The sequence below is a fragment of the Geodermatophilus sp. SYSU D01106 genome, from assembly GCF_054049995.1.
In genome coordinates, this window is record NZ_JBJGYM010000017.1 from 1 (window position 1) to 106,689 (window position 106,689).

The window sequence follows — 106,689 nt, forward strand, 5'->3', positions numbered from 1 at the left end:
TTCGAGCACCATCGGGTGAGCGACGAGCGTGACGCGGGGGTCGGCGAGGCGGGCGGGGGGCCGCGCGCGCGCCACCTCCGAGCCGGTGGCGTCGCCGCCGGCGTGCACGATCCGGTCGGCCGAGTGCCCGCCCTCGCGGGTGAGCAGCAGCCGGCCGCCGGGGTCGCGGTCGAAGGCGGCGCCCCAGTCGATGAGCTGGTGCAGCCGCCCGGGCCCCTCGGTCACCAGCGCCTGCACGGCGGCGGGCTCGCACAGCCCGACGCCGGCCACCTCGGTGTCGCGCGCGTGCGCGTCGGGGGTGTCGGCCGGGTCGAGGACGGCGGCGATGCCGCCCTGCGCCCAGCGGGTCGACCCGTCGTCGACGCGCACCTTGGTGACGACGGCGACCGACAGGCCCGCCGCCCGCGCGTGCAGGGCAACGCACAGCCCGGCGACGCCGGACCCGACGACGCAGACGTCGGCCGACAGCTCCCAGCCCGGCGCCGGGGCGGCCAGGCGGGTGGGCAGGCCGGTGACCGACGGCGTCGTCAGGGAGCTCACCGGACCGGCACACCCAGGTCGCTGCGCCGCTGGTCGGTCGCGCCGGGCACCGGCGCCGACGGGTCGCCGCCGAGCTCGACGACGCGGTTGTCGCCGTCGACGTGCACGACCTTCGGGATGTAGCTCTTCGCCTCGGTCTCGTCCATCAGGCCGTAGCTGATGAGGATGACCATGTCGCCGGGGTGCACGAGGTGCGCGGCGGCGCCGTTGATGCCGATGACGCCGCTGCCGCGCTCGCCGGGGATGACGTAGGTCTCCAGCCGCGCGCCGTTGGTGATGTCGACGATCGCGACCTGCTCCCCGGGGATGAGGTCGGCGGCGTCGAGGAGGTCCTCGTCGACCGTGACCGAGCCGACGTAGTGCAGGTCGGCCTGCGTCACCGTCGCCCGGTGGATCTTGGACTTGAGCATCGTGCGCATCATCGGGGCTCTCCCAGCTGGACGGCGGTGTTGTCGAGGAGTCGGGTGCTGCCGGCGCGGGCGGCCAGCAGGAGGCGGGCGGGGCCGGCCGCGGGCGCGGGGCCGAGGTCGGGGTCGGTGAGCGCGAGGTAGTCGGCGACGAGCTCCGGCGCGCCGGCGAGCACCGCGCGCGCGGCGGCGAGGACGGCGTCGGCGCCGTCGGGGCCGGCGTCCGCACCGGACCGCAACGCCCTGTTCAACGTCGCGGCCCGGGCCCGCTCTTCCGGGGTCAGGTAGCGGTTGCGGCTGGACAGGGCCATGCCGTCGTCCTCGCGGACGGTGGGGACGCCGACGACCTCCACCGGCAGCGCCAGCTCGCGGACCATGGCCCGCACCAGCGTGAGCTGCTGGTAGTCCTTCTCGCCGAAGAACGCGAGGTCGGGCCGCGCCAGGCCGAACAGCTTGGCGACGACGGTGAGCACGCCCGCGAAGTGGCCGGGCCGCACGGCACCCTCGAGGACCGCGCCGAGCGGGCCGGGGTCGACGGTCACGCCGAGCGACCCGGGCGGGTAGACCTCCTCGACCGGCGGGTGGAAGACCGCGTCGGCGTGCTCCTCGGTGAGGGCGGCGAGGTCGGCGTCCCAGGTGCGGGGGTAGCGGTCGAGGTCCTCGCCGGGCCCGAATTGGGTCGGGTTGACGAACACCGAGACGACGACGCTGCCGGCGCGCTCGCGGGCGGCGCGGACCAGCGTGCGGTGGCCCTCGTGCAGCGCCCCCATCGTGGGGACCAGGGCGACCGGGCCGGGCAGGCCGGCGACGACCTCCCGCAGCTCGGCGGAGGTCTCGGCGACGGCGGGGGTGGTGCTGGTGCCGGTGGTCACCGGGAGCCCGCCGGGTCGGCGGCCTCGTACAGGAGGTCGAGCAGCGGGGCGCCCTCGTGCCGCTTGAGCCGGCCCGCGGCCAGCGCCCGCTCGGTGGTGCGCTGCGCCATGGCGACGTAGGCGGCGACGGAGGCCGGCGCCCGCTCGGTGAGCGTGTGCAGGTGGTCGGCGACCGTGCCGACGTCGCCCCGGCTGACCGGCCCGGTGAGCCCGCGGTCGCCGCGGCGCAGACCGTTGTCCAGCGCGGCGGTGAGCAGCGGGGCGAGCACGCGGGCGGGCGCGTCGACGCCGGCGGCGCGCAGCAGGTCGGCGGCCTCGGCGACGAGGGTGACCAGGTGGTTGGCGCCGGTGACCAGCGCGGCGTGGTAGAGCCGCCGGTCCTCCTCGGCGATGAAGAACGGCTCGCCGCCCATCTCGAGCACCAGCGTCTCGGCGACGGGCCGGTGCTCCGGGCGGCTGGTGACGCCGAACGGGGCGCCGGCGAGGCGGTCGGCGTCCTCGGGGGCGCCCGTGAAGGTCATCGCCGGGTGCAGCGCCAGCGGCAGGACGCCGGCCTCCTCCGCGGGCGCGAGGGCGGCCAGGCCGTGCGCGCCGGAGGTGTGGAAGGCCAGCTGGCCGGGCCGCCAGGAGCCGGTGCCGGCGAGTCCGGCGACCAGGCCGGCGAGGATGTCGTCGGGCACGGCGAGCACGACGAGGTCCGCGGCTGCGACCACCTCGTCGGCGGGCAGCAGGGGGACGCCGGGCAGCAGCCGGGCGGCACGCTCGGCGGAGGCGGCGGAGACGCCGGAGGCGGCGACCACGTCGTGGCCGGCAGCGGCGAGGGCGGCGCCCAGGACGGCGCCGACGCGGCCGGCACCGACGACGCCGACGCGGAGCCGGGCGGGTGCGTGCGCGGCGGGCGGGAGCCCGGCGGCGCGGGAGGTCCTGCGGGCAGCAGGCATCGCGGTCACCTCTCGTTCCAGTCCCTCGCGGGTACCGGACTCGGTGGCCGGTGCGACGTCGTCGTCGCGCCGGGTGTGCGGGGTCGTACTGAGTGGTGCCGGCGGGGCGTCCGCTGCGACCGGGTGTGTCACGCGGGCGACGCGCCGATGGCGAGTGTGTGACGCCCCGGGGCCCCCTGCAACGCACGGGGCCTGTGGAGTGGGTCACTCCCCCGTCCGGGCGGCCCGGGGTGGCGGGGAACGGCCCCTCGCGCCGCCCCTACGGTGAGCGGCGGCACCGGCGCCGACGCGGTCGCCGGCGGACACGAGGGAGCTGGCGTGCAGACGTTCGAGGGGCGCACCGCACTGGTCACCGGCGGCAGCCGGGGCATCGGGCTGGCGATCGCGCGCAGCCTGGTCGACCGGGGGGCGCGGGTGGTGCTCACCGCCCGCAAGCCCGAGGCGCTGGAGGAGGCCGTGGCGTCGCTCGGCGGGCCGGACGTCGCCGTCGGCGTCCCGGGCAACGCCGGGGACGCGGCGCACCGCGCGGAGGCCGTGCGCACCGCCGTCGAGCGGTTCGGCAGCCTCGACCACCTGGTCGGCAACGTGGGAATCAACCCGGTCTACGGGCCGATGGTCGACCTCGAGCTCGACGCGTTCCGCAAGATCCTCGACACCAACGTCGTCGGCACGCTCGGGCTGGTGCAGGAGGCCTGGCGCGCGTGGATGGGCGAGCACGGCGGCTCGGTGCTCGTCGTCGCCTCGGTGGCGGGTCTCAAGGCCTCGCCGATGATCGGCGGCTACGGCGTCAGCAAGGCCGCGCTGATCAACCTGGTCACCCAGCTCGCCGTCGAGCTCGGGCCCACGGTGACGGTCAACGCGGTCGCCCCGGCGGTCGTGAAGACCCGGTTCGCCGGCGCCCTCTACGAGGGCCGCGAGGCCGAGGCCGCCCGCGCCTACCCCGCCGGGCGGCTCGGCGAGCCGGAGGACGTCGGGGAGGCGGCGGCCTACCTGCTCGGTGCCGGCTGGGTCACCGGCCAGACGCTGGTGCTCGACGGCGGCGCGCTGTCCCGCGGCCCCGCCTGACCCGTCGGTCCGGCTAGCGGCCGAGGACGCGGGCGAGGACGTCCTCGCCCGCGTCGTCCTCGCGGTAGCGCCGGCGGCGGCCGCCGGGCCGCACGCCGCTCTCGGCGAGGATCTGCGCCAGCCGCGCCGCGCCGGGGTCGTCGTCCGCGGTCGCGACCGGAGCCAGGACCGGGGACGGGACCGGGACGACGACGGGCGGCACTCCCGGCGCGGCGGTCGCGCCGTGGCCGGCCGCGGTGGCGTGCACGGCGGGCCGCTGCACGGTGACCTGCTCGTAGGGAGCCGGCGCCCGGTGCGCGGACGGCGGCGGGTCGGTGCGCCGGCGGTGCGGCGCGCGCTCGGCGGCCGCCGGGACGGGGACCGGGGGGACGACGGCCGGCGCGGCGGGAGCCGCCGGGACGGGGACCGGCGGGACGGGGACCGGCGGCACGGCGGGGCGGTCGTCGAGCATGCCGCGGGCGGCGAGCCACTCGCGGGGCGACCCGGCAGCCGGGCGGGCCGGCGGCGGCACGGGCACGGCGGGCCGGGGCCGGGCCGCGACGGAGGCGGCCACCGGGACCGCGACGGGCTCGGGGCGCACCGCGGGCAGCGGCTCCGGACGGACCTCGGCGACCGGTTCGGGCCGGGACGCGGGGGCCGCGACGGTGGCCGGCGCCGGGGCGGCCGGCCAGGCGCCGGTCAGCTCGCGCGCGACGTCGGCCGGCCAGGCGGAGGTGGCGGGCTCCAGCGTCTCGCGGCCGGGACCCGTGCGGACCGACTGGGCGTGCATGACGACCCGCTCGACGCGCATCTCCCCGGAGAGCTGGCCCGAGAGCTGCCCGGTGAGCTCGGCGCGCAGCCGCCCGACGTCGGCCCGCAGTCCGGTGAGCTCGGCCAGCTCGCCGCGCAGCTCCCCGGACAGGGCGCCGACGGCGGCGACCTCCTGCCGCAGCGCGCCCAGGCCGGACAGGCCCTCGCGCAGGCCGGCGAGCTCCCCGCGCAGCGCGTCGAGCTCGCGGCGCATGGCGTCCTCGGAGTCGCGGCGGACCCGGTCGGTGCGCTCCCGCTCGGCGTCGCGGACCTCGGCGACCTCGCGGCGGTGGGCGGCGCGCAGGTCGGCCTCGGTGCGGGCGGCGGCACCGTCGTCGTCGGCGGCGGGGCGGGCGGTCGCGAAGGCGGCCAGCAGGCACGCCCAGGCCACGGAGACGACGGCGATCCGCAGGATCGTCGGGTCGTCGCTCAGGAAGACGACGGCGGTGGCGGCGACGGCCGCCAGGCAGCCGAGCGCCAGGCCCGCCGCCCGCCACGGAGAGGACCCGCCGGCACCGCGACGGGCCGGGCCGTCCTCCCCCGTGGCACGCATGGTCCTCAGGGTAACGCTGAGCGAGCCCCCGACTCCGGCACGGATACGTCCCGTGTGGCGGAGCCGAGGGCTCGCTCTGGTGGTGCCGAGCGGGTCAGCCCTGGGCGAGCGCGCCGTCGGAGCTGAACACGAGGCCGATGGAGACCTCGCCCTGCTGGATGGCGGCCTTGGTGAGCGGGCCGCCGGCGTCGAACTCGCGGAACTCGGCGAAGGTCAGGCCGTAGGTGTCCTCGAGGCCGGGCTGGCAGAACGGGCGGGTCGGGCACTCGGCCGGGCCGCCGAGGACCAGCGAGCCGTCGCCGCAGGCGTCGGCCAGCTCCGAGAGCGTCGTGACGCCCAGCCCCTCGGCGAACTCCTGCGTGACCGCGAACGCGTTCTGGTCGGCGGCCTGCGACGGCGTGCCGAAGGTGAGCCCGACCTGGTCGGCCAGCGGCTGCAGCGCGTCGCGGGTGGCCTGGGCGTCGCCGCTGGCGATCGGCGCGGCCTCGGGGCCGTTGACCTGCTTGTTGACCGCCTCGGTGACCGTGGCCAGGTACTCGGGGAAGACCTGCAGGTCGGTGCCGGAGATGAGCGCCGGCAGGTAGAGGTCGCGGTTGCCGACCTCGCGCACCGAGGCGTCGAAGCCAGCGGCGTCGAGCACCCCGGCGTAGACGTTGGCCAGGATCGTCGACTCGGTGAAGTTGCCGGCGCCGACCACGATCGGGCCGCTGCCCTGCTCGAGGCCGTCGGTCACGCCGCTCTCGGCGACCCAGCCGGCGGCGACGTCCTCGGCGCTCTGCCGCTCGACGTCGACGGCGGCGTTGAGCTCGATGAGCTGGTCGGTGGTCATCGCCTCGGAGACCGCGTCCAGCGCCGGCAGCAGGGCCGGGTTGGCGGCGGCGGTGGCCGAGGTGACCGCCGGGACGATGTTGTCGGCGTTCTGCAGCTCCTGGTCGTCCTCGAGGACGACGAGCTGGTCGCCGGCCACCGGGGCGCAGGCGTCGCCGCCGGCGGCCGAGCCGCTGGCGCCGGTGGAGCCGCCGGTGCCCGAGGAGCCCGACTCGCCGCACGCGGCGGTGAGCAGGAGTCCGGCGAGGAGGAGGGGGGCGAGGGCGCGCTGCTTGCGCATGGTTCCGCCTTCTGTGTCCCGTGCGGCGGGCGGCCGCGACGCGTGTCTGGCGGGGGTCCCCGCGGCGCACATGCAACCCCCGGCCGGCGACCGACGGCAATCGAGCCGCGGATGTGTTGCGGGGTCGTTACACGGACGCCGTCAGCGCGAGACCTGGCTCACAGCGGGACGCCGGATGCGGTCGGTTCCGGAACGGCGCCGGCGTCCTCCGCCCGCCTGACCTGCAGGAACGGCAGCCGGCGCGGTCCGGGCGTCACCAGCCACGACACCAGGGCCAGCACCGCCTCGGTGAGCAGCGCCAGCCCGGCCACCGCGATGGCCCCGGCGATCATCACGCCGTAGTCCTGCTGGCCGAAGCCGAGGTTGATCAGCCGGCCCAGTCCCCCGCCGCCGACCAGCGCGGCCAGCCCCGCCGTCGCCACGACCTGGACGGCCGCCGTCCGGATGCCGGTCATCAGCAGCGGGAGGGCGAGCGGCAGCTCCACCCGGGTGAGCACCTGGCCCCGGCTCATGCCCATGCCGCGGGCGGCCTCGCGGACCTCGGGGTCGACGCCGCGGAAGCCGACGAAGGTGTTCGTGAGGATCGGCGGGACGGCGAAGACGGCGAGCGCGATGGTGGTCGCCCGGTTGCCGAAGCCGATCGGGCTGACCGCGAAGAGGGTGAGCAGCGCCAGCGTGGGCACCGCGCGGCTCACGTTGGACAGCCCGACCACCAGGCCGCCGCCGCGGCGGGAGGTGCCCAGGGCCGTGCCAATCGGCAGGGCCACCACCATCGCGGCGAGGACGGCGACCAGGGAGATGGTCAGGTGCTCGACGGCGAGGTCGGCGATGCCGTTGGGCCGGCTCCAGTTGAAGGGGTCGTTGAGGTAGACGATCGCCCGCTCGAAGTCGTTCATGCCCGTGCCGCCCGCGACCAGGGGGTGAGCAGCCGTTCGGCGCCCGCGAGCAGCGCGTCGGCGAGCAGCGCCAGCAGCACGCAGCCGACGGCGCCGGTGACGATCTCGGCCCGGTAGAAGTTCGACGCGAAGCCGCCGGTGATCAGCTGCCCCAGCCCGCCGTGCCCGACGAGGACGCCCACGGTGGTGAGCGCGACGGTCGACACCGTCGCGATCCGCAGGCCGGCCATGATCGCCGGCAGGGCCAGCGGCAGGTCCACCCGCCACAGCGTCTGGGCGCCGGACAGGCCCATGCCGCGGGCGGCCTCCCGCACGTCGGCCGGCACGCCCTGCAGGCCGGCGAGGAAGTTGCGCACCAGGATGACCAGCGAGTACGCCACCAGGCCGATGAGCACGGTGTTCGACGACAGGCCGGTGAAGGGCACCAGCAGCGCGAACAGCGCCAGCGACGGGATCGTGTAGACGACCGTGGACAGGCCCAGGACCGGCGCCGACAGGTAGCGGCTGCGGCGGGCGACCAGCGCCAGCGGCAGCGCGAGGGCCGCCCCGATCAGGACGGCGAGCACGGTCAGGCGGACGTGCTCGCCGGTGTAGGCGAGGATGCTGTCCCAGTTGTCGGTCACGTAGGACGGGTCGAACCAGGGGTTCGGGGCCTCGTCCACCGCGAGCAGCCCCACCGCGGGGTCGCTCACCGCGTCCAGCAGAGGGCGCGTACCCAGGGAGGTCACCCCGTGGACGCTACTGCCGCGAGCCGCTCGGAGGGCCCGGGCCCGGACGGCACCGCCCAGGAGATCCGCCTCGAGGGCGTGGGGAAGGTCTACGCCGACGGCACCGTCGGCGTGCAGGAGCTCGACCTGACCTTCGCCGCCGGCGAGCTGTCGGTGCTCGTCGGGCCCTCGGGCTGCGGCAAGACGACGACCATGAAGATGATCAACCGGGTCATCGAGCCGACCAGCGGGCGGATCCTGCTCGGCGGCGAGGACGTCACCCGCGTCGACCCCGACCGGCTGCGCCGCCGCATCGGCTACGTCATCCAGAACGTGGGGCTCTTCCCCCACCAGACGGTGCGCGCGAACGTCGCGACGGTGCCGCGGCTGCTCGGGTGGGACAAGCGGCGCACCCGCGACCGCGTGGACGAGCTGCTGGCCACGGTGGGCCTCGACCCCGCCGTCCACGGCGACCGCTACCCCGCCCAGCTCTCCGGCGGGCAGCGCCAGCGGGCCGGGGTGGCGCGGGCGCTGGCCGCCGACCCCGCCGTCCTGCTCATGGACGAGCCGTTCTCCGCCGTCGACCCGGTGGTGCGCGAGCGGCTGCAGACGGAGTTCCTCCGGCTGCAGGAGACGGTGCGCAAGACCATCGTCTTCGTCACCCACGACATCGAGGAGGCCGTCCGCATCGGCGACCGGATCGCGGTGATGAGCACCGGCGGGCGGGTGGAGCAGTTCGCTCCCCCGGCCGACCTGCTCGGCCGCCCGGCCAACGCCTTCGTCGCGGACTTCGTCGGCTCCGACCGGGGCCTCAAGCGGCTGGCGGTCACCGGCATCTCCGTCGACGACCTCGAGCGGCCGCCGGTGGTGCACGTGGCCGACGGCCTGGCCGACGCCCGCGCCTCCATGACCGCGGCGGGCGCGCGCTGGGCCGTCGTCCTCGACGACGACGGGCGGCTGCACGGGTGGCTGTCGGCCGAGCGGGCCACCGGTGCCGGCACGGTGGGCTCGGCGGCGCGCCGGATGGAGGCGTGGGTGCCGGTCGACGCGACGCTCAAGACGGCGTTCGCCACGATGCTGCAGCACGAGGCCGGCTGGGTGGCCGTGCTCGACGGCGACGTCTTCCTCGGGGTGCTGACGCCGGAGTCGCTGCACGCCGCGCTGCGCCGGTCGGTGGAGGGCACCGTGCCCGAGGTGGCCGGCGCCGCGCGCGCCTAGGCGCGGACGCCGCCGGGCGGGTCGTCCTCGTCCGGCGGGACCCGGCACACCGACTCCAGCCACAGTGCGGCGGCCGTGAGCGCGGCGGCGCAGGCGACGCCCACGACGGCCGTGACCGTGTCACCGCCCGCCGCCTCCAGCCGGGACACCGCGGGCGCCACGTGCAGCAGGACGCCCGCCCACACGCCGGCGAAGACCGCACCGACGTAGGCGCTGGCCTGGGCGAGCACCGCCAGGCGGGCGACGAGCATCGGCTCGACCGGGCGCACCAGCGGCGCGCCCGGCCCCGGGTCACTGCCGCGGCGGGCGGCGCGCTGGGCGGCCAGCCGGGTGCGCAGCGTGCGGGCACCGAGCGCCTCGGCGACGGCGAGCACGGCCAGCGGCACGGGCAGCCACCAGCGCAGCGGCGGCAGGCTGCCGTAGGTGGCGCGCACGACCAGCCACGAGGCCAGCGCCAGCCCGACCGCGACGACGACCAGGTCGCGGCGGCTCACCGGCCTCAATGGAGGTGCTCCCAGCGCGCGACCGCCGCCACGTCGTCAGGCGGCAGCGCGGCGACGAGGTCGGCGACCCTCCCGTGCCCGGGCAGCACCGCCGTGGGGTCCAGCGACAGCCACGGCACCAGCACGAACGCCCGCTCGTGCGCGCGGGGGTGCGGCAGCGTGAGGACGGGGTCGCCGGAGAGCACGGGGCTGCCGTCGTCGGCGGTCACCGTGACGACGTCGACGTCGAGGGTCCGCGCGCCCCAGCGGACCTCGCGGGTGCGACCGGCGGCCTGCTCCAGCTCGTGCGCCCGGGCCAGCCAGCCGGCGGCGTCGCGGTCGCCGCGCACGAACACGACGGCGTTGAGGTACGGCGGCTGCTCCACCGGCCCCCAGGGCGGCGTCTCGAACAGCGTCGAGCGGGCCACCAGCCCGTCGGCCTTGAGCGCGTCGATCGCGGAGCGCAGGGTCCCCGCGCGGTCGCCGAGGTTGGCGCCCAGGGAGAGGACGGCGCGGGTCATGCCCGCTCACGCCGGATGGTGACGGTGACGTCGTCGAAGGGGACGCCGAGGTCGGCCTGCGGCTTGTGCACGGTGATCTCGACCGCCTGCACCAGCGGGTCGGCGAGGCAGACGTCGGCCAGCTGCGCGCACAGCGTCTCGAGCAGGTCCACCGGCTCGCCGGTGAGCACCGCGTGCAGCCGCTGGGCCAGCTCGGCGTAGTTGACCGTGAGCGCGAGGTCGTCGGTGGCCGCGGCGGGCGCGGTGTCGACCTCGAGGACGGCGTCGACGGAGAACGTCTGCCCGTTCTCGCGCTCGAAGCCGTAGACGCCGTGGTGGGCGTGCGCGGTGAGGCCGCGGACGGCGATCCGGTCCGGGGTGCGGTCGGGGGTGCGCCGCTCAGTCACGCCGGGCCTCCTCGCGGGCGCGCTGCACGGCCGCCACGGTGCGGACGGCGTCGGCCGAGCCCGCGGCGTCGTGCACCCGCACGCCCCAGGCGCCGGCCTCGGCGGCCAGGACGGTGGTGGCCAGCGTGGCGCCGTCGCGCCCGGCCGCGGGGCGCACCGCACCGTCGGGCCCGGCGAGCAGCCGGCCCAGGAAGGTCTTTCGGGAGGCGCCCACCAGCACCGGCAGGCCGAGGGCGACCACCCGCGGCAGCCCGGCGAGCAGCGCCCAGTTGTGCGCCGCCTGCTTGGCGAAGCCGAGGCCGGGGTCGAGGACGAGCTGCGCGGCGTCGACGCCGGCCGACAGCGCGGCGTCGACCCGGGCGGTCAGCTCCGTGCACACCTCGGCGACGACGTCGCCGTACTCGGCGTGGGCGTACATCTCGCGGCTGTGGCCGCGCCAGTGCATGAGCACCCACGGGACGCCGGCGTCGGCGACCAGCGCGGCCATGCCCTCGTCGGCCAGCCCGCCGCTGATGTCGTTGACGAGCACCGCCCCGGCCTCCAGCGCGGCGGCGGCCACCTCCGTGCGGGTGGTGTCGACGCTGACCCGCACCCCGGCCGCGGCGAGCTCGGCGACCACCGGGACGACGCGGCGGCGCTCCTCCGCGGCGTCGACCCGGTCGGCGCCCGGGCGGGTGGACTCGCCGCCCACGTCGACGTAGTCGGCGCCGGCCGCGGCCATCGCCAGCCCGTGCGCGACGGCGGAGTCCCGGTCGGCGAAGCAGCCGCCGTCGGAGAAGGAGTCGGGGGTGACGTTGAGGACGCCCATCACCACGCACCGCCCCGGGTGCAGCAGCCGCGGCGCGGTCCCGGTCACCGGCCGGCGGTCATCGTCCGAGGACGAGGCTCATCGCCTCGGCGCGGGTGGCGGCGTTGTCGCGGAACATGCCGCGCACGGCGGAGGTGACCGTCGTCGAGCCGGGCTTGCGGATGCCGCGCATGCCCATGCACAGGTGCTCGGCCTCGATGACGACGATCACGCCGCGCGGCTTGAGGACGTCGGCCAGCGCGTCGGCGATCTGCCGGGTCATCCGCTCCTGGACCTGCGGCCGGCGGGCGTAGACGTCGACCAGCCGGGCGATCTTCGACAGCCCGGTGACCTTGCCGTCCTCGCCGGGGATGTACCCGACGTGCGCGGCGCCGTGGAAGGGCACCAGGTGGTGCTCGCAGGTCGAGTACATCGGGATGTCCTTGACCAGCACCAGCTCGTCGTGGTCCTCGTCGAACGTGGTCGCGAGGACCTCCGCCGGGTCCTGCCAAAGCCCGGCGAAGGTCTCCGCGTAGGCGCGGGCCACCCGGGCCGGGGTGTCGCGCAGGCCCGGGCGGTCGGGGTCCTCCCCCACCGCGATCAGCAGCTCGCGGACGGCCGCCTCAGCGCGGGCGGCGTCGATCCGGGACGGGTCCGCGCGGACCTCGTCCCCCGGTTCCTCGGGGAGCTCGCTCACCGCTGAGCGGGGGCGCCGACGTCACCGACCGGGTTGCTGCCGCCCTTCACGAGGCCCACGCCGTTGCCGTTGGCGGCGGTGGCGCCGTGCCCGTTGCCGTTGGCCAGGGCGGCCTGCTCGGCGGGGGTGAGCACCGGCGGCTGGTCGGAGGGGGTGCGCTTGCCGAAGCCGTTGTAGGGGGCCATCGACGGGCGCTTGACGACCGGCGCGCAGATGCGGGCCATGTCCTCCTTGGAGAGGGTCTCCTTCTCGATCAGCTCGAGGACGAGCTGGTCGAGGACGCCCCGGTACTCCACGAGGATCTCCCACGCCTCGTCGTGGGCGGCCTCGATGAGCGCGCGGATCTCGCCGTCGATGTCGGCGGCGACGGCCTCGGAGTAGTCCGGCCGCGAGCCCATGTCCCGGCCGAGGAACGGCTCGCCCTCGGTGCTGCCGTACTTCACCGCGCCGAGCTTGGCGCTCATGCCGTACTGGGTGACCATCGCGCGGGCCATGGAGGTGGCCTTCTCGATGTCGTTGCCGGCGCCCGTCGTCGGCTCGTGGAAGACCAGTTCCTCGGCCGCGCGCCCGCCGAGGGCGTAGGCCAGGGTGTCGATCATCTCCGACCGGGTCTGGGTGTACTTGTCCTCGGTCGGCAGCACGAGCGTGTGCCCGAGCGAGCGGCCGCGCGGCAGGATCGTCACCTTGTGCACCGGGTCCAGGTTGGGCAGTGCGTGCGCCACCAGGGCGTGGCCGCCCTCGTGGTAGGCGGTGACCTTCTTCTCCTTCTCGCTCATCGCCCGCGTCTTGCGCTCGGGGCCGGCGATGACGCGGTCGATCGCCTCCTCGAGCGTGGCGTCGGTGATCTGCGTGCCGTTGCCGCGGGCGGTGAGCAGCGCGCCCTCGTTGAGGACGTTGGCGAGGTCGGCTCCGGTGAAGCCGGGGGTGCGGCGGGCGACGGTCCCGAGGTCGACGTCGGGGGCGAGCGGCTTGCCCTTGGCGTGCACCTCGAGGATCTGCTTGCGGCCCTCGAGGTCGGGGCGGTCGACGGCGATCTGCCGGTCGAAGCGGCCCGGGCGCAGCAGCGCCGGGTCGAGGATGTCCGGCCGGTTCGTGGCGGCGATCATGATGACGCCGCCCTTGACGTCGAAGCCGTCCATCTCGACGAGCATCTGGTTGAGCGTCTGCTCCCGCTCGTCGTGTCCGCCGCCCATGCCGGCGCCGCGGTGGCGGCCGACGGCGTCGATCTCGTCGACGAAGATGATCGCCGGCGCGTTGGTCTTGGCCTGCTCGAACAGGTCGCGCACGCGGCTGGCGCCGACACCGACGAACATCTCGACGAAGTCCGAGCCGGAGATCGAGAAGAACGGCACCCCGGCCTCGCCGGCCACCGCGCGGGCGAGCAGCGTCTTGCCGGTGCCGGGCGGGCCGAACAGCAGCACGCCCTTGGGGATCTTCGCGCCAACGGCCTGGAACTTGACCGGGTTGGCCAGGAAGTCCTTGATCTCCTGGAGCTCCTCGATCGCCTCGTCGGCCCCGGCGACGTCGGCGAACGTCGTCTTCGGGGTGTCCTTGGTGATCTGCTTGGCCTTGGACTTGCCGAAGGCCATCACGCCCCGGCCGCCGCCCTGCATGGAGTTGAACAGCCAGAACAGCAGGAGCAGGAGGATCAGGAACGGCAGGAAGCTGATCAGGATGCTCGCGAGGATGCTGTCCTGGGTGACGTTCGTCGTGAAGTCGACGCCGTCGCCGGTGCTCTCACCGTCGGCGCCGAGGCCGGAGACGAGCGCGAAGACGTCGTCGGAGGCGCCGATCGGGTAGGACGCGCTGATCTGGTCGTTGCCGTCGACCGGGTCGGTCAGGTCGAGGTCGAGCGTCTGTTCCTTGTCGTTGATCGTGACCTGCTCGACGTTGCCCGACTCGATCTGCTCGAGCGCGACCGACGTCCGGACCGGCTCGTAGGCCGAGCCCCCGCTGAACACGGCGGACAGGCCGAGGGCGACCAGGACGACGAGGACGACCCAGAACCACACGGAGCGGAAGATCTTCTTGCGTTCCATACACCGATGCCGGGCGACCGGAGGGCTCCGGCCTGGCCCGTCGACCCTCCTGATCGTCCGGGTGACGCGCCGCGCGACCCGGGCGGGCACCCTGGCGCTCGGTGCAGCGTCGTTGCGACGACGGTACACCGGCGCGGCTGTGTGCCCCCTGTGCGTGAGCTGGGCGGAGGACCCCCGTCCCCCCTCCGGAGGACCCCGTCCGGAGGGGCCCGCCCGGAGGGCCCTACGTCTCGTAGACCTCGGGCTTCAGCGTGCCGATGTAGGGCAGGTCGCGGTAGCGCTCGGCGTAGTCGAGGCCGTAGCCGACGACGAACTCGTTGGGGATGTCGAAGCCGACGTAGCGCACCGGCACCTCGACCTTGATCGCGTCGGGCTTGCGCAGCAGCGCGCAGACCTCGAGCGAGGCGGGCCGGCGGCCGCCGAGGTTCTTGAGCAGCCAGGACAGGGTCAGCCCCGAGTCGATGATGTCCTCGAGGACCAGCACGTGCCGGTCGCTGATGTCGCGGTCGAGGTCCTTGAGGATCCGGACGACGCCCGAGGAGCTGGTCGAGCTGCCGTAGGAGGAGACGGCCATGAACTCCATCTGCGTGGGCAGCCGCAGCGCCCGGGCGAAGTCGCTCATGAACAGCACCGCGCCCTTGAGGACGCCGACCAGCAGGACCTCCCGGCCCTCGTAGTCCCGCGCGACCTGCTCGGCCAGCTCGGTGATCTTGGCCTGGATCTGCTCCTCGGAGAGGAGGACGTGGTCGATGTCGGGGCCGTAGCCGTGGTCGGGCCCCAGCACGGCGGCAGGGGTCGACGCGGTCTCGCTCACGGGGCGTGCTCCTCCGGGTCGGGGGTGGTCCCGGCCCTCCCGCCCGGGGAGCCGGCGGGCCGCAGCACCAGCCTGCCAGACGCCCGGAGCGCCTCCGCACCGCCCGGCAGGGCCACCGCCCCCTGCCCGTGCCATGCCGAGACCAGCGCGTCGACGGCGCCCAGGTGGACCGCCTGCAGGTCGGGGACGCCGGCCTCCCGCAGCCAGCCGCGCAGCACCCGGCGGCGCAGCGCGGCGGGCAGGTCGGCGAGGTCGGCGGCCGGCAGCCCGCCGTCGCCGGACACGCGCGCGAGGGAGGCGGCGGCGAGGTCGTCGAGGGCGTCGAGGTCCTCGCGCAGCAGGTCCGCGGTGCGGGCCAGCGCGGGGGCGACGCCGCCGCCGAGCACGTCCTCCAGCAGCGGCAGCACCTCGGCCCGCAGCCGGGCGCGGCGGTAGGCCGGGTCGGTGTTCCACGGGTCGTCCCACACCGGCAGGCCCTGCGCCGCGCAGGCCGCCCGCGTCGTCGCCCGGCGGACGCCGAGCAGGGGGCGCCAGAACGGCGGGCGCTCGGCGACCATCCCGGCCACCGAGCGGGGGCCCGAGCCCCGGCCGAGGCCGAGCAGCACCGTCTCGGCCTGGTCGTCGAGGGTGTGGCCGAGCGCGACCCGCGCGCCGGACGCCGCGGCCTCCCGGGTGAGCGCCGCGTACCGCGCCGAGCGCGCCGCGCCCTCCGGGCCGCCGCCGGTGCCGACGTCGACGGCGACGACGCGCACCGGGTCCAGGCCCAGCCCGCGCAGCAGGTCCGCCGTCGCGGCGGCGCGGTCGGCCGACCCCGGCTGCAGCCGGTGGTCGACGGTGACCGCGCCGGCGGGCACCCCGGCCCGCGGGGCCTCGAAGGCGACCGCCGCGGCCAGCGCGAGGGAGTCCGCTCCCCCGCTGACGGCCACCAGCACCGGCTGCGCGGAGGCGCGCAGGCCCGGCCGGACGGCGCTGCGGACGTGCGCGACCGCCGGTGGCGGGCCGCTCACCCGCGCCGGCTCAGGCGACGGCCGGGCGGCCGTGCACCCGCTCGACCCAGCGGGCGGGGTCGGTGAGCTCCTCGACCAGCGGCAGGGTCTCCGGGCCGCTCCACACCCGGTTGAACCCGTCCATGCCGACGAGGTCGACGACGCCGCCGACGAAGTGCCGCCCGTCGGCGTACTGCTTCATCTTCTGCTCGAGGCCGAGCAGGCGGCGCAGCACGCGGTCGAACGGGCCGCGGCCCTTGCGGCGCTGGGCGAAGCGCTTGCGCAGCGTGCGCACCGACGGCACGACGTCGGGGCCGACGCCGTCCATGACGAACTCCGCGTGCCCCTCGACCAGGCTCATCACCGCGGTGACCCGGTCGAGGACGGCACGCTGCTCCGGGTCGCGGACCAGCGCCATCAGGCCCTGGCCGGCCTCGTCGTCGTCCCCGCCGCGGACGGCGTCGGCCAGGCCGCGCACCAGGTCCGACAGCCGGTCGCGCAGCGCGTCGGGGCTGAGGTCGGTGGCGTCGACGAACTCGGCGATCTGGGCCTCGAGGTGGTCGGCGAGCCACGGGAAGGCGGTGAACTGCAGCTGGTGGGTGACCTCGTGCAGGCACACCCACAGGCGGAAGTCGCTCGGGTCGACGCCCAGCCGGCGCTCGGCGTCGACGATGTTGGGCGCCACCAGCAGCAGCCGGCCGCCGGTGCCGAAGATCTCGTACTGGCCGAGCACCCGCGAGGACAGGAAGGCGAGCAGGCCGCCGGCCTGCACGCCGGTGGCGCGCGAGCCGATCGCGGTGGCCAGCGGGCCGGGGCGGCTGTCCTGCCGCTCGGCGAGCGCGGTGACCAGCGGGTCCATGAGCGCGGCCATGCCGGCGGTGTTGGCGTCGATCCAGCCGGGCCGGTCGACGACGGCGACCTCGGGCACCGGCCCGCCCGCGACCGGGTGCAGGCCGGTGAGGCCCTCGACGTGCGCGACGGCGGCCGCGGCGGCCTCGTGCAGCTCCCGGACGACGGCGGCGGCCTCCTCGCGGGTGGTCTCGGGCCCCTGCCCGGACAGCCGGCGGGCCGTGCGACCGGCGAGCTCCCAGTCGACCAGTGCGCTGCTCGTCATCGCCTCACCGTACCCGCGGGACCTGCGGGTACCCGGGGCTCAGCGGCAGCCGCAGGCGGCGAGGGCGGCGGCCATCCCGTCGAGGGCGGCCTCCTCCGGTCCGCCGCCGCCGACGGTGCCGTTGGCCACCAGCGCGTAGGCCAGCAGCCGGCCGTCGGCGGTGACCACGGTGCCGGCCAGCCCGTGCACGCCGAGCAGCGTGCCGGTCTTGCCGCGCACCGCGCCGGGGGCGGTCGCCGGGTCGTCGTCGCCCCGGTCGGCGAGCGTGCCGTCGTAGCCGGCGACGGCCAGGCCGGACACGATCGCCGAGGCGCCCTCGAGGGAGCCGTCGGCGGCACCGGCGACGACGTCGGTGAGCAGGTCGGGGGTGACCAGGTCCAGCCGGGACAGGCCGCTGCCGTCGCGCAGGTCGAGGTCGGCGACGTCGAACCCGGCGTCGGAGAGGGCGGCGGTGACCGCCTCGGCCGACCCCTCGAAGCTGGCCGGCAGGTCGCGGGCCAGGGCCACCTGGCGGGCGAGGGACTCCGCCAGCAGGTTGTCCGACAGCGACAGCGCCTGCTCGACCAGCCGGGCGACCGGCGCGGAGCGGACCGAGCCCAGCTCCCGCGCGCCCTCGGGGGCCTCGCCCAGCTCCACGGTGGCGCCGGGGACGCCGAGCGCCTCGGCCAGCGCGCGGCCGGCGTCGGTTCCGGGAGCGCCGCTGCGCGCGTTCTCCCCCGGGGTCACGCGGGCGCCGTCGACGGCGGTGGCGGTGACCGGGGACGCGTAGCTCGACGGCGCGTCCTCCGGGCCCCAGCCCTCGGCGGTGAGCGGCCCCTCGAACAGCGAGTTGTCCACGACCACCCGGCCGACCGCGGTGCCGGGCGGCAGGGCGGCGCGCACCTGCGCGGCGAGGTCGGCGACGGTGGCCGCTCCCGGGTAGGTCAGCGAGGGCGTGGTGGTCGACAGCGTGGGGTCGCCGCCGCCGACGAGCACCACCTCGTCGGGCGCCGCGCCGGCGACGACGGTGGTCTCGAGGGTGGCCTCGGGGTCGAGCGTGGTGAGCGCGGCGACGGCGGTGAGCAGCTTGGCGGTCGAGGCCGGCGTCACGGGGTCGCCCGCGCCGTCGTCGAGGAGCACGTCGCCGCTGGCGACGTCGACCACCTCGGCCGACACGCCGTCGGCGAGCGCGGGGGTGGCCAGCAGCGGCGCGAGCGCGTCGGCGAGCGCGGCCGGGTCGGGCACCGGCGCGTCGGAGGCCAGCGACGCGAGCACGGGCGCGGGCTCGCCGAGCTCGGGCAGCTCGGCGGCCGGCAGCGACGGGTCGGCGGCGGCCGGGCCGCCGTCGCGGCCCAGCCAGAGCACGGCTCCGACGGCGAGCGCGGCCACCACGACCAGCGCGACCAGGACCGTCAGCAGGCGTCTGCGCAGCCGCCGGTAGCTCGGCGTGACGGTCGTCGACGAGCTCGGCTCGATGGTGCCCACCCCCCGGGAAGGCCCTCCCGGGCGGACCTGCGCCGGTGGGCCTGACAGCAGTGGTCCACACTATCTGCCGTGCAGTTCGACGTGACGGTAGAGATCCCCAAGGGCCAGCGGAACAAGTACGAGCTGGACCACGCCACCGGGCGCATCCGGCTCGACCGGATGCTGTTCACCTCCACCCGGTACCCGGCCGACTACGGGTACATCGAGAACACCCTGGGGCAGGACGGCGATCCGCTCGACGCCCTGGTGCTCCTGGAGGAGCCCACCTTCCCCGGGTGCCTGATCACCTGCCGGGCGATCGGGATGTTCCGGATGACCGACGAGGCCGGTGGCGACGACAAGGTCCTCACCGTCCCGGCCACCGACCCGCGGATGGCCCACCTCCAGGACATCACCGACGTGTCGGAGTTCGACCGCCTGGAGATCCAGCACTTCTTCGAGACCTACAAGGACCTCGAGCCGGGCAAGTCGGTCGAGGGGGCCGAGTGGGTCGGCCGCGCCGAGGCCGAGGCCGAGATCGAGGCCTCGATCAAGCGGGCCCAGGAGGCCGGCGGCCACTGAGCCGCACTCCCCTCCCCCCGGCCTGGCCGGACCTGCGAGCGCACGACGGACGACGGACGGCGGCGCACCCCGACGGGGGTGCGCCGCCGTCGTCGTCCCGGGCGGTGTCGTCCCGGGCGGTGTCCGCTCAGGCGACGTCGTCTCAGGAGACGTCGTGCAGCACCGCGGTGAGGAAGCCCAGCTCGCGGCGGTAGCCCTCCAGCCACTGCCGCCGGTGGGTGCGCGCGGCGTCGAGCGCCTCCTCGCGCTCGCCGGCGACGGCCTCGGTGAGCGCCCACTCGGTGAGCGCCCCGGTCCAGGACCACTCGTACTCGTCCCACTCGGCGGTCGTGCTCAGGTGCGCGTAGCCGGGCTCGAACCCGCAGCGGCCGACCTCCGCCAGCAGGCCCGGCAGGTCGGGCAGCTCGCCGGGCTCGGCGCCGAGGCCGGCCAGCGCCCGCTCGCTCGGACCGGACTCCCAGAAGCCGTCGCCGAACAGCACCCGCCCGCCGGGCCGCAGGTGCCGGCGGGCCGCCTCGAGGGCGCCGGCCGTCCCGCCGAAGGCGTGCGCGGCGCCGATGCACAGCACGACGTCGGCCGGCTCGCCCCGCCAGCCGGCGGCGTCGGCCTGCACGAAGACGGCGCGGCCCACCATCCCGGCGAGCGCCGCGCGGTCGCGGGCGGCGTCGAGGGCGGGGCCGGAGGTGTCCACGCCGACGCCGGACAGGCCGGGCCGGGCGGCCAGCATCGCCAGCAGCCAGGCGCCGGAGCCGCAGCCGAGGTCGAGGGCGGTGCCGCGGCCGGTCGGCGCCGCCCGCTCCACCAGCCAGGCGAGGGCGTCGTCGGAGACGGGGGCGGCGACGGGGTGCCAGCGGTGGGCGATCGCGCTGAGCCGGGCTCGGTCCACGGACGCAGTCTGGCGCACCCGCAGGCGGCCGCTAGATCAGGCCGCGCGAGCGGAGGTCCCGCATCTGGGCGAACACCCGGCGGCGGACGTCGTCCTCGTCCCTCTCCTTGAGGCCGATGAAGCGCAGCGAGAGCTCGGGGCGCTTGTCCTCGCGCGGGTGCCGCCGGATGACCTCGGCCTTGGTCGCCAGCGCGCGACCGTCGAGGTCGAGCGACACGTGCACCACCGAGCCGACCTCGAGCGCGCCGCTGCGGTCGGGCTCGCCGTCGAGCAGGCAGTGGATGCCGCCCTCGCTGAGGTCGACGGTGGTGCCGGTGCGGTGCTCCCCGCCGGCGTGGACCGTCACGTCCAGGGTGATCGGCACCCGCACCGCGGAGCGGCGCTGGCCGCGCGAGGCCGGGCCGGCGATGCGGACCCGCCAGGTCGGCGCGTCGCCGCCCCGCACGTCGAGCAGCACGGCCGGCACCGACCGCAGCTCCTCGGGTCCGCGCCAGACAAGCTCGAGTACCTCGCCGGGCTCGAGCCGGACGCGGCGCCGGGAGGCGTCCTCGCCGACGCTGATCACCAGCTCCCCGCCGGTGGCCTCCTCGACGAAACTGGTCAGCACGTCGTCGCGGCTGACCGCCTTGACGTCGAGCACCGACCGGTCCTCGGGGTAGTCGACTCCGGGCGTGGCCATGTCGTCCCTCCTGCTGCGACGGGGTCCTCCGGGGACTGGATCGGCAGGTCGGGCGGGAACTGGAGTCGACGGCGCTCATCCGTGCAGCGCGGGGCGGTAGACGAGCTCCTGGACGCGGCCGTCGAAGGTGGTGCTGGAGACCAGGTCGAGGTCGAAGTCGGCGGCGCCGGCGAACACCGGGTCGGTGGCGGTGCGGCCGGTGATCACGGGGAAGACGGTCACCTGGACGAGGTCGACCAGCCCGGCGGCCATGAGCGCGCGGTTCATCGCCAGGCTGCCGTGGGAGCGCAGCGGCACCGGAGACTCCGCCTTGAGCCGCGCGACGACGTCGACGGCGTCCCCGTGCTCGAGGGTGGCGTCGGGCCAGTCGAGCGGGGCCTGCAGCGTCGTCGACACGACCGTCGTCGGCATGTCCCGCATGCGGGCGTTCAGCGGGTCGAGCGTGCCGGCGGCGCCGTCGGCCGCGAGGAACCGGTGGAACTCCCGCCAGGTGGTGGCGCCCAGGACCAGCCGCTGGTCGGCGCGGTACTGGGCGAGGCGGTGGTCGAGGAACTCCGGCCCCTCCTTGCCCCAGTAGCCGCCCCAGTCGCCGTCCTCGCCGTAGGAGCCGAAGCCGTCGAGGCTGGTGAAGACGTCGAAGGTGTAGGTGGCGGTCACGGTGCCCTCCCGGGTCCGGCGGTCGTGTCGAGGGGCAGACCGGCGGCGGGGGCGGGACTCATCGCGGGAACGGCCGCGGCCCCGTCCTCGGGGAGGACGGGGCCGCGGGGTGGAGCCGCCTGTCGGAATCGAACCGACGACCTTCTCATTACGAGTGAGATGCTCTACCGACTGAGCTAAGGCGGCGGGCGTGCGGGGGACAGCCTACGTCACGGCCTCCCCCGGCCGGTGCGGGCCCGGGGTCAGGCCGCGGGGAGTCGCAGCGCCACGGTGAGCGCCTCGACGGCGACCTGCGGCTTGACGTTCTGCTCGAGCGCGGTGCGGCAGGCGAGGACGGCGTCGATGCGGCGCAGCGCCCCCTCCGCGCCGATCCGGCGGGCCAGCTCCTCGGCGTCGGCCCGGCGGTCGGGGTGGTTGAGCGGCAGCACCTCGCCGGCCGCGGCGTCGAGGACGAGCGCGTCGCGGTAGAGGCCGGCGAGGTCGACCAGCGCGCGGTCGAGGGAGTCGCGGCCGATGCGGGTGGCCCGGCTCTTCTGCCGCTTCTCCAGGTCCTTGAGCACGCCGGCGCCGCGGCTGGCGGCGGCGACGCCCGGCCCGCGCGCGCCGACGCCGATGCTGGCCTTGACCGCCTCGGTCTCGGCGCCGTCGAGGGCGGCGGTGGTGCGGTCGGACTCCTCCTTCGCGGCGCCGACCAGGTCGTCGGCGGCGTTGAGGCAGGCGGCCAGCGAGACCAGCGACAGCGGGATGTCGAGCACGGCCTTGCGGGCCAGCCGCGCGGTCTCGTCGCGCGCGAGGTGCCGGGCCCGGCCGACGTGGCCGCCGGAGGCGCCCGCCGACCAGGCGGCCAGCGCCGGGTCGACCCCGTCGCGGCGGACCAGCACGTCGGCGACGGCGTCGACCGGCGGCGTCCGCAGCCCGACCACCCGGCACCGCGAGCGGATGGTGACCGGCACGTCCTCGGGGTGCAGGCTCGGCGCGCAGAGCAGGAAGACCGTGCGCGGCGGCGGCTCCTCGATCATCTTGAGGACGGCGTTGGCGGCCTGCTCGGTCATCCGGTCGGCGTCCTCGACGACGACGACCTGCCAGCGCCCCTGCGACGGCGCGCGGCCGGCGACGCGCACGAGCTCGCGGGCCTCGGTGACGCCGATCGACAGGCCCTCGGGCACGACGGTCTGCACGTCGGCGTGGGTGCCGGCCAGCACGGTGCGGCAGGCGTGGCAGGTGCCGTCGCCGCCGTCGGGGCACTGCAGCGCCGCGGCGAACGCGCGGGCGGCGACCGACCGGCCCGACCCCGGCGGGCCGGTGAACAGCCAGGCGTGGGTCATGGCGGTGGGCTGGGCGACGGCGGCCTGCAGCTCGGCGACGACGGCCGGCTGGCCGATGACCTCCGACCAGACGCTCACGCGACCCGCCCCGGGAGCAGCGCGGCGACCCGCTCGCGGACCGCGGCGGCGATCTCCTCGGCGGGGCCGCCCGCGTCGAGGACGAGGTAGCGGTGTGGCTCGGCGCCCGCGAGCGCGCGGAAGGTGGCGCGCACCCGCTCGTGGAAGTCGATCGACTCGCTCTCGAGGCGGTCGGCGGCGGCGCGGCCGAGCGCGCGGGCGAGGCCGGCCTCGGGCGGCAGGTCGAGCAGCACGGTGAGGTCGGGCACCAGGCCGCCGGTGGCCCAGGACGACAGCCGGCGGACCTCCTCGAGCTCCAGCGCGCGGCCGGCCCCCTGGTAGGCCAGCGAGCTGTCGACGTAGCGGTCGGTGAGCACGACCTCGCCCGCGTCGAGTGCGGGCAGCACCACGGTGGCCACGTGGTGGGCGCGGTCGGCGGCGTAGAGCAGCGCCTCGGCGCGCGGGGCGAGCGCGCCGGTGGCCGGGTCGAGCAGCAGCGCGCGGATGCGGGCGCCGGGCGGGGTGCCGCCGGGCTCGGAGGTGAGCCGGGCGGGGACCTCGTGCAGGCCGAGCCAGTCGAACAGCAGCCGGGCCTGGGTGGACTTGCCGGTGCCCTCCCCGCCCTCGAAGGCGACGAACAGCCCGCGGCCGGGCACGCGCGGCGAGGCGTCGATCGGGAGCTCCCGGGAGGTGCGAGGGGCGGGTGGGCGGCCGGTCCACGGTACCGGCCGGGGCCGACGTCCCCGGGCCGGCGGCGGCCCTACGGTGCGGGTCGTGGACGCGCGCTGGGACCCCGCCACCTACCTGCGGCACGCCGGGGAGCGGGCCCGGCCGTTCGCCGACCTGCTGGCCCGGGTGGACGCCACCGACCCGCGGGCCGTGGTCGACCTCGGCTGCGGCGAGGGCACCCTGACCGCGTCGCTGGCCGCGCGCTGGCCGGGGGCGCGGGTGACCGGCGTGGACGCCTCGCCGGAGATGCTGGCCGCGGCCGCCGCGCACGCCGTCGACGGGCGGGTGGCGTTCGAGCGGGGCGACGTGCGGGACTGGCGCCCGGGCGGGCCGGTCGACGTCGTGGTGTCCAACGCGGTGCTGCAGTGGGTGCCCGGGCACGCGGCGCTGCTGGGGCGCTGGGCCGGCTGGCTGGCGCCGGGCGGCCGGCTGGCCGTGCAGGTGCCGGGCAACCACCGGGCGCCGACCCACCGGCTGCTCGCCGACCTGTGCACCTCGCCGTCGTGGTCCTCCCGGCTCGCGGCGGCCGCTCCCCCGGCGGACCCGGTGCTCGACCCGGCCGGCTACCTCGACGTGCTCACCGGCGCGGGCCTGGCGGCCGACGTCTGGGAGACGACGTACCTGCACGTGCTGCGCGGGCCCGACCCGGTGCTGTCGTGGGTGCGCGGCACGGTGCTGCTGCCGGTGCTCGCCCGGCTCGACGACGAGGCGGCCGCCGACCTGACGGCGGAGTACGCGGCGGCGCTGCGCGCGGCCTACCCGGCCCGCGCGGACGGCACGACCGTGCTGCCCTTCCGCCGCGTCTTCCTGGTCGGCGCCGCAACTACTTGACCGGGTGGAAAGTAGTTGCCACTCTGTCGCGCACCCCGACCGAGGAGGCACCCGTGACCGTCCCCACCCCCGAGTCCGCCGCCGCGCTGCTGGCCGAGGCCGACGCCGCCGGGGCCCGCGTCCGGCGGGAGTCCAGCCCCGCCGCGTCGACGTTCCTGGTGACCCTCGGCTGCGCCAGCGCGGGCTTCTTCCTCGCCCAGCCGGTGGCCGACGGCGAGCGTGCGGTGGGCGCGACGGCGGTGGTCTACGCGCTGGCGGTGCTGGGCGCGGCCGCGGCGCTGGTGGCCGGTCGCGGCTCGGTGCGCGCCGGGTTCTCACAGCGCTTCGGGACGGCCATGGGCGCCTGGGGCGCGGTGCTCGCCGTCGGGCTCGCGGTCGGCACGACGGTGCCGGGGCTCGCGCACGACTGGGCGTGGTGGGCGCCGCTGGCCCTCGCCGTCGCCGCGCCGTGCCTGGCCGGCGCGTGGCGGGAGCGGCCGCGGTGACCGAGGCGCACCCCCGGCACGCGCTCGACGAGGTCATCCACGCGCCCGTCCGGTTCTCGGTCATGGCGACGCTGGCCGCGGCGGAGGAGGCGGAGTTCGGCTTCGTCCGCGACGGGGTGCAGGTCAGCGACTCGGTGCTGTCGAAGACGGTGGCCACGCTGGAGCGGGCCGGCTACGTCGAGGTCCGCAAGGGCTACGTGGGCAAGCGGCCGCGCACCTGGCTGCGCCTGTCCGCCGCCGGGCGGGACGCCTTCCGGGCGCACGTGGCGGCGCTGCGGGCGATCGCCGACGGTCCGGTCAGCGCGGGGTGAGCCGGTAGGCGTCGGTGCGGTACGGCAGGTCGAGGACGTCGCGGCCGGCCGTGTCGGGATGGGCGGCCAGCAGCCGCCGGATGCCGCCGAGGAACTCCTCGCGCGCCGCGGCGGTCATGGTGGCCGCGTAGCTGCGGGTGCCGATGCCCGCGACCACCTGCTCGGGCGTCACCCGCTGCACGAGGGACGACCGGGCGGTCGCGACGTCGGCGGGCAGGGCGGCGGCGAAGGCGTCCACCACGCCCTGGTCGGCCTCGTGGCCGCGCGCCTCCGCGGCCAGCGCGGCGCCGAGCGCGGCGACCCACGGGACGGACTCGTCGCGGGTGTTCCACACGAACCCGACGACGCCGCCGGGCCGCAGCACGCGGCGCAGCTCCGCGGCGGCCGGCCGCGGGTCGAACCAGTGCGCGGCCTGGCCCGCGACGACGGCGTCGACGTCCGCGGCGGGCAGCGGCACGGCCTCCGCGCCGCCGACGTGCGCGGGGACGCCGGGGTGCCGGGCGCGCAGCTCGCCCAGCATCTCCGGCGACGGGTCGACGGCGACCACCTCGTGCCCGGCGGCGACGAGGGCGTCGGTGAGCAGGCCGGTGCCGGCGCCGAGGTCGAGCACCCGCCGCGGCCGGTCGCCGAGCAGGAAGGCGACGGCGTCGGCCGGGTAGCCCGGGCGCAGCGCCGCGTACTGCGCCGCGACCGACCCGAACGACGTCCGCCGGTGCTGCCAGGCGGCGGGGTCGATCGAGCCGGTCACGGCCGGGTCAGCTGGCGGGCACCGCGTCGGACGCGGCGGCCTTCTTCGCGGTCGACTTCGTGGCGGTCGTCTTCGTGGCGGTCGTCTTCTTGGCGGTGGTCTTCTTCGCCGCCGTCGTCTTCTTGGCCGCCGTCGCCCCCGTGGCCTTCTTGGCCGCCTTCTTCTTGGTGGCGGCCGGGCGGCTGCGGCGGTCGGCGAGCAGCTCGGCGGCGCGGTCGAGGGAGATGGTCTCGACGTCGTCGCCCTTGCGGAGGCTGGCGTTCGTCTCGCCGTCGGTGACGTAGGGGCCGAAGCGGCCCTCGCGGACGGTGATCTGGCCCTGCGTCACCGGGTCGGCCCCGAGCTCCTTGAGCGGGGCGGCCGCGGCCCGGCGCCCGCGCTGCTTGGGCTGGGCGAAGATCGCCAGCGCCTCGTCGAGGGTGACGGTGAACAGCCGCTGCTCGTTCTCCAGCGAGCGCGAGTCGGTGCCCTTCTTGATGTAGGGCCCGTAGCGGCCGTTGAGCGCCTGGATCTCCTCGCCGTCGGGGGCGGTGCCCACGGTGCGCGGGAGGGTCAGCAGCTGCAGCGCCTGCTCGAGGGTGACCGTCTCCGGCGACATCGAGGAGAACAGGCTCGCCGTCCGCGGGGCGTCCTTGCTGCCCTCGGGGACGACGGTGGTGACGTAGGGGCCGTAGCGGCCGGCCTTCACCACCACCGGCTGCCCGGAGTCCGGGTCGGTGCCGAGCTCGCGGTCGCCCGAGGGGGCGGCGAGGAGCTCCGCGACCTTCTCGCTGGTCAGCTCGTCGGGCGCGAGGTCCTCGGGGAGGCTGACCCGGCCGCCCTCCTCGCCGCCGGCCTGCAGGTAGGGACCGTAGCGGCCGACCCGGACGACGACCGGCTCGCCGTTGGGCCCGGTGGCGCGCAGCGGGATCGAGTTGACCCCGCGGGCGTCGATCTCCTCCAGCTGCTGGCCGATGACGGTCTTGAGCCCACCGGAGGCCGCGATGCCGCCGGCGTGCCGGCCCTCGCCGCCGAAGTAGAACTCGGTCAGCCAGTCGACCCGGCCCAGCGACCCGCTGGCGATCTCGTCGAGCTCGTTCTCCAGCGACGCGGTGAAGTCGTAGTCGACGAGCGCCGCGAAGTGCTGCTCGAGCAGGTTGACGACGGCGAACGCGACGAACGAGGGCACCAGCGCGGAGCCCTTCTTCCACACGTACCCGCGGTCCTGGATCGTCTGCATGATCGACGCGTAGGTCGACGGGCGGCCGATGCCGAGCTCCTCGAGCCGGGCGACGAGGCTCGGCTCGGTGTAGCGCGACGGCGGGCTGGTGGTGTGGCCCTTGGGCTCGAGCTCGCGGGTGTCGAGCCGCTGGCCGCGCTCCACCCGGGGCAGCCGGCGCTCGGCGTCGTCGCTGCCGTGGTCGTCGTCGCCGGTGGCGCTGCCCTCGTCCCGGGACTCGACGTAGGCGCGCAGGAAGCCGGGGAAGGTGATGGTGCGCCCCGACGCGGTGAACTCGACGCGCTCGTCGGTGGTGCTGGCGCCGGCGAGCCGGATGCTCACGGTCTGGCCCACGGCGTCGGCCATCTGCGAGGCGACCGTGCGCTGCCAGATCAGCTCGTAGAGGCGGAACTCGTCGCGGGCGAGCTGCGCGGCGAGCTGTCCGGGGGTGCGGAAGGAGTCGCCGGCGGGGCGGATCGCCTCGTGGGCCTCCTGCGCGCCCTTGGCCTTCTTGCTGTAGCGCCGGGCCTCGGCCGGCACGTAGGCGTCGCCGTAGAGCTCGCGGGCCTGGGTACGGGCGGCGTTGATCGCCTCGTTCGACAGGTTCGTCGAGTCGGTCCGCATGTAGGTGATGTGGCCGTTCTCGTACAGCCGCTGCGCCACCCGCATGACCTGCGCCGACGACCAGCCGAGCTTGCGGCCGGCCTCCATCTGCAGCGTCGAGGTGGTGAACGGCGCGTAGGGACGGCGCCGGTAGGGCTTCTCGTCGACGCGGCTGACGGTGACCTGGCGGCCCTCGAGCCGGGCGGCCAGGCCGCGGGCGCCCGCCTCGTCGAGGTGCACGACGTCGCCGGTGACCCGCCCGGTGGCGGGGTCGAAGTCGCGGCCGGTGGCGACGCGGCTGTCGTCGACGCTGACCAGGCGGGCGCGGAGGGTGGTGGGCTCCCCCGCGTCGGCGCCGGCCTTGCCGGGGACGGCGAAGACGCCGTCGAGGGACCAGTAGTCGGCGGCGGTGAACGCCATCCGCTCCCGCTCCCGCTCGACGACGATGCGGGTGGCCACCGACTGCACGCGGCCGGCCGACAGCTTCGGCAGGACCTTCTTCCACAGCACGGGGCTGACCTCGTAGCCGTAGAGCCGGTCGAGGATGCGGCGGGTCTCCTGCGCGTCGACCAGGGCGGTGTCAAGCTCGCGCGGGTTGGCGACGGCGCGGGCGATCGCCTCGGGGGTGATCTCGTGGAAGACCATGCGGCGCACGGGCACTCGCGGCTTGAGCGTGTCGACCAGGTGCCAGGCGATGGCCTCGCCCTCGCGGTCCTCGTCCGTCGCGAGGAAGACCTCGCTGGCGTCCTTGACCAGCTGCTTGAGCCGGGTGACCTGCTGCTTGCGGTCGGGGCTCACGACGTAAAGCGGCTCGAAGGAGTTGTCGACGTCGACGCCGAGCCGGGCCCACGGGGCGCCCTTGTGCTCGGCCGGGACGTCGGCGGCGTTGCGCGGCAGGTCGCGGATGTGGCCGACGCTGGCCTCGACGACGTAGCCGTTGCCGAGGTAGCCGGCGATCTTCCCGGCCTTGGTCGGCGACTCCACGATGACCAGCGGACGCCCGCCCCCGGTGGCGGCGGTCCGGCGGCGGGCGGGGGTGCTGGTGCCACCGGCGGTGCGGCCGGCGCTCTCGCCGTTCTTCGCGGTCTTCGTGGGCACGGTGCTCCTGTCGGTGGTGCTCGGTCGTGGCGGCGCGGCGCGGGGTGGTCGGCACCCGCCACGCCCCCTCGGCGGGCCACGGTAGGCCACGCCGACGGAACGCGACCGGCTGGCGACCCCGGGTGGGCGCGCCGCCACCCGGTCCAACGGCGGCGCCGCGCGACTGTTCCCGGGCTCCCCCGGGCCGGTCAGCCCGTCTCCCGCACCCCCGCCACCACCTCGCCCATGGCGGCGAGCGTCGGCCGGTCGGCGTCGTGGTACTCCCAGTGCAGGGTGTCCGGGTCGGTGGGCAGCGGGGTGGCCCCGAACTGCTCGAACCAGGCATTGCGCCCGAACCACCCGGACCAGGAGATCGGGTCCCACAGCGACCACGCCGTGTACACCTCGTCGGCCTCCAGCGCGGAGGCGTGCTCCTCCTCGATGCCGGGGCCGCCCAGCAGCACGACGGCGTCGGCGTCCAGCCGGCCGGGCAGGTCCCCCGCCTCGTCGAGGACCACCGTGCCGTAGCTGTGCGCCAGGACGGTGACCCGCGGGTCGGCCGCCCGCCCGACGCCGGTCGCCGCCCGCGACGCCGCGAGCCCGGCGAGGTCCCCGGCGAGCGCGGCACCGCCCTCGGTCGCCGCCGCGCGCGTGAGGGCGCGCCCGAGACCGGCTCCGACCGGCGGGTTGTAACCGAGCCACGCGACGGTCGCGACCGTGGCGGCGGGCGCGGCGGCGGCGGCGGCCGCGGCGACCGCCTGCGCGTCGTCCCCGAGCTCGCGCAGGTCGCCGTGGACGGTGGTGTTCACCCCGGGGACCAGCACCCCGACGTCCTCCGCGGCGTCGAGGTCCCCGTAGGCGAGGGCGGCGCGGTCGAGCGCCGGGTCGTAGACCCACAGCTGCACGGCCTGCCCGTCGGCCTCCTCGGCGGCGATCTCCGCGGCGATGGCCCGCGCGCTCGCCTGCTGCTGCCACGACCCCTCGGCCAGGACGCGGTCCAGCACGACCCGGTTGGCGCGGTCACGTGCCCACGCCGGGAGGCCGTCGAGGGCACCCAGGGCAGCCGGGTCGGAGTCCAGCAGCGCGTCCTGCTGCGGACCGGAGAGGCCGGCCCACCAGGAGGCGACCTCGTCCGCCGCCGCGCCGCGCCGCGGGAGCACCGGCGGGGACGCGGAGGCGCCGGTGGCACCCACCGTCGCCGCGAGTCCGGCGAAGTCCGCGGGGCCGGGACCGGTCCCGCCGATCGGGACCAGCGGATCGGCCGAGGCCGCGGCGGCAGCGGCGGCGCGGGCGGCCGCGGCCATGGCCTCGGCGGCGAGGCCCGCCAGCCACTCGGCGGTGGCCGCGCGCTCCGCGAGCCCGGCGTAGTGGTCCTCCAGCTGCTCGGGCGTCGCGCCGGCGGGCGGCGGGGCGGACGCCGGCACGACCACCGCCCCGGACGCGTCGAGGGCCATCCCCGAGGCGGCGGCCGCAGCGAGTGCCCGCTCGGCGAGCTCCTGGGCGGTGCGGGCCTCCCGGGCGGTGTCCCGCAGCCGGCCGAGCGAGGCGTCCAGCGCCCCGGTCACGGCGGTAACCACCGTCGACACCTCGCCCAGCGCCAGCCCGGCGACGGAGGCGGCCGCGCCGGACCAGCACTCGGCGCCGGTCAGCGACCGCGCGACCCGGTCGGTGCGGGCGCGCCAGGAGGGGAGCCGCTCGGCGACCGCCTCGAGCGTGTAGACGGCACCGGCGAGGAGCGCGGTGTCCCACGCGGCGACGGCCGCGAGACCCGGCGCGCTCACGCCCCTCCGTCCCGCCCGGCCCGGGCGGCGAGCACCCGGTCGGAGAGAGCGGCGTCGGCCAGCCGGTAGGAGCGCACCGCGGCGAGCAACGTCCCCGCGACCGCGCCGGTCCCGGTGGCGAGCCGGTCGACGAGACCCGCCCACGCCCTGCCCGTGGCACCGGCGCTCTCGGACACCTCCCCGGGTGCGGCGACGTCCAGCGAAGCGGCGGTCGACGTGCACAGGCCGACCTCCGAGGAGAGCTCGGAGGCGAGCAGCGCCAGCTCCTCGGCGAGTTCCTGGACGGCGTCCAGCTGTATGGCGATGGGTGCGGACACGGCCCCTCCCGGCGTCGGCGCCGGCCTCGGTCGGGACCGGCGTGGCGGACGCTAGGGCGGGGTGCCGGCGCGCCCCGGATCCGGATCCACAGGGCCGCCGCCGTCCACAGCGACGCCGCGGGCCCCCGCCCGGCCCGGACCGGGCGGAGGCTCGCGGCGTGCGCTCAGGGGACGGTGGTGGTGAGGTTCGTCCCGGTGGGCTGCTCGCTGGCGCCGCCGACCACGACCGAGCGCCGCTTGGACACCACGACCGCGGCGACGACGACGAGCGTCGCGGCTCCCGCGATGAGCAGCCGCACGGTGGTGTTGGCGTCCTCGCCCACCTGCAGGCCGACCACGGCGGGCGCAATGAGCAGCGCCACCAGGTTCATCACCTTGATCAGCGGGTTGATGGCCGGGCCGGCGGTGTCCTTGAACGGGTCGCCCACGGTGTCGCCGATGACCGTGGCCGCGTGCGCCTCGCTGCCCTTCCCGCCGAACGCGCCGTCCTCGACCATCTTCTTGGCGTTGTCCCACGCGCCGCCGGAGTTGGCGAGGAAGACGGCCATGAGGGTGCCCGTCGCGATCGCGCCCACGAGGTAGGCCGCCAGCGGGCCGAAGCCCAGCCCGAACCCGACGGCGACCGGCGAGAGGACGGCGAGCAGGCCGGGGGTGGCGAGCTCGCGCAGCGAGTCCTTGGTGCAGATGTCGACGACGGCGGAGTAGTCGGGCCGCTCGGAGAAGTCCATGATCCCGGGCCGGGTGCGGAACTGCTCGCGCACCTCGAAGACCACGCGCCCGGCCGCCCGGGAGACGGCGTTGATCGCCAGCCCGGAGAAGAGGAAGACGACGGCGGCGCCGATCACCGCGCCGACGACGTTGTCCGGCTCGACGAGGCTGAACGCCTCCCCGAGGTCGACGTCCTCCAGGGCCACGAGGACCTGCTGGTTGTAGGAGCCGAACAGGGCTGTCGCGGCGAGCACCGCGGTGGCGATGGCGATGCCCTTGGTGATGGCCTTGGTGGTGTTGCCGACGGCGTCGAGGTCGGTCAGCACGCGGGCACCGTCGTCGTCGATGTCCTGCGACATCTCGGCGATGCCCTGGGCGTTGTCGCTGACCGGGCCGAAGGTGTCCATGGAGACGATGACCCCGGCGGTGGTGAGCAGGCCGCAGCCGGCGAGCGCGACGGCGTAGAGGGCCGCGCCGCCGCCGACGAGGAAGGCGCCGTAGACCGCGCCGCCGATGAGCAGGGCGGCGTAGACGGCCGACTCCAGGCCGAGCGAGATGCCCGAGAGCACCACGGTCGCCGGGCCGGTGAGCGAGCTGCGGCCGACGTCGCGGACCGGCTTGCGGCTGGTCTCGGTGAAGTAGCCGGTGAGCAGCTGGATCGCCGCGGCCAGCACGATGCCGACGAGGACGGCGACGAAGCCGAGGACCTGCGGGTTGACCACCGAGTCGGGGATGTCGGCGACGCTGGGCAGCACGGTGAAGGCGGCGACGGCGACGAGCACGAGCGAGACCACCGCGGAGGTGAAGAAGCCGCGGTTGATGGGGGCCAGACCGCTGCTGTCGGACCTGCCGGGGTTGCTGGCGAGGATGCCGACGACGGACGCGAGCACGCCGATCGCGGCGACGACCAGGGGGAACACCATGCCCACCGCGCCGAAGAAGACCTGGCCGAGGATCAGCGCGGCCACCAAGGTGACGGCGTAGGACTCGAAGAGGTCGGCGGCCATGCCGGCGCAGTCGCCGACGTTGTCGCCCACGTTGTCGGCGATCGTGGCGGCGTTGCGCGGGTCGTCCTCGGGGATGCCGGCCTCGACCTTGCCGACGAGGTCGGCGCCGACGTCGGCGGCCTTGGTGAAGATGCCGCCGCCGACGCGCATGAACATCGCCAGCAGCGCGCCGCCGAAGCCGAAGCCCTCGAGGACCACCGGCGCGGTGTCGTCGAAGAGCAGCAGCGCCAGGGAGGCGCCGAACAGGCCCAGACCCACGGTGATCATCCCGCAGACGCCGCCGGTGCGGTACGCGATGCGGAAGGCGGGCCGGTATCCGCCGGTGCGCGCGGCCGCGGCGACGCGGACGTTCCCGCGGGTGGCCAGCGTCATGCCGATGAAGCCGACCGCCGCGGAGAACAGCGCGCCGACGAGGAAGAACACCGCCCGGCCGATCCGGGTGCCCCAGCCGCCCTCGGCGACCGGCAGCACGAGCAGCAGCAGGAAGACGATGACGGCGAAGACGCCGAGGGTCCTGAACTGGCGCCGCAGGTAGGCGCCGGCTCCTTCCTGCACCGCCCGCGCGATGTCGCGCATGCGCGCCGTGCCCTGGTCGGCGGCCATGACGGCGCGGACCAGGGACGCGGCGAAGAGCAGTGCGGCGAGCGAGACGACGAGGGCTGCCGTCACGAGGACGACGTCCCCGCCGGAGAGATGACTGTCCGGCATCGGTACCTCCCAGCGGTGGGCTGCCGCCGGGCGGCCCCGCGTCCCCGGTCGGCGGAGAGCGCGCTCGCGGGCCGAGGCCCGTGGACGCCGCGCCAATGTAACGGAGATCACACTTCGCGGGACCTCCTTCTCCGCGCTCGTCCGGTTGCGCTGGGTGGCCGGAGGAGGGCGGGAGGTTGCCCTGGGGTGTGAGAGTGGAGGGGTGACCACGCTCCACCCGGTCCGGCCGGCTGCTCCCCCATCCGGCCGTGAGGGGCTGTCAGGGGGCGAGCTGCCGGAGGGCGGGGAGCATCCCGCCGCGTCGGAGCTGCACGGGTCCGCGGCCGGGCACGGGCCGGCACAGCGGGCCGGCACCGTGCCGCCCGGCGCCGAGCTCCTCGAGGACCTGCTCGCCGGCACGCCCGAGGAGGAGCACCCGGTCACCCACATCCACCACCTGCCGGTGCGCGAGCCGCGCACGCTGTCCTGGCCGGAGTGGGTGGACCCGGCGCTGCGCGCCCGCCTGGAGGAGCGAGGCGTCGCGGAGCCCTGGCGGCACCAGGTCGAGGCCGCCCAGCTCGCGCACGACGGCACCTCGGTGGTGGTGGCCACCGGCACCGCGTCGGGCAAGTCCCTGGCCTACCAGCTCCCCGCGCTGACCCGGCTGGCCGAGGACCAGCGGGCCTGCGTCCTCTACCTGGCCCCGACGAAGGCGCTGGCGCGCGACCAGCTCGCCTCGGTGGCCGCGCTCGCCGACCCCTCGGTCCGGCCGGCCGCGTACGACGGCGACACCCCGGCCGAGGAGCGGGACTGGGTGCGCCGGCACTCGCGGTGGATCGTGACCAACCCGGACATGCTGCACCGCGGCGTCCTGCCCGCCCACCAGCGCTGGAGCTCGACGCTGCGCCGGCTGGCCTACGTCGTCATCGACGAGTGCCACGCCTACCGGGGCGTCTTCGGCTCGCACGTCGGCCACGTGCTGCGCCGGCTGCGCCGCATCTGCCGCCGCTACGGCGCGGACCCGGTGTTCGTGCTCGCCTCGGCGACGGTGGCCGAGCCCGCCGTCGCCGCCGCCCGGCTGGTCGGCGGGCCCGTCGTGGCGGTGACCGACGACGGCTCGCCGCGACCCGGCGCGACGTTCGCGCTGTGGGAGCCGCCGCTGACGGAGCGCACCGGCGAGCACGGCGCCCCGCTGCGCCGCTCGGCGGCCGCCGACGCCGCCGGCCTGCTCGCCGACCTCGTCGAGCGCGGCGCCCGGACGCTGGCGTTCGTCCGCTCGCGGCGCAGCGCGGAGTCGGTGGCCGAGCAGGCCCGGCGGCTGCTGCTGGACCGCGGTCGCGGCGACCTGGTGCGCCGGGTCGACTCCTACCGCGGCGGCTACCTGCCCGAGGAGCGCCGGGAGCTGGAGCGGTCGCTGTCCTCCGGCGAGCTGCTGGGGGTGGCCACCACCAACGCCCTGGAACTCGGCATCGACATCGCCGGGCTCGACGCGGTCGTGCTCGCCGGCTACCCCGGCACGCTGGCCTCGCTGTGGCAGCAGGCGGGCCGGGCCGGGCGCGCGCAGCGGGAGTCGCTGGTCGTGTTCGTCGCCCGCGACGACCCGCTGGACCACTACCTGGCCCACCACCCGCGCGCGGTCTTCGGCCGCCCGGTGGAGGCGACCGTGACCGACCCGGCCAACCCCTACGTGCTGGGGCCGCAGCTGTGCAGCGCCGCGGCCGAGCTGCCGCTCACCCCCGACGACCTGCCCGACTTCGGCGGCCCGGTGGCCGAGGCCCAGTTGGAGGAGCTGGTGGCGGCGGGCTCGCTGCGCCGCCGCCCGGCCGGCTGGTACTGGGCCGGGCGCGGGCGGCCCGACGTCGACATCCGGGGCAGCGGCGGCGAGCCGGTGGCGATCATCGAGTCCGGCACCGGCCGGCTGCTCGGCACCGTCGACGGCGGCGCCGCCCACTCGACGGTGCACGCCGGCGCGCTGTACGTACACCGCGGGGAGACCTACGTCGTCGACGAGCTCGACCTCGACGACGCCTGCGCGGTCGTCCACGCCGACAGCCCCGAGTGGACCACCGTGGCCCGCGACGTCACCGACCTCGGCATCGTCCGCACCGACCGCACCCGCCGCCTCGGCACGGTCACCGCGCACACCGGCGTCGTCGACGTCACCAACCAGGTCGTGGCCTACCAGCGGCGGCGGGCGGGCACCGGCGAGGTGCTGGCGGAGTTCCCGCTCGACCTGCCGGCCCGCCAGCTGCGCACCCGCGCGGTCTGGCTGACCCTCGACGCCGACGCCGTGGCCCGCGCCGACGTCGACGACCTGGCGCTGCCCGGGTCGCTGCACGCGGCCGAGCACGCCGCGATCGGCATCCTGCCGCTGCTGGCGACCTGCGACCGCTGGGACCTGGGCGGGCTGTCGACGGCGCTGCACCCCGACACCGGGACCGCCACGGTGTTCGTCTACGACGGGCACCCCGGCGGCGCGGGCTTCGCCGAGCGGGGCTTCGCGGCGCTGCGGCGCTGGCTGCGGGCCACCCGGGCGACCGTGGCGAGCTGCGAGTGCGAGAGCGGCTGCCCGTCGTGCGTGCAGTCGCCCAAGTGCGGCAACGGCAACGACCCGCTGGACAAGGCCGGCGCGGTGCGGGTGCTCGACGTGGTGCTCGACGAGCTGGCCGCGGCCGAGGACTCCGGTGCCGAGCCGGAGGACGAGCCCGCCGACGAGGCGGCGGACGGGCCGACCGAGCCGACCCCGGCCGGCCCGGTGCGCGGCCTGCTGCGGCGGCCGTCCACCGGCCGGGCGGCGGCCCGACCGGTGGACGGCGACGGGGAGGCGCCCGCCGCGGACGGCGACGCGGCCCCGGACAGCGGCGGTCACGTCGAGGACGACCTGGTCTTCTAGGTCGTAGGCGCCTGCGGCGGGACGCCGTCCTCTCGATCGAGGTCCTCGACGATCGCGCCGTTCAGGTCGGCGGTCCCACCGAAGCCGCCATCCGTGCCTTGGATGCGTGCCGCGGCGTCGCGGACGGACTCGAAGTAGCTCCGGACGATCACCAGATCCCCGGTGCCGAGGCGATCGCGAAAGGCCGCGAGGGCCTCGGGCTTCGGCACGTAGGTGAAGACGCGGGGTGGTCGCGCGGCGTCTCGCTGCGGCCAGGAGACGGCTGGGCTGACGTCGCTGCGGTCGTAGTCCTGCTCGCGGGCATCGAAGTCGGCGAGCTGTCGAGGTCCCACCCGGACGACCACGCCTCGGACGACCGCTCCGTCCATCCGTTCGAGCCCCAGGCTGACGATCCGGCCGGTGAAGACGGGCCGCCCGGCGGTCCGGTGGCGGTATCGCCGGTTCTTCCGCGCCGGGTCGCTGGCGACGTTCCAGCGCCGCTGCCAGCCCTCGAGCGTGGCCATCCTCGCGTCTCGGGGATCGAGCCCGGCGGCGGTCAGGTCCGCATCGCGCATCAGGGAGCCGTAGACGAACACATAGACGTCCTGCGTGCCCTCGAAGTTCGCCCACCCGGCATCCTCGCCGACCTCCGGGCCGATGTCCTGGAAGATCCCCTCCTCGTCGATCGCCCCTGGACGGAGCGAGTACTCCTGACGGCTCCGGAACTCATCGTTGGTCGAGGTCATCACTCCCTCGACGATCACCAGCAACCGCGCAGTCCCCCGCCGCGCCGACTGGCCTTGGACGTCGATCGTCGCCGGAGTCACCGGGAGCCCCGGCTCAGCCGTGGTCCGGAGCACGACCCGGAACGTCGTGGGCTCGGCCGGGGAGGCGATCGGCCAGACGTGCTCGTCCCCGTGCTGTCCGCGGACGAGGAGCTCGAGTTGCTTGTTCCGGTGCACGGTCGGGCTGTCCGGCGGGGTCCACTTCAGCCACGCCCGTACGCGGACGTCAGCGAGGTCGACGGTCAGCCGGTTGTAGAAGCGCGCAGCGAGCACGAAATAGCCCGTCGGATGGACCTCGAGCGTCAGCTTGCGCCTCCATCGCAATGGGTCGTGCGAGAACAGCTTGAAGACGAAGGCGCCGAGCACGAACACCGGTAGCAGCACGCTGACCAACGCGTTCACGAGGGCCAGCAGGTAGTAGAGGAGCGAACGTCCTCGCTCGGCGAACAGGGAGTCCGGCCCCCACATCGCCTGGAACGCCCGTCGGACGAGGTCGACGAAGCCTCCCTGGCCGCCGTCATCGATCAGCAGGACCAGCGAGACGACCAGGGTCCAGCCGAGGACGAGGACCACGTAGATGCCGACGACCTGTGGCAGATCGAGCTTGCTCAGCCAGATGGCCAACGGCACGGATCGTTCCGGCTGACCTGATCGGCGTCGAAACCGCCTCCGGAGACCATTCCGTGCCACGAGCACCCCCCGTCGGACCTCTCCGGCCCGCGGCGGAGCCTAGGTCGCGCGTCGTCACCCTGCTCCCGAGAGGTCGGACATGCGCTCGTGGGCCTCCGGCGGCGCGGGGCCCGCGCGGGCGGCTCCCGCGGCCCGCCGGGCGCCCAGCGGGCCGAGGTCGACGGCCACGGTGGCGGTCACCTCGACCACCGCGCCGCCGCCCACCGCGCAGGCGGTGAGCACCGCGCCGTTGTCACGGGCGACCCCGGCGGCGACCTCGCAAGCGGCCGGGTCGCCGGACACCGCCGCCGCGGCTCCCGCGAGGGCCGCGAGGTCGGCCGCGGCGCCGGCGCGGTGCCGGGCCACCGCCGCGGCACCGAGCAGCACCGCGGCCAGCCCGACGAGGGCGAGCACCGCGGCGAGCCCGACCGTCCACACGGTCGCCGACCCGCGCTCCCCCTCCCTCACCCGCCGGCCACCCCGGGCTCGAGCCGGGCGACCGCCGTCGCCTCCACGTCGACGCCGAGGTCGACCGGCCCGAGCGGGGACACCTCGGCCCGGACGGTGACCCGGACCCCGCCGTCGCCGACGGCGACCTCGGTCCGCGCGCCGTCGGGCGCGACCCGGGCGACGAGCGCGCGCACCGCGTCCGGGGCGTCGCCGCGGGCGGCGGCGCGAGCCCCCTCGCGGGCGGCGTCCACGCAGCGCAGCTGGGCGCCGACCACCACGACCGCCGCGACCACGGCGGCGAGCACCAGCAGGAGGACCGGCAGCACCACCGCGGTCTCCGCGGTGACCATCCCCGCCTCCCGGTCGCGGCGCCGGCTCAGGACAGCACCTGCAGCGCGGAGGAGACGAGGTCGCCCAGCGCGGTGACCACCGAGCCGCCGGTGACCACGCGGTAGAGGACCGCGGCGAACGCGCAGGCGGCGACGGTGCCCACCGCGTACTCGGCCGTGCTCATGCCGGCCTCCGCCTCCGCCTGCAGCCGCGCCCACCGGGCGGCCAGGCGCCCGAGCGGCGGCGCGGGCGGGCCGGCGTCGTCCGTCTCAGGTGCGGTCTCGGGCGCGGCGTCCGGTGCGGCATCGGGCATGGGTTCCTCCTCGGGTGGGCGGCCCCGTGCGCGGGGCGCGCCCGACCCTCACCGCGCCCGACCCGCCGCGGCGGGCCCGCGCCCGACCTGGGGACGGAGCACCGGCCTGTGGACGGCGCGCGCGGCGGTGTCGGCATGGCCGCTTCCACTTCAGGACGACAGCGCGGTTGCCGATCCAGCCATGAGGTGGCGCAGCCGCACCACCGCACCCGGGCCGGGAGGAGGGACCGTGGCGGCACACGGCGCCGACCGCCCCGAGGGCCGCCCGCTGGTCCTCGTCGCCTACCTGCTGGGCCTCGCGGGCGCGATCGCGGCCTTCGGCATCGGCCCCACGCTCGGCGTCGTCGCCGGTGCGCTCAACGTCGTCTTCGGCGTCTACTTCTGCCGGCACCTGGCCTTCGCCGTCGCCGCCGCCCGCTGGGCCGAGCGCGACCTGCTGGCCGCCGACGTCGGCCTGGACAGCTACACGCCGCCGGTCGCCGTCCTCGTCGGGTGCAAGAACGAGGAGCTGGTCGTCGACGGGATGGTCGCGGCGCTGCTGGCCCTCGACTACCCCACCGACCGGCTCACCCTCGTCGTGGTCGACGACGGCTCCGACGACGCGACCGGCGCCAAGCTCGACGCCTGGGCGCTGCGCGACCCGCGGCTGCGCGTGCTGCACCGCGCGCCCGGCTCCGGCGGCGGCAAGTCCGGCGCGCTGAACGAGGCGCTGGCGCTGGTCGACGCCGAGATCGTGCTGGTCTTCGACGCCGACCACGAGCCCGAGCCCACCGCGCTGCGCCGGCTGGTGCGGCACTTCCGCGACCCCTCCGTCGGCGCGGTGATGGGCCGCTGCGTCATCCGCAACGGCCAGGACTCGACGATGGCCAACACCGTCTTCGTCGACTACCTGTCGGGCTACCTCGTCAACGAGTACGGCCGCCAGGCGCTGTTCGAGCTGCCCGCCTACGGCGGCGCCAACTGCGCCGTGCGCGCCTCGACGCTGCGCGCCCTCGGCGGGTGGAACCCCGAGACGGTCACCGAGGACACCGACCTGACCCTGCGGATCCTGCTCATGGGCCAGCGGGTGCGCTACGACGTCTCGGCCATCGACTTCGAGGAGGCGGTGGTCAGCGCCCAGCGCTTCTGGAAGCAGCGCTACCGCTGGGCCCGGGGCCACCAGAAGTGCCTGCGCGACTACTGGCGGCCGCTCATGCGCTCGCCGCACCTGTCGCCGCTGGAGAAGGTCGAGACGACGCTGTTCCTCGGTGTCTACCACGTGCCGGTGCTCAGCGGCCTGGGCCTGCTGCTCACCGTGCTGCGCGCCTTCGGCGTCGGCGACCTGCCGGTCATCGGGCTGCTGCCGCTGTCGATGCTGCTGTTCATCGGCCCGCTCGCCGAGCTGTGCGTCGGCCTGCTGGTCGGCCGGGTGGAGCGGCGATCGGCGTGGCGGCTGCTGGGCTTCCTGCCCGCCTTCGCGCTGTCGATCTGGATCACCTCGCGCGCCTACGTCGACGGCATGCTCGGCCGCCCCTACAGCTGGGTGAAGACCTCCCGCTCGGGCGCCACCTCGACGGTGCTCGCGACGCCGCCGCCGGTCGCCGCCGTCCCGGCGCAGGCGCCGGCCCGGCCCCGTTCGTTCGCGTCCCCCGGGGAGGACCGGTGACCACCGCACCCGCACAGGCCCTCGCGCGGCGCAGGACCCCGCGCGGCACGACGCGGCGGCTGCTGCCCGTCGTCGCCGACCTGGTCCTCGCCGGGCTGATCTGCGTCGTCGGCTTCGCCACGCTGTCGCACCCGCTGCAGGTGCTCGAGGCCGGCGCGGTCGCGACCGTCCTGGAGCTGCTGGACCCCGAGTGGTCCTCGGGCGTGCTGCCCGGCCACGTCCTGCTGTTCCGAGACGACGGCGGGATCATCGACGCGGTCGTCACGGCGTCGTGCTCGTCCGTCCTGTCGGTGCTCGGGCTCGTCGCGCTGACCGCGGTCATCCTGCGCGGCCGCAAGGCGCACGCCCTCGGCGGCCTGCTCGTCGCCGTCGTCGCCGTCGTCGCGCTCAACCACGGTCGGCTGCTGCTGTCGGCGCTCGCCGGGCTGTACTGGGGCGAGGGCGCGCTGGTGCTCTTCCACGACTGGGTGGGCACCGTCTGGAACCTCGTCGCCACCCTCGGCGGCTTCCTCGTCATGGTGTGGGTGACGCTGCCCGCCGCCGAGCGCGCCGAGCAGGACGTCGACGGCCGGCACACCGCCCGCCGCCCCGACTCCTGGGCCCGGCCGGGGCTCGGCTACCGGACGCCGGCCGTCGAGGAGGACGACGCGCGCCGCCGCCGTACGACGCTCACCGGGCTCATGCACCGCTACGTGCTGCCGCGCGGGGTGTCGGCCCGGCTGGCCGCCCGCCGGGAGGCCGCGCGGGTCGACTACCGCCTCGGGCACCTGCCGCCCTACCAGCGCATCGAGCGCATCCGCGAGCTCGCCGCCGACGGCCTCGGCGCGCACAGCGCCTCGCTGGTCGCGGTCGCCACCTACGAGCGCGAGCACCTCGTCCTCGACGCCCTCGCGGAGGCGGTCGCCGCCCGCCAGTGGGAGCCGGTCACCGACCACCGGGTGACCGCCCTGCGGCTGTGGGCCCGCGGCTGGCTGCTGGCCCGTCCCGCCCCCGACGGCGCGGCCGCCGACGCCGCCCCGGGTGGCCCGGTGCACGGGGCGGCCCCGGTCGCCGTCGCCCGCATCCCGGTGCCCCCGCCGGCACCCGCCACGGCTCCCGCGGGCGGCCCGGGCCGCCGGTCGCACGCCGCCGGAACCCAGGCCCCCCGCACCTTCGCCCGCCCGTCCGACCACCCGCATCCCCCGGAGACGCCCCGGTGACCTCGACCCTCCCGACCTCGGCCGCTCCCCCGTCGGCCGGCCGCCGCTCCCCCGGCTCCTCCTCCCCCGCCGTCCTGGTCACCGGGGCGGGCGGGCCGGCCGGGGTGGCGGTCGTCCGGCGGCTGGTGGCCCTCGGGCACCGCGTCGTCGGCGTGGACGCCGACGCGACCGCCGCGGGCGCCGCCCTGGCCACCGTCGGCGCCGTCGTCCCGCGGGCCGACCACGTGCGGTTCGTCGACGCCCTGGTCGCGCTGGCCGTCGCCCACGGCGCCGACGCGCTCATCGGCACCGTGGCCGAGGAACTGCCCGCCCTCGCCGCGGGCGCCGACCGCCTCGCCGCCGCCGGGGTGGCCACCTGGCTGCCCGACCCGGAGGCCGTCGGGATCTGCTGCGACAAGGCCGCCTTCGCCCGGGCGATGCGCGCCGCCGGGGTGCCGCACCCGGCCACCACCGACACCCCCGCCGGGCTCGCCGCCGTCGCCGGCCCGTGGGTCGTCAAGCCGCGCGCCGGGCGGGGCAGCCGGGGTGTGCGGCTGCTCGACACCCGCGCCGAGGTGGTCGAGGCGATGCACGGCGACGCCTCGCTCATCGCCCAGACGCGGCTGACCGGACGCGAGTTCACCGCCGACGCCCTCGTCGACCGCGACGGCGAGCTGGTCACGGTGGTGCCCCGCTGGCGCGACGACACCCGCGCCGGCATCTCGGTCAAGGGCACGACCTTCGACTCCGCCGAGGTCACCGCGGTGGTGGCCGCGGCGCTGGAGGCGGTGCAGCTGACCGGCCCGGCCAACGTGCAGGGCTTCGTCGCCGACGACGGCCGGGCGAGCGTAGTGGAGATCAACCCGCGCTTCTCCGGCGGCCTGCCGCTGACCCTCGCCGCGGGCGCCGACGTCGTCAGCGCCCACCTGGCCGGCATCCGCGACCCGCACGCGCGCCTGCCGCACCTGTGGTTCACCCCGGGCGTCCGGATGAGCCGCTACTTCGCCGAGACCTACACCGCCGACGACGGCAGCCCCGTCGCCGACCCCTGCGAGGCGACGGCGGCGGTCACGGCGGTGCGCGCGTGAGCCGCAGCCGGCACGTCCTCGTCCCGTTCGGCACCCGGCCGGAGGTCGTCAAGCTCGCGCCGGTGGTGACCGCGCTCGTGGCCGCCGGCCACCGGGTCGACGTCGTCGACACCGGCCAGCACACCGACCCCGACCTCTCCACCCGGCTGCAGGAGACCCTCGGGCTGGCTCCCACCTGCCGGTTCACCCTGCCGACCGACGACCCCGCGGCCCGGTACGGCGCCCTGCACGCCGACGCGGCGCGCGCGGTGGCCCGGTTCCGGCCCGACCTCGTGCTGGCCCTCGGCGACACCAACACCGTCCCCGCCTACGCGCTGGCCGCGCGGGGCGCGGGGATCCCGTTCGCGCACCTCGAGGCGGGCCTGCGCAGCCTCAACGCGCGCAGCGTGGAGGAGGTCAACCGCCGGGTGGCGGCGGCCGTCGCCGCGCTGCACCTCGCCCCGACCCGGCGGGCCGCGGCGTTCCTCGCCGCCGAGGGCGTCCCCGCCGAGCGGGTGTTCGTGGTCGGCAACCCGGTGGTCGACACGCTGGTGGCCCGCGGCGTGCGCCCGGTGCCGGTGGCGGAGCGGTCCGGGGTGCTGGTGACGGCGCACCGGCCGACCAACGTCGACGACCCGGTGCGCCTGAAGCGCCTGGTGGGCGTGGTGCGCTCGCTGGCCGACGACGTCGGCCCGGTGACCTTCCCGGTGCACCCGCGCACGGCGGCCCGCCTGGCGGCGACCGGCCTCGACGCGGAGCTGGAGCACCCGGCGATCTCACTGAGCGGGCCGGTCGGCTACGACGCGCTGCTCGCGGCGCTGGCCTCGGCGCGCCTGGCGGTCACCGACTCCGGCGGCATCCAGGAGGAGGCGGCCTACCTCGGCGTGCCGGTCGTGGTCCTGCGCGGGTCCACGCCGCGGTGGGAGGGCGTGGAGGCCGGCACCACCACCCTGGCGGGCCTGGCCGACGACGGCGCCGCCGACGCGGTCCTCGCGGCCGCCGCGCGGCACACCTCGCCGGAGGGCCAGGCGCGCGCCGCGGCGCTCCCCTGCCCCTACGGCGACGGCACCACCGGTCCGCAGGTCGCGGCGCTGCTCGCCGACGAGGCCACCGACGCGCTCCTGGCGATCACCGAGCCCGACTTCACCGACGGGCGCCTGCCGTGGTGACCGGCGCGCCCGCCTGGGACGGCCCGCCGCCGCTGGCGGTGGTGGTCGACCTCGACGACACGCTCTACCCGCAGGCCGCCTACCTGGCGGGCGCCGCCGAGGCGGTCGGGCGGGCGTCCGCCGCCGTCGGCCTGGACGGCGCCCGGGTGCACGCGGCCCTCGTCCGGGAACTCGCGGCCGGCTCCGACCGCGGCGGCACCATCGACCGAGCGCTGCTCGCCGCCGGCGTCCCGGACGCGGACCTGCCGGGCCTCGTCCCACCCCTGGTCGCCGCCTTCACCGCGCACGAGCCGGTGGCGCTGGCCCCCTACCCCGGCGCGGCGGCGGCGCTGGCCGCGCTGGCCCGCGAGGTGCCCGTGGGCTGCCTGACCGACGGCAACCCGGCCATCCAGGCGGCCAAGCTGACGGCGACCGGCCTGCTGCCGCTGCTGGCGGAGGTCCTGGTCACCGACACGCTCGGCGGGCGGGCGGCCCGCAAGCCCGCGCCCGAGGGCCTCCGCGTCCTCGCCGGGCGGCTCGGCGTGCCCGCCGACCGGGTGCTGGTCATCGGCGACCGGCCCGGCAAGGACGTCGCCGTCGCGGCCGCGGTGGGTGCGCGGGCGGTCCGCGTGCGCCAGGGCGAGTACGAGGACGCACCGGACGTGCCGCCGGCGTGGGCGGTCACCGCCGACTTCCCGGCCGCCGCGGCGCTCGCGCTCGGCGTCCTGAGCGGCTCCCCGGCGGCCGCCGCGAACTGAGCGCGACCGTCCTCCCTCCTCCGGGGGACCCCCGTCCCGGTGGCGTGGAGACCGGGCGCGCCGCTCCCGATCTCCCCCGGGAGGGGCCGAGTGCGCCCCGGTCCGGAAGGGGGCCACATGAGAGGCAACACGGGGCGGCGCGCGTCGCTGGGGACCCGGCTGGCGGTCGTCGCCGGCGTGGGCGCGGCGGCGGTGCTCGCGACGCCGGGCGTGGCGAGCGCCCACTACGGGGAGACGTCGGTCACCTGCGTCATCCCGGCGCAGAACGGCACGTGGACCGCGGTGTTCGGCTACCGCAACGACACCGGGTACACCGGCTCGCTGCCGGTCGGCCGCTACAACGACATGAGCCCGGACCAGTTCGACGGCCGGCAGGTCACGACCTTCGCGCCGGGCAACCACCCGGGCGCGTTCCAGGTCCAGGTGCCCGCGTCGGTGTCCTCGGTGAGCTGGACCGTCCTCGGGACGACGGCCACCGCCAAGAAGGACGGCAGCACCCGCTGCCCCTCCGGCACGCCGCTGCCGGCCGACGGCAACGGCCTGGGCATGGTCATCGCGCTCGCCGCCTCCGGCGCGGTCGCAGGTGGCTCCATGTGGGCGGCGCAGCGCCGCCGCGCGCGGGTCGCCGAGGCACCCGCGGACTGATACATCGCGCACGACCGGTCCTCCCCCCATCGAGGGGGGAGCCGGTCGTCCCGGTGGACCCGGCGGCCGCGGCCGCCGATGGAAGAGCATCGGGCGGGACCACCGCCCCGGCACGGACAGGACGGCGGCGATGGACGGCGCAGGAACGCGGAGCACGGGACGCAGCGTCCTGGCCATCGGGGCGCACCCCGACGACATCGAGCTGGGCTGCGGGGGCGCGCTGCTCGCGCACGTGGCCGCCGGCGACCGGGTGACCATGCTGGTGGTGACCGGCGGCGAGAACGGCCCCGGCGACGACACCCAGGTGACCGGCCGACGCGCCGAGCAGGAGCGGGCCGCCGCCGCCATCGGCGCCCGGCTGGTGTGGGGCGGGCTGGTCGACTGCCAGGTCGTGGCCGACTCCGCCGCCATCCGCCGCATCGAGGAGGTCCTGGAGGCCACCGCCGCCGACCTCGTCTACGTGCACGCCCCCGACGACAGCCACCAGGACCACCGCGCCGTCGCCGCCGCCACGCTCGGAGCGGCCCGCCGGCTGCCCCGGGTGCTGCACTACCAGAGCCCCTCGACGCTGACCTTCACCCCGACCGTCTACGTCGACGTCACCGCCCACCTGACCGGCAAGCTGGCCGCGCTCGCCGCCCACGCCTCGCAGGTGGAGCGCTCGGCCATGGTGGAGCCCGACGCGATCGTCGCCTCCGCCCGCCACTGGGGCGCGCAGGCCCGCATCGGGTACGCGGAGGCCTTCCAGCCGACCCGCATGGTGCTCGACCTGTCCGCGGCGGGCTCCCCGGTGCCCTCGGCGGTCCCGGCGGCGTGGTCGCTCGCGCCGTCCTTCACCCCGCACACGACGTCGTCGTTCGCGGGCTCGGCCGTCGCCCGGACCCGCTGACCGCTCACCCGAAGACCTGCCCCGCGATGCCGATGACCATCGGCGCGATGCCGAGGCAGACGAACGCCGGCAGGAAGCAGGCGCCCAGCGGCGCGAGCACCCACACGCCGGCCCGCCGGACCGCGGCCTCGGCGTCGCTGCGCGCGGCCTGACGCGTCTCGGCGGCCAGCACCCGCAGCGCCCCGGCCGCCTGGGTCCCCGACTCCCCGGCCCGCACCAGCACCCGGCCGAGCCCCGCGAGCTCCGCCGGGGTGCCGGCCCAGGCCGCGAGCGGGCCCGCGCCCAGCCGCAGTCGCCCGGCGACGACGGCGAGCACCTCTCCCGTCGGGCCGGGCAGCGCCGTGGCCACCGCGGCCAGCGCCGCGCCGACCGGCGCCCCGGCCGCGAGGCACACCGCGAGCAGGTCACAGGCCACCGGCACGTCCGCGCCGGTCCCTGCGCCCGTCGCGCCCGGGTCCGTCCTCCGGCGCAGCAGCCGGGCGGCCAGCACCCCGGCGCCGGCCCCGAGCAGCACCCCCGTCGCGCCGCCCACCAGCAGCGCCACCGCTCCCCCCGCGGCCACGGGCAGCGCGAGACGCCGCACCACACCGGGCGCCGCGTCCGGCACCGGCCCCGGCTCGGTCCGGGCGGGCGGGGCGGGCCGCCGCGGGACCCCCGCGACCGCCCGCACCCGCGCACCCCGGCGGGCCTCAGCCGACGGCCAGGCCAGCAGCGCGGCCGCCAGCAGCACAAGTCCCGCGCTCACGCCGCGGCCGCCGGTCCCGCGACCGCCCGCCGGACCAGCCGCGCCGACCAGGCCAGCCCCGCCGCCTCCAGCGCGACCCCGAGGACCAGCAGGACCTGACCGGCGCCGGTGGTCGTGAGCACGGACCACGGGTCGGCGCCGATGCCGCTGCCCATGGCCAGCGCCAGCAGCGGCAGGCCGGCGAGCAGGGCGGCGCTGGCCCGCGGACCGGCGGTCACCGACCGCAGCTCCTGGCGCTGCCGGCGGCGGGCCCGCAGGTCGTCCTCCACCGCGGCGACGACGGCCGCCAGGGAGCAGCCGGTCCGCGCGCTGAGCAGCACCGCCGCGGCCACCCGCGCCAGCGCCCGGTCGAGGTCCGTCGCGCCCGGCCCGACCGCCGCCGGGGCCCGCAGCGCCCGGGCGAGCCCGTCGGCCACCCCGGCGTCGGTGCACCCGGCCACGGCCGCCCCGGCCGCGTCCTCGGGCGGCCGCCCGCCGCGCAGCTCCGCGGACAGCGCCGCGAGGGCGTCGGTCAGCTCGTCCAGCCGCTCCTCCGCGGCGCGCCGGTCCCGGGCGCGGGCCAGCGCCCGGACCGCGCCGGCCGCGCCCGCCGCGGCGAGGGCCCCGACCAGCGGCGTCGCGGCGAGGGAGCCGGCCGCCCCGGCGAGCAGCGCGGCGGGCAGCGGCCAGGCGGCGCGCGGCAGCGCGGCCGGGCGGGCAGCCGGGGTCCCCCGGGGGCGCACCAGGCGCCGCAGCCGGGAGCGCCGCCGGGCGACCGCGCCGGGCCACAGGAGCAGCGCCCCGGCGGTCAGCAGCAGCGCCGCGCTCACCCGGCCGCTCCACCGTCGAGCAGCGCGGCCAGCCGCTCCGCGCCCGGGCACGGACCGCCGTCGGCCCGCCAGCCGGCGTCGACCGCGATCCAGTCCCCGTCGCGGCGGACGACGCCGATCTCCTCCACCCGCCTGCCGGCCGCGGTGCGCCGCAGGTGCACGACGACGGCGAGCGCGGCCGCGGCCTGGCTGTGCACCGCCCGCCGGTCGAGCCCCGCGGCCACCCCGAGCGCCTCCAGCCGGGCGGGCACCTCCCCGGGCCGGTTGGCGTGCAGGGTGCCGCAGCCGCCGTCGTGGCCGGTGTTGAGGGCGGCGAGCAGGTCGGTGACCTCCGCGCCGCGCACCTCGCCGACGACGAGCCGGTCGGGGCGCATCCGCAGGGCCTGGCGGACCAGGGCGCGCAGCGTCACCTGCCCGGCGCCCTCCACGTTGGCCGGCCGGGTGAGCAGCCGGACGACGTGCGGGTGGACCGGCGCGAGCTCCGGCGCGTCCTCGCACAGCACCAGCCGCTCCCCCGCCGGCAGCTCGCCGAGCAGCGCCGCGAGCAGCGTCGTCTTGCCGGAGCCGGTGCCGCCGGTGACGAGGAAGGCCAGCCGCGCCCGCAGCACCGCGCGCAGCAGGCGGGCCGACTCCCCGGGCAGCGTCCCGCGGGCGACGAGGTCGCCGAGGCCGAGGCTGGCGCGGCGCAGCACCCGCAGCGACAGGCAGGTGCCCCCGCCCGAGACCGGCGGCAGCACCGCGTGCAGGCGGGTGCCGTCGGGCAGCCCGGCGTCGACCCAGGGCGCGGCGTCGTCGAGCCGGCGGCCGGCACTGGCGGCCAGCCGCACCGCGAGCCGGCGGACGGCGTCCTCGTCGGGGAAGCGGACGGCGGCGCGCTCGAGGCCGCCGCCCCGGTCCACCCAGACGTGCGCCGGGCCGTTGACCAGCACGTCGGTGACGCCCGGCTCGCGCAGCAGCGCCTCCAGCGGCCCCGCCCCGGCCAGCTCGGCCACCGCGTCCCGCACGGCGTCGAGCACCTCGGCGTCGCCGAGCAGCCCCGCCTCGTCGCGGACGAGCGCGGCGACGGCGGCGCGGCTGGGCGGTCCCGGCTCCAGCGCCAGCCGTGCCCGGACCCGCTCGACCAGCGGCAGCGCGCTCACGCCGCCCGCTCCGGCACCGGGAGCCCGCCGAGCAGCCGGCGGGCGACCGCCCCGAACGGGCTGCGCGGGGACACCGCCGGGGGCACGCCGCGCTCGCCGCGGTGGACGGCGCCGCGGTCGTGGCCGAGCACGGCGAGCACCGGGGCGCCGGTGGCGGCCGCGACCTCCGCCGCCGACAGGCCGCCCGGGACCTCGCGCACCACGACCCCGGCCCTCCGCCACGGGGACGGCTCCGCGGGCGACCCGGCGAGCAGCAGGCGGGCGGCGGTGACCGCGCGCAGCCGGGCCGGCACGACGAGGACAGCGAGGTCGGCCCCGGCCAGGACGGCGGCGGCCGCCGCGTCGTCGGGGCCGGCCGGGCGGGGCAGGTCGACCACCACCGGCCGGCCGCACCCGCGCGCGGCGTCGACGACCGCGGTCAGCGCCTCGACCGGCACCGGGCCCGCGTCCTCCCGGGCGGCGGGTAGCACGGTGACGCCGCCGGCCTCCGGCAGGGCGGCCAGCAGCGCGTCCCCGGCGACCCGGCCGCGCACCCCGGCCAGCGCGGGCCAGCGCAGCCCGTCGACGTCCTCGGCGCCGAGCAGCAGGTCCAGCCCGCCGCCCCACGGGTCGGCGTCGACCAGCAGCGCCCCGCCGGCGTCCTCCGCGGCGGTGAGCGCCAGGGCGGCGGCCAGCGTGCTGACGCCCGCGCCGCCGCAGCTGCCGCCCACCACCAGCAGCGGGCCGCGCTCCACCGGCGAGCGCACCGCCTCCGCGGCGCGGGCGGCGAGCCAGGCCTCGTCGTCGGGCAGGACGGCCACGCGCTCGGCGCCGAGCTCCACCGCGGCCGCCCAGGCCGGCGCGGTCAGCGGGCCCCCGGCGACCACCACCACGCCGGGCCGGCGCGGCAGCGCCCGGACCGCGGGTGCGCCGAGGACGTCGGTGCCGAGCAGCACCAGCCCGGCCTCGCGGGAGGCGCGGCGCAGCGCCGGGCCGCCCGTGGCGACCTCGGGCTCGGTACCCGCGGCGGCGAGCACCCGCAGGACGTCGTCGAGGAGGTCCTCGTCGGCGCTGACGACGAGCGGGCGGGGCGGGGGCGGCACGGGACGCGGGGGCACGCGCCCGAGCCCAGCGCGGCCGCGCGGCCCGGGACGACCGGAGCCGCGACCTGTGGATGACCCGGACGGGTGTGGACGGCGCGCGGGAGGCCGTCGGCCCCCTGCCGTCCGCTTACAGTCGTGAGCTGTGACCCGCGCCGCGGCGTTCTTCGACCTGGACAAGACGGTCATCGCCAAGTCCAGCACCCTGGCCTTCGGCCGCCCCTTCTTCGCGGGCGGGCTGATCAACCGGCGCGCCGTGCTCAAGGGCGCCTACGCGCAGTTCGTCTTCTCCCTCGCCGGCGCCGACGCCCAGCAGATGGAGCGGATGCGCGCCCAGATCACCCGGATGGCCACCGGGTGGGACGTCGCGACGGTGCACGAGATCGTCAGCGAGACCCTGCACGAGATCGTCGACCCGCTGGTCTACGCCGAGGCCGCCGACCTCATCGAGTTCCACCGGGCGGCCGGCCGGGAGATCGTCATCGTCTCCAGCAGCGGCGCGGAGATGGTCGGGCCGATCGGCGAGATGCTCGGCGCCGACCGGGTGGTGGCCACCCGCATGGTGCGGGCCGGGGGCCGCTACACCGGGGAGATCGAGTTCTACGCCTACGGCGAGAACAAGGCCGAGGCGATGCGGCAGGTGGCCGCCGAGAGCGGCTACGACCTCGCCGACTGCTACGCCTACAGCGACTCGGTCACCGACCTGCCGATGCTCGCCGCCGTCGGGCACCCCACGGCCGTCAACCCCGACCGCGCGCTGCGGAAGGTGGCGGCCGAGCGCGGCTGGCCGGTCCTGGAGTTCACCCGGCCGGTGTCGATGCGCAGCCGCTTCGCCGTGCCGCCGGTCCCGGTGGTCACCGGCGCGGCCATGGGCGTCGGCGCCGCGGTGGCGGGGATCGCCTGGTACGCCCGCCGGCGGGCGCTGCGCGTCGTCGAGACCACGGCGGCCGTCGCCGCCCCGGTCCCGCCCGGACGCCGCCGTCGCCGCGGCGCCTGAGGTCAGACGCCCAGCCGCTCCCGCACGCCGTCGACGAGGGTCCGCGCGCCCGACACCGGGGTGAACGCCCGCGCCGCGGACGTCAGGGCCTCGCGCTCGTCCGCGCGCAGCTCGATCTCGCCGGCCGCCGCGTTCGCCTCCACCTGCTCCACGCTCGACGCCCCGGGGATCACCACGACCTGCGGCAGCGACACCAGCCAGGCCAGCGCGATCGTCCCGGGCCGCACGCCGTGTGCGCCGGCGACCTCGCGCAGCACGTCGAGCAGCGGCTGCACGCGGCGCAGGTTCTCCGTGCCGAACAGCGGGTTGGCCGCCCGCACCCCGCCGGGCCGGTTCCCGGGTCCGTATCGGCCGCCGAGCAGCCCCTGCGCCAGCGGGCTGTAGGCGATGACCACGCGCCCCTCGCGCTCGGCGAAGGGCACGAGGTCGTCGAGCGCGCCGGGCTTCGCCAGCGAGAAGTGCACCTGGTTGCTGATGACCGGCCGGCCCAGCGCGGCGTCGGCGGCCCGCCAGCGGTCGAGGGAGTAGTTGGAGACGCCGACGGCGCCGATCCGGCCCTCGTCGAGCAGCGACCGCAGGCCCGTCATGGTGACGGTGTCGGGGACCAGCGGGTTGGGCTGGTGCACCTGGTACAGCGGCAGCCTCTCCAGCCCGAGCCGCCGGGCGCTGCCGGCCAGCCGGTTGCGCACGACGGGCGCGAAGGGCGCGACGGGGAAGAGCTTGGAGGCGACGACGACGTCGCCGCGCCGGTCGCCCAGCGCCTCGCCGAGGATCCGCTCGCTGCGGCCGAAGCCGTACACCTCGGCGGTGTCGAAGAGCGTGACGCCGAGCTCGAGGGCCCGCCGCACGATCTGTCCCGCCGCACCCGAGGCGTAGCCCTCGCCGTAGCCCCACTCGCGGGAGCCGAACTGCCAGGTGCCCAGACCGATGCGGCCGACCGGGCCCAGGCCGTCGACGTCGAGGGTGCGCATGCCGCCACTGTCCCCCGGCACCGCGGCGGCCGCAGGCGGAGCTCAGCCGCGCAGGATCGCCTCGGCGATCGCCAGGCCCTCCCGGGCGCCGAGCTCGGTGGCCCGGCAGCAGTGCACCAGCCACGCGGCGACGCCGTCGGGCCCGCCGGAGGCGTAGCCGGCCACCGCGTCGCGGTGGGCGTCGACGCCGAGCTCGAGGAAGCCGACCTCGGGCACCGACACCGCCTTGGGGTCCAGACCCCGGCCGATGGTGGTGAGCCGGCCGGCCGCGCGGGCGACCACGCCGTCGGCCGTGCCGAAGGGAGCCAGTGCCGCGAGCTCCCCGTGCACCAGCCCGGCGATCAGCACCGCCGGCACCGTCGACGTGCCGGTGACCAGCTGGAACAGCCCGTTCAGCCGCGGTCCCGCGTGCGGGGCGGGCCGGCCGAGCGCGGCACGGTCGGCGAGGTCGGCGGCGGCCAGCACGTGCAGGCGGGCGAGCACCTGCCCGGGCGCCCGGGCCCACGTGTCGACCATCGCGCCGAGCCCGACCGACACCCGCAGGGACCCCTGCACCACCGGGTCCTCGACCGAGCCCGCGCGCAGTTCGGCCAGCGGCACGTCGACCCCGTCCAGCGCGGCCGAGGCGCGGGCGCCGCGCAGCGCGGACTCGGTGCTCACCTCGGCCGACCGGTTGCGCATCAGGCGGTGCGCCAGCAGCCGGTCGATGCCCGCGCGCGCCGCCTCGGCGGCCTCCCGGACGCCGGGCAGGTCGAGCAGCGGGGCCAGCGGGTCGGGACCGGCGGCGGCCCGGGGAGCGGGGCGGCCGGCGCCGGGACGGACGGGGATGGTCACCACCCGACGGTACGAGCACCGGCGCGGGCGCCCGCCGCCACCTGCCCTAGGCTCGGCGACCACCATGGCGCGCCCGCTCACCCTCCTCCTCGTCCGCCACGGCCAGAGCGAGTGGAACGCCGCCGGGCTCATGCAGGGCCAGACGGCGCACGTGCCGCTCACCGAGCTCGGGCACCGGCAGGCGGCCGGTGCCGCCCGCGAGCTGGCCGCGCTCCGGCCCGGGGCGATGCTGTCGAGCGACCTGCGCCGCGCCGTGCAGACCGCCGAGCACTGCGCCGACGCCACGGGCCTGTCCTTCACCACCACCCCCGCGCTGCGCGAGCAGGGCTACGGCGTGCTCGAGGGCCGCCCGTCGCGCGAGCTGTGGGACGTCGTCGACTGGACCGACCCGCACTGGTCCGCCGAGGGCGGGGAGAGCCTGGCGCAGCTGCACGCGCGGGTCGGCGGCCTGCTGGCCGGGCTGACGGCCCGCCCGCCGGCCGACGTCGTCGCGCTGGTGACCCACGGCGACACCATCCGGGCCGCGCAGGCGGTGGTGGCGGGGCTCGGCCCCGCGGAGATGCCCGCGGTGACGCCGCACAACGGCACGGTGACGCGCCTGGAGCTGCCGGCGGTGCCGGCCGCGTGAGCAGGGTGCTCGTGCTCGGCGGCTCGCGGTCGGGCAAGTCCGCGCACGCCGAGTCGCTGGTCGCCGGCCGGGCCGACGTCGTCTACCTGGCCACCTCCGCCCCCGCGCCGGGCGACGAGGAGTGGGCGCGGCGGGTCGCCGAGCACCGGGCCCGCCGCCCGGCCGGCTGGGCGACGCTGGAGACGACCGCGCCGAGCGACCTGCTGCGCGGCGGCACGGTGCTCGTCGACAGCGTGACCACCTGGGTGGCCGCGCTCATGGACGAGACCGGCGTGTGGACCGACGAGCCCGGCGCCCTCGACCGGCTGGCCGGGCGGGTCGACGCGCTGGTCAACGCCTGGGCGATGACGCCGGCGCACGTGGTGGCGGTCAGCGACGAGGTGGGCCTCGGGGTGGTGCCCGAGTCGCGCGCCGGCCGGCTGTTCCGCGACACCCTCGGCGAGGTCAACCAGCGGCTGGCCGGCACCGCCGACGAGGTGTGGTTCGTCGTCGCCGGGCTGCCGCAGCGGCTGCGGTGACGACGCCGCCGGAGCAGCCGACGGAGCAGCCGCCGGGCAGCCGGCCGCGGTGGGCCGGCCCGCTGGAGTCCGCCGCGCTGCTGACCGTGCTGCGGGTCCCCGCGGCGGGGACGACGTCGACGCGAGGCGTACTGCCGTGGGCGCCGCTGGTCGGGCTGGTGCTCGGCGGGGCCGCGGCCGGTGCGGGGGTGCTCGGCGCACACCTGGTGTCACCGCTCGCCGGTGCCGTGGCGGCGCTCGCCGTGCTCGCCTGGCTCACCCGGGCGCTGCACCTCGACGGCCTGGCCGACACCGCCGACGGGCTCGGCCCGCTGCGCGGCCGGGAGCGGGCGCTGCAGGTGATGCACCAGGGCGACGTCGGCCCGTTCGGCGTGGTGACGCTCGTCCTCGTGCTGCTGCTGCAGGCCGCGGCCGGCGCGGCGCTGCTCGGGGTGGACGGCGGCTGGGTCGCGCTCTGGGCCGCGGTCGTGGTGGCCCGGCTGGCGATGGCGCGCACGGGCCTGCCCGGCGTCGCGACGGCGGAGGGTTCGGCGCTGGGCCGGGCGGTCGCCGGCACGGTCTCGGTGCCGTGGTTCGCCGGCTGGGTCGGACTGGTGCTCGCCGGCGCGGCCGGTGCGGGCTGGGCGGCCGGCGGGCCGGGGACCGCGGCGGCGCTGGCCGGCGCGACGGGAGCGGGCCTGCTCGCGGCCGAGGCCGTGCGCGCCCGCGCGACGGCCCGCCTCGGCGGGGTCACCGGCGACGTGATGGGGGCGATGGGCGAGGCGGCGGCGACCGTCGTGCTGCTGGTCGCCGCCGCCGGGTGGTGACGTGCTGGAACGGCCCCGCTGCAGGGTCCCGCCGCGAGCGTGCGAGCGGTGGGGGGAAGCGGGGTCCTGCGTCAGCGCCGGCCGGTCAGCGAGCCGAGCAGGCGGCCCAGCCCGCCCGACGCCGCGGTGGTCGGCGCGCCGCGGCCCATCCGGCGGCTCGGGGTGCCCGTCGCCATGCGGGTGCGGCCCATGCCGCGGCCGGAGGCCATGCCCCGGCCGGTGGTCGCGCGGCCCGCGGCGGCGCGGCCTCCGGCGGCTCCGCGACGAGCCGTGGTCTCAGCAGTGCCCAGGAGTCGGTTGAGGATGCCCATGAGCGTCCGGTACCCGGCCGGGACTGCGGACCGCATCGTTCATGAACCCGTACCGCGCGCCGTCACCCTCCGCGATCGGACCGCCTCAGGCCGGCGCACCCGACTGGGCCGGGGTCTCGCCGCCCTCGAGGTCGCCCTCCGTGTCGAGGTAGGCCTGCCGCAGCCCGGCCAGCAGCTCCGGGTCCGGCTCGGCCCACATGCCGCGGTCGACCGCCTCCAGCAGCCGCTCGGCGATCCCGTGCAGCGCCCACGGGTTGGACCGCTCCATGAACTCGCGGTTCTCCGGGTCGAGCACGTAGGTCTCGGTGAGCTTCTCGTACATCCAGTCGGCCACCACGCCGGTCGTGGCGTCGTAGCCGAACAGGTAGTCGACGGTCGCGGCCAGCTCGAAGGCGCCCTTGTAGCCGTGCCGGCGCATCGCCGACAGCCACTTCGGGTTGACCACCCGGGCCCGGAACACCCGCGAGGTCTCCTCGGTCAGCGACCGGGTGCGCACCTGCTCGGGCCGGGTCGAGTCGCCGATGTAGGCCGCGGGCGCACGCCCGGTCAGCGCGCGGACCGTGGCCACCATCCCGCCGTGGTACTGGAAGTAGTCGTCGGAGTCGGCGATGTCGTGCTCGCGGGTGTCGACGTTCTTCGCCGCCACCGCGATCCGCCGGTACGCCGCCTCCATGTCCGGCCGCGCCTGCACGCCGTCGAGGTCGCGGCCGTAGGCGTAGCCGCCCCACACCGCGTAGACCTCGGCGAGGTCGGCGTCGCCGCGCCAGTCGCGGGAGTCGATGAGCGAGAGCAGCCCCGCCCCGTAGGCGCCGGGCTTGGAGCCGAACACCCGGGCGGTGGCCCGCCGCCGGTCGCCGTGCCCGGCGACGTCGGCGTCCACGTGGGCCTTCACGTAGTTGTCGTCGTCGGACTCCGAGGAGAGCCCCGCCACGAGCGTCACGGCGTCGTCGAGCATGGTCACCACGTGCGGGAAGGCGTCCCGGAAGAAGCCCGAGATGCGCACGGTGACGTCGATCCGCGGCCGGCCGAGCTCGGACAGCGGCACCGCCTCCAGCGACGTCACCCGCCGCGACGCGTCGTCCCACACCGGGCGGACGCCGAGCAGCGCGAGCACCTCCGCGACGTCGTCGCCGGAGGTCCGCATCGCCGAGGTCCCCCACACCGACAGCCCGACCGAGCGCGGCCACTCCCCCGTGTCGGCGCGGTAGCGCTCGAGCAGCGAGTCGGCCATCGCCTGGCCGGTCTCCCACGCCAGCCGCGAGGGCACCGCGCGCGGGTCGACCGAGTAGAAGTTCCGCCCGGTCGGGAGCACGTTGACCAGCCCGCGCAGCGGCGAGCCCGACGGCCCGGCCGGCACGTAGCCGCCGTCGAGGGCGTGCAGCGTGGCGTCGAGCTCGTCGGTGGTCCGCTCCAGCCGCGGCACCACCTCGTCGACGGCGAACCGCAGCACCGCCGCGACGCCCTCGTCCTCCCGCCCGAGCACCTCGCGCACCACCGGGCCGACGGCGCCGATCGTCCAGCCGGCGTCCTCCATGCCCGCGACGAGCGCCTCGGCCCGCGCCTCCACGGCGTCGGTGGCCGCGCGCCCGGCGGTGCCGTCCTCGGTCAGCCCCAGCGCCTCGCGCAGCCCGGGCAGCGCCACCGCGCCGCCCCAGATCTGCCGCGCCCGCAGCATCGCCAGCACCAGGTCCACCCGGTCGGAGCCCGACGGCGGGACGCCGAGGACGTGCAGGCCGTCGCGGATCTGCGAGTCCTTGATCTCGCAGAGCCAGCCGTCGACGTGCAGGATCATCTCGTCGAAGTGGTCGTCCTCCGGCCGCTCGGCCAGCCCCAGGTCGTGGTCGAGCTTGGCGGCCTGCAGCAGCGTCCAGATCTGCGCCCGGACGGCGGGCAGCTTCGCCGGGTCCATCGCCGCCACGTTGGCGTGCTCGTCGAGCAGCTGCTCCAGCCGGGCGATGTCGCCGTAGGAGTCGGCGCGGGCCATCGGCGGCACCATGTGGTCGACGAGCGTGGCGTGCGCGCGGCGCTTGGCCTGCGAACCCTCGCCCGGGTCGTTGACCAGGAACGGGTAGACCAGCGGCAGGTCGCCGATCGCGGCGTCGGGCCCGCAGGAGGCCGACAGCCCGACCGTCTTGCCCGGCAGCCACTCCATGTTGCCGTGCTTGCCGACGTGCACCAGCGCGTGCGCGCCGAACACCGACCGGAGCCACCAGTAGGCGGCCAGGTAGTGGTGCGAGGGCGGCAGGTCGGGGTCGTGGTAGATCGCGATCGGGTTCTCGCCGAAGCCGCGCGGCGGCTGCACCATCACGACGACGTTGCCGGCGCGCAGGGCCGCGAACACGATGGCGGGGCCGTCGGCTCCGGAGTCGTCCACGAACAGCGAGCCGGGCGCCTCCCCCCAGTGCTCGACCATCGCGTCGCGGAGGTCCTGCGGCAGCGTGTCGAAGAAGCGCTGGTACTCCGCGGCCGGGATGCGCACCGGGTTGCCCGACAACTGCTCCTCGGTCAGCCAGTCGGCGTCCTGCCCGCCGGCGGCGATGAGCGCGTGGAAGAGCGCGTCGCCGTCGAGGTCGGCCACGCCGGGCAGCGCGCCGGGCCCGTCGAACGGGCCGATGTCGTAGCCCTGCCCCTGCATCGCGGCCAGCAGCCGCACCACCGACGCCGGGGTGTCCAGGCCGACGGCGTTGCCGATCCGCGCGTGCTTGGTCGGGTAGGCCGACAGCATCAGCACGACCCGGCGCTGCTCCGGCGGCGTGTGCCGCAGCCGGGCGTGCGCCACCGCGGTGCCGGCCACCCGCGCCGCCCGCTCGGGGTCGGCGACGTAGTGCGTCAGCCCGTCGGCGTCGGTCTCCTTGAAGGAGAACGGCACGCTGATCAGCCGGCCGTCGAACTCGGGGATGGCGACCTGGTTGCCGACGTCGAGCGGCGAGAGGCCGTCGTCGTCGGCCAGCCACTCCGCGCGCGGGCGGGTGAGGCACAGCCCCTGGACGACGGGCACGTCGAGCGCGGCGAGCTGGCCGACGTCCCAGGCGCCGTCGTCGCCGCCGGCCTGCGCGGTGGCCGGGCGGGAGCCGCCCGCGGCGAGCACCGTGACGACGAGCGCGTCGGCGGTGCGCAGCACGTCGAGCAGGTCGGCCGGGACGCTGCGCAGCGAGCTGACGAACACCAGCAGCGCCTGCCCGCCGGCGTCCTCGACCGCGGAGCACAGCGCCTCGACGAACGCGGTGTTCCCGGCCAGGTGGTGGGCCCGGTAGTAGAGGACGGCGATCCGCGGGCCGTCCCCGCCGCGCGCCGACCGCTCGAGCACGCCCCAGTCCGGCGCCACCGACGGCGGCTCGAAGCCCTCGCCGGTGAGCAGCACGGTGTCGGAGAGGAACCGGTGCAGCTGCACGAGGTTGTCCGGCCCGCCCTGCGCCAGGTAGCCGTGCGCCTCGGTGGCCACGCCCATCGAGACGGTGGACAGCTCCATCAGCTCGGCGTCGGGCACCTGCTCCCCGCCGAGGACGACGACCGGCGCGGGGCCGGCCAGCAGGGGCGCGAGCATCTCCTCGTACTGCCGCCGCACGCCGAGGATCCGGACGACGACGAGTTCCGCCCCCTCGGTCAGCGCCGCGATCCCGTCGGCGCCGAGCCGGACGGGGTTGCCCAGCCGCCAGTCGGCGCCACTGGCGCGGGCGGAGAGCAGGTCGGTGTCGCTGGTGGAGAGCAGGACGAACACGCCGCTTCCTCACTCGGGGTCCGCGCCCCGGGTCGTCGGGCACGGCAGCCGGAGTGTCTGGCTCCCCCGGTCGCCCGGGGTCACAGTGGCGGGACCGCGCCGGGTTTCCACCGGCTTCCTGCACGCACTGCCGTGATGGGGCGACGGTACCGCCCGGCCGCCGGGCGCCCGGCACCTCCAGCCGGGCACGTCTAGCCGAGCCGGGTCAGCACCGCCGCCCGCAGCCGCAGGTACTGGTCGGCCGCGTAGCCGGGCAGCCCGGGCGGCCGGGCGACGACGCGCGGCGCCTGCACCGTCTCGGTGGGTGTGAACTGCCCCAGGGTGAGGTCGACCTCCCGGCCGTCGGGCAGCCGGTTCCACCAGTGCACGCCCTGCCGGGAGCCGTCGGGGTACAGCACCTCGGCCAGCAGCAGGTCCCCGCCGAACAGGTCGTGCAGCAGCAGGGCGGTGGGGCCGCACTGCCCGCGCGCGGGGTTGCCCGGCGTCCAGTCGGCCACGTCGGCCGGGTCGCAGGTCTCCCGGCACCAGGCGGCGCGGACGGCGGCGGTCACCTCGTCGAGCGTGGGCACGGGCGGCACCCTGCCAGCCGGGGACGACGCGGGGACGACGCGCTCAGCGCAGCAGCAGGCGCTCGACCGCACCGGGCAGCCAGTCGGCGTAGCGCTGCGGCGGCCAGCCACAGCCGCGGATCAGCCGGGACTGCGTCGCCGGGGAGAAGACCGACCAGAAGACGTCGACGGCGGACTCCAGGTCGAGGTCGTCGCGCAGGTCGTCGGCGAACGCCCGCACGAGCACGGTCATGTCGGCGCGGCGGCGGCGCTCGTACTCCGCGTAGGGCCCCGCCACCTCCGGGTCGGCCGCGGCCGCCGCGGCGAAGGCGTCCTGCATCGCGAGCGTGCCGGCCGCACTCTGCGACGCCAGCCGGTGCAGGGCGGCGAGCCGGCCTGCCCGGTCGGGCGCGGCGAGCAGGTCGGCGAACGGCCCGAGCTCCCGGACGGCGCGCTCGTCGTCGGAGCCGACGAGCGCCCGGTCGACGCAGGCCAGCAGCAGCGCGGCCTTCCCGCCCTGGGCGAAGACCGTGGGCACCGAGACGCCGGCCGCCTCGGCGACCTCCCGCATGGTCGTCGCCGCGTAACCCCGTTCCAGGAAGCAGCGGGTGGCCGCCTCCAGCACCTGGACGCGCGTGCGCCGGGCCTGCTCCTGGCGCAGATCGGAGCGGTAGACCCTCTTGCCCTCCGTCACCGGTCCACCATACCGTGCCGCTGTTCATCTGACCGGCACTCAACCGAAAGGACTCCCGGTGACCACCACGCACCCCGTGCAGATCCGCCTCGAGGGCCAGGCCGCCGCCCCCGACGGCCCCATCGACCTCGTGGGCATGTTCGTCATGCACCGCGGCTTCCGGCGCGACCTCGAGGCGTTCGCCGCCGTCGTCCCGGCCGTCCCGGTCGCCGACCGGGCCCGCTGGCGCCGGCTGTCCCGCCGCTTCGCCCGGTTCGCGCGCTACCTGCACGCCCACCACTCCGGCGAGGACGCCGGGCTGTGGCCGCTGCTCGCCGAACGCGGCGCCGACCCGGCCGTCCTCGACGCGCTGGAGGCCGAGCACGCGGGCATCGACCCGGCGCTGGCCGCCGTCGCCGCGGGCCTGCGGGAGATGGCCGCCGGCCGCGGGGACGCCACCACCCGCGCGGAGCTCGCCGAGCAGGCCGTGGCGCTGCGGGACGGGCTGGCCGCCCACCTCGCCCACGAGGAGAGCGACGGCATGGAGCAGGTGCAGCGGCACCTCACGCCGGAGGACTGGGACCGGCTCGAGCGCGAGGTGTTCTCCAAGGAGTACCGCCCGCACGAGATGCTCGGCGCCCTCGGCTGGACGGTGTCGGCCATCCCCGACGACGTCGTCGGCCGCCTGCCCGTGCCGCACCCGGCGATGCTCGCCGTCGCCCGGTTCCTCGGCCGCCGCGCCGCCCGCGCCGACGCCCGCACGTTCGGGACCGCCCGGTGACCGCTCCCCTCTCCCGCGCCGACCGGGCGGCCACCGCGCTGTCCCGCCACGTCGCCGCGCTGCACACCGCGCTGCTGCGCCGCACCGGCGGGCGGCTGGGCAACCGGTTCCGCGGCGGCGACGTCGTCCTGGTGACCTGCCGCGGCCGGGTGTCGGGGCAGCCGCGCACGACGCCGCTGCTGCACGTGCGCGACGGGGCGGACGTCGTCGTCGCCGCCTCCAACGGCGGCATCGACGCCGAGCCCCAGTGGTGGCGCAACCTGCAGGCCGACCCGCGCGGGGAGGTCGAGGTCCGCGGCCGGCGGTGGGCGGTCACCGCGAGCGAGGTCGACGACGCCGACCGGCCCCGGCTGTGGGCGGCCCTCTCGGCCCGCTTCGACGGGTACGACGGCTACCAGGCGAGGGTGTCGCGCCGGATCGCCGTGGTGCGGCTGTCCCCCGCGGACTGAGCGGTCAGGCGGGCACCGGCTGCCCGAACTGGGTGCGGTACAGCTCGGCGTAGCGGCCGCCGAGGGCGAGCAGCTCCTCGTGGCGGCCGCGCTCGACGACCCGGCCGTGCTCGAGCACGAGGATCTGGTCGGCGGCGCGCACGGTGGACAGGCGGTGGGCGATGACGATCGCCGTCCGCCCGTCCAGCGCCTCGTCCAGCGCCTCCTGGACGGCGGCCTCGCTGGTGGCGTCGAGGTGCGCGGTGGCCTCGTCGAGCAGCACCACCCGCGGGCGGGCGAGCAGCAGCCGGGCGATGGTCAGCCGCTGGCGCTCGCCGCCGGAGAAGCGGTAGCCGCGCTCGCCGACGACGGTGTCCAGGCCCTCGGGCAGCGCCCGCACCAGGTCCCCGAGCCGCGCCCGGTCGAGCGCGTCGAGGAGCTCCGCGTCCGTCGCGCCGGGGGCGGCGAGCCGCAGGTTGTCCCGCAGCGACTCGTGGAACAGGTGGCCGTCCTGGGTGACCAGGCCGATGGTGGCGCGGATCGAGTCGGCGGTCAGGTCGCGCACGTCGACGCCGCCGAGCCGCACGGCCCCGGCGTCGACGTCGTAGAGGCGCGGCAGCAGCGCGGCGATCGTGGACTTGCCGGCGCCGGAGGAGCCGACGATCGCCAGCACCTCGCCCGGCCGCACGGTGAACGAGACGTCGTGCAGCACGTCGATCCCGCCGCGGCCGTCGAGCCGGGCGACGTCCTCCAGGGAGGCCAGCGAGACGCGGTCGGCGGCCGGGTAGGCGAAGGTGACGCCGTCGAGCTCCACCGCGACCGGTCCGTCGGGGACGGCGACGGCGCCGGGCCGCTCGCGCACCAGCGGGACCAGGTCGAGGACCTCGAAGACGCGCTCGAAGCTGACCAGCGCCGAGGCGACGTCGACCCGCGCGCTCGCCAGGGCGGTCAGCGGCGCGTAGAGCCGGGTGAGCAGCAGGGCCAGCGCGACGACGGCGCCGGGGTCGAGGTCGCCGCGCAGCGCGGAGGCGCCCCCGACGCCGTAGACCAGGGCGAGCGCCAGCGCCGACACCAGCGTCAGCGCGCTGATGAACGCCCACTGCACCATCGCCGTCCGGACGCCGACGTCGCGCACCGCCCGCGCCCGCGCGGCGAACCGCGCCGACTCCGCCGAGGGACGGCCGTAGAGCTTGACCAGCGTGGCGCCGGGCGCGGAGAAGCGCTCCGTCGTCTGGCCGGTCATCGCCGCGTTGGCCTCGGCGGCCACCCGGCGCAGGTCGGCCAGCTGCGCGCCGATCCGGCGCGCGGGCAGCAGGAACACCGGCAGCAGGAGCAGCGCGAGGACCGTCACCTGCCACGACAGCGTGAGCATGGCGACGAGCGCGAGCAGCAGCGTCACGGTGTTGCTGACGATCCCGGACAGGGTGTCGCTGAAGGCGCGCTGGGCCCCGAGGACGTCGTTGTCGAGCCGGGACACCAGCGCGCCGGTGCGCGTGCGGGTGAAGAAGGCCACCGGCATCCGCTGCACGTGGTCGAACACGGCGGTGCGCAGGTCGAGGATCAGTCCCTCGCCGAGCGTCGCCGACAGCCACCGGCCGAGCAGGCCCAGCGCCGTCCCCGCCAGGGCGAGGACGGCGATGAGCAGGGCCAGCCGGACGACGGTGCCGGTCTCGCCACCGTCGACGATCGCGTCGACCACGCGCCCGGCCAGCAGCGGCGTGGCGACGGCGAGCACCGCCTCGACGACGCCGACGGCCACGTAGGCGGTGATCCGCGCGCGGTGCGGGCGGGCGTGGGTCAGCACCCGCCGCAGCGTCGCCCGGCTGATCGCCCGCCGGTCGGACCGCGCGTGGGAGGCCCGCGAGAGCGCCGACCACGCCGTCATCTCCATGCTCACGCGGCGACGCTAGGACCTCAGGTCGACTTCAGGTCAACCTCTTTCCCGGGTTCAGCAAGGACGGTCGGCCGCCGGTCCGGCGAGAACGGTCAGGCGGCGCCCAGGGCGTCGGCCATGCGGTGGTGCGGCACGGCCTCCTCGCCGCGGCTCTGGCGCTCGAGCGTGCGGGCCAGCGCGCGGCGGGCCCACCCGTTGGCGGGCGCCAGCGCGACGAGCCGGCGCAGCGCGTCCTCGGAGCGCTGCAGCTGCGCCGAGCCGAAGTAGCTGCGCGCCAGGAGCTCCAGCGCCGCCTCGTTGCCCGGCTCGGCCGCCACGAGCGGCTCGAGGATCCGCGCGGCCTCGACCGGCTGCCCCATGGAGAAGAACAGGTCGGCGCGCAGGTAGTCGGAGTGCAGGTCGGTCTCGAACGGCTGGGTCACGCCGGCGGAACGGCGCGGGGCCCTCCGGTCTTCCCGGCGGCGACACGCCCGGCGGACAAACGGACGAGGAAGGACGGAACCAACTGCATCCGGACACCACCGAGTTGGGAACAACCGGTGTCAGCAGACCTCCGTCCCGAGGGAGCACGACCATGGCCCTGTCGCTGCACCGCCACCGGACCGCCGACCGCGCACCGGCGGCCACCCGCCCGCAGACCCCACCGCGCGAGCCGGGGGGAACGGGGAACCGCGTCCTCGTGGTCCACCGCACCGGCGCGTTCGTCGTCGCCGGGGTCATCGCCCTGTTCGGCGTCCTCGGGCTCGCCAACGGCCTGGACTTCTTCTCCACCGACGGCGAGCGCGTCCTGGGGCTGTCCTCCAACGGCCTGCTGTCGACCATCTCGCTGGTCACCGCCGCGGTGCTGGTCTTCTCCGCCTTCCGCAGCCCGCGCACCGCCTCCACGGTGATGATCGTCATCGGTGCGCTGTTCCTGGTGTCGGCGCTGGCGAACCTGGCCGTGCTCAACACCGAGCTGAACTTCCTGGCGTTCGGCCTGAGCAACGTCGGCTTCTCCGTCGTCGCGGGCCTCGTGCTGCTGTTCGTGGGCACCTACGGCCGGGTCAGCGGCCACCTGCCCCCCGACAGCCCCTACGCCCGCGAGCGCGACGACGAGGTGCCGCCGGTCCCGGCCGACGAGTACCCCTCGACGCCGGCCGAGTTCGCCGCCGAGCGGGCCATGCGCGAGGCCGAGGTCGCCGTCGTCCAGCACGTGGCCTCCTTCGAGCAGCGCCGCCGCGTCGACGCGATGGCGAAGGTGCAGACCCGCAAGGAGCGCCGCGAGGTCTGGATGTCCTTCGACCGCGCCCGCCGCGACGCCTGAACCCGCGGGGACCGGCACGATCCCCGCGTGACGGTCCCCCTCTCCGCCTGGCCCACCCCGCTGCACCCGGCGCCGCGGCTGTCCGCGGCGCTGGGTCTCGCGCCCGGCGACCTCGTCGTCAAGCGCGACGACCTGACCGACCTCGGCGGCGGCAACAAGGTGCGCAAGCTCGAGCACCTCGCCGCCGAGGCGGTCGACGCCGGCGCGACCGTCCTGGTCACCTCGGGCGGCGTCCAGAGCAACCACGCCCGCATGACCGCCGCGGCCGCGGCGAGGCTCGGCCTGCGCGCCGTGCTGGTGCTGGGCGGCGAGCCGTCGGCGCAGCGCCCGGGCAACCTCGCCCTCGACGCCGCGCTCGGCGCCCGCGTCGTCGTGGTGCCGGACCCGGCCGCCGTCGAGGAGCGGGTCGCGGCGGTGGCCGCGGAGCTGCGGGCCGGCGGCGAGGTGCCCGCCGTCCTGCCGCTCGGGGGCTCGTCGGCCACCGGCGCCCGCGGCTACCTCGCCTGCGCCGCCGAGCTCGAGGAGCAGGCGCCCGGCGCCCGGCACGTGGTGGTGGCCGTCGGGTCGGGCGGCACGATGGCCGGCCTGGTCGCCGGGCTCGGCGCCGACCGGGTGCTCGGCGTGGACACCGGCGCGGTGCCCGACCCCGCCGAGCGGGTGGCCGGGCTGGTGACGGCGATCGGCGGGTCCGCGCAGGGGCTGCGGCTGCGCCGGGACCAGGTGGGCGACGGCTACGGCGCCCGCACCGACGCCGCCGTCACGGCGCTGCGCACCGCCGCCCGCACCGAGGGCCTGCTGCTCGACCCCGTCTACACCGCCAAGGCGCTGGCCGGGCTCGCCGCCGCGGTGGCCGACGGCTCGATCCGCCGCGGGGAGCGCACGGTGTTCGTGCACACCGGCGGGCTGCCGGGGCTGTTCGGGCACCCGGTCGCCGCGGAGCTGGCCGGTGAGGTGGTCCCGGCGTCGTAGCCTCGCTGGCGCGATGTCCACCCCCACGACGACCCCCCGCGCCCGCGCCGACGCCTGCCCCGGTGCCCTCCAGACGCACACGGCCGCCGACGGCGAACTCGCCCGCGTGCGGGTCCCCGGCGGCCTGCTGACCGCGACGCAGCTGCGCGCCCTCGCCGCCGCCGCCCGCGACCTGGGCACCGGCGCGCTGGAGATGACCAGCCGCGGCAACCTGCAGCTGCGCGGCCTGGCGCCGGCCGGCGTCCCCCGGCTGGGCGAGGCCCTCGCCGCCGCGGGCCTGCTGCCGAGCGAGACGCACGAGCGGGTGCGCAACGTCCTGGCCAGCGTGCTCACCGGGCGCGCCGGCGGGCTGCTCGACGCCCGGCCGTGGGTGGCCGCCCTCGACGAGGGGCTGCGCGCCGACCCCGCCCTGGCCGCGCTGCCCGGCCGGTACCTCGCCACCCTCGACGACGGCCGCGGCGACGTCAGCGGCCTCGGCGGCGACGTCGGCCTGCTGGCGCTTCCCGGCGGCGACGTCGCCCTGCTGCTCGACGGCGCCGACAGCGGCCTGCGCGCCGGCCCGGACGACGCCGTCGCCCTGCTGCTCGACGCCACCCGCGCGTTCCTCGCCGAGCGCGCGGCGCAGGGCGGCACCGCGTGGCGGCTGGCCGAGCTCGACGACGGCCCGGCGCGGGTGGCCGCGCGGCTGCCCGGGTCGCGGGTCGCGCCGGTCGCCGTCCCCGCCGCGCCGGAGAGCGGCCCGGTCGGCGCGGAGACCCAGCCCGACGGGCGCACCGCGCTGGTCGGCGCGGTGCCGCTGGGCCTGCTGTCGGCGGCACAGGCGGAGCTGCTCGCGTCGCTGACCGGCGCGGTGCAGCTGACGCCGTGGCGCAGCGTCGTCGTCCCCGACCTCGCGGAGGACCGGGTGGACGACGCCGCCGTCGACCTGTTCCGCACCGGGATGGTCTTCGACGCCGAGAGCCCGTGGGCGCGGGTGACCGCCTGCGCCGGCCGGCCCGGCTGCGCGCGGTCGCTCGCCGACGTGCGCGCCGACGCCGCGGCCGCGGTCGCCGCCGGGACGGTGCCCGGCGACGTCCGCGTGCACTGGGCGGGCTGCGAGCGGCGCTGCGGCCGGCCGCGCGGCGAGGTGCTCGACGTCGTCGCGACGCCGGAGGGCTACCGCGTCGGCTGAGGGCCGACCGCGCTACGAAGGCCCTCAGTCCTCGTCCGGGTCGGGGTAGCGGGCGCCCGCCGGGACCTCCGCGCCCTCGGGCACCTCGACGCGGCGCCCGACGAGCGTGATGTCGCCGTCGCCGCCGACCGTGGCGCCGCGGCCCACCACGACGCCGTCGTCGACCACCGACCGGGTCACCGTGGCGCCCGACCGCACGCGCGCACCGGGCAGCAGCACCGAGTCGACGACGGTCGCGCCCGCCTCCACCACCACGCCCGGCGAGAGCACCGAGCCGCGCACGTTGCCCGAGACCCGGGTGCCGCCGGACAGCAGGCTGTTCTCGATCTGGCCGTCGTCGAGGACCCGGGCGGCGCTGTGCCGGCCGCCGCGGGTGTGGATCGGCCAGCGCGGCGCGTCGAGGTCGATCGGCGGCTCGTCGGTGAGGAACTCCTGGTGCGCCGACCAGTACGAGTCCACCGTCCCGACGTCGCGCCAGTAGCCGCCCAGCGGGTACGCCCGCGCCCCGCCGTCGCGGGTCTGCGCCGGCAGCAGGTGGGTGCCGAGGTCCTCCAGCCCCTCCTCGCCGACCTCCGACTGCAGCTCCTCGAGCCGGTCGAGGGTCGGGCCCGGGTCGAAGACGAAGACCTCGTTGGTGGCGGTGGTGGTGGCCGGCTCGTCGGGCTTGTAGGCGTAGCCGGTCACCCGCTCGCCGTCGACCTCGACGATCCCGTAGCGCGAGGCGTCGTCGGCGGCGACCTCGGTGGTCACCATCGTCACCTCCGCGCCCGACTGCAGGTGCGCCTCGGCGACCTCGCGGTAGTCGAGCTCGTAGACGGCGTCGGCGCTGACGACGACGAGCGCGTCGGCGCCGAACGCCCGGATCAGCTCGGCCTGCCGCCACAGCGAGTTCGCCGTCCCGGTGTTCCAGCCCCCGCGCTCGGTGCCCTGGAACGGCGGGAGGGTCATGAGCCCGCCGGTGGTGCGGTCGAGGTCCCAGGGCCGGCCGTTGGCGAGGTGGTCGGCCAGCGAGGCCGGGTGCTGCTGGATCGACACCCACACGTCGGGGATGCCCGAGTGCTGGCAGTTGCTCAGCGGGAAGTCGATGAGCCGGTAGACCCCGGCGAACGGGACAGCGGGCTTGGCGCGGTGCTCGGTGAGCAGCTGCAGCCGGCCGCCGGCGCCACCGGCGAGGACGAGGACGAGCAGGCGGGGGAGGGCCATGCGCCCGCGCTACCCGTTCCGGCCGGGACGTAGCCTCCTGCCCGATGTACGAGTACGAGAAGGACGGCGCCGAGATCTACCGGCAGTCGTTCGCGACCATCCGCGCCGAGGCCGACCTCGCCGGCCTGCCCGAGGACCTCGCCCGAGTGGTCGTGCGCATGATCCACGCCTGCGGCCAGGTCGACCTCGTGGCCGACGTGCTCGCCAGCGACGGCGTGGTGGCCGGCGCCCGCGCGGCGCTCGACGCCGGCGCGCCGGTGCTGTGCGACGCGCAGATGGTGGCCTCCGGCGTCACCCGGCGCCGCCTGCCCAAGGACAACGACGTCGTCTGCACGCTGAACGACCCGCGCGTCCCGGCGCTGGCGGCCGACCTCGGCACCACCCGCACCGCGGCGGCGCTGGAGCTGTGGCGCGACCGCCTCGACGGCGCCGTCGTGGCCATCGGCAACGCCCCCACCGCGCTGTTCCACCTGCTGGAGATGGTCGCCGCGGGCGCGCCCCGCCCGGCCGCCGTGCTCGGCGTCCCGGTCGGCTTCATCGGCGCCGCGGAGTCCAAGGAGGCGCTGGCCGCCTCCGACCTGCCGTTCCTCGTGGTCCGCGGCCGGCGCGGTGGCAGCGCCATGACCGCCGCGGCGGTCAACGCGATCGCGAGCGACGTCGAGTGAGCGGGCGCCTGTACGGCGTCGGGCTCGGCCCCGGCGACCCCGAGCTGGTCACCGTCAAGGCGGCCCGGCTCATCGGCGCGGCCGACGTCGTCGCCTTCCACGCCGCCCGGCACGGCCGCTCGGTGGCCCGCTCGCTCGCCGAGCCCTACCTGCGCGCGGGCCAGGTCGAGGAGCTGCTGGTCTACCCGGTGACCACCGAGGGCACCGACCACCCCGGCGGCTACCAGGGCGCGATCGACGAGTTCTACGAGGCCGCCGCCGCCCGGCTGGCCGCGCACCTCGACGCCGGCCGCGACGTCGTCGTGCTCGCCGAGGGCGACCCCTTCTTCTACGGGTCCTACATGCACATGCACAAGCGGCTCGCGCACCGCTACCCGACCGAGGTGGTGCCCGGCGTGACCAGCGTCAGCGGCGCCGCCGCCGTCGTCGGGCGGCCGCTGGTCGAGCGCGACGAGGTGCTCACCGTGCTGCCCGGCACGCTGCCCGCCGACGAGCTCGCCGAGTGGCTGGCCACCACCGACTCGGCCGCGGTGATGAAGCTCGGCCGCACGTTCGGCCAGGTCCGCGAGGCGTTCGAGGCCGCGGGCGTGCTCGACCGGGCGCTCTACGTGGAGCGGGCCACCACCGACCGGCAGCGCACGATGCCGCTGGCCGACGTCGACCCGGAGACGGTCCCCTACTTCTCCCTCGCCCTGCTGCCCTCGCCGCTCACCGGTCCGGGCAACGCCCCCGCCCCGGCGGACGACGAGGCCGTCCGCGCCGGCGAGGTCGTCGTCGTGGGCCTGGGCCCGGGCGCGCGCGGCTGGACGACGCCGGAGGCCGCCGACGCGGTCGCCGCCGCCGACGACCTGGTCGGTTACGGCCCCTACCTGGACCGGGTGCCGGCCAACCCGCGGCAGGTGCGGCACGCCAGCGACAACCGGGTGGAGGCGCAGCGGGCCGCGCACGCGCTCGAGCTGGCCCGCGCCGGCCGCCGGGTGGCGGTGGTCTCCAGCGGCGACCCCGGCGTCTTCGCGATGGCCGCCGCGGTGCTGGAGGTGGCCGCGCAGCCCGAGCACGCCGGCGTGCGCGTGCGCGTGCTGCCCGGCCTGACCGCCGCGCAGGCGGTGGCCTCCCGCGTCGGGGCGCCGCTGGGCCACGACTTCGCCGTGATCAGCCTCTCCGACGTCCTCAAGCCCCTCGACGTCGTCCTCGACCGGCTGCGCGCGGCCGCCGCGGCCGACCTGGTGATCGCCGTCTACAACCCGCGGTCGAAGGCGCGCCCCGACCAGCTCGGCAAGGCCCGCGAGACGCTGCTCGAGGTGCGCGACCCGGAGACCGTGGTGGTCGTCGGCCGCGACGTCGGCGGGCCGGAGGAGCGGGTCACCGTGACGACGCTCGGCGAGCTCGACCCGGAGACGGTCGACATGCGCTGCCTGGTGATCGTCGGGTCGTCGCAGACGCGGGTGACGCCGTCCGGGCAGGTCTTCACCTCGCGCCGCTACCCCGGCTGACGGGAATGCCGGGCGGGTCGATGGCCTTGGCAACCGTCGTGCCCCGCCTCTCCCGCTCCGCCGCCTTCTGGTCGGTGGCTGGGCTGCTCGTGGTGGTGCTGGCCGCCTCGGGCGTCCCGTCACCGCTGTACCGGGTCTACCAGGAGGAGTTCGGCTTCGGCGCCGGGCTGCTGACGCTGGTGTTCGGCATCTACGCGTTCGCGCTGCTGGGCGCGCTGCTCGTCGTCGGCAGCCTGTCCGACCACGTGGGACGGCGGCCGGTGCTCGCCGCCGGGCTGCTGCTGCAGGCCGTCGCGATGGCGGTGTTCCTCGCCGCCGACGGCGTGGGCTGGCTGCTCGTGGCGCGCACGCTGCAGGGGCTGTCCACCGGGGCGCTGACCGGCGCGCTCGGCGCGACCCTGCTGGACCTGCAGCGGCCCTCGGCGCGGCCGCTGGGTGCCCTGCTCAACAGCGTCTCCCCCGGCCTCGGGCTGGCGCTCGGCGCGATGGGCGCGGGGCTCGCCATCGAGGGCCTGGCCGAGCCGACGCCGTGGGTGTTCGGGGTGCTGACCGTCGTCTTCGTGCTCGGCGCGGGCCTGGCCCGGCTGCTCCCGGAGACCTCGCCGCGGGTGCCCGGCGCGCTGGCCTCGCTGCGGCCGCGCGTGGAGGTGCCTCGCCCGCAGCGCCGGGCCTTCGCCGTCGCGGTGCCCTGCCTGGTGGCGCTGTGGGCGATGGGCGGGCTGGTGCTCTCCCTCGGCCCGTCGCTGACGGCCGGCGTCTTCGGCGCGAGCGGCCACCTCGCCGGCAGCCTGCTCATCCTCTGCATGCAGGGCGCGGCCGCGGTCGGCGGCGTGCTGGCCCGCGACCTCGCGCCGCGCCGGGCGATGGGCGGGGGCTGCCTGGTGTTCGCCGTCGCGGTCGGCGGCCTGCTCGTCGCGCTGGCGACCGGCGCCCTCTGGCTGTTCTTCGTCGCCTCGGGCCTGGCTGGGCTCGGCTTCGGCGCCGCGTTCCTCGGCGCGGTGGCCACGGTGACCGCCGGCGTCGCGCCCGGTTCCCGCGCGGGCCTGCTGTCGAGCGTGTTCGTCGTCGGCTACCTGGCCTTCAGCATCCCGGCGATCGTCGCGGGGATCGTGTCCGGCCCGGTGGGCCTGCGGGCGACCGCGGAGGTCTACGGCGCCGTCGTCATCGTGCTGGCGCTCGGCGCCGCCCTCGGGTTGCGGCTCTCGCACCGCCGCGCGCCCGCCGCGGCCCCCGCCGACGAGCCGTCGGAGCCGCTGGCCGCCTGACGCGAGGCGGTCACCGGGCCACGTGGCCGGGTGGTGTGGCGTCCTCGTCGGGGGTGACGCGCCGCGCCTCGAGTGCCGACTCCGCGAGGACGCGGTCCACGAGCTCGGCCGGTCCGCCCAGGCAGCGCCAGTCGTCGTCCCACAGCCACGACAGGAGCCACGAGCGGTCGGCCGGGAAGACCAGGTCGGGGCCGGGCGCGCGCCAGGACCACAGGTCGCGGCGCCACGCGGCCGCCTGGGCCGGGCCGGCGTGCACGAGGACGTAGGGCCAGGAGGAGTAGAGGCCCACCCGGGGCGCGTCGGGGAAGACGACGTCATCCGCGCCGGTGTCGAGGTAGCCCAGCCACCACGGACCCGGCGACCGTGCGGCGAGCAGGCGCAGCAGGAGGGCGACGTCCTCCTCCCGGCCCTGCCCCTTGTCCGGGACGACGACGGTCGCGTACGCCTCGAAGACCGGCGGGACGGCCGACGTGATGGTCCGGCCGATCGGCGTCGCCTCACGGATCCAGGCGACGTCCGAGTCCGTGCCGATCCGCCACTCCCGACCGTCCCTGCGGCGGGTGACCGGGGCGCTGCCGGGATCTCTCACGGGAGCAGGATGCACCGTCCGGCGGCCGACTGACCTGGCGTTTCTGTCGTACCCCCGCCGTAGGTTCGCCTCATGTCGGCGAGCGCGGAGCACGTGTCGCCGATCGAGCGCGCGCTGGCCGGGTGGCTGATCGAGCAGCCGGTGGCGATCGAGCGGCTGCCGGTCGGGGTGCTGTCCGACGCGCAGGCCGCCGCGGAGCTGGCGCGGGTGCAGGCGCGCAAGGCGATGGACGCCGCCTACGAGGCCGAGCTGGTGCTGCGGCTGGCCGAGACCCGCCCCGCCGACCTCGACCCCCCGCCCGGCACCCCGGGTGCGCGGTCGGGGTCGTGGGCGCCGGACCCGGAGCTGCCCGGGGTGTCGGAGTTCTTCACCGCCGAGCTGGCGGTGGTGCTCAACGTCGGCCGGCCCACCGCCACGACCCTCGCCAAGCGGGCGTGGACCTACCGGGAGTCGCTACCCGCGACGTGGGCGGCGCTGGCTGCGGGTGAGCTGGACGAGCGCCGGGCGATGGTGCTGGTCGACGTGCTGCAGTGGACCGTCCCCGCGCTGGCGCGGCGGATCGAGGCCCGGCTACTCCCCCACGCCACCGGCTGGACCGTGCGGACGCTGCGCAAGCGCGCGGTCGAGGCGCTGCTGGAACTGGACCCCGACGCGGCCGAGCGGAAGAGGGACGACGCGCAGCGGACCGCCGACGTCCGGATTGTCCCCTCCCCGCAGGACGGCATGGCGCTGATGATCGCCGAACTCCCGGCCGAGGTCGCCGCCGCCTGCATGGCCGTGCTCAACTCCTTGGCGCGGCTGGCCAAGGACGCCGGCGACCCCCGCCCGATCAGCCGGCTGCGCACCGAGCTCTACGCCGCGGTGTTCCTGCGCGCCGGCGAGCCGGGCCGGCCGGCGGTCACCGCGCACCTGCAGATCATCGCCACCCTGTCCGCCCTGCTCGGGCGGTCCGCCGAGCCCGGGGAGGTCGACGGGCAGCCGATCACCGCCGCCCACCTCCGCGAGCTGCTCGCCCAGCTCGACGCCCTCGGCATCCGCGTCCCCGCCGGTGGGTCGGTCACCGTGGCGGTCACCGACGACGACGGCACCCTGCGCGCCACCACTCCCCTCGACCAGGCCCGCACGCTGGCCCGCCGCGGCTGCCCCGACCACCCCGACGGTGAGGACGACGGCGGGTGCCGGTGCCCGGTGCTCGACCGGCCCGAGCCCACCGACCGCTACACGCCCACCCGGCCGCAGCAGCGGTTCGTGCGCACCCGCGACCGCACCTGCCGCTTCCCCACCTGCGGCCAACGAGTCGGCTGGGCCGACGCCGACCACGTCATCCCCCACGCACACGGCGGGAAGACCGACTGCGCCAACCTGTGCTGCCTGTGCCGCAGCCACCACCGCCTCAAGACCTTCGCCCGCGGCTGGAGCTTCCAGATGTCACCGAACGGGGTGCTCACGGTGACCACGCCGTCGGGCATCACCCGCACCACCCGCCCACCGGGCATGCACCCACCCCCACCACCCGCGCCCGACCCGCCACCGCCGACGGCACCCGAGCCGCCACCGTTCTGACCCTGCGGGTCGGGGCGCCGGCACACCCGGCTCGGCGGGCCGGCGCCGACCCGGTCAGCGCCCGGGGTAGGGCTGCGCCGTGAGCGCCCGCGCGAGGTGGGCGGCGTTCTCCGCGAGCGTCCTCGTCGTCGACGCGACCGCCTCGGGGGTCTCCTCGAGGTCGTTGTAGTCGCGGCTGCCCATGGCCTCGTCGTTCCAGTAGACGGCGCCCTGGGCGGGGATCGTGAAGCCGATGTCGTTGAGGCCCTGGAACAGGTCCGCGGTGATCTTGTGGGCGCCGTCCTCGTTGCCCACCACGCACGCCACCGCGACCTTGCCGGTGACCAGCGGCCGGCCCGAGTCGTCGGTCTCCGACAGCTCGCCGTCGAGGCGCTCGAGCACCCGCTGGGCGACGCTGCTCATGTGGCCGACCCAGGTCGGCGTCGAGACCACCAGGACGTCGGCGGCCATCATCCGCTCGCGGATGGCGGGCCAGGCGTCGCCCTCCCCCATGTCCACCTCCACGCCGGGCTTCACGTCGTGGTCGACGACGCGGACGACGTCGGAGGTGAAGCCGTGCTCCCCGAGCGCGTCGAGGACCTGGCGGGCCATGAGCTCGCTGGACGACGGCGCGGGGGACGGCTTGAGGCTGCAGATCAGGGCCAGGGCACGGGGGGACGCGGACTCGGTCATGCTCCCCACCTGCCCAGACGCGGGCAGGTGTCACACATCAGGATCGTGCGCGACCGACCGCGGCGCAGAACCGCTCGTGCTCGGCGCGGGTCTCGGCCAGCGGGGCCAGCACCTCCTCGTCGGCCACCTCGGCCACCCGGGCGGTGAGCCGGCGCCGCGCCGTGCGTGCCCGTCTGCGCGCGCCCGCGGCCACGAGCGGCCGGCACACCAGCGCCAGCAGCAGCCCGGCGAGCAGGCCGAGCCCGAGCAGCAGCGTGGGCAGCGGGATGCCCTGCACCCGGGGCAGTGGGACGACGTCGTCGAGCTGCAGCAGCCCCAGGACGACGAGGCCGACGAGCCACAGCGCGCCGGCCAGCGCGACGAGCGCGAGCAGCCACTGCAGGCCGCCCACCCCGCGCTGCCACAGCGGCACCCGGTCGGAGCCGAGGCCGGTGCCGGCGACGGCGCGGTCGAGCCGGTCGGGCAGCCGCCCGCCGGTGTCGTCGGAGGTGCGGCGCAGCTCGTCGCGCCAGGCCGGGGGCAGCCCGCGGCCGGCGTCGTCGCGGGCCTGCCGGAGGGCGGCGTCCATGCCGGCCCGCTGCACCGCGCCGGCCTGCGGCAGCGACGTCCGGGCCCGCTCGTCGCCGAGGTGCAGCCGGTCGAGCGGGTCGGCACGCAGCTTGCGCGTCCACCGCAGCAGCGGCCAGCCGGTGTGCGCGGTCCCGCTGCGCCGGGCCGACCGCTCGACGGCGGCCACCACGGCCGGCACGCCCGCGGCGTCGGCCAACGCGCCGGTCAGCTCCTCGCGGGCCGCCCGCCCCGGCCCGCGGTCACGCCCGGCGTCGGGGGTGCAGTGCGCGGCCAGCGCGCCCGCGGCCGCCCGCGCGTCGGCGGTGAGGCGGTCGGTGGCCGCCTTCCGCGCCGACACCCGGCGGGCGAGCTCCGCGCGCAACTGCGGCAGCCCCAGGCCGCTCGGCGCGGCCGTGGGGAGCACCGGCACCCCGGCGAGGCCCTCCTCGTCGAGCAGCCGGCGCAGGTCGGCCAGGCAGGCGGCCGCGGCCGCCTCGTCGAGCCGGTCGACCTGGTTGAGCACCACCAGCAGCACGCCGGAGTGCCCGGCCAGCGGCGCGAGGTAGCGGGTGTGCACGGCGTCGTCGGCGTACTTCTGCGGGTCGAGCACCCACACGAGGACGTCGACGAGCTGCACCAGCCGGTCGACCTCCAGCCGGTTCTCCAGCCGCACGCTGTCGTGGTCGGGCAGGTCGAGCAGCACCATGCCGTCCAGCGCCGGGTCGGGGTCGGCCACGCGGTGCCGCCGCGGCACCTCCAGCCAGTCGAGCAGCCGGTCCGCGCCGTGCGCGTCGGAGGAGGGCTCCCCCCACACGCTGGCGTGCGCGACGCCGGTGGTCGGCCGCCGCACGCCCGGGGTGCTCACCTGCGCCCCGGACAGCGCGTTGAACAGCGTGGACTTGCCGCTGCCGGTGGCCCCGGCCAGGGCGACGACGGTGGCGTCGCCCAGCGCCTCGCGGGCCCCGGCCTTCGCCAGCAGCGCCCGCGCGGTGCCCACCTCCGGCACCTCCAGGCGCCCCTCGGCGACCTCGACCGCCTCGCGCAGTGCCGCCAGCCGGTCGGGCAGCGCCAGCTCCCGCGCCCTCACGCCGTCCTCCGCGCGGCGGCCAGCGCGGCGACGGCGGCGCGCAGCCGCCCCGCCGCGTCGGGGGCGTCGGACACCGGCGCCAGCAGCTCGTCGAAGCGGTCCTGCTCGCCGCGCAGCAGCCGGTCGGCGCGGGCGTCGAGGTCCTCGCGGGCGCGGGCGGCCAGCTCCCGCACCGCGGCGTCGCCGAACACCGCCTCGAGCACCCGCTGCCCGACCGCCGTCGTCCCGCCGGCGATGGCCAACTCGGCGCCCGACAGCCCCGCCGTCGAGGCGAAGACGGCGACCATCACCACCGCGCCGGCGCCGTTGATCCCCCACGACAGCAGCCGCGCCTGCGAGCGCTTGCCCGCGCCCTGCTCCCGCACCAGCTCCAGCACGTACCCCTGCCAGTCGCGGACCTCCTCGGCCGCGGCCGGCGCGAGGTCCGGCGAGGCCGACCCCAGCGCCTCCTCGTGGCCGGCCACCAGCGCCCCGCCGCCGGGCAGCGAGCGCCACGCGGTCACGGTGCGCTCGGCGGCCCGGTCGGCCTCCGCCCGCAGCAGCGTCTCGACGCCGGACTCCAGCGCGCCCGACAGCGAGTCCGCCGTCGACGGCCGGCCGGTGAGCGCGGCGCCCAGCCGGTCGCGCAGCCGGCCCACCCGGTTCTGCAGCGAGCGCATCCACTCGCCGGTGCCCACGAAGTCCTGCCAGCGGGCCAGCACCTCCCCGCGCAGCAGGCTGCCGTTGCCCACGCCCTCCCCCACCGCGTCGCGGGCGCCGTCGTAGGCGGCGTCTGCGGCGTCGGCCAGCGCCGCGGCGGCCCCGGCCTGCTCGTCGACGCCGGCGGCGACCGCGGCCACCCGCCCGTCGAGGCTCTCCAGGGCGCCGGCCAGCGTCTGCCGGACGACGGCGGCGCGCTGCTCCTGGTCGGCGGCCAGCCCGCGCAGCCAGTCGCGCAGCGGCGCCACCTGGTCCTCGGGCAGGAACCCGTCGCGCAGCGGCCGCTCCTCCACCACGAACAGCCGCGCCGTCCCGAGCCCGCCGCGCTGCAGCATCCCGGCGAGGTCGGCGGCCACCTCGGTCACCGCCTCCGGCGGCGTGCGGTCCAGGACGACGGCCAGCGCGGTGCCCCGCTCCTGCGCCGTGCGCAGCAGGTCCCACGGGACGGCGTCGGCGTAGCGGGCCGCCGTCGTCACGAACACCCACAGGTCGGCCGCCGACAGCAGCTGGCCGGCGAGGTCGCGGTTGGCCTCCACCACCGAGTCGACGTCGGGCGCGTCGATGAGCGCCAGCCCGGCGGGCAGCGCGTCGCTCGGCACCAGCCGGATCCCGCCGCTGACGTCGCCCTCGCCGGTGGTGCGCGGCAGCCCGGGCAGCACGCGGTCGCCGGAGAACGCCGCGACGTCGGCCGGTGAGCAGACCAGCACGGGGGCGCGCGTGGTCGGGCGCAGCACGCCGGGGACGGTCACCCGGGCGCCGAGCACGCTGTTGACCAGCGTGGACTTGCCCGCGCCGGTGGACCCGCCGACGACGGCGAGCAGCGGCGCGTCGAGGTCGCGCAGCCGGGGCAGCAGGTAGTCGTCGACCTGGTCGACCACCGCCCGCGCCGTGCGCGCCGTCGTCTCCCGGCCCGGCGTGGCCAGCTCCAGGGGCGCGGCGGCGACCGCGTCGCGCACCTCCTGGAGCGCGTCGGTCAGCAGCACGGGTCCGGTCACGTCCGATACGTAGCCCGGCGGGGGGCCGGCTACCCGTCGAGGGCGGCCAGCGCGGCCGGGACGTCCCCCGGGAGGGCGGCGACGGCGGCCGCGCCCGCGGCGGTCAGCTCCGCAGGGCCGCCCGGTCCCCACCCGGCGCCCACGCACGGCAGCCCGTGCGCGGCCGCGCCGAGGACGTCGTGCTCGCGGTCGCCGACCAGCGCCACGGGACGGGCGGCGGGATGGGCGGCCAGCGCCGCGGCGACCACCTGGTCCTTGTGCCGGACCGCGCCGTCGAGGGTGGCGCCGTGCACGCTCGCGAACGCGCGCAGCAGTCCGACGTGCGACAGCACCCGGACGGCGAAGGGCTGCGGCTTGCTGGTGGCGACGGCGAGCACCGCGCCGCCCGCGCGCAGGTCGCGCAGCAGGCCCGGGACGCCGTCGTACACCGCGACGTCGAGCAGCGCGCCGGCCGAGTAGTGCGCCCGGTACGCCGTCACGGCGCGGTCGACGTCGGCGCCGCGCAGGCCGAACACCGTGGCGAAGCCGTCCTGCAGCGGCGGGCCGACCATCGCGCGCAGCTGCGCGGGCGTCGGCTCCGGGAGGCCCAGCCCCGCGGCCGCGACCCGGACCGAGTCCCAGATGCCGGGCGTGGAGTCGACGAGGGTGCCGTCGAGGTCGAACAGGACGAGCGGGGTCGCGGCGGGCTGCACCCCGGGATGGTCCCCGACGGCCGGGTCAGGCCGGGGAGGCGCTCCCGGTGCGCTCGCCGGCCCGGCCGCGGACCAGGAAGACGGCGACGAGCGCGAAGGCCATGAACGCGAAGGTGCCGACCGAGGCCAGCGTCGACCAGCCGGAGGCGGTCTGCGCGCCGACCGCCTCGTCGACGCCGCCGGTGGCGAGGATCGTCGTCGGGTCGGTGAGGCCGTGCAGGACGATCGCGGTCCAGATCGTGCCGGTGACCCGCATCGCCAGGTACATGCACATGCCGAAGCAGAAGGTGTAGCCCACCGTCGCGAGGACGGTCCGCAGCTCCATGCCCTGGATAAGGTTGACCAGGTGCATGAGCGCGAACAGCAGCGAGGACACGACCGCGACGAAGCGCTCGCCGTGCCCGGCGTCGCGCAGCATCTCCACCGCCAGCCCGCGGGTGGCCAGCTCCTCCGCGACGCCGATGCAGACGCCCAGCAGCGCCAGCACCGCGATCTCCCCGCCGGTCCAGCCGTCCCGGTCGACGGCACCGGCGTGCCCCACGACCACGGCGAGGACCAGCACCGGGGCGATCCACATCCACCGCCGGCCGGCGACGGGCTGGCGCCCGAACACGGCCGGGAGCCACCCCACCCGCCAGGTGAACGCGAGGAGGGCCAGGGCGCCGATCCCGATGGGCAGCACCAGCGCGAAGAAGGTGCTCCCGGGGTCGGCCACCACGTTCTCGTCGTCGATCCGGTCGCCGGCCAGCAGGCCGACCACCTGCGAGACGGCCACGTAGAACACGAGGTACCCGGCGACCAGGGCGAACGCCTTCCAGGTCGCCGGCCGGTCCCAGAAGCCCGTCCGCGAGGACCTGGTCTGGCTCTCGGTCACGCTCGGAGCCTGGCAGCTCGCTGAGCGCGACGACAGGTCACCGCCCGCGCCGATGCGCCCGCAGGCGCACTTCCTCGTTCCGCATGTCCGGGCCGCCGGCGGCGCGGGCCGCGCGGGAGGCCAGGGCGGCGAAGGCGTCACGCAGCTCCGGCGGGCCGACCACCTCGACGTCGGCGTCGAACCGCGCGAGCGACGCCGCGAGACCCGTCCACGACCACGAGCCCAGGCGCACCCGGCAGCGGTCCTTCCCGGCCGGCTCGACCGTGCCGTCGCCCACGAACGGGACGACGTCGGCGGCCGGGAGGTCCAGCAGCACCTCGCCTCGGCACGGCCAGGCGTCGGGCCCGGCGGAGCCCCTGAGGCGGGCCGACAGCCACGCGCCGGCGTCGCCGCCGGGGACCTCCCGCGGCACGAACCGCGGCCCGTTCGGCGTGCGCAGGCGGATGCGGTCGGCGCGGAACGCCCGCCAGTCGCCGCGGCCGGGGTCCCAGGCGACGAGGTACCAGCGGCCGGCGCGCGCGACGAGGGCGTGCGGCTGCACCTGCCGGGGCGGGCGCAGCTCCCCGTCGGCGGGGGTGCCGCCGGGGGTGGCATGGTCGAAGCGGAGCTCCTCCCGGGCGCGGACGGCGGCGCTGATCGCCAGGAGCACCTGCGGGTCGGCGGGCGCGTCGGCGCGGGCGACGACCGTCGCCTCGAAGCCCTCCACCCGGCCGCGCAGCCGCGCGGGCAGCACCTGCGCGAGCGTGGCCAGCGCCCGCACCGCCGCCTCCCCGACCGCGGCCCCGCTGACGACGGCGGCCCGCAGCGCCACGGCCAGCGCGACCGCCTGCTCGTCGTCGAACAGCAGGGGCGGCAGCCGCGACCCGGCGTCGAGCCGGTAGCCGCCGTCGGGCCCGCGGACCGCCCGCACGGGGTAGCCGAGCTCCCGCAGCCGGTCGACGTCGCGGCGCAGGGTGCGCTCGCTGACCCCCAACCGCTCGCGCAGCACCGGTCCGGGCCAGTCGCGGCGCGCCTGCAGGAGCGACAGCAGGGCCAGCAGACGCCCGGAGGCAGCAGGGGCGGAGGTCGTCGGCACGCCGTCCATCCTGCCGGGAGAACCGGCCGTTCCCTGACCTGTACCGCCGACAGAGTGGTCCTCGTCGCCGGAGACGCCGGCGGCACCGAGACCAGGAGCACCCGTGACCGTGCAGACCGTCGCCCACCTCAACTTCTCCGGCCAGGCCCGCGCGGCGCTGGACTTCTACGCGTCCGTGTTCGGCGGTCAGGTCGTCGCCGTCACCTACGGCGACGCCGGCATGCCGCGGGACCTGCCCGGCGCGGACCTCGTCGTCTTCGGCCAGGTCGTGGGCGCGGACGGCTTCTCCGTCATGGCCTACGACGTCCCGGGCCGGCAGCCGGCCGCGCCGGGGACGGCGACCCCCCGCGCGCGGCGGGAGAACGGCACGACGCTCACCGACGAGCCCTTCTTCCTCTCCGTCCGCGGCGGGACGGTCGAGGAGGTGCAGGAGCTGTGGGACCGGCTGGTCGTCGGCGCCGCCGTGATCGAGGCCTACGGTCCGTCGGCGTGGGCGCCGGCGTCGGGGATGCTCACCGACCGGTTCGGCGTCACCTGGATCCTCGACGTGGCCGCCCCGTACGCCGGCTGACCGTCCCCGGGCGGCCGGTCCCGGGGCCGGCCGCCCGCCGGGAACGGCTCAGGCGGTGGCCCACACGCCCAGCACGTTGCCCGCCGGGTCGGCGAAGGTGAACCGCCGCCCGCCGGGGAAGGCGTAGGGGCCCTCCACGACCCGGCCGCCGGCGCGGGGAACCGCCTCGGCGGAGGCGTCGAGGTCGGCGGAGAACAGCAGCACCAGCGGGCCGCCGGGGGCCGTCCGGTCGGCCAGCCACAGGCCGCCGACCTCCGTGTCGCCGTCGCCGCGGATGCCCGAGTACGCCGGGCCGTAGGAGGTGAACCGCCAGCCGAACGCCTCGCCGTAGAAGCGCTCGGCGGCGACCAGGTCGGTCACGGGGAGCTCGACGTAGTCGATGGCGTGGTGCCGCTGCGTGCCGGTCATGGCGGCAGCCTGCCCGGCGGTGCCGACAGGACCGGTCAGCGGCTCGAGACGGCGACGCGCAGCCCCAGCGCCACCAGCACCGTGCCGCTCACGCCCTCGAGCCAGGTGCGCACCCGCGGCCGCCGGAACCACGCCCCGGCCCGCGCGACCCCGGCCGCCAGCGACAGGTACAGGACGGTCTCCAGCGCCACCTGCACCAGCGCGAGCAACGCCGTGGTGGCGAACAGCGGCCGGTCGGCAGGCACGAACTGCGGGTAGAAGGCGACCATGAAGACGGCGGCCTTCGGGTTGGCCAGCTGGACCAGCACGCCCTCGCCGAACGCGGCCCACCCGCCGCGGCGCGGCCCCGGGCCGGCACCGGCCGCCGCCCGGCCGGCCCGGTGCTCCCGCCAGGCCGCCCGCAGCGCCTGCACCCCGAGCCAGACCAGGACGACGGCGCCGACGCCCCTGAGCACCCAGAACGCGGCCTCGGAGGCGGCCACGAGGCCCGCGACCCCGGCCGCGGCCAGCAACGCCCAGGCGTACAGCCCCGCCTCGAGGCCGAGGACCGTCGGGACGGCGGCGCGGAACCCGCCGACCGCGGCGCGGCGCAGGATCAGCGCCACCGCCGGCCCCGGGGACACGGCGATCAGCAGGACGGCCAGCAGGAACGCCGGCTCCGCGATCGACTCCACGCCGCGGATGGTGGCACCGGCCGGGGCCGGCGCTCGACCCGATTACCGGAGCACGGCGGCGAGGAACTCCTCCACCCGATGGCGCAGCTCGGCGGCGAGCTCCTCGCCCACCTCGACCGGGTCGCGCTCGCGCAGCCACGGCGGGATGTCGGTGCGGACGCGGGCGGCGCAGCCCAGGTCGGCGCAGACGTAGGTGCCCACGGTGTTGCCGTTGCGGCCGGCCTCCCCGGCGCGGCGGGCGGTGAACAGCGAGACGGCGTCGCCGGGCTGCGTCGAGCGGCAGAGCAGGCACATGACCGTCCGGCGGGCCGACATCCGCGACTCCGCGGCGCGCAGCGCGATGCCCACCGGCCGGCCCTCCCGCTGGACGACGAGGTAGCCGCGCAGCGGCGCCTTCGGGTCGCGCCAGCCGAGCACGTCGAGGGTGTCCCACGGCAGGTCGCCGAGGTCGCGCGGCAGCGTGGCGGAGTTCGCCTCGCCCTTCGAGCAGTTCACGAAGGAGCGCCGCACCTGCTGCTCGGTCATCGGTTCCACGAGGGACCATCCTGCGTTCCGGCACCGGCCGGTCTCAACGCATTTACCCACCCCGCCGCCTCCTCGACGGTGGTCACCACCGCCACGCCCCGGGGCAGCGGCGGGCGGCGGACCAGCACCACGGGCAGCCCGAGCCGGCGCGCCGCGGCCAGCTTGGCCTCGGTCATCGACCCGCCAGAGTCCTTGGTGACGACGACGTCGACGCCGTGCTCGCGCATCAGCGCCGTCTCCTCGTCCTCGGTGAACGGGCCGCGCGCCAGCAGCAGCACCGCGCCGGCCGGCAGCGGCTCGTCGGGCGGGTCGACGGCGCGCACGAGCACCCGGCCGGGCAACGCCGCGAAGGCGCCGACGCCCTGCCGCCCGGTGGTGAGGAACACGGCGCCGGCGCCGGAGACCGCCGCGGCGGCGTCGGCCAGCGAGTCGACGTACGTCCAGCGGTCCCCCGGTCCCGGCGTCCAGCCCGGGCGCTGCAGCCGGAGCAGCGGGGTGCCGGAGCGGGCCGCGGCGGCCGCCGCGGAGGCGGTGATGCGGGCGGCGAACGGGTGGGTGGCGTCGACGACGGCGCGCGGCCGGTGCGTCGCCAGCCACTCGGCCAGCCCGTCGGCGCCGCCGAACCCGCCCACCCGCACGTCGCCCTCGGGCAGCACCGGGTCTGCCACCCGCCCGGCGAGGCTGGACAGGACGTCGACGCCGCCGGCCACCAGCGCCGCGGCCAGCCGCCGGGCCTCTCCCGTGCCGCCGAGCACCAGCACCTGCCCGCTCACGATGCCTTCCCGCTCCCGCGGGGCGCTCCGCTCCTCGCTCGTTCCTCGCCGCGATGCTCACGCCCCTGTCCGCTCATGCTGCCCGCCCGGGGATCATGGGGCGGTGAGCAGGGACGGCGCCTCCGGGCTGCGGCACGGCTGGACCACCGGCGCGTGCGCGACGGCGGCCACCACCGCGGCCTACACCGCGCTGCTCACCGGCGAGTTCCCCGACCCGGTGACCATCGACCTGCCGAACGACCGGCACCCGGCCTTCGCGCTGGCCCGTGAGTCGCTGGAGCCCGGGGCGGCCACCGCCGGGATCGTCAAGGACGCCGGCGACGACCCCGACGTCACCCACGGCGCGCTGGTGAGCGTGCGGGTGACCCACGGCGAGCCGGGCCGCGGGGTGGTGTTCCGGGCCGGCGAGGGCGTGGGCACGGTGACCAAGCCCGGGCTGCCACTGGCGGTCGGCGAGCCCGCGATCAACCCGATGCCGCGGCAGTTCATCGGCGAGCACGTCGCGGCGGTGGCGGCGCGGCACGGCGGCAGCGGCGACGTCGTCGTCGAGGTGTCCATCGAGAACGGCGCGGAGCTCGCGCGGAGGACGTGGAACCCGCGGCTGGGCATCCTCGGCGGGCTGTCGGTGCTCGGCACGACCGGCGTCGTCGTCCCGTACTCGTGTTCCTCGTGGATCGACTCGATCCGCCGCGGCATCGACGTCGCCCGGGCCGCCGGGCGGGAGCACGTGGCCGGGTGCACCGGCTCCACCAGCGAGAGGACGGTGCAGGAGCTCCACGGCCTGCCCGAGGACGCGCTGCTCGACATGGGCGACTTCGCGGGCGCCGTGCTCAAGTACCTGCGCCGCCACCCGGTGCCGCGGCTGACGGTGGCCGGCGGCATCGGCAAGCTGGCCAAGCTCGCCGACGGCCACCTCGACCTGCACTCCGGCCGCTCGCAGGTGTCCTTCGACTCCCTCGCCGCGCGGGTGGCCGCCGCGGGCGGGTCGCCGGAGCTCGTCGCGGGCGTGCGCGGGGCGAACACCGCGCTCGACGCGCTGCGGCAGTGCCAGGCGGCCGGGCTGCCGCTGGGCGACCTGGTGGCCGCCGGCGCCCGGGAGACGGCGCTGGGGGTGCTGCGCGGGGCGCCCGTCGCGGTCGACGTCGTGGTGATCGACCGTGCGGGCGCGGTGGTCGGGCGCGGCTAGCGGCATCTCGTCGTCGAGTAGAGGTGGCTGTCGGGGAACTCCCCCGCGGTGAGCACCGGGCCGACGACGACGACCGCCGTCCGCCGGACCCCCGCCGCCTCGACCTGCCCGGCGATGTCGGCGAGCGTGCCGCGCAGCACGAGCTCGTCGTCGCGGCTGGCCCGGGCGACGACGGCGACCGGGCCGTCGGCCCCGTAGTGCTCGGCCAGCAGCGGCGCGAGCTCGGCCATCCGCTGCACGGCCAGGTGCAGCACGAGCGTGGCGCCGGTGGCGGCGTACGCGGCGAGCTCCTCCCCCGGCGGCATCGGCGTCGAGCGGGCGCTGGTGCGGGTGAGGACGACGGTCTGCCCGACGCCGGGCACGGTCAGCTCCCGCTTGAGCGACGCGGCCGCGGCGGCGAACGCGGGCACGCCGGGGACGACGTCGTAGGGGACGCCCGCGGCGTCGAGCCGGCGCATCTGCTCGGCCATGGCGCTGTAGACCGACGGGTCACCGGAGTGCAGCCGGGCGACGTCGTGGCCGGCCTCGTGCGCGGCGACCAGCTCGGCGGTGATGCGGTCGAGGTCCAGGTCGGCGGTGTCGACCAGCCGGGCGCCGGGCGGAGCGGAGTCGAGCAGCTCGCGGGGCACCAGCGCGCCGGCGTAGAGGCAGACGGGGGCGCGCGCGATGATCCGCGCCGCCCGGAGGGTGACCAGGTCGGCCGCGCCGGGCCCCGCCCCGATGAAGAACACGGTCATGACAGGGCCTTTGTAGCGCTCTCGGCCCTCACCACCGGGTCACCGACCAGATCGTCACGGGCATCGCCGGCTTCCAGCCGGTGAACGAGCCGACCGGCTCGGCGCGCGAGACCTCCACGCGCACGAGGTCGCCGCCGACCTTCGCGTGCCACTGCGCGAGCACCGCCTCGCTCTCCACCGTGACGGCGTTGGCCACCATCCGCCCGCCCGGCGGGAGCGCGTCCCAGCACGTCTCCACCAGCAGCGGCGTCGTCAGCCCGCCGCCGATGAACACCGCGTCGGGGGCGCCGAGCCGGGTGAGCACCTCCGGCGCGTGGCCGTGCACCACCCGCAGGTAGGGGACGCCGAGGCGCGCGGCGTTGCGCGCGATCCGCTCGGCGCGCTCCTCGGAGGCCTCGACGGCGACCGCGCGGCAGGTGGGGTGCGCGCGCATCCACTCGATGCCGATCGACCCCGACCCGGCGCCGACGTCCCACAGCAGCTGCCCGGGCACCGCGGCCAACCGCGACAGCGTCACCGCGCGCACCTCGGCCCGGGTGAGCTGCCCGTCGGACTCGTAGGCGCCGTCGGGCAGGCCGGGCGTGGTGGGCAGCGGCATGGTGCCGCGGTCGGCCCGGCACTCGACGGCGGTGACGACGAGCGCCGGCGCCGGCTGCGACCAGGTGGCCGCGGTGCCGGTGCGCACCTCCTCGTCGGGGCCGCCGAGCCCGCCGAGCACCGTGACCAGGCTCTGCCCGTAGCCGCGGCCGGCCAGCAGCGCGGCCACCTGGGCGGGCGTCTCGCCGTCGGACCCGAGCACCAGCAGCCGCCGCCCGGGCTGCACGTGCGGGTGCAGCAGCTCCAGCGGCCGCCCGACCAGGCTGACCACCTCGGTGTCCTCCACCGCCCAGCCCAGTCGGGCGCAGGCCAGCGACACCGACGACGGCGCCGGCAGCACCCGCACCCGCTCGGCGCCGAGCAGCCGGGTCAGCGTGGTGCCGATGCCCGAGAGCATCGGGTCGCCGCTGGCCAGCACGACGACCGCCCGGCCGGCGTGCTCCTCGACCAGCCCGGGCAGCGCCTCGGTGAGCGGCGAGGGCCAGGGCACCCGCTCGGCGGCGACCTCGTCGGGGACCAGGTCGAGCTGCCGGGCGCTGCCGAACAGCACCTCGGCCCGCTCGACCTCGGCGCGGGAGGTGGGGGCCAGCCCGTCCCAGCCGTCGGCGCCGATGCCGACGACGACGACCGGGGCGGCCGGCACGGTCTCGCTCACGCCGGCAGCTCGCCCTCGGGCCCGGCCGCCTCGGCCAGCAGCCGCTCGCGCAGGTCCTCCGGCAGCCGGTCGACGTAGACGACGCCGTCGAGGTGGTCGACCTCGTGCTGCAGGCACCGCGCGGCCATGCCGGTGGCCTCGATGGTGACCGGCCTCCCCTTCACGTCGACGCCGTCGACGCGGGCGCGGAAGGCCCGGGCGAGCTCGGCGTAGGGGCCGGGCACCGACAGGCAGCCCTCCTCGGTGACCTCCTCGGCGGGCTCGCCGTCGGCGGGGGGCAGCACCGTGAGCTCCGGGTTCACCACGTACCCGACGACGTCCTCGCCCGCGGCGTCCGGGCAGTCGATCACGAAGACCCGCGCGTCGACGCCGATCTGGTTGGCCGCCAGGCCCACGCCGTCGGCCTCGCGCATCGAGGCGAACATGTCGAGCACGAGCCGGCGCAGCCGCTCGTCGAACCCGGTGACCGGGACGGTCGGGCGGTGCAGCACCTCGTTGCTGCCGTAGGTGACGATCGGCCGGGCGACGCCGTCGTAACGGCCGGGCAGGCGCATGGCCGCGATCCTAGGAAGCGGCCTGGGCAGGATGGTCGCCGTGCCGCTCCGCAGAGACGTCCCCACCGCCGCAGGCCTGGCACTCGGCGCGGCCGCGGACCTGCTGCTGGCCGACCCGGCCCGGCGGCACCCGGTGGCCGGGTTCGGCTCGCTCGCCGCGGCGCTGGAGCGGCGGCTGTGGCGCGACGCGCGGCCGGCGGGCGCCGCGCACGCGCTGGTGCTGGTGGCCGGCGCCGCGGGCCTGGGCGCGGCGGCCGACCGGGCCACGGCCGGGCGGCCGGTGCTGCGCACCGCGGCGGTCGCCGCCACCACGTGGACGGTGCTCGGCGGCACGTCGCTCGGCCGGGCGGCGGCCGCGATGGCCGGCGCCCTGGAGGCCGGCGACCTGCCCGGGGCCCGGGCGCTGCTGCCCACGCTGGCCGGCCGCGACCCCTCGTCCCTCGACGCCGGTGAGCTGGCCCGCGCCACCGTGGAGTCGGTCGCGGAGAACACCTCCGACGCCGCCGTCGCGCCGCTGGTGTGGGGCGCGCTCGCGGGCCTGCCCGGGCTGCTCGGCTACCGCGCGGTCAACACCCTCGACGCGATGGTCGGCCACCGCTCGCCGCGGTACGCCCGCTTCGGCTGGGCCGCCGCGCGGGCCGACGACGTCGCCAACTGGCTGCCCGCCCGGCTCACCGCCGCGCTCACCGTGGCCGTGGCCCCGGTCGCCGGCGGGTCGCCGCGAGAGGCGCTGCGCACCTGGTGGCGCGACGGCGCCGCCCACCCCAGCCCGAACGCCGGCCGCTGCGAGGCCGCGGCGGCCGGCGCCCTGGGGCTGCGGCTGGGCGGGCGCAACATCTACGGCAGCCGGGTCGAGGACCGGCCGGTGCTCGGCGACGGCCGCGCGCCGGAGAGCAGCGACGTCGGCCGGGCGGTGCGCCTGTCGCGGGCGGTGTGGCTGGCCGCGGCGGCCCTCGCCGTGGCGAGCAGGGCCGCCCGGCGCGGCTGAGGCCGGGTCAGCGGCCCGCGCCCGTGCAGGGCGCCGCGCGCACCGGAGGTCACCGGGAAGCCCGCCGGGTCGAGGCGGGGGTGGCTGCGCGGCGGGTCGGCGGGACCGCGGCCGCCGCGCACGGCGACGACGAGCGTGGTCACCGACAGGGCGCCCAGCGCCAGCAGGAACAGCAGCAGGAGGACTGTACTCGAGGTCATGGGGGGAACAGTGGCACCGTCGCCACTGGACCGGAGCGGTCCAATCCGGCATGGTGGCCTGCATGCCACCGGGGACCGAGCAGTCCACTCCCGCCGAGCTGGCGGGTCTCGTCGGCCCGCTGACCGACCTGCCGGGCCCGCGCTACGCCGGGCTGGCGCGCCGTGTCCGCGAGCTGGTGGCGCTCGGGCAGCTGCCGCCGGGCACCCGCCTGCCGGCCGAGCGCGACCTCGCGGCGGCGCTGGGCGTGAGCCGGGTGACCGTCGCCTCGGCCTATCGGCTGCTGCGCGAGGAGGGCGCGGTGAGCACGCGGCACGGCGCGGGCACCGTCGTCGAGACGCCGCCCGTCGACGCCGTGTGGTCCGCGCCGACGACGGACCCCGAGGTGCTCGACCTCGCCCACGCCGCCCCCGAGGCGGCGCCCCAGCTGGTGCCCGCCTACGAGCGCGCGCTCGCCCGGCTGCCGGGGGTGGTCGCCGGGCACGGCTACGCGCCGAGCGGCCTGCCCGAGCTGCGCGCCGCCATCGCCGACCGGTACACCGCCCGCGGCCTGCCCACCGACCCCGACCAGGTGGTGGTCACCGCCGGCACCGGCGACGCCACCGCGCTCGTCGTGGAGGTGCTGCTGCAGCCCGGTGACCGCGTGCTCGTCGAGCACCCCACCTACCCGGGCGCGGTCCAGCTGGTCACCGCCGCCGGGGGGCGGTGCGTGCCGGTCGCGGTCGACGCCCGCGACCCCGACGCCGTCGTCGGCGCGGCGCACCTGGCCACCCGGCAGAGCAGCCCGCGGCTGGCCTTCCTCATGCCCGACTTCTCCAACCCCAGCGGCGCGCGGCTGTCGGCCGCCGGCCGCCGGCGGCTGGCCGCCACGCTCTGGCAGCAGGGCGTGCTCGCCATCGTCGACGAGGTCACCGCCGAGCTGTGGCTCGACGACGACGCCGGCCCGCTGCCGCCCTACGCCGCCGGGCTGCCGGACGCCGCGACGGTGACCGTCGGTGGCCTGTCGAAGTCGGTGTGGGGCGGGCTGCGCATCGGCTGGCTGCGCACCGACGCCGCGCTGGCCGCCTCCCTCGGTGCCGCGCTGGGCCGCCGGCAGCTGTCGGTCGGCCCGCTCGACCAGCTCGCCGCCGCCGCGCTGGTGCGCGACCTCGACCCGGTGCTGGCCGGGCGCCGGCAGCTGCTGCGGGAGCGCCGCGAGGTGCTCCTCGCCGAGGCCGCCGCGCGACTGCCGCACTGGACCGTCCCGCGCCCGTCCGGCGGGCTGTCGGCGTGGTGCACGCTGCCGCCGGGCCGCAGCTCCGCCGCCCTCGCGGCCGCCGCGGCCCCGCTGGGCCTGCTCCTCGCCGAGGGGCGCGCCTTCGGCACCGGCACCGCCTTCGACGACCACCTGCGGCTGCCGTTCACGCTGCCGCCGGCCCGGCTGCGCACCGCCGTCGCCACCCTCGCCGCCGTCGACTCCGCCCTGGCCGGGGGGCCGGTCGCGCGCCATCCGGCGCGGCCCGTCACGGTGGTGTGAGGCGAAACGGACGCGCCCGTCCGGTGCGGGTGCGCGCCGTGCGCACCGGGTCTACCGTCCGGGGTGTCCCGAGCGGCCGGGACCTCGTCCCGGCTCTTCCGCAGGTGGTCGAACAAGCGGCTGCGCGGCGCTCTCCCCGGCCGACGCCGGGGTGCCCGACGGAGTTGGTCTCATGACCTCGACACAGCCTCGCCCTGTCCGGACCCACCCCCGTCCCCCGCGGACGGCCGCACCGCCGCTGCCCCGCCCGCCGGCGCCCTCCCCCCTGGTCTCCCGCCGCACCCGGGTCGCCGCGCGCTGGCGCTACGACCGCGCCACCGGCGAGTGGCAGTGGTCGGAGGAGATGTGCGTCCTCCACGGGCTCCCGCCCTCGGGCGCCACGCCGAGCACCGAGGTGCTCGTGGCCGCCCAGCACCCCGACGACCGGCCCCGCACCATCGACGCGCTGTCCGCGGCGGTCACCGCCGGCCAGGCGTTCTGCCTGTCCGTGCGGCTGCGCCTGCCCGGGACCGCCGAGCGCACCGTGGTGCTGCTCGGCGAGCCACGCCTCGACGGCGAGGGGCGGGTGGCCGGCGTCGAGGGCCTCGTCGTCGACAACCCCGCCGTGGGCGCCGGCGCCCCCGGCCCCGCGGCCGTGGACCGGGTGCTGGAGCTCGAGACCGAGCTCGCCCAGCTGCGCACCGCGATGACCAGCCGGGCGCCCATCGAGCAGGCCAAGGGCGTGCTGATGCTGCTCACCGGCTGCGGGGAGCAGCCTGCCTTCGACCTGCTGGCGCACATCTCCAGCCACGTGCACCGCAAGGTCCGCGACGTCGCTCTGGACCTGGTCGCCTCGGCGTCGGGCGGCCGCCCGCTGTCCCCGCAGGTGCGCGAGATCCTGCGCGACGCCTGCCCGCCGGGCGCCGCCGGTCACCCGGGCGGCTAGGACCGCGCCGGCCCGTTCCTCCCCCGACGCACCCTCCCCTGCCGCGGTCGCCTCCCCCGCGGCAGGGGAGGATGCCCCGGGTCCCGGTGGCCGGTGCCGGGACGCCACGAGGGAGGGGGCGGCGTGTTCTACCTCGTCGCGCGGTTCGTGCTCAAGCCGCTGTTCTGGCTGCTGTTCCGGCCGCGCGTGAGCGGCCGGGCCCACGTCCCGGACGACGGGCCGTTCATCATCGCGAGCAACCACCTGTCCTTCATCGACAGCATCGCCATCCCGCTGGCGTCCCCGCGGCGGGTGCACTACCTGGCCAAGGCCGAGTACTTCACCCGCTCCGGGCCCGGCGGCTGGCTCACCCGCACCCTGTTCACGGCGCTGGGGGCCATGCCGGTCGAGCGGGAGACCTCCCGCGCGGCGCAGGAGGCCCTCGACACCGCGCTCGGCGTGCTGCGCCGCGGCGAGGGCTTCGGCATCTACCCGGAGGGCACCCGCTCGCGCGACGGCCGCCTGGCACGCGGGAAGACCGGCGTCGCCTGGCTGGCGCTGACCGCCGACTGCCCCGTCGTCCCGGTGGCCGTCGCCGGGACCGACCGCGTGCAGCCGGTCGACTCCCGCTGGCCGCGCCCGCACCGGGTGTCGATCACCTTCGGGGCGGCGCTCGAGTTCCCCGAGCACCGCGGTCAGGCCGCCAAGGGCCGCCCGCGCCGCGAGGTCACCGACCGGATCATGGAGGCGATCGCCGACCTGTCCGGGCAGGAGAAGGCCGGCTGGGGGCAGCCGGCCGCATGAGCGGGGCCCTGCTCGTCGCCGGGACGACGTCGGACGCCGGCAAGTCGGTGGTCACGGCGGGCATCTGCCGCTGGCTGGCCCGCCAGGGCGTGCGCGTCGCGCCCTTCAAGGCGCAGAACATGAGCAACAACTCCATGGTCACCGCCGACGGCGCGGAGATCGGCCGGGCGCAGGTCATGCAGGCGCAGGCCGCCGGGGTGGAGCCCGAGGCCGCGATGAACCCGGTGCTGCTCAAGCCCGGCGGCGACGACGCCAGCCAGGTCGTCGTCCTCGGTCGGCCGGTGGCCGAGGTGACCGCGCTGTCCTACCGGCCGATGAAGGCCGCGCTGCTCGAGCAGGTGCTGGCCAGCCTCGCCGACCTGCGGTCGCGCTTCGACGTCGTGGTGTGCGAGGGCGCGGGCTCCCCCACCGAGATCAACCTGCGCGCCGACGACATCGCGAACATGGGCCTGGCCACCGCGGTCGGCCTGCCCGTCGTCGTGGTCGGCGACATCGACCGCGGCGGGGTGTTCCCCGCGCTGTACGGCACGGTCGCGCTCATGCCGCCCGCCGACCAGCGGCTGGTGGCCGGCTTCCTCGTGAACAAGTTCCGCGGCGACGTGCGCCTCCTGCGCCCCGGCCTCGACCGGCTGACCGCGCTCACCGGCCGGCCGACGCTCGGCGTGCTGCCGTGGCTGCCCGGCGCCGCCCTCGACGTCGAGGACTCCCTCGGCGTGCCCACCGGCGTCTCCTCGGCCGGGCCGCCGCACGGCGAGGAGGTGCTGCGCGTCTCGGTGGCCCGGCTGCCGCGGCTGTCGAACTTCACCGACCTCGACGCGCTGGCCGCCGAGCCGGGCGTGCTGGTCCGCTACGCCACCCGGCCCGAGGAGCTCGCCGACGCCGACCTGGTGGTGCTGCCCGGCACCCGGGCGACCGTGTCCGACCTGGCGTGGCTGCGCGCGACCGGGCTGGCCGAGGCGGTCGGCCGCCGCGCCGCGGAGGGCCGGCCCGTGCTCGGCATCTGCGGCGGGCACCAGATGCTCGCCCGCACGATCACCGACGACGTCGAGTCGCGGGCGGGCACCGTGGCCGGGCTGGGGCTGCTGCCGGCCGACGTCTCCTTCGCGCGGGAGAAGACGCTGGGCCGCCCGTCCGGCGAGGCCCTCGGGCACCCGGTGCGCGGCTACGAGATCCACCACGGCGTCGTCACCTACGCGGACGGGGCCGAGCCGTTCCTCGACGGCGGTCGCGCCGGCGCGGTGTGGGGCACCACATGGCACGGCGCGCTGGAGAACGACGGGTTCCGCCGCGCCTTCCTGGCCGAGGTGGCGCGGGCGGCGGGCCGGCGGTTCGTGCCGGCCCCGGACACCTCGTTCGCCGCGGTCCGCGAGCAGCGGCTCGACGCCCTCGGCGACCTGGTGGCCGAGCACGCCGACACCGCGGCGCTGTGGCGGCTGCTCGAGGAGGGCCCGCCCGACGGCCTGCCGCTGCTCCCGCCGGGCGGCTCGTCCGGGGCGGCGAGGTAGGACGGCCTCGCCTCCCGGGCTACCGTCGGACCGTGCAGCCCGACCCGGTCCTGGCCTCCTACCGCCCGCCCTCGCAGCTGGTGCTGAACAAGGAGATCGACCACCTCGACGTCCACTGCCGGGCGCTCGTGGGCCTGTCGCCGTTCCTCACCCTGGCGACGGCGGACGCCGACGGGTTCCCCGAGGTGTCCCCGCGGGGCGGCGACCCGGGCTTCGTCAAGGTGCTCGACGAGCACCGCCTCGTGCTGCCCGACCGGCAGGGCAACAACCGGCTCGACAGCCTGCGCAAGGTCGCCGGGAACCCCAGGGTGGCGCTGCTGTTCTTCGTGCCGGGTCTGGAGGAGACGCTCAAGGTGTTCGGCACCGCCGAGCTGCTGCCGTCGGACGCGCTCGGCATCGACCTCACCGAGTTCGGCCGGGCCCCGCGCTCGGTCATGGTGGTGACCGTCCAGCGGGCCTACCTGCACTGCGCGAAGGCGGTCATGCGCTCGGGGCTGTGGGACCCGGCGAGCCGGATCGACCGCGCCGCCCTCCCCCCGTTCGGCGTGATGATCCGCGACCACTGCGGGCTGGAGACGCCGCTGCCCGACGACGCGGTCATCCGGGCCGACCTCGCGCTGGAGCTCTGAGCGCCCGGTCCTGTCGGGGCGTCCTGCCAGGCTGCGGCCATGGCGACCGACTTCCAGGTGACGATCGACGCGACCGAGCCGCACGCGCTGGCCGACTGGTGGGCCGAGGCCCTCGGCTGGTCGGTGGAGGCCCAGGACGAGTCCCTCATCCGCGGCACGGTGGCGGCCGGGCACGCGTCGGAGGCCGACACGACCACCCACCGCGGCAGGCTCGTCTGGGCGGTGGGCGCGGCCATCACCTCGCCCGACCCCGGCCGGCCGCGGGTGCTGTTCCAGCGCGTGCCGGAGGCCAAGACGGTCAAGAACCGCGTCCACCTCGACGTCCGCGTGGGCGACGAGCGCCGCGAGGCCGAGGTGGCCCGCCTGCTGGGCATGGGCGCCACCGAGCTGTGGCGGTCCTCGCAGGGCCCGTTCACGTGGGCCACGCTCGCCGACCCGGAGGGCAACGAGTTCTGCGTGGCCTGAGGTCAGGCGGAGAGGTCGCGCGCCAGGCGGCGGGACACCACGGTGCGCTCGGCGATCCGGCGCACCCGGTTGCGGCGGCGCGTGCGCCCGCCGGCGAGGTAGCGCGCGTCCTCCACCAGCTGGAACGCGGCGAGCACGCTGGCACGCGGCTCGCGTACGAGTGAGACGGTCGCGACGACGGGCTGGGCCGAGGTCATGGGAGCCCCCTCTCCCGGGGAGCGATGGCTGCGCGCCCCGTGACGCAATGGTGCCCAGGAACCACGCTCCGGAACCAGAACTGGCCCGAATTGGTACCGGTGTGACGGACGGGACAGCTGTGACGGCGTCGGGGGTCTCCTACGGTGCCTCCATGGCCCGCCCGAGCCGCCTCGTCGACACCGTCCTCTCGCTCCTCCGCGCCGCCACCGCCACGCCGGCCCGCGCGGCCCGGGCCGCCCGCCCGGGCCGCCGCCGGGCCCCCTCGCAGCCGGCGTCCCGACCGGCCCCGCACGGGCCGGGCGCGACGCCGGGGGCCGTCGACACGGAGTACCGGCCCCGCGCCGACGGGCACCCCGACCCCGGCGAGGTCGTGTGGGCCTGGGTGCCCTACGACGAGGGCGACGGCCGCGGCAAGGACCGGCCGGTGCTCGTGGTCGGCCGCCGCGGCGCGGAGCTGGTCGGGCTGATGCTCACCAGCAAGGACCACGACCGCGACGCCGCCGACGAAGCGCGGCACGGGCGCACCTGGATGGACGTCGGCAGCGGCGGCTGGGACCGGCAGGGCCGCCCGAGCGAGGTGCGCCTGGACCGGCTGCTGATCCTCGACCCCGGGACCGTGCGCCGCGAGGGCGCCGCGCTGGACCGGGCGGTGTTCGACCGGGTCGTGGCCGCGGCCCGCCGGACCCAGGGCTGGTGACCCGCTAGAAGGGGACCTGCTGCGCGAGCAGTCCGGCGCCGGTGCCGCGGCCGGACAGCACCCGGCAGAACTCCACGGCATCGCACTCGACGTCCTCGCCGCCCGCCCCCGCGGACCACGTGCCGCCCGCCGGGCCGGTGAGCCGCAGCCGGAACGGGCGCCCGTGCCGCTGCGCCCACTCCCGCACGACGTCGGCGACCAGGACGCCGTCGTGCTCCGGCGTGAGGACTGGCTCGCGGCCGGTGGCGCGGGCGACGTCGGCCCGGTGCATCCAGGTGTCGCGGGTGAGGACGACGTCGAGCAGGTACCCGAGCGACCACCACTCCCGCCGGCCGCCCACTCCCTGCGCCTCGGGCAGCGGCAGCCGGCCGACGACCCGGGCGAGCCGGCGCCGGCCGCGGGCGGCCCGCGGTCCGACGTCGGCGAGGGCGGCCACCAGCTCCGGCACCGAGAGGTGCGCCTGCTCGCGGACCTGCAGCGCGGTCAGGGAGTCGACGCCGCCGCCCGCGCGGGCCGCGGCCGCGTTCTGGCGCACGAACTGCCCGGGCGAGGCGACCATCCGGGCCATCCCGAGGACGTGCCCCGCCATGGCCCGCACGTCCCAGCCGGGGCAGTCGGTCGGCCGCGCCCACTCGCCGGGCCGGAGGCCGGCGACCAGGTCGGCGAAGCGGCCGTACTCCGTGGCGGCCAGGCGCACCGCCTCGTCCCGGTCCAGGACGGCGGTGCGGCCCACGGCGAGCGAGGTCATGACGGCTCCCTCCGCCGGCGCGGGCGGTCGGGAGCGCGGGCCCGCACCGTGCCGGGGATGGTCGTCCCGGCGGGCAGCGGGGACAAGGGGTCCCGGGCCGGGCCGCTCAGTCGGCGCGCGCGGATTCCCGCCGGTCCTGGGGCGCGCGCTGGCGCAGGTGGTAGACGCCGGCCTGGCCGGGCAGCGGCTGGAGGTCGTAGCGGGAGACGACCTTCGGGCCGTCGTGCAGGTGCACGTGCGTGACCGTCGGCAGCGGGTCGCCGTGGCGCGCGGCGCGGATCTCCACCCGGCCGTCGAGCGGGCCGCCCACGAACAGCAGGACGGCGTCCTCGGACGGGGCTGCGGTGGGGTCGACGTCGGTCAGCTCGGGCTCCTCCCTCGGCGCGGTCACCCGGACCAGGGTAGGCGGCCCGCCCCCGCCTCCGGCCCTGCGCCCGGTCCGCCGCGCTCAGGTCCGCCGCAGCCGCCGGGCCACGAGCGGGGCGGCGAGCAGCATCACGAACAGCCGCAGCACCTGGACGGCGAGCACGAACGTGGCGTCGGCGCCGGTCCCGGTGGCCGTGGCGAGGACGGCGTAGAGCCCGCCGGGCGTCGTCGCGAGGTAGCCGTCGAGCCGGCTGACCCCGGTGGACGCCGCCAGCACCTCGCCGAGGCCCGCGCAGGCGAGCACCAGCCCCACGATGATCGCCAGCGCGAGCGGCAGCGCCCGCCCGACCGTGCGCAGGCTCGCCACGGTGAAGCGCAGCCCCACCTGCAGGCCGATGAGCAGGAACGCCGCCGCCTCGACCGCCGCCGGCACGTCGGCGCCGCCGGAGAGCCCGGACAGGTCGGCCGCGGCGGCCAGCAGCAGCGGGCCCAGCAGCGCCGGCACCGGCAGCCGCACGAGGCGGGCGAGCGGGTAGCCGGCCAGGGCACAGGCGGCGGTGAACAGCAGCCCGGCCGGCCAGCCCGGGCCGTCCGGCGTCGCGGCCGTGGTCCCGGCCCCCGGGTCGGCGCCGTAGACCGCCGTGGCCACCACGGGCATGAGCACGACGATCAGCAGCACCCGCAGGTACTGCAGGACCGCCACCATCCGGTCGTCGGCGCCGAGGTCGCGGGCCATCGCGGTGATGCCCGACGCCCCGCCGGCGATCATCGCGAAGGCTCCGGTCACCGGGCTGATCCCCGGCTGCAGCCGCAGCAGCAGGCCGGCGCCGACCGTCAGCAGCAGCGTGGCGAGGGTGACCAGCAGGACCGGCACCGCGTCCTCGCCGATCGCGGCGAGGGTGTCGAGGTCGACCAGCGCGCCGATGGAGACCCCGACGACGGCCTGGGCCGCCATCGTCCCCGCGCGGGGGACGTCGAGCGCCCGGCGCCCGGCCAGCCCGCGGACCAGGCCGGCCAGCAGCCCGCCGAACAGCGCGGGCGACGGGACGCCGGCGAGGTCGAGCAGGACCGCGGCGCCTGCCGCCCCGGCGACGACCAGCGCGCCGTCGGCGAGCCGCCGGGGGTCGGGGCGGGCGGCCCTCACAGGCCGGCGATGCGGCGCAGCTCGGCGACGTGCGCGTCGAAGGCCCGGCGTCCCTCGCGGGTGAGCGACAGGCTGGTGCGCTGCCGGCTGGCGACGGTCGTCTTGCTCACCGCCACGTAGCCGGCCTCCTCGAGCTGCTTGACGTGCTTGGACAGCACCGAGTCGCTCACACCCACGCGGTCGCGCACGGTGGCGAACTCCATCGTGTCGACGACGGCGAGCAGGCCGCAGATCTGCAGGCGCGGCGGCGGGTGGATGACCGCGTCGAAGTGCGGCGCGACGGCCGTCACAGCCCGCCCCCGCTGCGGAGCTCGGCGGCCCAGCGGCGGCCGTAGACGCGGCTGAGCAGGCCGGCGGCGAGACCGAGCACCGCACCCGCGGGGACCATCACCCAGTGCTGGTCGAAGCCGACCGCCAGCACGAACGCCGGCACCAGGACGACGAGGACGAAGGCGCCCCAGGCGGCCATGACGCGCGGCGGGGTGTCCAGCCAGAGCCCCGTGCGGCGCCGGTAGGTGGAGACCAGCGCGCCGAGCCCCGCGCCGAAGAGCACCAGCGCCGGGAAGGTCACCCAGAGGGAGTCGAGGGCGTAGGAGGCGAGGAAGCCGAACAGCAGCAGCCCGAGGGCGACGTCGTACCACCAGGGCTGCACGACCCGGTCGGCGAGCGCCTCCCGGTCGGAGCGCAGGGCGGCGAGCTGCGCGGCGGCGGTCTCGCGGTCGATGGCGTCGTTTTCCATGCCGGAAAGTGTGGACCGTCTCTTTCCGTTCCGTCAAGTCACTGCCCGCCCTGCCGCGCCGGAGTGTCGCGTGGTTCCATGACCGGGCCACAGCGACGGCAGTGGAGGAAGCCCGGTGCGACTCCGGCGCGGTCCCGCCACTGTGACCCGGACGCCTCGCCCGAGGCGCCCCGGGGAGTCAGGAACTCCCGCCGCCGCCTCCTGCCACCTCCGGGCGTGGACACCCGGGGAGAGGACCCGTGCACCCGCATGACGTATCCCTTCGGTGCCGTCGTCGGCATGGACGACATGCGGCTGGCCCTGCTGCTCAACGCCGTCTCCCCCGCCATCGGCGGCGTGCTGGTGCGCGGGGAGAAGGGCACGGCCAAGTCGACGACGGTGCGCGCGCTGGCCGCCGTCCTCCCGCCGGTCGCCGTCGTGCCCGGCTGCCGCTTCGCCTGCGACCCGGCCGCGCCCGACCCCGCCTGCCCCGACGGCCCGCACGAGCCCGGCGCGCCCGCGCAGACCCGGCCCGCGCGGCTGGTCGAGCTGCCGGTCGGCGCGTCGGAGGACCGCGTCGTCGGCTCGCTGGACCTCGAGCGGGCGCTCACCGAGGGCGTGAAGGCCTTCGAGCCGGGGCTCCTCGCCGCCGCGCACCGCGGCGTCCTCTACGTCGACGAGGTCAACCTGCTGCACGACCACCTCGTCGACCTGCTGCTCGACGCCGCCGCGCTCGGCACCGCCTACGTGGAGCGCGAGGGCGTCTCGGTGCGGCACGCGGCCCGGTTCCTGCTGGTCGGGACGATGAACCCCGAGGAGGGCGAGCTGCGCCCGCAGCTGCTCGACCGGTTCGGCCTGACCGTCGAGGTGGCCGCGCCGCGCGACCCGGCGGTGCGCGCCGAGGTGGTCCGCCGGCGGTTCGCGTACGACGCCGACCCGGCCGGCTTCGCCGCGGCGTGGGCCGGCGAGGAGGCCGCGCTGGCGGAGCGGATCGCCGGCGCCCGGACGCGGCTGCCGCACGTCGTCCTCTCCGACGCCGCCCTGCAGCAGGTCACCGCCGTGTGCGCCGCCTTCGACGTCGACGGGCTGCGCGCCGACCTGGTCACCGCCCGCGCCGCCGTCGCGCACGCCGCCTGGGCCGGCCGCGACGAGGTCACCGAGGACGACGTCCGGGTGGCCGCCCGCCTCGCCCTCCCCCACCGCCGGCGGCGCAACCCCTTCGACGCGCCGGGCCTCGACGACGACACGCTCGACCAGGCGCTCGAGGACTCCCGCCCCGACGACGGCCCCGACGAGGACCCGCCGCCGCCCCCGGACGGCCCCGACGACGGCGGCGGCGCGCCCCCGCCCCGGGACGACACCCCGCGCGCGGACGGCGAGTCCTCCCCGGCGGAGCAGGGCCACTTGCGCGACGACGGCCCTCCCGACGACGGCGAGGGACGCGGTGGAGCGCCGGCGGGCGAGCGGGCCGCGGTCGCGCCGTCGGACCCGTTCCGCGCGCGCCGGCTCGAGGTGCCCGGCGTGGGCGCCGGCGCCGCCGGGCGGCGGTCGAAGGCGCGCGCCGAGCGCGGCCGGGTCGTGGGCTCCGTGCGCCCGAACGGCCCGGTGACCCGGCTGCACCTGGTCGGCACCGTGCTCGCCGCCGCGCCGCACCAGACCGCGCGCGGCCGCACCGGCCCCGGCCTGCGGGTGGCCCGCGAGGACCTGCGCCAGGCCACGCTCGAGGGCCGCGAGGGCAACCTCGTGCTGTTCGTCGTCGACGCCAGCGGGTCGATGGGCTCGCGGGCGCGGATGGGCGCGGTCAAGGGCGCGGTGCTGTCGCTGCTGCTCGACGCCTACCAGCGCCGCGACAAGGTCGGCCTGGTCACCTTCCGCGGCGCCGACGCCGGCCTCGCGCTGCCGCCCACCTGGTCGGTCGAGGCCGCGGCGGCCCGGCTGCGCGAGCTGCCCACCGGCGGGCGCACCCCGCTGGCCGCCGGCCTGCTGCGCGCCGCGGACACGCTCCGGGTGGAGCGGGTGCGCGACCCGCAGCGCCGGCCGCTGCTGGTCGTCGTCACCGACGGCCGCGCCACCGGGCCGCGCGGCACCGACGCCCTCGGCGCCGCGCACGCGGCCGCGCAGCGGCTGGCCGCCGACGGCACCGCCGCGGTGGTCGTCGACTGCGAGTCCGGGCCGGTCCGCCTGGGCCTCGCCGGCGTGCTGGGCGCGCACCTGGGCGCGCAGACGCTGCGGCTGGAAGAGCTCGCGGCCGAGTCGCTCGCCGCCACCGTCCGCTCCGTGCGAGAGGCCGCCTGATGCCGCAGGGACAGGTCGCCGTCGTCCCGCAGGACGGGCTGACGACGCGGCAGCGCCGCAACCGGCCGCTGCTCGCCGTCCACACCGGGTCGATGAAGGGCAAGTCGACCGCCGCGTTCGGCATGGCGATGCGGGCGTGGAACCAGGGCTGGCCGATCGCGGTCTACCAGTTCGTCAAGAGCGCCAAGTGGAAGGTCGGCGAGGAGAACGCCCTCACCGCGCTCGGCCGGCTGCACGAGCAGACCGGCGAGGGCGGGCCGGTGGTCTGGCACAAGATGGGCTCGGGCTGGAGCTGGTCGCGCCGGCAGGGCACCGAGGTCGACCACGCCGCCGACGCCGCCGAGGGCTGGGCGCAGATCAAGCGCGACCTCGCCGCGGAGGCGCACCGCTTCTACGTCCTCGACGAGTTCACCTACCCGCTGAAGTGGGGCTGGGTGGACGTCGACGACGTCGTCGAGACGCTCGTGCACCGCCCGGGCACCCAGCACGTCGTCGTCACCGGGCGGGACGCCCCGCCCGCGCTGGTCGAGGCGGCCGACCTCGTCGTGGAGATGACGAAGGTGAAGCACCCGATGGACGCGGGCCAGAAGGGCCAGCGGGGGATCGAGTGGTGAACCCGCCGCGCCTGGTGGTCGCCGCCCCGTCGAGCAACGCGGGCAAGACGTCGGTGACCACGGGGCTGGTCGCGGCGCTCACCGCCCGCGGGCTCACCGTCTCGCCGCACAAGGTCGGCCCCGACTACATCGACCCCGGCTACGCCGGCCTGGCCGCCGGGCGCCCGGGCCGCAACCTCGACCCGTGGCTGGTCGGCGAGGAGCGGATCGCGCCGCTGTTCCTGCACGGCGCCCGCGGGGCCGACGTCGCCGTCGTCGAGGGGGTCATGGGCCTGTTCGACGGCGCCACGCACCCGCAGGTGGAGCCGGGGTTCGCCTCGACGGCGCACGTCGCGGGCCTGCTGCGCGCGCCGGTCGTGCTCGTCGTGGACGCCTCGTCGCAGGCGCGCAGCGTGGCGGCGCTGGTGCACGGGTTCGCCACCTTCGACCCCTCGGTGCGCATCGGCGGCGTGGTGCTCAACCGGGTCGGCAGCGACCGGCACGAGGCGATCCTGCGCGAGGCGCTCGGCGCCGCCGGGGTGCCCGTGCTCGGCGCGCTGCGGCGGATGGAGTCGCTGGCCACGCCGTCGCGGCACCTGGGCCTGGTGCCCGCGGCGGAGCGCTCGGCCGAGGCACTGGCCACCGTGCGGCGCCTCGGTGAGGTGATGGCCGCCGGCGTCGACCTCGAGGCCGTGCTGCGGCTGGCCCGCACCGCTCCCCCGCTGGCCGCGACGCCGTGGGACCCCGCCGCCGAGGTCACCCCCGTGGCCGGGCGGCCGCGGATCGCCGTCGCCGGCGGGCCCGCGTTCACCTTCGGCTACGCCGAGGACACCGAGCTGCTCACCGCGGCCGGCGCCGAGGTGGTGACGGTCGACCCGCTGCGCGACGAGGCGCTGCCCGAGCGCACCGCCGGGCTCGTCGTCGGCGGCGGCTTCCCCGAGGTCTACGCCGACGCGCTGTCGGCCAACGAGACCCTGCGGGCCGACGTCGCCGCGCTCGCCGCCCGCGGCGGGCCGATCGCCGCCGAGTGCGCCGGGCTGCTCTACCTGTCCCGCGAGCTCGACGGCGCGCCGATGTGCGGCGTCCTCGACGTCGCCACGTCCATGACCCCGCGGCTGACGCTGGGCTACCGCGCCGCGGTGGCGGTCACCGACAGCGTGCTGGCCCCGGCCGGCACGCGGGTGCGCGGCCACGAGTTCCACCGCACCACCGCCACCCCGCCCGCGGGCACGACGCCGGCCTGGCAGTGGTCGGCGGCCGGGCCGGAGGGCTTCGTCGCGGGCTCGGTGCACGCCTCCTACCTGCACCTCAACCGCGCCGGCAGCCCGCAGCTCGCCGAGCGCCTCGTCACCGCCTGCGCCGCCGCGGCCGCGCGCGCCGACCGATCGGAGTCGCATGCACATCGCTGAGGGCTTCCTGCCGGCTCCGCACGCGATCGGCTGGACGGTCGCCGCCGCACCCTTCGTCGTCCACGGCGCCCGCGCGGTGGTCAGGGAGGTGCGCGAGCGCCCGGAGTCCACCCTGCTGCTCGGCGCGGCCGGGGCGTTCACGTTCGTGCTCAGCGCGATCAAGCTGCCCTCGGTCACCGGCAGCTCCAGCCACCCGACCGGCACCGGGGCCGGGGCGGTGCTGTTCCGGCCGCCGGTGATGGCGCTGCTCGGCACGGTGGTGCTGCTGTTCCAGGCGCTGCTGCTCGCGCACGGCGGGCTGACGACGCTGGGCGCCAACGCGTTCGCCTTCGCCGTCGTCGGGCCGTGGGCCGGGTACGGCGCCTACCGGCTGGCCCGGTCGCTGGGCGCGGGCCTGCTGCCGGGCGTCTTCGTCGCCCTCGCGCTCGCCGACCTCGCCACCTACGTCACGACGTCGCTGCAGCTGGCGCTGGCCTTCCCCGACGCCGCCGGCGGCTTCGCCGGCGCGGCGGCCAAGTTCCTCGGCGTCTTCGCCCTCACCCAGGTGCCGCTGGCGGTCGCCGAGGGCCTGCTCGGCGTGCTGCTGTTCCGGGTGCTGACGGTCAACGCCCGCCCGGAGCTCGAGCGGCTCGGCCTGCTCCGCCCCGCTCCCCTGGCGACGACGGAGGAGGTCCGATGACGCGCCGCAGACTGGTCACCGCGCTGCTCGTACTCGCGGTGGTGGCCCTGTTCGCGCTGCCGCTGGTGCTCGACGGCGGCGCCTCCGAGTACGCCGGCACCGACAGCCTGGCCACCGGGACGATCGAGGAGTCCGGCTACACGCCGTGGTTCGAGTCGGTCTTCAGCCCGTCGTCGAGCGAGGTCGAGTCCGGCCTGTTCGCGCTGCAGGCCGCGCTCGGCGGCGGCGTGCTCGGCTACGTCCTCGGGCGGCTGCGCGGCCGCCGGCAGGCCCGGGAGGCGAACCCGCCCGTCGAGGCGCCGTGACGGGCCTGGCCGTCGACGACGCCGCCTGGGCCAGCGCCTGGCGCACCCGCTCGCCGCTGGACAAGCTCGCCCTGTCCGCCGGGCTCGTCGTCTGCGCGCTCGTGCTGCCGGTGTGGCCCGGCGGCGTGCTCGTGGCGCTGGCCGCCGTCGCGCTGGCGCTGGGCCCCGCCCGCGTGCCGGCCCGCACGTTCGGGCGGGCGGTGCGCTGGCCGCTGGCCTTCGTCGCCGTCGGCACGGTCACCGCCGTCGTGTCCGTCGACGGCGGCGGCCTGGGCTGGGCGCCCGACGCCGCCGCCCGCGCCGGCGAGCTGGTCGGGCACTCGGTCGCCGGCGGCGCGGCGGTGCTCCTGCTCGCCACCACCACGCCGATGAGCGACCTGCTGCCGGCGCTGACGAGGCTGCGCGTCCCGGCGGCCGTCGTCGAGGTCGCGTCGGTGACCTACCGGCTGCTGTTCGTGCTGCTGGAGAGCCTCCGCACCATCCGCGAGGCGCAGACCGCCCGGATGGGGCACGCCGGCTGGCGGCGGTCGCTGCGCTCGTCGGGGGCGCTGGCCGCCGCGGTGCTCACCCGCTCCTGGGACCGCGCCCGCCGCCTGCAGGAGGGCCTCGCCGGCCGCGGGATGGAGACCGGCCTGCGCGTGCTGCCCGAGGCCCGCCCCTCCTCGCCGGCGTTCCTCGCCGCGACCGGCGCGGGCCTCGCCGCCCTCGTCGCCGTCGGGGTCCTCGGCGCATGAGCCACCGCAGCCTGACCGCCGACGGGCTCGTCGTCGGCTACGAGCGCGGCCGGCGGGTGCTCGACGGCGCCTCGCTCCGCATCCCCGCCGGGCGGCGGCTGGCGGTGCTGGGCGCGAACGGGTCGGGCAAGACGACGTTGCTGCGCTGCCTGTCCGGGGCGCTGCGCCCCGACGCCGGCGCGGTCGCCGTCGACGGCGCGCTGCTGCGGCACACCCGCGGCGGGCTGCGCGCGCACCGGCAGGAGGTGCAGCTGGTCCTGCAGGACCCCGACGACCAGCTGTTCAGCGCCTCGGTCGCCCAGGACGTCTCCTTCGGCCCGCTCAACCTCGGCCTGACCGACGACGAGGTGCGCACCCGGGTGGCCGAGGCGCTGGAGCTGCTCGCCGTCGACGGCCTGGCCGCCCGGCCCACCCACCAGCTGTCCTACGGCGAGCGCAAGCGCGTCGCGATCGCCGGCGCCGTCGCCATGCGCCCCTGCGTGCTGCTGCTCGACGAGCCGACGGCCGGCCTCGACCCCTCCGCCGTCGCCGAGGCGCTGGCCGCGCTGACCCGGCTGCAGGCGTCCGGATCCACGGTCGTCATGAGCACCCACGACGTCGACCTGGCGCTCGCCTGGGCCGACGAGGTGGCCGTCGTCGTCGACCGGCGGGTGGTGCAGGGCGACCCCGCCGCCCTCCTCGCCGACGACGACCTGCTCGCCCGCGCGCGGCTGGGCAGGCCCTGGGCGCTGAGCGTGGGCACCCGGCTGCGCGTGCTCGGGCTGCTCCCCGACGACGCGCCGCTCCCCCGCGACGCCGCCGCGCTGCTCGCCGCGCTCCCCGACCGCCCGGGCGTCTCCCCGTGGACGTGACCGTCGGCGTCGGCGCGGTCGCGGGGGTGTCGGCCGACGAGGTGCTCGCCGCCGTCGACGCCGCGCTGCCGGCGGGCGCCCGGGTGGCCGCGCTGGCCACCCTCGACACGCGCGCCGCCGAGCCGGGCCTGGCCGCCGCCGCGGCCGCCCGCGGCTGGCCGCTGACCGGGCACCCGGCCGTGCTGCTCGCCGCCGTGCCCGTCCCGACGCCGTCCGCCCGGGTGGCGGCCGCCGTGGGGACGGCGTCGGTGGCCGAGGCCGCGGCGCTGCTCGGCGGCGACCGGCTCGTCGTGCCCAAGACCGCGCACGGGCGGGTCACCGTGGCGGTGTCCGCGGTGGATGGGGGGCCGGAGGCCCTCCGGACGCCGTGGACGGACGGGCTCCACGAGACGGGGGGACGGCACCTGGACGCGGGCGGAGCCCGGAGGGCGACAGTGGATCTCGACCACCACGGCGACCTCGACCTCGCGCCCGGCCTCACCGACCTCGCCGTGAACGTCCGCGCCGGCACCCCGCCGCCGTGGCTGCGGGAGGTGCTGCGGCGGGCGCTGGACGACGTCGCCGCCTATCCCGACCTGCGCCCGGCCCGCGCCGCGGCGGCCGCCGCGCACGGCCGCGACCCCGCCGAGGTGCTGCCCACCGCCGGCGCCGCCGAGGCGTTCGTGCTGCTCGCGCGGGCGCTGCGGCCCCGCCGGGCGGTGGTGGTGCACCCGTCGTTCACCGAGCCCGAGGCGGCGCTGCGCGCGGCCGGGCACCCCGTCGAGCGGCTGCTGCTGGAGCCGCCGGCGTACCGGCTGGACCCGGCGGCGGTCCCCGCGGACGCCGACCTCGTCGTCCTCGGCAACCCGACCAACCCGACGTCGGTGCTGCACCCCGCGGACGACGTCGCCGCGCTCGCCCGCCCCGGCCGCGTGCTGCTGGTCGACGAGGCGTTCGCCGACACCGTGCCCGGCGAGCCGGAGTCGCTCGCGGCCCGCACCGACCTGCCCGGGCTGGTCGTGGTGCGCAGCCTGACCAAGACGTGGGGCCTGGCCGGGCTGCGCGTCGGCTACGCGCTGGGCCCGCGCGACCTGGTCGCCGCGATGGCCGAGGCGCAGCCGCACTGGCCGCTGTCGACCCCGGCGATCGCCGCGCTGGCCGCCTGCACCACCCCGGCCGCGCGGGCCGAGGCCGACGCGGCCGCCCGCGAACTCGCCGGGCACCGGGCCGCGCTGCTGGCCGCGCTCCCGCCCGGGCTCGTGGTCGCCGGGCCCCGTTCCTCGTTCGTCCTGCTGCGCGTGCCCGGCGGGGAGCGGGTGCGCGCCGCGCTGCGCGGGCGCGGCTGGGCGGTGCGCCGCGGGGACACCTTCCCCGGCCTGTCCCCCGACCACCTGCGGGTGGCCGTGCGCGACCCGGGGACCTCGCGTGCGTTCGCCGCGGACCTCGCTGCGATCCTTGACGACGCCGAGCAGTCCCCGGTCCCGACGACGACGACGTCGCAGCAGGCCGCCGTCCCGGAGGAGCACCGCTGAGCGCCACGCCCGTCGACCCCGCGAGCGGGGTGGTCTACCCCGTCGGCCTGCGCCTGCTCGACCGCCGCGTCGTCGTGGTCGGCGGCGGCTCGGTCGCCCACCGCCGGGTGGCCGGGCTGCTCGAGGCCCGCGCCCGGGTGACCGTCGTCAGCCCCGAGGTCACCCCGGCGCTCGAGGCGCTGGTGGAGCCGGGCTCGCTGACCTGGGTGCGCCGCCGTTACGAGCCCGGCGACCTCGACGGCGCCTGGTACGCGGTGGCCGCCACCGACGACCCCGCCGTCAACGCCGCGGTGGCCGAGGAGGCCGAGCGGCTGCGGGTGTTCTGCGCCCGCGCCGACGACCGGTCGGCCTCCAGCGTGTGGACCCCGGCGGTCGGCCGGCAGGGCGACCTGGTGGTCGGCGTGCACGGCGGCGGTGACCCGCAGCGCGCGGTCGGCGTGCGCGACGCCGTCGTCGCCGGCCTCACCGACGGCAGCATCCGTGACCGCGCCGCCCGCGAGCCCGAGGGCGGGCGCACCGGCAGCGTCGTCCTCGTCGGCGGCGGTCCGGGCGACCCCGGGCTGGTCACCGTGCGCGGGCAGCAGGCGGTCGCCCAGGCCGACGTCGTCCTCGCCGACCACCTCGCGCCGCAAGGGCTGCTCGCCTCGCTGCCGCCGGAGGTCGAGGTCATCGACGCCTCGAAGCTGCCCCGCGGCCGGTCGATGGCGCAGGAGCAGATCAACGCGCTGCTCGTGGAGCACGCGCTGGCCGGCAAGCGGGTGGTGCGGCTCAAGGGCGGCGACCCGTTCGTCTTCGGCCGCGGCATGGAGGAGCTCGAGGCCTGCGTCGCCGCGGGCGTGCCGGTGGAGGTCGTGCCCGGCGTGACCAGCGCGATCGGCGTCCCGGGCCTCGCCGGCATCCCGGTCACCCACCGCGGGCTGACCCACGAGTTCGTCGTCGTGTCCGGGCACGTGCCGCCGGGGCACCCGCAGTCGCTGGTCGACTGGCCGGCGCTGGGCCGGCTGCGCGGCACGGTCGTCGTGCTGATGGGCGTCGACACCGCGCCGGCGATCGCCGCGGCGCTGGTCGAGCACGGCCGCGCGCCCGGCACGCCGGTCGCCGTGGTCGCCGACGGCTCGACGCCCACCCAGCGGGGGGGGGGGGGGGGGGGGGGGGGGGGGGGGGGGGGGGGGGGGGGGGGGGGGGGGGGGGGGGGCGCGGGGGGGGGGGGGGGGGGGGGGGGGGGGG

General features: G+C 77.3%; 111 protein-coding genes, 1 tRNA gene and 2 riboswitches. Of the genes, 46 read left to right on the forward strand and 66 right to left on the reverse strand.

What is annotated here, in order from left to right; all coding sequences use genetic code 11:
• The 4 genes from ACI78R_RS16815 to ACI78R_RS16830 form a co-directional block, all read right to left on the reverse strand.
• On the reverse strand, positions 1–540 hold a 540-nt coding region (locus tag ACI78R_RS16815; RefSeq protein WP_457041545.1), incomplete at its 3' end, for an FAD-dependent oxidoreductase.
• Positions 537–962, reverse strand: coding sequence for an aspartate 1-decarboxylase (gene panD / locus ACI78R_RS16820; protein WP_073418362.1), 426 nt, complete (start codon positions 960–962; stop codon positions 537–539). The genes panD and ACI78R_RS16815, both read right to left, overlap by 4 nt.
• Positions 959–1,819, reverse strand: a complete 861-nt coding sequence (gene panC / locus ACI78R_RS16825) for a pantoate--beta-alanine ligase (RefSeq protein ID WP_457041546.1) — start codon at positions 1,817–1,819, stop codon at positions 959–961. Before panC ends, panD begins: the two co-directional genes overlap by 4 nt.
• Complete coding sequence (locus ACI78R_RS16830; RefSeq protein WP_457041547.1) at positions 1,816–2,760, reverse strand: Rossmann-like and DUF2520 domain-containing protein; 945 nt, start codon at positions 2,758–2,760, stop codon at positions 1,816–1,818. The genes panC and ACI78R_RS16830 overlap by 4 nt, the downstream gene beginning before the upstream one ends.
• Before the next feature lie 318 nt (positions 2,761–3,078).
• Between ACI78R_RS16830 and ACI78R_RS16835 the strand changes: the two genes are divergently transcribed.
• Positions 3,079–3,825 carry an SDR family oxidoreductase gene (locus tag ACI78R_RS16835; protein WP_073419475.1) on the forward strand — a complete coding sequence of 249 codons (747 nt, stop codon included), beginning with the start codon at positions 3,079–3,081 and terminating at the stop codon, positions 3,823–3,825.
• A gap of 13 nt (positions 3,826–3,838) precedes the next feature.
• Here ACI78R_RS16835 and ACI78R_RS16840 read toward each other — a convergent pair whose 3' ends face one another.
• From ACI78R_RS16840 to ACI78R_RS16855, 4 genes are all read right to left on the reverse strand, one after another.
• Entirely contained in the window at positions 3,839–5,167 is a 1,329-nt protein-coding gene (locus ACI78R_RS16840; RefSeq protein WP_457041548.1) for a DUF6779 domain-containing protein, read from the reverse strand.
• 94 nt (positions 5,168–5,261) lie between these two features.
• Positions 5,262–6,275 carry a glycine betaine ABC transporter substrate-binding protein gene (locus ACI78R_RS16845; protein ID WP_457041549.1) on the reverse strand — a complete coding sequence of 338 codons (1,014 nt, stop codon included), beginning with the start codon at positions 6,273–6,275 and terminating at the stop codon, positions 5,262–5,264.
• A gap of 158 nt (positions 6,276–6,433) precedes the next feature.
• Positions 6,434–7,171 (reverse strand): ABC transporter permease, encoded by a 738-nt coding sequence (locus tag ACI78R_RS16850; RefSeq protein ID WP_457041550.1) that lies wholly within the window; start codon positions 7,169–7,171, stop codon positions 6,434–6,436.
• Positions 7,168–7,863 carry an ABC transporter permease gene (locus tag ACI78R_RS16855; protein WP_217651151.1) on the reverse strand — a complete coding sequence of 232 codons (696 nt, stop codon included), beginning with the start codon at positions 7,861–7,863 and terminating at the stop codon, positions 7,168–7,170. The genes ACI78R_RS16850 and ACI78R_RS16855 overlap by 4 nt, the downstream gene beginning before the upstream one ends.
• A gap of 39 nt (positions 7,864–7,902) precedes the next feature.
• Between ACI78R_RS16855 and ACI78R_RS16860 the strand changes: the two genes are divergently transcribed.
• A complete protein-coding gene (locus ACI78R_RS16860; protein ID WP_457041551.1) occupies positions 7,903–9,096 on the forward strand; it encodes an ABC transporter ATP-binding protein in 1,194 nt (397 codons plus the stop codon).
• Here the strand turns inward: ACI78R_RS16860 and ACI78R_RS16865 are convergent.
• The 10 genes from ACI78R_RS16865 to dacB all read right to left on the reverse strand — a co-directional run bounded on the left by ACI78R_RS16865 (position 9,093) and on the right by dacB (position 18,386).
• Entirely contained in the window at positions 9,093–9,590 is a 498-nt protein-coding gene (locus ACI78R_RS16865; protein ID WP_245794245.1) for a DUF3180 domain-containing protein, read from the reverse strand. The two genes, ACI78R_RS16860 and ACI78R_RS16865, sit on opposite strands and share 4 nt — an antisense overlap.
• 5 nt (positions 9,591–9,595) lie before the next feature.
• Positions 9,596–10,099, reverse strand: a complete 504-nt coding sequence (folK, locus tag ACI78R_RS16870; RefSeq protein ID WP_457041552.1) for a 2-amino-4-hydroxy-6-hydroxymethyldihydropteridine diphosphokinase — start codon at positions 10,097–10,099, stop codon at positions 9,596–9,598.
• Positions 10,096–10,485, reverse strand: a complete 390-nt coding sequence (gene folB, locus ACI78R_RS16875) for a dihydroneopterin aldolase (protein WP_457041553.1) — start codon at positions 10,483–10,485, stop codon at positions 10,096–10,098. Before folB ends, folK begins: the two co-directional genes overlap by 4 nt.
• Positions 10,478–11,341: a dihydropteroate synthase gene (folP, locus tag ACI78R_RS16880; RefSeq protein ID WP_245794244.1), complete on the reverse strand. Its 864-nt coding sequence runs from the start codon at positions 11,339–11,341 to the stop codon at positions 10,478–10,480. Before folP ends, folB begins: the two co-directional genes overlap by 8 nt.
• A 10-nt stretch (positions 11,342–11,351) precedes the next feature.
• Positions 11,352–11,969, reverse strand: coding sequence for a GTP cyclohydrolase I FolE (folE, locus tag ACI78R_RS16885; protein ID WP_073418351.1), 618 nt, complete (start codon positions 11,967–11,969; stop codon positions 11,352–11,354).
• On the reverse strand, positions 11,966–14,008 hold the full coding sequence (ftsH, locus tag ACI78R_RS16890; RefSeq protein WP_457041554.1) for an ATP-dependent zinc metalloprotease FtsH: 2,043 nt from the start codon (positions 14,006–14,008) through the stop codon (positions 11,966–11,968). The genes folE and ftsH overlap by 4 nt, the downstream gene beginning before the upstream one ends.
• A gap of 223 nt (positions 14,009–14,231) precedes the next feature.
• Positions 14,232–14,822: a hypoxanthine phosphoribosyltransferase gene (hpt, locus tag ACI78R_RS16895; RefSeq protein WP_457041555.1), complete on the reverse strand. Its 591-nt coding sequence runs from the start codon at positions 14,820–14,822 to the stop codon at positions 14,232–14,234.
• Positions 14,819–15,829: a tRNA lysidine(34) synthetase TilS gene (gene tilS / locus ACI78R_RS16900; protein WP_457041556.1), complete on the reverse strand. Its 1,011-nt coding sequence runs from the start codon at positions 15,827–15,829 to the stop codon at positions 14,819–14,821. Before tilS ends, hpt begins: the two co-directional genes overlap by 4 nt.
• Positions 15,830–15,839: 10 nt before the next feature.
• Positions 15,840–16,922, reverse strand: coding sequence for a zinc-dependent metalloprotease (locus ACI78R_RS16905; protein ID WP_457041557.1), 1,083 nt, complete (start codon positions 16,920–16,922; stop codon positions 15,840–15,842).
• A 39-nt stretch (positions 16,923–16,961) separates the two neighbouring features.
• Positions 16,962–18,386, reverse strand: a complete 1,425-nt coding sequence (dacB, locus tag ACI78R_RS16910) for a D-alanyl-D-alanine carboxypeptidase/D-alanyl-D-alanine endopeptidase (RefSeq protein ID WP_457041558.1) — start codon at positions 18,384–18,386, stop codon at positions 16,962–16,964.
• A gap of 69 nt (positions 18,387–18,455) precedes the next feature.
• Between dacB and ACI78R_RS16915 the strand changes: the two genes are divergently transcribed.
• Positions 18,456–18,947 (forward strand): inorganic diphosphatase, encoded by a 492-nt coding sequence (locus ACI78R_RS16915; RefSeq protein ID WP_073418345.1) that lies wholly within the window; start codon positions 18,456–18,458, stop codon positions 18,945–18,947.
• 142 nt (positions 18,948–19,089) lie between these two features.
• Here ACI78R_RS16915 and ACI78R_RS16920 read toward each other — a convergent pair whose 3' ends face one another.
• From ACI78R_RS16920 to tmk, 6 genes are all read right to left on the reverse strand, one after another.
• Positions 19,090–19,833: an SAM-dependent methyltransferase gene (locus tag ACI78R_RS16920; RefSeq protein ID WP_457041559.1), complete on the reverse strand. Its 744-nt coding sequence runs from the start codon at positions 19,831–19,833 to the stop codon at positions 19,090–19,092.
• Between the two features lie 31 nt (positions 19,834–19,864).
• Positions 19,865–20,512 (reverse strand): flagellar brake protein, encoded by a 648-nt coding sequence (locus ACI78R_RS16925; RefSeq protein WP_457041560.1) that lies wholly within the window; start codon positions 20,510–20,512, stop codon positions 19,865–19,867.
• A gap of 75 nt (positions 20,513–20,587) precedes the next feature.
• On the reverse strand, positions 20,588–21,169 hold the full coding sequence (locus ACI78R_RS16930; RefSeq protein WP_457041561.1) for a dihydrofolate reductase family protein: 582 nt from the start codon (positions 21,167–21,169) through the stop codon (positions 20,588–20,590).
• A gap of 110 nt (positions 21,170–21,279) precedes the next feature.
• Positions 21,280–21,355, reverse strand: a tRNA-Thr gene (locus tag ACI78R_RS16935).
• 56 nt (positions 21,356–21,411) lie between these two features.
• The gene (locus ACI78R_RS16940; RefSeq protein ID WP_073418337.1) at positions 21,412–22,572 is read right to left on the reverse strand and encodes a DNA polymerase III subunit delta'; all 1,161 of its coding nucleotides are present in this window, start codon (positions 22,570–22,572) and stop codon (positions 21,412–21,414) included.
• The gene (gene tmk / locus ACI78R_RS16945) at positions 22,569–23,207 is read right to left on the reverse strand and encodes a dTMP kinase (RefSeq protein ID WP_457041562.1); all 639 of its coding nucleotides are present in this window, start codon (positions 23,205–23,207) and stop codon (positions 22,569–22,571) included. The genes ACI78R_RS16940 and tmk overlap by 4 nt, the downstream gene beginning before the upstream one ends.
• Positions 23,208–23,325: 118 nt before the next feature.
• Between tmk and ACI78R_RS16950 the strand changes: the two genes are divergently transcribed.
• Genes ACI78R_RS16950 through ACI78R_RS16960 form a run of 3 tightly spaced genes read left to right on the forward strand, consistent with a single transcriptional unit; the run spans position 23,326 to position 24,907 of the window.
• Positions 23,326–24,111, forward strand: a complete 786-nt coding sequence (locus tag ACI78R_RS16950) for a trans-aconitate 2-methyltransferase (protein WP_457041563.1) — start codon at positions 23,326–23,328, stop codon at positions 24,109–24,111.
• Between the two features lie 53 nt (positions 24,112–24,164).
• Positions 24,165–24,596 carry a hypothetical protein gene (locus ACI78R_RS16955; protein WP_073418333.1) on the forward strand — a complete coding sequence of 144 codons (432 nt, stop codon included), beginning with the start codon at positions 24,165–24,167 and terminating at the stop codon, positions 24,594–24,596.
• Complete coding sequence (locus ACI78R_RS16960; RefSeq protein WP_336030187.1) at positions 24,593–24,907, forward strand: winged helix-turn-helix domain-containing protein; 315 nt, start codon at positions 24,593–24,595, stop codon at positions 24,905–24,907. The genes ACI78R_RS16955 and ACI78R_RS16960 overlap by 4 nt, the downstream gene beginning before the upstream one ends.
• Here the strand turns inward: ACI78R_RS16960 and ACI78R_RS16965 are convergent.
• The 5 genes from ACI78R_RS16965 to ACI78R_RS16985 form a co-directional block, all read right to left on the reverse strand.
• Entirely contained in the window at positions 24,894–25,655 is a 762-nt protein-coding gene (locus ACI78R_RS16965) for a class I SAM-dependent methyltransferase (RefSeq protein ID WP_457041564.1), read from the reverse strand. The two genes, ACI78R_RS16960 and ACI78R_RS16965, sit on opposite strands and share 14 nt — an antisense overlap.
• Positions 25,656–25,662: 7 nt before the next feature.
• Positions 25,663–28,554, reverse strand: a complete 2,892-nt coding sequence (gene topA / locus ACI78R_RS16970) for a type I DNA topoisomerase (RefSeq protein WP_457041565.1) — start codon at positions 28,552–28,554, stop codon at positions 25,663–25,665.
• A gap of 188 nt (positions 28,555–28,742) precedes the next feature.
• The gene (locus tag ACI78R_RS16975; protein WP_457041566.1) at positions 28,743–30,314 is read right to left on the reverse strand and encodes an alpha/beta hydrolase; all 1,572 of its coding nucleotides are present in this window, start codon (positions 30,312–30,314) and stop codon (positions 28,743–28,745) included.
• Positions 30,311–30,631, reverse strand: a complete 321-nt coding sequence (locus ACI78R_RS16980; protein WP_073418325.1) for a hypothetical protein — start codon at positions 30,629–30,631, stop codon at positions 30,311–30,313. The genes ACI78R_RS16975 and ACI78R_RS16980 overlap by 4 nt, the downstream gene beginning before the upstream one ends.
• Positions 30,632–30,795: 164 nt before the next feature.
• On the reverse strand, positions 30,796–33,054 hold the full coding sequence (locus tag ACI78R_RS16985; RefSeq protein WP_457041567.1) for a sodium-translocating pyrophosphatase: 2,259 nt from the start codon (positions 33,052–33,054) through the stop codon (positions 30,796–30,798).
• Positions 33,055–33,256: 202 nt separating this feature from the next.
• On the opposite strand from ACI78R_RS16985, the gene ACI78R_RS16990 reads away from it, so the two are divergent.
• The gene (locus ACI78R_RS16990) at positions 33,257–35,926 is read left to right on the forward strand and encodes a DEAD/DEAH box helicase (protein WP_457041568.1); all 2,670 of its coding nucleotides are present in this window, start codon (positions 33,257–33,259) and stop codon (positions 35,924–35,926) included.
• Here ACI78R_RS16990 and ACI78R_RS16995 read toward each other — a convergent pair.
• The 4 genes from ACI78R_RS16995 to ACI78R_RS17010 form a co-directional block, all read right to left on the reverse strand.
• Positions 35,923–37,314, reverse strand: a complete 1,392-nt coding sequence (locus ACI78R_RS16995; RefSeq protein ID WP_457041569.1) for a gamma-glutamylcyclotransferase — start codon at positions 37,312–37,314, stop codon at positions 35,923–35,925. The two genes, ACI78R_RS16990 and ACI78R_RS16995, sit on opposite strands and share 4 nt — an antisense overlap.
• A gap of 120 nt (positions 37,315–37,434) precedes the next feature.
• Entirely contained in the window at positions 37,435–37,827 is a 393-nt protein-coding gene (locus ACI78R_RS17000; protein WP_457041570.1) for an Rv3654c family TadE-like protein, read from the reverse strand.
• Entirely contained in the window at positions 37,824–38,159 is a 336-nt protein-coding gene (locus ACI78R_RS17005) for a TadE family type IV pilus minor pilin (RefSeq protein ID WP_073418321.1), read from the reverse strand. Before ACI78R_RS17005 ends, ACI78R_RS17000 begins: the two co-directional genes overlap by 4 nt.
• A 26-nt stretch (positions 38,160–38,185) precedes the next feature.
• Complete coding sequence (locus ACI78R_RS17010; protein ID WP_457041571.1) at positions 38,186–38,452, reverse strand: DUF4244 domain-containing protein; 267 nt, start codon at positions 38,450–38,452, stop codon at positions 38,186–38,188.
• Positions 38,453–38,681: 229 nt separating this feature from the next.
• Between ACI78R_RS17010 and ACI78R_RS17015 the strand changes: the two genes are divergently transcribed.
• The 7 genes from ACI78R_RS17015 (at position 38,682) to ACI78R_RS17045 (ending at position 45,782) form a co-directional block, all read left to right on the forward strand.
• Entirely contained in the window at positions 38,682–40,097 is a 1,416-nt protein-coding gene (locus ACI78R_RS17015; protein ID WP_457041572.1) for a glycosyltransferase, read from the forward strand.
• Entirely contained in the window at positions 40,094–41,296 is a 1,203-nt protein-coding gene (locus tag ACI78R_RS17020; RefSeq protein WP_457041573.1) for an exosortase/archaeosortase family protein, read from the forward strand. Before ACI78R_RS17015 ends, ACI78R_RS17020 begins: the two co-directional genes overlap by 4 nt.
• A complete protein-coding gene (locus tag ACI78R_RS17025; RefSeq protein ID WP_457041574.1) occupies positions 41,293–42,363 on the forward strand; it encodes an ATP-grasp domain-containing protein in 1,071 nt (356 codons plus the stop codon). Before ACI78R_RS17020 ends, ACI78R_RS17025 begins: the two co-directional genes overlap by 4 nt.
• Positions 42,360–43,511 (forward strand): non-hydrolyzing UDP-N-acetylglucosamine 2-epimerase, encoded by a 1,152-nt coding sequence (gene wecB, locus ACI78R_RS17030; protein ID WP_073418315.1) that lies wholly within the window; start codon positions 42,360–42,362, stop codon positions 43,509–43,511. The genes ACI78R_RS17025 and wecB overlap by 4 nt, the downstream gene beginning before the upstream one ends.
• A complete protein-coding gene (locus ACI78R_RS17035) occupies positions 43,508–44,248 on the forward strand; it encodes an HAD family hydrolase (protein ID WP_457041575.1) in 741 nt (246 codons plus the stop codon). Before wecB ends, ACI78R_RS17035 begins: the two co-directional genes overlap by 4 nt.
• A 117-nt stretch (positions 44,249–44,365) precedes the next feature.
• The gene (locus tag ACI78R_RS17040; RefSeq protein WP_457041576.1) at positions 44,366–44,893 is read left to right on the forward strand and encodes a hypothetical protein; all 528 of its coding nucleotides are present in this window, start codon (positions 44,366–44,368) and stop codon (positions 44,891–44,893) included.
• A gap of 130 nt (positions 44,894–45,023) precedes the next feature.
• Positions 45,024–45,782, forward strand: coding sequence for a PIG-L deacetylase family protein (locus ACI78R_RS17045; protein ID WP_457041577.1), 759 nt, complete (start codon positions 45,024–45,026; stop codon positions 45,780–45,782).
• A 4-nt stretch (positions 45,783–45,786) separates the two neighbouring features.
• On the opposite strand, the gene ACI78R_RS17050 is transcribed toward ACI78R_RS17045, so the two are convergent.
• The 4 genes from ACI78R_RS17050 to ssd are packed head-to-tail and all read right to left on the reverse strand — an operon-like array spanning position 45,787 to position 49,572.
• Positions 45,787–46,527, reverse strand: coding sequence for a type II secretion system F family protein (locus ACI78R_RS17050; RefSeq protein WP_457041578.1), 741 nt, complete (start codon positions 46,525–46,527; stop codon positions 45,787–45,789).
• Entirely contained in the window at positions 46,524–47,336 is an 813-nt protein-coding gene (locus tag ACI78R_RS17055; RefSeq protein WP_457041579.1) for a type II secretion system F family protein, read from the reverse strand. The genes ACI78R_RS17050 and ACI78R_RS17055 overlap by 4 nt, the downstream gene beginning before the upstream one ends.
• On the reverse strand, positions 47,333–48,475 hold the full coding sequence (locus ACI78R_RS17060; protein ID WP_457041580.1) for a TadA family conjugal transfer-associated ATPase: 1,143 nt from the start codon (positions 48,473–48,475) through the stop codon (positions 47,333–47,335). Before ACI78R_RS17060 ends, ACI78R_RS17055 begins: the two co-directional genes overlap by 4 nt.
• A complete protein-coding gene (gene ssd / locus ACI78R_RS17065) occupies positions 48,472–49,572 on the reverse strand; it encodes a septum site-determining protein Ssd (RefSeq protein ID WP_457041581.1) in 1,101 nt (366 codons plus the stop codon). Before ssd ends, ACI78R_RS17060 begins: the two co-directional genes overlap by 4 nt.
• Positions 49,573–49,699: 127 nt before the next feature.
• Here ssd and ACI78R_RS17070 point away from each other — a divergent pair, with 127 nt between their 5' ends.
• Positions 49,700–50,551 carry an HAD family hydrolase gene (locus ACI78R_RS17070; RefSeq protein WP_457041582.1) on the forward strand — a complete coding sequence of 284 codons (852 nt, stop codon included), beginning with the start codon at positions 49,700–49,702 and terminating at the stop codon, positions 50,549–50,551.
• A 2-nt stretch (positions 50,552–50,553) separates the two neighbouring features.
• On the opposite strand, the gene ACI78R_RS17075 is transcribed toward ACI78R_RS17070, so the two are convergent.
• On the reverse strand, positions 50,554–51,522 hold the full coding sequence (locus tag ACI78R_RS17075) for an aldo/keto reductase (RefSeq protein ID WP_457041583.1): 969 nt from the start codon (positions 51,520–51,522) through the stop codon (positions 50,554–50,556).
• 42 nt (positions 51,523–51,564) lie between these two features.
• Positions 51,565–52,356 (reverse strand): oxidoreductase, encoded by a 792-nt coding sequence (locus ACI78R_RS17080; RefSeq protein ID WP_457041584.1) that lies wholly within the window; start codon positions 52,354–52,356, stop codon positions 51,565–51,567.
• 64 nt (positions 52,357–52,420) lie between these two features.
• Between ACI78R_RS17080 and ACI78R_RS17085 the strand changes: the two genes are divergently transcribed.
• The 3 genes from ACI78R_RS17085 to ACI78R_RS17095 are packed head-to-tail and all read left to right on the forward strand — an operon-like array spanning position 52,421 to position 54,308.
• Positions 52,421–52,984, forward strand: coding sequence for a histidine phosphatase family protein (locus ACI78R_RS17085; protein ID WP_073418298.1), 564 nt, complete (start codon positions 52,421–52,423; stop codon positions 52,982–52,984).
• Positions 52,981–53,502 (forward strand): bifunctional adenosylcobinamide kinase/adenosylcobinamide-phosphate guanylyltransferase, encoded by a 522-nt coding sequence (gene cobU, locus ACI78R_RS17090; RefSeq protein ID WP_073418296.1) that lies wholly within the window; start codon positions 52,981–52,983, stop codon positions 53,500–53,502. The genes ACI78R_RS17085 and cobU overlap by 4 nt, the downstream gene beginning before the upstream one ends.
• Positions 53,499–54,308, forward strand: coding sequence for an adenosylcobinamide-GDP ribazoletransferase (locus ACI78R_RS17095; protein ID WP_457041585.1), 810 nt, complete (start codon positions 53,499–53,501; stop codon positions 54,306–54,308). Before cobU ends, ACI78R_RS17095 begins: the two co-directional genes overlap by 4 nt.
• A gap of 71 nt (positions 54,309–54,379) precedes the next feature.
• On the opposite strand, the gene ACI78R_RS17100 is transcribed toward ACI78R_RS17095, so the two are convergent.
• From ACI78R_RS17100 to ACI78R_RS17115, 4 genes are all read right to left on the reverse strand, one after another.
• Positions 54,380–54,517, reverse strand: a complete 138-nt coding sequence (locus tag ACI78R_RS17100) for a hypothetical protein (RefSeq protein ID WP_245794239.1) — start codon at positions 54,515–54,517, stop codon at positions 54,380–54,382.
• A 187-nt stretch (positions 54,518–54,704) separates the two neighbouring features.
• Positions 54,705–58,337 (reverse strand): cobaltochelatase subunit CobN, encoded by a 3,633-nt coding sequence (gene cobN / locus ACI78R_RS17105; RefSeq protein ID WP_457041586.1) that lies wholly within the window; start codon positions 58,335–58,337, stop codon positions 54,705–54,707.
• Positions 58,338–58,389: 52 nt separating this feature from the next.
• A riboswitch (cobalamin riboswitch) is annotated at positions 58,390–58,457 on the reverse strand.
• A 71-nt stretch (positions 58,458–58,528) separates the two neighbouring features.
• Positions 58,529–58,906: a YunG family protein gene (locus tag ACI78R_RS17110; protein WP_457041587.1), complete on the reverse strand. Its 378-nt coding sequence runs from the start codon at positions 58,904–58,906 to the stop codon at positions 58,529–58,531.
• Positions 58,907–58,949: 43 nt separating this feature from the next.
• Positions 58,950–59,579: a TetR/AcrR family transcriptional regulator gene (locus ACI78R_RS17115; protein WP_457041588.1), complete on the reverse strand. Its 630-nt coding sequence runs from the start codon at positions 59,577–59,579 to the stop codon at positions 58,950–58,952.
• A gap of 58 nt (positions 59,580–59,637) precedes the next feature.
• Between ACI78R_RS17115 and ACI78R_RS17120 the strand changes: the two genes are divergently transcribed.
• Positions 59,638–60,339, forward strand: a complete 702-nt coding sequence (locus tag ACI78R_RS17120) for a hemerythrin domain-containing protein (RefSeq protein WP_457041589.1) — start codon at positions 59,638–59,640, stop codon at positions 60,337–60,339.
• Positions 60,336–60,788 (forward strand): nitroreductase family deazaflavin-dependent oxidoreductase, encoded by a 453-nt coding sequence (locus tag ACI78R_RS17125; RefSeq protein WP_457041590.1) that lies wholly within the window; start codon positions 60,336–60,338, stop codon positions 60,786–60,788. Before ACI78R_RS17120 ends, ACI78R_RS17125 begins: the two co-directional genes overlap by 4 nt.
• A gap of 4 nt (positions 60,789–60,792) precedes the next feature.
• Here ACI78R_RS17125 and ACI78R_RS17130 read toward each other — a convergent pair whose 3' ends face one another.
• Positions 60,793–62,658 (reverse strand): ABC transporter ATP-binding protein, encoded by a 1,866-nt coding sequence (locus ACI78R_RS17130; RefSeq protein WP_457041622.1) that lies wholly within the window; start codon positions 62,656–62,658, stop codon positions 60,793–60,795.
• 95 nt (positions 62,659–62,753) lie between these two features.
• Positions 62,754–63,083 carry a tetratricopeptide repeat protein gene (locus tag ACI78R_RS17135; protein WP_245794238.1) on the reverse strand — a complete coding sequence of 110 codons (330 nt, stop codon included), beginning with the start codon at positions 63,081–63,083 and terminating at the stop codon, positions 62,754–62,756.
• Positions 63,084–63,235: 152 nt separating this feature from the next.
• Between ACI78R_RS17135 and ACI78R_RS17140 the strand changes: the two genes are divergently transcribed.
• The 3 genes from ACI78R_RS17140 to cobG are packed head-to-tail and all read left to right on the forward strand — an operon-like array spanning position 63,236 to position 66,104.
• Entirely contained in the window at positions 63,236–63,964 is a 729-nt protein-coding gene (locus ACI78R_RS17140; RefSeq protein WP_457041591.1) for a DUF4383 domain-containing protein, read from the forward strand.
• Positions 63,965–63,991: 27 nt separating this feature from the next.
• Entirely contained in the window at positions 63,992–64,933 is a 942-nt protein-coding gene (locus tag ACI78R_RS17145) for a pyridoxal-phosphate dependent enzyme (RefSeq protein ID WP_457041592.1), read from the forward strand.
• 13 nt (positions 64,934–64,946) lie between these two features.
• Positions 64,947–66,104 (forward strand): precorrin-3B synthase, encoded by a 1,158-nt coding sequence (cobG, locus tag ACI78R_RS17150; protein WP_457041593.1) that lies wholly within the window; start codon positions 64,947–64,949, stop codon positions 66,102–66,104.
• Positions 66,105–66,128: 24 nt separating this feature from the next.
• Here the strand turns inward: cobG and ACI78R_RS17155 are convergent, their stop codons facing one another.
• A complete protein-coding gene (locus tag ACI78R_RS17155) occupies positions 66,129–67,307 on the reverse strand; it encodes a glucose-1-phosphate adenylyltransferase family protein (RefSeq protein WP_457041594.1) in 1,179 nt (392 codons plus the stop codon).
• Positions 67,308–67,351: 44 nt separating this feature from the next.
• Here ACI78R_RS17155 and ACI78R_RS17160 point away from each other — a divergent pair, with 44 nt between their 5' ends.
• The 3 genes from ACI78R_RS17160 to ACI78R_RS17170 are packed head-to-tail and all read left to right on the forward strand — an operon-like array spanning position 67,352 to position 70,730.
• The gene (locus ACI78R_RS17160; protein WP_073418277.1) at positions 67,352–67,972 is read left to right on the forward strand and encodes a precorrin-8X methylmutase; all 621 of its coding nucleotides are present in this window, start codon (positions 67,352–67,354) and stop codon (positions 67,970–67,972) included.
• Entirely contained in the window at positions 67,969–69,465 is a 1,497-nt protein-coding gene (locus ACI78R_RS17165; RefSeq protein WP_457041595.1) for a precorrin-2 C(20)-methyltransferase, read from the forward strand. Before ACI78R_RS17160 ends, ACI78R_RS17165 begins: the two co-directional genes overlap by 4 nt.
• A 38-nt stretch (positions 69,466–69,503) precedes the next feature.
• On the forward strand, positions 69,504–70,730 hold the full coding sequence (locus tag ACI78R_RS17170) for an MFS transporter (protein ID WP_457041596.1): 1,227 nt from the start codon (positions 69,504–69,506) through the stop codon (positions 70,728–70,730).
• Positions 70,731–70,740: 10 nt separating this feature from the next.
• Here ACI78R_RS17170 and ACI78R_RS17175 read toward each other — a convergent pair whose 3' ends face one another.
• A complete protein-coding gene (locus ACI78R_RS17175) occupies positions 70,741–71,319 on the reverse strand; it encodes a hypothetical protein (protein WP_457041597.1) in 579 nt (192 codons plus the stop codon).
• Positions 71,320–71,391: 72 nt separating this feature from the next.
• Here ACI78R_RS17175 and ACI78R_RS17180 point away from each other — a divergent pair, with 72 nt between their 5' ends.
• Entirely contained in the window at positions 71,392–72,882 is a 1,491-nt protein-coding gene (locus ACI78R_RS17180) for a DUF222 domain-containing protein (RefSeq protein WP_457041598.1), read from the forward strand.
• Between the two features lie 54 nt (positions 72,883–72,936).
• On the opposite strand, the gene ACI78R_RS17185 is transcribed toward ACI78R_RS17180, so the two are convergent.
• From ACI78R_RS17185 to ACI78R_RS17210, 6 genes are read right to left on the reverse strand one after another with little or no spacing between them, the layout of a single operon-like run.
• Positions 72,937–73,554, reverse strand: a complete 618-nt coding sequence (locus ACI78R_RS17185; protein WP_454555222.1) for a flavodoxin family protein — start codon at positions 73,552–73,554, stop codon at positions 72,937–72,939.
• Between the two features lie 37 nt (positions 73,555–73,591).
• Positions 73,592–75,190 carry a GTPase gene (locus ACI78R_RS17190; protein ID WP_457041599.1) on the reverse strand — a complete coding sequence of 533 codons (1,599 nt, stop codon included), beginning with the start codon at positions 75,188–75,190 and terminating at the stop codon, positions 73,592–73,594.
• Positions 75,187–76,884, reverse strand: coding sequence for an ABC transporter (locus ACI78R_RS17195; RefSeq protein WP_457041600.1), 1,698 nt, complete (start codon positions 76,882–76,884; stop codon positions 75,187–75,189). The genes ACI78R_RS17190 and ACI78R_RS17195 overlap by 4 nt, the downstream gene beginning before the upstream one ends.
• A 29-nt stretch (positions 76,885–76,913) precedes the next feature.
• A complete protein-coding gene (locus tag ACI78R_RS17200) occupies positions 76,914–77,576 on the reverse strand; it encodes an HAD hydrolase-like protein (protein ID WP_073418265.1) in 663 nt (220 codons plus the stop codon).
• A gap of 25 nt (positions 77,577–77,601) precedes the next feature.
• Positions 77,602–78,450 (reverse strand): CPBP family intramembrane glutamic endopeptidase, encoded by an 849-nt coding sequence (locus ACI78R_RS17205; protein WP_457041601.1) that lies wholly within the window; start codon positions 78,448–78,450, stop codon positions 77,602–77,604.
• Between the two features lie 37 nt (positions 78,451–78,487).
• Entirely contained in the window at positions 78,488–79,525 is a 1,038-nt protein-coding gene (locus tag ACI78R_RS17210) for a helix-turn-helix transcriptional regulator (protein ID WP_457041602.1), read from the reverse strand.
• Between the two features lie 103 nt (positions 79,526–79,628).
• Here ACI78R_RS17210 and ACI78R_RS17215 point away from each other — a divergent pair, with 103 nt between their 5' ends.
• Entirely contained in the window at positions 79,629–80,096 is a 468-nt protein-coding gene (locus ACI78R_RS17215; protein WP_457041603.1) for a VOC family protein, read from the forward strand.
• A gap of 48 nt (positions 80,097–80,144) precedes the next feature.
• On the opposite strand, the gene ACI78R_RS17220 is transcribed toward ACI78R_RS17215, so the two are convergent.
• Genes ACI78R_RS17220 through ACI78R_RS17235 form a run of 4 tightly spaced genes read right to left on the reverse strand, consistent with a single transcriptional unit; the run spans position 80,145 to position 82,476 of the window.
• The gene (locus ACI78R_RS17220) at positions 80,145–80,504 is read right to left on the reverse strand and encodes a VOC family protein (RefSeq protein WP_457041604.1); all 360 of its coding nucleotides are present in this window, start codon (positions 80,502–80,504) and stop codon (positions 80,145–80,147) included.
• Between the two features lie 35 nt (positions 80,505–80,539).
• On the reverse strand, positions 80,540–81,178 hold the full coding sequence (locus ACI78R_RS17225; protein WP_073418258.1) for a LysE family translocator: 639 nt from the start codon (positions 81,176–81,178) through the stop codon (positions 80,540–80,542).
• Between the two features lie 42 nt (positions 81,179–81,220).
• Complete coding sequence (locus ACI78R_RS17230; RefSeq protein WP_457041623.1) at positions 81,221–81,703, reverse strand: FBP domain-containing protein; 483 nt, start codon at positions 81,701–81,703, stop codon at positions 81,221–81,223.
• On the reverse strand, positions 81,700–82,476 hold the full coding sequence (locus ACI78R_RS17235) for a cobalt-precorrin-6A reductase (RefSeq protein ID WP_457041605.1): 777 nt from the start codon (positions 82,474–82,476) through the stop codon (positions 81,700–81,702). The genes ACI78R_RS17230 and ACI78R_RS17235 overlap by 4 nt, the downstream gene beginning before the upstream one ends.
• A 103-nt stretch (positions 82,477–82,579) precedes the next feature.
• On the opposite strand from ACI78R_RS17235, the gene ACI78R_RS17240 reads away from it, so the two are divergent.
• Positions 82,580–83,662 carry a cobalt-precorrin-5B (C(1))-methyltransferase gene (locus ACI78R_RS17240; protein WP_457041606.1) on the forward strand — a complete coding sequence of 361 codons (1,083 nt, stop codon included), beginning with the start codon at positions 82,580–82,582 and terminating at the stop codon, positions 83,660–83,662.
• Here ACI78R_RS17240 and cobM read toward each other — a convergent pair.
• From cobM to def, 3 genes are read right to left on the reverse strand one after another with little or no spacing between them, the layout of a single operon-like run.
• A complete protein-coding gene (gene cobM / locus ACI78R_RS17245; protein ID WP_073418251.1) occupies positions 83,659–84,399 on the reverse strand; it encodes a precorrin-4 C(11)-methyltransferase in 741 nt (246 codons plus the stop codon). The genes ACI78R_RS17240 and cobM overlap by 4 nt on opposite strands.
• A gap of 28 nt (positions 84,400–84,427) precedes the next feature.
• The gene (gene cbiE / locus ACI78R_RS17250) at positions 84,428–85,651 is read right to left on the reverse strand and encodes a precorrin-6y C5,15-methyltransferase (decarboxylating) subunit CbiE (protein WP_083628162.1); all 1,224 of its coding nucleotides are present in this window, start codon (positions 85,649–85,651) and stop codon (positions 84,428–84,430) included.
• Complete coding sequence (def, locus tag ACI78R_RS17255) at positions 85,648–86,205, reverse strand: peptide deformylase (RefSeq protein WP_457041607.1); 558 nt, start codon at positions 86,203–86,205, stop codon at positions 85,648–85,650. The genes cbiE and def overlap by 4 nt, the downstream gene beginning before the upstream one ends.
• A gap of 40 nt (positions 86,206–86,245) precedes the next feature.
• Between def and ACI78R_RS17260 the strand changes: the two genes are divergently transcribed.
• From ACI78R_RS17260 to ACI78R_RS17290, 7 genes are all read left to right on the forward strand, one after another.
• Entirely contained in the window at positions 86,246–87,193 is a 948-nt protein-coding gene (locus ACI78R_RS17260; RefSeq protein WP_457041608.1) for a cobalamin biosynthesis protein, read from the forward strand.
• Positions 87,194–87,455: 262 nt separating this feature from the next.
• Positions 87,456–88,907 carry a MocR-like transcription factor YczR gene (yczR, locus tag ACI78R_RS17265; RefSeq protein WP_073419457.1) on the forward strand — a complete coding sequence of 484 codons (1,452 nt, stop codon included), beginning with the start codon at positions 87,456–87,458 and terminating at the stop codon, positions 88,905–88,907.
• A gap of 172 nt (positions 88,908–89,079) precedes the next feature.
• Positions 89,080–89,832: an ANTAR domain-containing protein gene (locus ACI78R_RS17270; RefSeq protein ID WP_457041609.1), complete on the forward strand. Its 753-nt coding sequence runs from the start codon at positions 89,080–89,082 to the stop codon at positions 89,830–89,832.
• A 123-nt stretch (positions 89,833–89,955) separates the two neighbouring features.
• The gene (locus ACI78R_RS17275; protein WP_073418243.1) at positions 89,956–90,615 is read left to right on the forward strand and encodes a lysophospholipid acyltransferase family protein; all 660 of its coding nucleotides are present in this window, start codon (positions 89,956–89,958) and stop codon (positions 90,613–90,615) included.
• On the forward strand, positions 90,612–92,120 hold the full coding sequence (locus tag ACI78R_RS17280; RefSeq protein WP_457041610.1) for a cobyric acid synthase: 1,509 nt from the start codon (positions 90,612–90,614) through the stop codon (positions 92,118–92,120). The genes ACI78R_RS17275 and ACI78R_RS17280 overlap by 4 nt, the downstream gene beginning before the upstream one ends.
• A gap of 32 nt (positions 92,121–92,152) precedes the next feature.
• On the forward strand, positions 92,153–92,749 hold the full coding sequence (locus tag ACI78R_RS17285; protein WP_457041611.1) for an MSMEG_1061 family FMN-dependent PPOX-type flavoprotein: 597 nt from the start codon (positions 92,153–92,155) through the stop codon (positions 92,747–92,749).
• A 39-nt stretch (positions 92,750–92,788) separates the two neighbouring features.
• A complete protein-coding gene (locus tag ACI78R_RS17290; RefSeq protein WP_073418238.1) occupies positions 92,789–93,214 on the forward strand; it encodes a VOC family protein in 426 nt (141 codons plus the stop codon).
• 2 nt (positions 93,215–93,216) lie between these two features.
• On the opposite strand, the gene ACI78R_RS17295 is transcribed toward ACI78R_RS17290, so the two are convergent.
• A complete protein-coding gene (locus ACI78R_RS17295; protein ID WP_336030284.1) occupies positions 93,217–93,411 on the reverse strand; it encodes a hypothetical protein in 195 nt (64 codons plus the stop codon).
• A 152-nt stretch (positions 93,412–93,563) separates the two neighbouring features.
• Between ACI78R_RS17295 and ACI78R_RS17300 the strand changes: the two genes are divergently transcribed.
• A complete protein-coding gene (locus ACI78R_RS17300) occupies positions 93,564–94,109 on the forward strand; it encodes a type II toxin-antitoxin system PemK/MazF family toxin (RefSeq protein ID WP_457041612.1) in 546 nt (181 codons plus the stop codon).
• 4 nt (positions 94,110–94,113) lie between these two features.
• Here the strand turns inward: ACI78R_RS17300 and ACI78R_RS17305 are convergent, their stop codons facing one another.
• The 5 genes from ACI78R_RS17305 to ACI78R_RS17325 all read right to left on the reverse strand — a co-directional run bounded on the left by ACI78R_RS17305 (position 94,114) and on the right by ACI78R_RS17325 (position 97,106).
• Positions 94,114–94,857 carry a maleylpyruvate isomerase family mycothiol-dependent enzyme gene (locus tag ACI78R_RS17305; RefSeq protein ID WP_457041613.1) on the reverse strand — a complete coding sequence of 248 codons (744 nt, stop codon included), beginning with the start codon at positions 94,855–94,857 and terminating at the stop codon, positions 94,114–94,116.
• Positions 94,858–94,963: 106 nt separating this feature from the next.
• Positions 94,964–95,248 (reverse strand): hypothetical protein, encoded by a 285-nt coding sequence (locus ACI78R_RS17310; RefSeq protein ID WP_457041614.1) that lies wholly within the window; start codon positions 95,246–95,248, stop codon positions 94,964–94,966.
• 57 nt (positions 95,249–95,305) lie between these two features.
• Positions 95,306–96,367, reverse strand: coding sequence for an AbrB family transcriptional regulator (locus ACI78R_RS17315; protein WP_073418232.1), 1,062 nt, complete (start codon positions 96,365–96,367; stop codon positions 95,306–95,308).
• Complete coding sequence (locus ACI78R_RS17320) at positions 96,364–96,657, reverse strand: transcriptional regulator (protein WP_073418230.1); 294 nt, start codon at positions 96,655–96,657, stop codon at positions 96,364–96,366. The genes ACI78R_RS17315 and ACI78R_RS17320 overlap by 4 nt, the downstream gene beginning before the upstream one ends.
• Positions 96,654–97,106: a hypothetical protein gene (locus ACI78R_RS17325; protein ID WP_457041615.1), complete on the reverse strand. Its 453-nt coding sequence runs from the start codon at positions 97,104–97,106 to the stop codon at positions 96,654–96,656. The genes ACI78R_RS17320 and ACI78R_RS17325 overlap by 4 nt, the downstream gene beginning before the upstream one ends.
• A gap of 104 nt (positions 97,107–97,210) precedes the next feature.
• Positions 97,211–97,294, forward strand: a riboswitch (cobalamin riboswitch).
• A gap of 61 nt (positions 97,295–97,355) precedes the next feature.
• Between ACI78R_RS17325 and ACI78R_RS17330 the strand changes: the two genes are divergently transcribed.
• From ACI78R_RS17330 to cobA, 9 genes are all read left to right on the forward strand, one after another.
• Entirely contained in the window at positions 97,356–99,380 is a 2,025-nt protein-coding gene (locus tag ACI78R_RS17330) for a putative cobaltochelatase (RefSeq protein ID WP_457041616.1), read from the forward strand.
• Complete coding sequence (cobO, locus tag ACI78R_RS17335; RefSeq protein ID WP_454555260.1) at positions 99,380–99,994, forward strand: cob(I)yrinic acid a,c-diamide adenosyltransferase; 615 nt, start codon at positions 99,380–99,382, stop codon at positions 99,992–99,994. Before ACI78R_RS17330 ends, cobO begins: the two co-directional genes overlap by 1 nt.
• Positions 99,991–101,382, forward strand: coding sequence for a cobyrinate a,c-diamide synthase (locus tag ACI78R_RS17340; RefSeq protein ID WP_457041617.1), 1,392 nt, complete (start codon positions 99,991–99,993; stop codon positions 101,380–101,382). The genes cobO and ACI78R_RS17340 overlap by 4 nt, the downstream gene beginning before the upstream one ends.
• Complete coding sequence (locus ACI78R_RS17345; RefSeq protein WP_073418221.1) at positions 101,369–102,061, forward strand: energy-coupling factor ABC transporter permease; 693 nt, start codon at positions 101,369–101,371, stop codon at positions 102,059–102,061. Before ACI78R_RS17340 ends, ACI78R_RS17345 begins: the two co-directional genes overlap by 14 nt.
• Entirely contained in the window at positions 102,058–102,366 is a 309-nt protein-coding gene (locus ACI78R_RS17350) for an energy-coupling factor ABC transporter substrate-binding protein (protein WP_454555263.1), read from the forward strand. Before ACI78R_RS17345 ends, ACI78R_RS17350 begins: the two co-directional genes overlap by 4 nt.
• On the forward strand, positions 102,363–103,100 hold the full coding sequence (cbiQ, locus tag ACI78R_RS17355) for a cobalt ECF transporter T component CbiQ (protein ID WP_457041618.1): 738 nt from the start codon (positions 102,363–102,365) through the stop codon (positions 103,098–103,100). Before ACI78R_RS17350 ends, cbiQ begins: the two co-directional genes overlap by 4 nt.
• Entirely contained in the window at positions 103,097–103,951 is an 855-nt protein-coding gene (locus ACI78R_RS17360; protein WP_457041619.1) for an energy-coupling factor ABC transporter ATP-binding protein, read from the forward strand. Before cbiQ ends, ACI78R_RS17360 begins: the two co-directional genes overlap by 4 nt.
• On the forward strand, positions 103,942–105,462 hold the full coding sequence (gene cobC, locus ACI78R_RS17365; protein ID WP_457041620.1) for an Rv2231c family pyridoxal phosphate-dependent protein CobC: 1,521 nt from the start codon (positions 103,942–103,944) through the stop codon (positions 105,460–105,462). The genes ACI78R_RS17360 and cobC overlap by 10 nt, the downstream gene beginning before the upstream one ends.
• A gap of 29 nt (positions 105,463–105,491) precedes the next feature.
• Positions 105,492–106,689 (forward strand): uroporphyrinogen-III C-methyltransferase (gene cobA, locus ACI78R_RS17370; RefSeq protein WP_457041621.1); only part of this gene is annotated, 1,198 nt, incomplete at its 3' end.

Bases quoted from the DNA above. Each gene is read 5' to 3' on its own strand.
- ACI78R_RS17280 (WP_457041610.1), top strand. From the start codon at position 90,612: ATGAGCGGGGCCCTGCTCGTCGCCGGGACGACGTCGGACGCCGGCAAG.
- ACI78R_RS16845 (WP_457041549.1), bottom strand. From the start codon at position 6,275: ATGCGCAAGCAGCGCGCCCTCGCCCCCCTCCTCCTCGCCGGACTCCTG.
- ACI78R_RS17010 (WP_457041571.1), bottom strand. From the start codon at position 38,452: ATGCCCGATGCCGCACCGGACGCCGCGCCCGAGACCGCACCTGAGACG.
- cobM (WP_073418251.1), bottom strand. From the start codon at position 84,399: ATGACCGTGTTCTTCATCGGGGCGGGGCCCGGCGCGGCCGACCTGGTC.
- ACI78R_RS17345 (WP_073418221.1), top strand. From the start codon at position 101,369: ATGCACATCGCTGAGGGCTTCCTGCCGGCTCCGCACGCGATCGGCTGG.
- ACI78R_RS17045 (WP_457041577.1), top strand. From the start codon at position 45,024: ATGGACGGCGCAGGAACGCGGAGCACGGGACGCAGCGTCCTGGCCATC.
- ACI78R_RS17130 (WP_457041622.1), bottom strand. From the start codon at position 62,658: ATGGAGATGACGGCGTGGTCGGCGCTCTCGCGGGCCTCCCACGCGCGG.
- ACI78R_RS17290 (WP_073418238.1), top strand. From the start codon at position 92,789: ATGGCGACCGACTTCCAGGTGACGATCGACGCGACCGAGCCGCACGCG.
- ACI78R_RS17140 (WP_457041591.1), top strand. From the start codon at position 63,236: ATGGCCCTGTCGCTGCACCGCCACCGGACCGCCGACCGCGCACCGGCG.
- ACI78R_RS17305 (WP_457041613.1), bottom strand. From the start codon at position 94,857: ATGACCTCGCTCGCCGTGGGCCGCACCGCCGTCCTGGACCGGGACGAG.
- ACI78R_RS17300 (WP_457041612.1), top strand. From the start codon at position 93,564: ATGGCCCGCCCGAGCCGCCTCGTCGACACCGTCCTCTCGCTCCTCCGC.
- ACI78R_RS17160 (WP_073418277.1), top strand. From the start codon at position 67,352: ATGTACGAGTACGAGAAGGACGGCGCCGAGATCTACCGGCAGTCGTTC.
- ACI78R_RS17155 (WP_457041594.1), bottom strand. From the start codon at position 67,307: ATGGCCCTCCCCCGCCTGCTCGTCCTCGTCCTCGCCGGTGGCGCCGGC.
- ACI78R_RS16840 (WP_457041548.1), bottom strand. From the start codon at position 5,167: ATGCGTGCCACGGGGGAGGACGGCCCGGCCCGTCGCGGTGCCGGCGGG.
- panD (WP_073418362.1), bottom strand. From the start codon at position 962: ATGATGCGCACGATGCTCAAGTCCAAGATCCACCGGGCGACGGTGACG.
- ACI78R_RS17100 (WP_245794239.1), bottom strand. From the start codon at position 54,517: ATGGCCTCCGGCCGCGGCATGGGCCGCACCCGCATGGCGACGGGCACC.
- ACI78R_RS16905 (WP_457041557.1), bottom strand. From the start codon at position 16,922: ATGACGAGCAGCGCACTGGTCGACTGGGAGCTCGCCGGTCGCACGGCC.
- ACI78R_RS16985 (WP_457041567.1), bottom strand. From the start codon at position 33,054: ATGCCGGACAGTCATCTCTCCGGCGGGGACGTCGTCCTCGTGACGGCA.
- ftsH (WP_457041554.1), bottom strand. From the start codon at position 14,008: ATGGAACGCAAGAAGATCTTCCGCTCCGTGTGGTTCTGGGTCGTCCTC.
- folK (WP_457041552.1), bottom strand. From the start codon at position 10,099: ATGACCCGCGCCGTCCTCTCCCTGGGCGCCAACCTCGGCGACCGCGCG.
- ACI78R_RS17220 (WP_457041604.1), bottom strand. From the start codon at position 80,504: ATGACCGGCACGCAGCGGCACCACGCCATCGACTACGTCGAGCTCCCC.
- ACI78R_RS17040 (WP_457041576.1), top strand. From the start codon at position 44,366: ATGAGAGGCAACACGGGGCGGCGCGCGTCGCTGGGGACCCGGCTGGCG.
- ACI78R_RS17295 (WP_336030284.1), bottom strand. From the start codon at position 93,411: ATGACCTCGGCCCAGCCCGTCGTCGCGACCGTCTCACTCGTACGCGAG.
- ACI78R_RS17185 (WP_454555222.1), bottom strand. From the start codon at position 73,554: ATGACCGAGTCCGCGTCCCCCCGTGCCCTGGCCCTGATCTGCAGCCTC.
- def (WP_457041607.1), bottom strand. From the start codon at position 86,205: ATGCGCCTGCCCGGCCGTTACGACGGCGTCGCCCGGCCGATCGTCACC.
- yczR (WP_073419457.1), top strand. From the start codon at position 87,456: ATGCCACCGGGGACCGAGCAGTCCACTCCCGCCGAGCTGGCGGGTCTC.
- ACI78R_RS17005 (WP_073418321.1), bottom strand. From the start codon at position 38,159: ATGGTCACCGCGGAGACCGCGGTGGTGCTGCCGGTCCTCCTGCTGGTG.
- ACI78R_RS17360 (WP_457041619.1), top strand. From the start codon at position 103,097: ATGAGCCACCGCAGCCTGACCGCCGACGGGCTCGTCGTCGGCTACGAG.
- ACI78R_RS17330 (WP_457041616.1), top strand. From the start codon at position 97,356: ATGACGTATCCCTTCGGTGCCGTCGTCGGCATGGACGACATGCGGCTG.
- ACI78R_RS17325 (WP_457041615.1), bottom strand. From the start codon at position 97,106: ATGGAAAACGACGCCATCGACCGCGAGACCGCCGCCGCGCAGCTCGCC.
- ACI78R_RS17180 (WP_457041598.1), top strand. From the start codon at position 71,392: ATGTCGGCGAGCGCGGAGCACGTGTCGCCGATCGAGCGCGCGCTGGCC.
- ACI78R_RS16925 (WP_457041560.1), bottom strand. From the start codon at position 20,512: ATGGCCACGCCCGGAGTCGACTACCCCGAGGACCGGTCGGTGCTCGAC.
- cobO (WP_454555260.1), top strand. From the start codon at position 99,380: ATGCCGCAGGGACAGGTCGCCGTCGTCCCGCAGGACGGGCTGACGACG.
- cobG (WP_457041593.1), top strand. From the start codon at position 64,947: ATGTCCACCCCCACGACGACCCCCCGCGCCCGCGCCGACGCCTGCCCC.
- ACI78R_RS16850 (WP_457041550.1), bottom strand. From the start codon at position 7,171: ATGAACGACTTCGAGCGGGCGATCGTCTACCTCAACGACCCCTTCAAC.
- ACI78R_RS17270 (WP_457041609.1), top strand. From the start codon at position 89,080: ATGACCTCGACACAGCCTCGCCCTGTCCGGACCCACCCCCGTCCCCCG.
- ACI78R_RS16830 (WP_457041547.1), bottom strand. From the start codon at position 2,760: ATGCCTGCTGCCCGCAGGACCTCCCGCGCCGCCGGGCTCCCGCCCGCC.
- ACI78R_RS17085 (WP_073418298.1), top strand. From the start codon at position 52,421: ATGGCGCGCCCGCTCACCCTCCTCCTCGTCCGCCACGGCCAGAGCGAG.
- ACI78R_RS17230 (WP_457041623.1), bottom strand. From the start codon at position 81,703: ATGACCGAGCAGCAGGTGCGGCGCTCCTTCGTGAACTGCTCGAAGGGC.
- ACI78R_RS17075 (WP_457041583.1), bottom strand. From the start codon at position 51,522: ATGCGCACCCTCGACGTCGACGGCCTGGGCCCGGTCGGCCGCATCGGT.
- ACI78R_RS17350 (WP_454555263.1), top strand. From the start codon at position 102,058: ATGACGCGCCGCAGACTGGTCACCGCGCTGCTCGTACTCGCGGTGGTG.